The 115,343-nt window shown below is 43.5% G+C and carries 85 protein-coding genes and 4 pseudogenes (1 of these 89 only partly in view); 46 read left to right on the forward strand and 43 right to left on the reverse strand.

What is annotated here, in order from left to right:
• Nucleotides 1-157: 157 nt before the first annotated feature.
• From ACZ5XY_RS10695 to ACZ5XY_RS10705, 3 genes are all read left to right on the forward strand, one after another.
• Nucleotides 158-1,933 carry a potassium/proton antiporter gene (locus ACZ5XY_RS10695; protein ID WP_464741518.1) on the forward strand — a complete coding sequence of 592 codons (1,776 nt, stop codon included), beginning with the start codon at nt 158-160 and terminating at the stop codon, nt 1,931-1,933.
• A gap of 126 nt (nt 1,934-2,059) precedes the next feature.
• Nucleotides 2,060-2,986: a bestrophin family protein gene (locus ACZ5XY_RS10700; protein ID WP_464741520.1), complete on the forward strand. Its 927-nt coding sequence runs from the start codon at nt 2,060-2,062 to the stop codon at nt 2,984-2,986.
• Nucleotides 2,987-3,043: 57 nt separating this feature from the next.
• Nucleotides 3,044-3,523 carry a hemerythrin domain-containing protein gene (locus tag ACZ5XY_RS10705; protein ID WP_464741522.1) on the forward strand — a complete coding sequence of 160 codons (480 nt, stop codon included), beginning with the start codon at nt 3,044-3,046 and terminating at the stop codon, nt 3,521-3,523.
• Nucleotides 3,524-3,606: 83 nt separating this feature from the next.
• Here the strand turns inward: ACZ5XY_RS10705 and ACZ5XY_RS10710 are convergent, their stop codons facing one another.
• Together ACZ5XY_RS10710 and ACZ5XY_RS10715 are read right to left on the reverse strand one after the other, a co-directional pair.
• Entirely contained in the window at nt 3,607-4,788 is a 1,182-nt protein-coding gene (locus ACZ5XY_RS10710) for a globin domain-containing protein (RefSeq protein WP_464741524.1), read from the reverse strand.
• A 221-nt stretch (nt 4,789-5,009) separates the two neighbouring features.
• Nucleotides 5,010-5,999 carry an alpha/beta hydrolase gene (locus tag ACZ5XY_RS10715; protein ID WP_464741526.1) on the reverse strand — a complete coding sequence of 330 codons (990 nt, stop codon included), beginning with the start codon at nt 5,997-5,999 and terminating at the stop codon, nt 5,010-5,012.
• Nucleotides 6,000-6,203: 204 nt separating this feature from the next.
• Here ACZ5XY_RS10715 and ACZ5XY_RS10720 point away from each other — a divergent pair, with 204 nt between their 5' ends.
• Nucleotides 6,204-6,944 (forward strand): hypothetical protein, encoded by a 741-nt coding sequence (locus ACZ5XY_RS10720; protein WP_464741528.1) that lies wholly within the window; start codon nt 6,204-6,206, stop codon nt 6,942-6,944.
• A gap of 90 nt (nt 6,945-7,034) precedes the next feature.
• Entirely contained in the window at nt 7,035-8,087 is a 1,053-nt protein-coding gene (locus ACZ5XY_RS10725; RefSeq protein WP_464741530.1) for a siderophore-interacting protein, read from the forward strand.
• A 76-nt stretch (nt 8,088-8,163) separates the two neighbouring features.
• On the opposite strand, the gene ACZ5XY_RS10730 is transcribed toward ACZ5XY_RS10725, so the two are convergent.
• From ACZ5XY_RS10730 to pnuC, 3 genes are all read right to left on the reverse strand, one after another.
• Nucleotides 8,164-8,790, reverse strand: a complete 627-nt coding sequence (locus ACZ5XY_RS10730) for a hypothetical protein (protein ID WP_464741532.1) — start codon at nt 8,788-8,790, stop codon at nt 8,164-8,166.
• 119 nt (nt 8,791-8,909) lie between these two features.
• Complete coding sequence (locus tag ACZ5XY_RS10735; protein ID WP_464741534.1) at nt 8,910-9,491, reverse strand: AAA family ATPase; 582 nt, start codon at nt 9,489-9,491, stop codon at nt 8,910-8,912.
• Nucleotides 9,442-10,116: a nicotinamide riboside transporter PnuC gene (gene pnuC / locus ACZ5XY_RS10740; RefSeq protein ID WP_464741536.1), complete on the reverse strand. Its 675-nt coding sequence runs from the start codon at nt 10,114-10,116 to the stop codon at nt 9,442-9,444. The genes ACZ5XY_RS10735 and pnuC overlap by 50 nt, the downstream gene beginning before the upstream one ends.
• 326 nt (nt 10,117-10,442) lie before the next feature.
• On the opposite strand from pnuC, the gene ACZ5XY_RS10745 reads away from it, so the two are divergent.
• The 5 genes from ACZ5XY_RS10745 to ACZ5XY_RS10765 all read left to right on the forward strand — a co-directional run bounded on the left by ACZ5XY_RS10745 (nt 10,443) and on the right by ACZ5XY_RS10765 (nt 17,970).
• Nucleotides 10,443-11,588, forward strand: a complete 1,146-nt coding sequence (locus ACZ5XY_RS10745; protein WP_464741538.1) for a beta-ketoacyl-ACP synthase III — start codon at nt 10,443-10,445, stop codon at nt 11,586-11,588.
• 203 nt (nt 11,589-11,791) lie between these two features.
• Nucleotides 11,792-12,883, forward strand: coding sequence for a peptide chain release factor 1 (gene prfA / locus ACZ5XY_RS10750; protein WP_464741540.1), 1,092 nt, complete (start codon nt 11,792-11,794; stop codon nt 12,881-12,883).
• A gap of 99 nt (nt 12,884-12,982) precedes the next feature.
• Nucleotides 12,983-14,521 (forward strand): lysine--tRNA ligase, encoded by a 1,539-nt coding sequence (gene lysS / locus ACZ5XY_RS10755; protein ID WP_464741542.1) that lies wholly within the window; start codon nt 12,983-12,985, stop codon nt 14,519-14,521.
• Nucleotides 14,522-14,663: 142 nt separating this feature from the next.
• A complete protein-coding gene (gene dnaX / locus ACZ5XY_RS10760; RefSeq protein WP_464741544.1) occupies nt 14,664-16,841 on the forward strand; it encodes a DNA polymerase III subunit gamma/tau in 2,178 nt (725 codons plus the stop codon).
• A 229-nt stretch (nt 16,842-17,070) separates the two neighbouring features.
• On the forward strand, nt 17,071-17,970 hold the full coding sequence (locus ACZ5XY_RS10765; protein ID WP_464741546.1) for a LysR family transcriptional regulator: 900 nt from the start codon (nt 17,071-17,073) through the stop codon (nt 17,968-17,970).
• A gap of 74 nt (nt 17,971-18,044) precedes the next feature.
• Here ACZ5XY_RS10765 and ACZ5XY_RS10770 read toward each other — a convergent pair whose 3' ends face one another.
• Together ACZ5XY_RS10770 and ACZ5XY_RS10775 are read right to left on the reverse strand one after the other, a co-directional pair.
• A complete protein-coding gene (locus ACZ5XY_RS10770) occupies nt 18,045-19,232 on the reverse strand; it encodes an acetylornithine transaminase (RefSeq protein ID WP_464741548.1) in 1,188 nt (395 codons plus the stop codon).
• A gap of 58 nt (nt 19,233-19,290) precedes the next feature.
• Nucleotides 19,291-19,500, reverse strand: a complete 210-nt coding sequence (locus tag ACZ5XY_RS10775) for a DNA gyrase inhibitor YacG (RefSeq protein ID WP_464741550.1) — start codon at nt 19,498-19,500, stop codon at nt 19,291-19,293.
• Between the two features lie 122 nt (nt 19,501-19,622).
• Between ACZ5XY_RS10775 and ACZ5XY_RS10780 the strand changes: the two genes are divergently transcribed.
• Nucleotides 19,623-20,270, forward strand: a complete 648-nt coding sequence (locus ACZ5XY_RS10780) for a class I SAM-dependent methyltransferase (RefSeq protein ID WP_464741552.1) — start codon at nt 19,623-19,625, stop codon at nt 20,268-20,270.
• Between the two features lie 126 nt (nt 20,271-20,396).
• On the opposite strand, the gene ACZ5XY_RS10785 is transcribed toward ACZ5XY_RS10780, so the two are convergent.
• The gene (locus tag ACZ5XY_RS10785; RefSeq protein ID WP_464741554.1) at nt 20,397-21,788 is read right to left on the reverse strand and encodes an ABC1 kinase family protein; all 1,392 of its coding nucleotides are present in this window, start codon (nt 21,786-21,788) and stop codon (nt 20,397-20,399) included.
• Between the two features lie 196 nt (nt 21,789-21,984).
• Nucleotides 21,985-23,298: a phosphoribosylamine--glycine ligase gene (gene purD / locus ACZ5XY_RS10790; protein ID WP_464741556.1), complete on the reverse strand. Its 1,314-nt coding sequence runs from the start codon at nt 23,296-23,298 to the stop codon at nt 21,985-21,987.
• A gap of 351 nt (nt 23,299-23,649) precedes the next feature.
• On the opposite strand from purD, the gene ACZ5XY_RS10795 reads away from it, so the two are divergent.
• Nucleotides 23,650-26,994 carry an NAD-glutamate dehydrogenase gene (locus ACZ5XY_RS10795; protein ID WP_464741558.1) on the forward strand — a complete coding sequence of 1,115 codons (3,345 nt, stop codon included), beginning with the start codon at nt 23,650-23,652 and terminating at the stop codon, nt 26,992-26,994.
• 93 nt (nt 26,995-27,087) lie between these two features.
• Here ACZ5XY_RS10795 and ACZ5XY_RS10800 read toward each other — a convergent pair whose 3' ends face one another.
• From ACZ5XY_RS10800 to ACZ5XY_RS10825, 6 genes are all read right to left on the reverse strand, one after another.
• The gene (locus ACZ5XY_RS10800; RefSeq protein WP_464741560.1) at nt 27,088-28,158 is read right to left on the reverse strand and encodes a WG repeat-containing protein; all 1,071 of its coding nucleotides are present in this window, start codon (nt 28,156-28,158) and stop codon (nt 27,088-27,090) included.
• A gap of 45 nt (nt 28,159-28,203) precedes the next feature.
• The gene (locus ACZ5XY_RS10805) at nt 28,204-32,067 is read right to left on the reverse strand and encodes an AAA family ATPase (protein ID WP_464741562.1); all 3,864 of its coding nucleotides are present in this window, start codon (nt 32,065-32,067) and stop codon (nt 28,204-28,206) included.
• 46 nt (nt 32,068-32,113) lie between these two features.
• Entirely contained in the window at nt 32,114-33,388 is a 1,275-nt protein-coding gene (locus tag ACZ5XY_RS10810; RefSeq protein ID WP_464741564.1) for an exonuclease SbcCD subunit D C-terminal domain-containing protein, read from the reverse strand.
• Nucleotides 33,389-33,513: 125 nt separating this feature from the next.
• A complete protein-coding gene (locus tag ACZ5XY_RS10815; RefSeq protein WP_464741566.1) occupies nt 33,514-33,792 on the reverse strand; it encodes an SH3 domain-containing protein in 279 nt (92 codons plus the stop codon).
• An 89-nt stretch (nt 33,793-33,881) separates the two neighbouring features.
• A complete protein-coding gene (cysG, locus tag ACZ5XY_RS10820) occupies nt 33,882-35,423 on the reverse strand; it encodes a siroheme synthase CysG (RefSeq protein WP_464741568.1) in 1,542 nt (513 codons plus the stop codon).
• Nucleotides 35,424-35,581: 158 nt separating this feature from the next.
• Nucleotides 35,582-35,881, reverse strand: coding sequence for an ArsR/SmtB family transcription factor (locus ACZ5XY_RS10825; protein ID WP_464741570.1), 300 nt, complete (start codon nt 35,879-35,881; stop codon nt 35,582-35,584).
• 299 nt (nt 35,882-36,180) lie between these two features.
• Here ACZ5XY_RS10825 and ACZ5XY_RS10830 point away from each other — a divergent pair, with 299 nt between their 5' ends.
• From ACZ5XY_RS10830 to ACZ5XY_RS10845, 4 genes are all read left to right on the forward strand, one after another.
• On the forward strand, nt 36,181-36,372 hold the full coding sequence (locus ACZ5XY_RS10830) for a (2Fe-2S)-binding protein (protein WP_464741572.1): 192 nt from the start codon (nt 36,181-36,183) through the stop codon (nt 36,370-36,372).
• A 224-nt stretch (nt 36,373-36,596) separates the two neighbouring features.
• Entirely contained in the window at nt 36,597-37,088 is a 492-nt protein-coding gene (gene bfr, locus ACZ5XY_RS10835; RefSeq protein WP_464741574.1) for a bacterioferritin, read from the forward strand.
• A gap of 74 nt (nt 37,089-37,162) precedes the next feature.
• Complete coding sequence (gene bfr, locus ACZ5XY_RS10840; RefSeq protein WP_464741576.1) at nt 37,163-37,645, forward strand: bacterioferritin; 483 nt, start codon at nt 37,163-37,165, stop codon at nt 37,643-37,645.
• Nucleotides 37,646-37,842: 197 nt separating this feature from the next.
• Nucleotides 37,843-38,778, forward strand: a complete 936-nt coding sequence (locus tag ACZ5XY_RS10845; RefSeq protein ID WP_464741578.1) for a ChaN family lipoprotein — start codon at nt 37,843-37,845, stop codon at nt 38,776-38,778.
• 8 nt (nt 38,779-38,786) lie between these two features.
• Here the strand turns inward: ACZ5XY_RS10845 and ACZ5XY_RS10850 are convergent, their stop codons facing one another.
• Entirely contained in the window at nt 38,787-40,163 is a 1,377-nt protein-coding gene (locus ACZ5XY_RS10850; protein WP_464741580.1) for a DHA2 family efflux MFS transporter permease subunit, read from the reverse strand.
• A 291-nt stretch (nt 40,164-40,454) separates the two neighbouring features.
• Here ACZ5XY_RS10850 and yghU point away from each other — a divergent pair, with 291 nt between their 5' ends.
• From yghU to ACZ5XY_RS10870, 4 genes are all read left to right on the forward strand, one after another.
• Nucleotides 40,455-41,273 (forward strand): glutathione-dependent disulfide-bond oxidoreductase, encoded by an 819-nt coding sequence (yghU, locus tag ACZ5XY_RS10855; RefSeq protein ID WP_464741582.1) that lies wholly within the window; start codon nt 40,455-40,457, stop codon nt 41,271-41,273.
• A gap of 368 nt (nt 41,274-41,641) precedes the next feature.
• Complete coding sequence (locus ACZ5XY_RS10860) at nt 41,642-42,715, forward strand: DUF1176 domain-containing protein (protein ID WP_464741584.1); 1,074 nt, start codon at nt 41,642-41,644, stop codon at nt 42,713-42,715.
• A gap of 448 nt (nt 42,716-43,163) precedes the next feature.
• Entirely contained in the window at nt 43,164-44,813 is a 1,650-nt protein-coding gene (locus tag ACZ5XY_RS10865; protein WP_464741586.1) for a DEAD/DEAH box helicase, read from the forward strand.
• Between the two features lie 123 nt (nt 44,814-44,936).
• Nucleotides 44,937-46,193 carry a DUF819 family protein gene (locus tag ACZ5XY_RS10870; protein WP_464741588.1) on the forward strand — a complete coding sequence of 419 codons (1,257 nt, stop codon included), beginning with the start codon at nt 44,937-44,939 and terminating at the stop codon, nt 46,191-46,193.
• 7 nt (nt 46,194-46,200) lie between these two features.
• Here ACZ5XY_RS10870 and ACZ5XY_RS10875 read toward each other — a convergent pair whose 3' ends face one another.
• The 4 genes from ACZ5XY_RS10875 to ACZ5XY_RS10890 all read right to left on the reverse strand — a co-directional run bounded on the left by ACZ5XY_RS10875 (nt 46,201) and on the right by ACZ5XY_RS10890 (nt 49,550).
• Nucleotides 46,201-46,944, reverse strand: a complete 744-nt coding sequence (locus ACZ5XY_RS10875; protein WP_464741590.1) for a proteasome-type protease — start codon at nt 46,942-46,944, stop codon at nt 46,201-46,203.
• Between the two features lie 45 nt (nt 46,945-46,989).
• A complete protein-coding gene (locus ACZ5XY_RS10880) occupies nt 46,990-48,333 on the reverse strand; it encodes a transglutaminase-like domain-containing protein (RefSeq protein ID WP_464743875.1) in 1,344 nt (447 codons plus the stop codon).
• Between the two features lie 113 nt (nt 48,334-48,446).
• On the reverse strand, nt 48,447-48,611 hold the full coding sequence (locus tag ACZ5XY_RS10885; protein WP_464741592.1) for a hypothetical protein: 165 nt from the start codon (nt 48,609-48,611) through the stop codon (nt 48,447-48,449).
• Between the two features lie 291 nt (nt 48,612-48,902).
• Nucleotides 48,903-49,550 (reverse strand): hypothetical protein, encoded by a 648-nt coding sequence (locus tag ACZ5XY_RS10890; RefSeq protein WP_464741594.1) that lies wholly within the window; start codon nt 49,548-49,550, stop codon nt 48,903-48,905.
• A gap of 280 nt (nt 49,551-49,830) precedes the next feature.
• Here ACZ5XY_RS10890 and ACZ5XY_RS10895 point away from each other — a divergent pair, with 280 nt between their 5' ends.
• Entirely contained in the window at nt 49,831-50,283 is a 453-nt protein-coding gene (locus tag ACZ5XY_RS10895; RefSeq protein WP_464741596.1) for a hypothetical protein, read from the forward strand.
• Nucleotides 50,284-50,528: 245 nt separating this feature from the next.
• Here ACZ5XY_RS10895 and ACZ5XY_RS10900 read toward each other — a convergent pair whose 3' ends face one another.
• Complete coding sequence (locus ACZ5XY_RS10900; protein WP_464741598.1) at nt 50,529-50,732, reverse strand: hypothetical protein; 204 nt, start codon at nt 50,730-50,732, stop codon at nt 50,529-50,531.
• Nucleotides 50,733-50,982: 250 nt separating this feature from the next.
• Here ACZ5XY_RS10900 and ACZ5XY_RS10905 point away from each other — a divergent pair, with 250 nt between their 5' ends.
• Both ACZ5XY_RS10905 and ACZ5XY_RS10910 read left to right on the forward strand, forming a co-directional pair.
• A complete protein-coding gene (locus ACZ5XY_RS10905) occupies nt 50,983-52,326 on the forward strand; it encodes a phage/plasmid replication protein, II/X family (protein WP_464741600.1) in 1,344 nt (447 codons plus the stop codon).
• A 28-nt stretch (nt 52,327-52,354) separates the two neighbouring features.
• A complete protein-coding gene (locus ACZ5XY_RS10910; protein WP_464741602.1) occupies nt 52,355-52,657 on the forward strand; it encodes a hypothetical protein in 303 nt (100 codons plus the stop codon).
• 278 nt (nt 52,658-52,935) lie between these two features.
• Here ACZ5XY_RS10910 and ACZ5XY_RS10915 read toward each other — a convergent pair whose 3' ends face one another.
• On the reverse strand, nt 52,936-53,139 hold the full coding sequence (locus tag ACZ5XY_RS10915; protein ID WP_464741598.1) for a hypothetical protein: 204 nt from the start codon (nt 53,137-53,139) through the stop codon (nt 52,936-52,938).
• Between the two features lie 250 nt (nt 53,140-53,389).
• Between ACZ5XY_RS10915 and ACZ5XY_RS10920 the strand changes: the two genes are divergently transcribed.
• The 19 genes from ACZ5XY_RS10920 (at nt 53,390) to ACZ5XY_RS11010 (ending at nt 79,006) form a co-directional block, all read left to right on the forward strand.
• Nucleotides 53,390-54,733 (forward strand): phage/plasmid replication protein, II/X family, encoded by a 1,344-nt coding sequence (locus tag ACZ5XY_RS10920; protein WP_464741604.1) that lies wholly within the window; start codon nt 53,390-53,392, stop codon nt 54,731-54,733.
• A gap of 28 nt (nt 54,734-54,761) precedes the next feature.
• Nucleotides 54,762-55,064, forward strand: a complete 303-nt coding sequence (locus ACZ5XY_RS10925) for a hypothetical protein (protein WP_464741602.1) — start codon at nt 54,762-54,764, stop codon at nt 55,062-55,064.
• A gap of 244 nt (nt 55,065-55,308) precedes the next feature.
• Nucleotides 55,309-55,446, forward strand: coding sequence for a hypothetical protein (locus tag ACZ5XY_RS10930; RefSeq protein WP_464741606.1), 138 nt, complete (start codon nt 55,309-55,311; stop codon nt 55,444-55,446).
• A complete protein-coding gene (locus tag ACZ5XY_RS10935; protein ID WP_464741608.1) occupies nt 55,447-56,454 on the forward strand; it encodes a zonular occludens toxin domain-containing protein in 1,008 nt (335 codons plus the stop codon).
• Nucleotides 56,426-56,620 carry a hypothetical protein gene (locus ACZ5XY_RS10940; protein ID WP_464741610.1) on the forward strand — a complete coding sequence of 65 codons (195 nt, stop codon included), beginning with the start codon at nt 56,426-56,428 and terminating at the stop codon, nt 56,618-56,620. The genes ACZ5XY_RS10935 and ACZ5XY_RS10940 overlap by 29 nt, the downstream gene beginning before the upstream one ends.
• A gap of 7 nt (nt 56,621-56,627) precedes the next feature.
• A complete protein-coding gene (locus tag ACZ5XY_RS10945; RefSeq protein WP_464741612.1) occupies nt 56,628-56,858 on the forward strand; it encodes a major capsid protein in 231 nt (76 codons plus the stop codon).
• Complete coding sequence (locus ACZ5XY_RS10950) at nt 56,858-56,995, forward strand: major capsid protein (protein WP_464741614.1); 138 nt, start codon at nt 56,858-56,860, stop codon at nt 56,993-56,995. Before ACZ5XY_RS10945 ends, ACZ5XY_RS10950 begins: the two co-directional genes overlap by 1 nt.
• Nucleotides 56,996-57,265: 270 nt before the next feature.
• Nucleotides 57,266-58,861, forward strand: coding sequence for a virulence factor TspB C-terminal domain-related protein (locus ACZ5XY_RS10955; protein ID WP_464741616.1), 1,596 nt, complete (start codon nt 57,266-57,268; stop codon nt 58,859-58,861).
• 55 nt (nt 58,862-58,916) lie between these two features.
• Nucleotides 58,917-59,132 carry a DUF2523 family protein gene (locus ACZ5XY_RS10960; protein WP_464741618.1) on the forward strand — a complete coding sequence of 72 codons (216 nt, stop codon included), beginning with the start codon at nt 58,917-58,919 and terminating at the stop codon, nt 59,130-59,132.
• A 1,168-nt stretch (nt 59,133-60,300) separates the two neighbouring features.
• Nucleotides 60,301-62,082: a ShlB/FhaC/HecB family hemolysin secretion/activation protein gene (locus ACZ5XY_RS10965; RefSeq protein ID WP_464741620.1), complete on the forward strand. Its 1,782-nt coding sequence runs from the start codon at nt 60,301-60,303 to the stop codon at nt 62,080-62,082.
• Between the two features lie 94 nt (nt 62,083-62,176).
• Entirely contained in the window at nt 62,177-70,252 is an 8,076-nt protein-coding gene (locus ACZ5XY_RS10970) for a two-partner secretion domain-containing protein (protein ID WP_464741622.1), read from the forward strand.
• Nucleotides 70,252-70,860 (forward strand): hypothetical protein, encoded by a 609-nt coding sequence (locus ACZ5XY_RS10975; RefSeq protein ID WP_464741624.1) that lies wholly within the window; start codon nt 70,252-70,254, stop codon nt 70,858-70,860. The genes ACZ5XY_RS10970 and ACZ5XY_RS10975 overlap by 1 nt, the downstream gene beginning before the upstream one ends.
• Entirely contained in the window at nt 70,815-71,516 is a 702-nt protein-coding gene (locus ACZ5XY_RS10980) for a CdiA C-terminal domain-containing protein (RefSeq protein WP_464741626.1), read from the forward strand. Before ACZ5XY_RS10975 ends, ACZ5XY_RS10980 begins: the two co-directional genes overlap by 46 nt.
• Before the next feature lie 371 nt (nt 71,517-71,887).
• Nucleotides 71,888-72,016: a deaminase domain-containing protein gene (locus ACZ5XY_RS10985; RefSeq protein WP_464743877.1), complete on the forward strand. Its 129-nt coding sequence runs from the start codon at nt 71,888-71,890 to the stop codon at nt 72,014-72,016.
• A 4-nt stretch (nt 72,017-72,020) separates the two neighbouring features.
• Complete coding sequence (locus tag ACZ5XY_RS10990) at nt 72,021-72,401, forward strand: hypothetical protein (protein ID WP_238060247.1); 381 nt, start codon at nt 72,021-72,023, stop codon at nt 72,399-72,401.
• 72 nt (nt 72,402-72,473) lie between these two features.
• Nucleotides 72,474-75,647 carry a hemagglutinin repeat-containing protein gene (locus ACZ5XY_RS10995; protein WP_464741628.1) on the forward strand — a complete coding sequence of 1,058 codons (3,174 nt, stop codon included), beginning with the start codon at nt 72,474-72,476 and terminating at the stop codon, nt 75,645-75,647.
• Between the two features lie 2 nt (nt 75,648-75,649).
• Entirely contained in the window at nt 75,650-75,874 is a 225-nt protein-coding gene (locus ACZ5XY_RS11000; RefSeq protein ID WP_464741630.1) for a hypothetical protein, read from the forward strand.
• A gap of 201 nt (nt 75,875-76,075) precedes the next feature.
• Nucleotides 76,076-78,604, forward strand: a complete 2,529-nt coding sequence (locus tag ACZ5XY_RS11005; protein WP_464743879.1) for a DNA/RNA non-specific endonuclease — start codon at nt 76,076-76,078, stop codon at nt 78,602-78,604.
• A 15-nt stretch (nt 78,605-78,619) separates the two neighbouring features.
• Entirely contained in the window at nt 78,620-79,006 is a 387-nt protein-coding gene (locus ACZ5XY_RS11010) for a hypothetical protein (protein WP_464741632.1), read from the forward strand.
• A gap of 232 nt (nt 79,007-79,238) precedes the next feature.
• On the opposite strand, the gene ACZ5XY_RS11015 is transcribed toward ACZ5XY_RS11010, so the two are convergent.
• The 13 genes and pseudogenes from ACZ5XY_RS11015 to ACZ5XY_RS11075 all read right to left on the reverse strand — a co-directional run bounded on the left by ACZ5XY_RS11015 (nt 79,239) and on the right by ACZ5XY_RS11075 (nt 94,893).
• A complete protein-coding gene (locus ACZ5XY_RS11015) occupies nt 79,239-79,892 on the reverse strand; it encodes a hypothetical protein (RefSeq protein WP_464741634.1) in 654 nt (217 codons plus the stop codon).
• A 115-nt stretch (nt 79,893-80,007) separates the two neighbouring features.
• Nucleotides 80,008-80,559 (reverse strand): hypothetical protein, encoded by a 552-nt coding sequence (locus ACZ5XY_RS11020; RefSeq protein WP_464741636.1) that lies wholly within the window; start codon nt 80,557-80,559, stop codon nt 80,008-80,010.
• A gap of 30 nt (nt 80,560-80,589) precedes the next feature.
• Nucleotides 80,590-81,829, reverse strand: a pseudogene (locus ACZ5XY_RS11025) (IS3 family transposase).
• Between the two features lie 62 nt (nt 81,830-81,891).
• Nucleotides 81,892-82,947 (reverse strand): prenyltransferase/squalene oxidase repeat-containing protein, encoded by a 1,056-nt coding sequence (locus tag ACZ5XY_RS11030; protein ID WP_464741638.1) that lies wholly within the window; start codon nt 82,945-82,947, stop codon nt 81,892-81,894.
• Between the two features lie 40 nt (nt 82,948-82,987).
• A pseudogene (locus ACZ5XY_RS11035) lies at nt 82,988-83,371 on the reverse strand (transposase family protein); the annotation flags it as partial.
• Nucleotides 83,372-83,379: 8 nt separating this feature from the next.
• A complete protein-coding gene (locus ACZ5XY_RS11040) occupies nt 83,380-83,820 on the reverse strand; it encodes a transposase family protein (RefSeq protein WP_464740915.1) in 441 nt (146 codons plus the stop codon).
• A 448-nt stretch (nt 83,821-84,268) separates the two neighbouring features.
• On the reverse strand, nt 84,269-86,563 hold the full coding sequence (locus ACZ5XY_RS11045) for a TonB-dependent receptor (RefSeq protein ID WP_464741640.1): 2,295 nt from the start codon (nt 86,561-86,563) through the stop codon (nt 84,269-84,271).
• Nucleotides 86,564-86,700: 137 nt separating this feature from the next.
• Nucleotides 86,701-87,666 carry a siderophore ABC transporter substrate-binding protein gene (locus ACZ5XY_RS11050; protein ID WP_464741642.1) on the reverse strand — a complete coding sequence of 322 codons (966 nt, stop codon included), beginning with the start codon at nt 87,664-87,666 and terminating at the stop codon, nt 86,701-86,703.
• The gene (locus ACZ5XY_RS11055) at nt 87,663-88,439 is read right to left on the reverse strand and encodes an iron ABC transporter ATP-binding protein (protein ID WP_464741644.1); all 777 of its coding nucleotides are present in this window, start codon (nt 88,437-88,439) and stop codon (nt 87,663-87,665) included. Before ACZ5XY_RS11055 ends, ACZ5XY_RS11050 begins: the two co-directional genes overlap by 4 nt.
• The gene (locus ACZ5XY_RS11060; protein WP_464741646.1) at nt 88,436-89,386 is read right to left on the reverse strand and encodes an iron chelate uptake ABC transporter family permease subunit; all 951 of its coding nucleotides are present in this window, start codon (nt 89,384-89,386) and stop codon (nt 88,436-88,438) included. Before ACZ5XY_RS11060 ends, ACZ5XY_RS11055 begins: the two co-directional genes overlap by 4 nt.
• Nucleotides 89,383-90,324 carry an ABC transporter permease gene (locus tag ACZ5XY_RS11065; protein WP_464741648.1) on the reverse strand — a complete coding sequence of 314 codons (942 nt, stop codon included), beginning with the start codon at nt 90,322-90,324 and terminating at the stop codon, nt 89,383-89,385. Before ACZ5XY_RS11065 ends, ACZ5XY_RS11060 begins: the two co-directional genes overlap by 4 nt.
• Nucleotides 90,325-90,505: 181 nt before the next feature.
• Nucleotides 90,506-91,843, reverse strand: a complete 1,338-nt coding sequence (gene basC / locus ACZ5XY_RS11070) for a putative histamine N-monooxygenase (protein ID WP_464741650.1) — start codon at nt 91,841-91,843, stop codon at nt 90,506-90,508.
• A 27-nt stretch (nt 91,844-91,870) separates the two neighbouring features.
• A pseudogene (locus tag ACZ5XY_RS11075) lies at nt 91,871-94,893 on the reverse strand (condensation domain-containing protein).
• 118 nt (nt 94,894-95,011) lie between these two features.
• On the opposite strand from ACZ5XY_RS11075, the gene ACZ5XY_RS11080 reads away from it, so the two are divergent.
• The 3 genes from ACZ5XY_RS11080 to ACZ5XY_RS11090 all read left to right on the forward strand — a co-directional run bounded on the left by ACZ5XY_RS11080 (nt 95,012) and on the right by ACZ5XY_RS11090 (nt 99,583).
• Complete coding sequence (locus ACZ5XY_RS11080; protein WP_464741652.1) at nt 95,012-96,619, forward strand: (2,3-dihydroxybenzoyl)adenylate synthase; 1,608 nt, start codon at nt 95,012-95,014, stop codon at nt 96,617-96,619.
• A gap of 53 nt (nt 96,620-96,672) precedes the next feature.
• The gene (locus tag ACZ5XY_RS11085) at nt 96,673-97,536 is read left to right on the forward strand and encodes an isochorismatase family protein (RefSeq protein ID WP_464741654.1); all 864 of its coding nucleotides are present in this window, start codon (nt 96,673-96,675) and stop codon (nt 97,534-97,536) included.
• A 184-nt stretch (nt 97,537-97,720) separates the two neighbouring features.
• Entirely contained in the window at nt 97,721-99,583 is a 1,863-nt protein-coding gene (locus tag ACZ5XY_RS11090) for an AMP-binding protein (protein ID WP_464741656.1), read from the forward strand.
• 82 nt (nt 99,584-99,665) lie between these two features.
• On the opposite strand, the gene dhbA is transcribed toward ACZ5XY_RS11090, so the two are convergent.
• The 7 genes and pseudogenes from dhbA to ACZ5XY_RS11125 form a co-directional block, all read right to left on the reverse strand.
• On the reverse strand, nt 99,666-100,409 hold the full coding sequence (dhbA, locus tag ACZ5XY_RS11095; RefSeq protein WP_464741658.1) for a 2,3-dihydro-2,3-dihydroxybenzoate dehydrogenase: 744 nt from the start codon (nt 100,407-100,409) through the stop codon (nt 99,666-99,668).
• A gap of 45 nt (nt 100,410-100,454) precedes the next feature.
• Nucleotides 100,455-101,603: an isochorismate synthase gene (locus tag ACZ5XY_RS11100; protein ID WP_464741660.1), complete on the reverse strand. Its 1,149-nt coding sequence runs from the start codon at nt 101,601-101,603 to the stop codon at nt 100,455-100,457.
• A 165-nt stretch (nt 101,604-101,768) separates the two neighbouring features.
• A complete protein-coding gene (locus ACZ5XY_RS11105; protein ID WP_464741662.1) occupies nt 101,769-102,569 on the reverse strand; it encodes a 4'-phosphopantetheinyl transferase family protein in 801 nt (266 codons plus the stop codon).
• A pseudogene (locus ACZ5XY_RS11110) lies at nt 102,559-102,944 on the reverse strand (hypothetical protein). Before ACZ5XY_RS11110 ends, ACZ5XY_RS11105 begins: the two are co-directional and overlap by 11 nt.
• 12 nt (nt 102,945-102,956) lie before the next feature.
• Complete coding sequence (locus tag ACZ5XY_RS11115) at nt 102,957-104,564, reverse strand: ATP-binding cassette domain-containing protein (protein WP_464741664.1); 1,608 nt, start codon at nt 104,562-104,564, stop codon at nt 102,957-102,959.
• Nucleotides 104,561-106,171: an ATP-binding cassette domain-containing protein gene (locus ACZ5XY_RS11120; RefSeq protein ID WP_464741666.1), complete on the reverse strand. Its 1,611-nt coding sequence runs from the start codon at nt 106,169-106,171 to the stop codon at nt 104,561-104,563. Before ACZ5XY_RS11120 ends, ACZ5XY_RS11115 begins: the two co-directional genes overlap by 4 nt.
• Nucleotides 106,172-106,297: 126 nt before the next feature.
• The gene (locus ACZ5XY_RS11125; RefSeq protein WP_464741668.1) at nt 106,298-107,440 is read right to left on the reverse strand and encodes a histidine decarboxylase; all 1,143 of its coding nucleotides are present in this window, start codon (nt 107,438-107,440) and stop codon (nt 106,298-106,300) included.
• A gap of 484 nt (nt 107,441-107,924) precedes the next feature.
• Between ACZ5XY_RS11125 and ACZ5XY_RS11130 the strand changes: the two genes are divergently transcribed.
• Nucleotides 107,925-110,102, forward strand: coding sequence for a condensation domain-containing protein (locus ACZ5XY_RS11130; RefSeq protein WP_464743881.1), 2,178 nt, complete (start codon nt 107,925-107,927; stop codon nt 110,100-110,102).
• Nucleotides 110,103-110,545: 443 nt separating this feature from the next.
• On the opposite strand, the gene ACZ5XY_RS11135 is transcribed toward ACZ5XY_RS11130, so the two are convergent.
• Nucleotides 110,546-115,343, reverse strand: the 3' end of a protein-coding gene (locus ACZ5XY_RS11135) for a calcium-binding protein (protein WP_464741670.1). It continues 5,459 nt past the right edge of the window; the window shows 4,798 of its 10,257 coding nt (coding positions 5,460-10,257); its start codon lies off the right edge, out of view — the gene reads right to left on this strand; the stop codon is at nt 110,546-110,548.

Here is a 115,343-nt window from a genome sequence, read left to right on the forward strand (position 1 = left end):
TAAAGGCTAGGGTCAAAAAATATGCTGTAATTAGATAAATGTCAGTCTTAAAGCATAGAAACATGGTATAAAAGATAGGGGAGCTCACTAAAAAAGGGGTAATAGCGGCAAGGAGTGCCAAGAGCATGAGTGAATAGATTCAGATAGGGCAGTGGTGATGGATACGTTAAATATCCTATATTTGGTAGGGGCGGTACTTATTTTTACAAGCATTATGGCAAGCACGTTGTCGGCAAGGCTTGGGGTGCCGCTGTTGTTGCTATTTTTGGTTGTAGGAATGCTGGCAGGTGAGGAGGGAATTTTAGGGATTCATTTTTCGCAATACAATATTGCTAATTTTATTGGTCAGGCAGCGCTTGCTTGTATTTTGCTTGATGGCGGATTGCGAACGTCGATTCAGTCATTTCGGGTGGGGCTAAAACCGGCGATTGTTTTGGCAACTTGGGGTGTGGTGGCGACCGTTTTGGTGCTTGGGGTGTTTGTCACTTGGCTGCTTAATGTCGATTGGCGCGTTGGGCTATTAATGGCGGCGATTGTTGGTTCAACGGACGCCGCAGCGGTGTTCTCCCTATTGCGAAACGGCGGCGTTAAGCTCAACGACCGCGTTCAGGCGACGCTTGAGTTGGAATCTGGGGCGAACGACCCGCTGGCGATTTTACTGGTCACAGGACTGATTGCGCTCAATGTTGACCCTGCAGGGCAAACGCTGTTTGGCTTTTTGGGGTTGCTGCTTCAGCAGTTAGGCTTTGGTCTTGGTGTTGGTGTTTTGGCAGGTTATTTGCTGGCAAAAATGCTGCCCAAGGTGCATTTGGCTGAAGGCATGTACGCGATTTTGATTTTATCAGCCGGACTTTCAGTATTTGCCGCGACCAATTTGTTAGGCGGTAGTGGGTTTTTGGCGGTTTATTTGGCAGGGCTGATTATTGGCAATCAAAAGGTTCGCGCGACCGAACACGTCCTTCGGGTGATGGACAGCTTTGCTTGGTTGTCGCAAGCGGTATTGTTTGTGGTGCTTGGGCTGTTGGTGACGCCCTCAAACGTACTCAATGTTTGGCATTATTCAGTGGCGATTGCGGCGTTTATGATTTTGGTGGCAAGACCTATCGCGGTTTATACTAGCGTGCGACCCTTTAAATTTAAAGACCGCGAGATTGCGTTTATTTCTTGGGTTGGACTTCGCGGTGCGGTGCCGATTACGCTTGCGATACTCCCTGTTATGGCAGCGATTGATGAAGCGTTTTTATTGTTCGATATTGCCTTTGGCGTTGTGGTGCTGTCGCTGATTTTACAAGGAACGACCATTCCGGTGATGGCACGTTGGTTCAAAGTTCGCATTCCAACCAACAATGACCCCAAAGAGGAGCACGAAGTTTGGGTGTCGGATACCGCAAGCATTACTCTTTATGAGTTTGAAGTTAAAGCCGGTGCGTTTGCTATGGGACGGCACCCAAGAGCGATTTCAAAGCGGATTAGCCCTGATGAAATTGCGGTATTTGCCTTGGTTCGCAGCGGTCGATTGGTAAAAGTTGAGGCGGATACGCTACTGCAATTTGGTGATATTGTTTGGTATGCCATGCGCGGAGATTATGCTCGGCAAATTGCGCAGATTTTTAATGACACCAAGCTTGATAAGCGCGCCATTGAAGATTTTTACGGCGATTGGCTGCTGTCACCGAATGTTAAATTGGGCGATTTGCCATTTTTTGCGGACTTAAAAAAAGCTGAAGCCAAACAGCTTGGCAGCTCCAAAGCCCCAAGTATTTGGCAGCAAACGGTGGCTGAATTTGTAATGGCAAATGTGGCAACGTCCCCAGTTGCTGGTGATAAAATCGTTGTTAATGAGGAGTGGTCGTTAGTGGTTAAGGAAGTCGATAAAAACGGCGTTCCTTGCGCGATAGGGCTTAAGCATGAGGCACTGGCAGCGGCAGTTTAAAGTTAAAGGCTAAATTCACATAACTAATCTTTGATTCAGCATAAGCTTTGTTATAATTGGCGGCGTAAAATTGACGGTCTCAAATTCTTTGAGGTCTTATTTAATTCTTGCCGTTAGGAAGTTGTCATGATTGTCCGGCAAAAGCTAAGTGCCTTTACGTTATTTTTTGCCCTTCGCGGTTCGGTGCTCCCCCATACTTACCCGCAAATTATTTTAATCACCGCCATCAGTGCGTTAGTCACTTGGATTCAGCATGAGTTTCCAAGCTCGTTTTCAAGCTTTAGCACCGCGCCGTTTACCCTGCTTGGGATTGCGCTCTCCTTGTTTCTAGGCTTTCGCAATAACGCCAGCTATCAGCGTTGGTGGGAGGCGCGCGGGCTTTGGGGTCAACTGGTGTTTGATTCACGCAGTTTTACCCGCCAAATTATGTCCTTTATTGATGACAGAAGTGAAGAAGGCAGGCAAGCGCAAAAAGAGATGGTTTATTTAAATATTGCCTTTGTTCACGCGCTTCGGCATCGGCTGCGCGACAGTGAGCCTTGGGAGGATGTGGATAAGTTTGTTGAAGAAAAATACCATCAGCAAATGCGCGAGAGCAAAAACCTGCCCGATTTTATTATGCGCCTGCTTGGCAAAAAGCTAAGCAACAGCCGTAAAAAGCGCTTGGTCACTGAGCTTATGATGCAAAATATCGACCAACAGCTGACCTCAATCACCATCGTTCTTGCTGCTTGCGAGCGTATCCAAAACACGCCGCTGCCGTTTGCTTATATGCTGCTGGTTCACCGGACGACCTATCTTTATTGCTTTATGTTGCCGTTTGGATTGGCGTCATCGTTAGGTTGGGCAACGCCGCTGATTTGCGCCTTAGTGGCTTATACTTTTTTTGGTCTTGATGCGTTAAGTGAGGAGCTTGTTGACCCATTTGGCTTTGAGGCAAACCATCTGCCGCTTGAGGCGCTGTCACGAACCATTGAAATCAACTTGTTAGAAGCGCTGAATGAAACTGACTTGCCGCCGCCGGTTATGCCTGTAAAAGGTTGTTTACAATAATAAACTTAAAGCCTGTGATTTTTGTTATGCTGATAATAACGCCTTAACAAGGAGAGTATGATGAAACGCGCCCATCAATTGCAGCCCTTATCGCGAGAACACCACTTAGGACTCAATCTATCCAATCACGCCAAAAACTGCTCTGATAATCCTGACGACATTTTGCAGCATTGGCAAGCGCTTGAAACTTACCTGACCACCATGACCGCGCATTTTGCGCTCGAAGATAATGTGTTAGCCAAGTTATTATCGCCGTATAAAAAGGACATTCCTGAAATCGAGGCGGCGCTGACGACCTTAAATCAGCATCACAGGGAACTTGAAACGCTGCTAACTTTGATGCAAGCGGCTGAGTGCCAAGGTAAGCCAATTCAAGCGGAGCAGATTCGTAAACTTGCCACCCTATTGTATGACCATATTCGCTTTGAGGAACGCGAATTATTTCCCCTTGCCGAAAAGCACTTAACAGAGGCGCAGCTTGATGCCATTTATGACGCCAGTGACGATAACGTGAAACGTTTTTCTGAGGGTCGTTAACTTTATTTTTTAGTCAAAAAAAAGCTGAATATTTTTAAGTCAAGTTAAAAATATTCAGCTCAATTTGTCGTTTTAAAACCAGCTTACGAGACTTGCAAGCTCATTTTTGGACCAAACGGCTCATAATGAACAAAATCTGCGCCATGCTCAAGGGTCATCAAGCCATCAATCATGCTTTCCATAAACGGCATTGAACCACAAACATAAATATCTGCAGGGTTGGGCAGCTTTGCAAGCCAAGCCTCATCCAAAATATTCTTGCTTTCAAAGTAAAAAATATGCCGCTCAACCGAATTGGCGCTGTCTAGCAGCTTATTAACGCGCGCTTTAAAGGCATGATTGTCTGCATTTTGGCAAGCATACGCCCAAACAATCGGACGATTCGGGTTTTGGGCAACTTGTGTTTCAAGCATAGCTAGTACCGGCGTGACCCCAACCCCTGCGCTGATAAGCACAAGCGGTACCTCATTTTGATCAATCAACGCTTTTTCAAGCGCAAAGTCACCGGCAGGCGCGGACAACAAAATCGTATCGCCAACTTCCACCTCATCATGCAAATAGTTCGACACCAAGCCTTGATGGTCGTTACGGTTGTCACGGCGCACCGCAAACTGAATGCCATTGTCTGTTTTGGTCGAGCAAAGCGAATAGTGACGAAGCGCTAAATGCGAGCTGTTTTTTGGGTTGGTTTTTACCGTAATGTATTGCCCTGCGCTTAAGTTTAATTTATCTAACTTAATCGTGTCATCAACAGGAACGACGCTAAACGCGGCAATATCTTGTGATACGAGGGTTTTGTCAGTCACTTTAAATGCTGCAAAGCCTTGCCACATCGCCTCTTCATACATTTTTTGCTCAACGCTGATAAACACCTCAGCAATCTCATCATAAGCTTCGCGCCAAGCTTCGATGATGTCATCGTTAGCAGCATCGCCCAGCACTTGTTTAATTGCGCCAAGCAAGTGCTTACCAACGATTGGATAATGCTCTGGCAAAATCTGTAGCGCGCGGTGCTTATGACCGATTTCAGTAACTTGTGGCATCAAGACCGCCAAATGCTCAAGATGCTTGGCAGCAGCAAGAACCGTAGTGGCAAGCGCGGTTTGCTGACGCCCCAGTTTTTGATTGGTTTCGTTAAAAACGTTCAATAGCTCAGGGTGCTCAGCAAACATATTTTGGTAAAACACACTGGTGATAGCGCCGCCGTGCTCTTCTAAAACAGGAACGGTTGATTTGACGATAGCGAGGGTTTGTGGGGATGCCATGAGGTTTCCTTTTCCTTGATTGAGATTGCAGGTTGTTGAGTGATTAATAGCTATAACATTCATTTAAAATGTATCTTATAGCGTTTATTTTAAAATAGCAAGATTAAATTGGCATTTTTAAGTCTTGTCGTTTTTAAATTTCTTAAAAATTATGCAAAAAAATACACCAAGCCGTTTAGCAGCTTGGTGTAGTAAATTAGGTATTGAAAAGGCTTTAGGGATTAAAACTGTTCGATGGTGTTTAAAAGTGAGAGGGTGAATACCTCGCCATGTGATTTTTGATAAAAGTTGGCTTGGCAATGTTGATAGTAATTGCAAATCTCGTCGCTAAACTGACGCTTGCTATTTTCGTGAGCGTTGGTTGCTGCGTTTTTATCTTTTTGGCTTTCTGATTCGCTAAAATCTAGCCGAAGCGGTTTGGTGGTGGCAAATTTGGACAGCGTTTGATGCTGCCGCCAGTAGGTTAGCATCTCGCTATTTTGCCACCAAAGTGAGGGGTCCGCGCTGACAAAGTTATCAAACGCATTGGGGTGCAAAAATAAGTTATAAAGTACAAATAAGCCGCCATAAGAGTGACCCCAAAGCGTCTCATGCTTGGGATAATCTTGCAATTGACTGGCTACCCAAGGCTTAATGTTATGCTCAATCAACTGATAAAACGCTTCGCTGCCGCCATTGAGACGACCGCGACCGGTTTCAATAAAGGCGTTGGCAACTTGAGTGCTGTTGGGGCGAAGTAGCGGCGGGGTAAAGTCATAAGCTCGCGCGGTAACGTCAAATCGGTACGGCGTTTGATAGCCAATAAATACCAAAACAGGGACTTGACCGGCAGGCGTGGAGGTTAATTTAGCGGCTAATACGGATTTGTCGATATCGTCAATTGCCGCGTTGCCATCAAGCAAATATAAAATATGATAGCTTGGCTTGGTGCTGTTTTGCGTCAAGCGTGCCATTTCACGCGGATTGGGCATGGCTATCCAAACGTGATAGTGACGCGGCTTAGCAAGGTCGATAAGCGCTTTAGCAAATGGTTGAGCGGCGGTAATGCTTGGCGCTGGCAACTCAAACGTCTTTTGCGAAAATACAAATCCTGAGTCTTGATGAATCACGGTCATATCGACAGGGGTGGTTAAATCGGGCTGCGCCAAGCTTGGCATCGTTGCTACTCCGAGCAGCGCTAATGTGAGACCAAAAGAGCGCAACATTATCATGAGTCGTACCACATTGAGTTATTGAAGAAAGTAGGTTAATGATTGACAATTCCTTACATTGCAGTAATAATAATATATATGATAATGCTTATCAATAGCATCATTTATCGTTAACTTTGACAAGCGTCATTTCGTTTAGCTCACGCTGTAACTGCCAAGCATGGCATTTTTTTTGGCAATAAATTTTATTTTTGAGGTTATCTTATGTTTTCATTGAACAGCAAGCACGTGACAAAAGCAGTCGCATTGAGTGCCATTTGTGCCAGTGCAGTCTTGTCAGGCTGTCAAAACACGGCGCCATTGTCTAAAGTTGGCACAACTGCCAGCACCAAAATTATGCAGACCAAAAGCGACTATAAAGATTCAAGATTTTTAACCATTAACGGTGAAAATCAACCAATTTCTGAAACCTCAGCGCGGATTATCCTTGATAAGCAAAAACACACCCCTGAATTGGTGGCGGATATTTTTGATGGCAAAGCTGCCAAAGCCGTTGCCGGTTATAAAGTGATGCTAATTAACCGTACCAGCTCAATTGCTGCTGAAGCTCGCAAATTGGACAATGGGGCGATTATTGACAACCGAATGATTCATCGCGGCAGCAAGGTTTTAGTGGGAATCCCAGTCGTTAACGGTCAAGCGGACATTAGCAAAGCTCAAGTGCTAAGCTTTGATGTCATTTACGATGACCCAAGCAAAATGGTTGCTGAAGGTGAAACCTTTAAGCCGCGCGGTAACAAAATGACCAAGCAAGGCGTTTCAGTGACCAACCAAAAAGTAACCATTCGCTCGCTAACGTTCCCTAATCTAAAAACTGGTGAAAGCGCAGGTGGCGGCATTGATTTTGATGCCAGTGCGATTGTTGATGGCAAATTGGTTCGCACCGGTGCCAACAGCGCGTTTCATAACTTTTATACCGCTGATGAAGGCGCAAAAGGCTTTTAATTGGCAGTAACGCTTTAAAAAAGCTGAGGTTGTCACCCGCCTCAGCTTTTTGGTGTTTGTTTTAACGGGATTAAGATTTAAAGAGGACATATGACTGCCACTGCCCAAACTGTTGATTTGTCAAAAAAAATACCCCTGCCTTTAACGGTGAAAGGCGGCTTTATGAATCACGTTAACGAAGAGCATCAAGATGAACTTGCTATGTTTATCGAAGCCTTTACCGATGATAGTGTGAGTGATGACGCTACCGTTTTGGTTCAAGAGGTCTTTACCGATGGGCTATTAATCAGCAATGATGACGATAGCGAACCGCATTTTATTGAGTTTAAAGAGCCAATTGCGGGCGATGTCACCATTAAATCGCAATATATTTATTTGCTGCAAACAGCGGCTAAATCGCTTGGCAGACTGTCCATTAAACTTCAGCAGCGCCGATTTACCGTCATTGATAGCTATTTTGCCAGTGCCAATATGCTGCGTCTTGTCGTTCGGGCGCCAAAAGATACGCCGCTTAATCATGCCGGATTTGCCTATTTATTTAATATGTTAAGTGAAAAGGGTGATTCGCCAAAGTTGCAACGTTATTACACTTTGCGCAAAGCTTGGCATGAAATAGAAGACGGTAATGAGCAGGTGCTGGCTTGGATTGATGTCTTTGTTCACGGCGACACGGCAGGCAGCAATTGGGCGCGGGCGATGGGGGCAGGGGATGAGCTGACCAGTGTCCGTGATTATCCTGAAAAAATTGCCCATTTAACCCAAGGTCAGTGCTTGTTAATTTGTGATGAAACTTCCATGCCAACGGTCGCCAATTTGCTTGAACAATGGCAAAACCCCATCGCGCCTTTAGTTGTTGCCGTGACTAACGACCCAAAAGAGCTTAGTTATTTGACCGATTGCAAACTGTCAGAAACTTTAGCCGCGCAAGATGGTTTTTTGGATGGCATTTATCACATTAGCAAAACGGCAAAAACTGAGGTTCAAGAAGAGATTTTAAACCTCATTCAAAAAAGCCCTGTTAACATTGATAAAGTTTGGGGCGCACTTGAAGCAGGCGATGCCAAAGCGCTGCGTCAAGAATTAAAATCAAGGCTTCGATTACCGCGTCAAGATTTGATTATGAAAGTTTATTGGCGGGATTAGTTTAAGTAGTGATACCTAAACTAAGCCATGTTTATTTTTACAAAATAGCCTAAGTAAAAATAAACAGGAAGTAAACCTAAGGCTTAACTCGTCTTAACTCCAAAAGCATTTGTTCAAGATGAAACTGACCTTGAGCACTCCAAACATTATAAAAACAGCGATTTTCTGGAATAACGACATAAGCCAACCATTTTGCTGATGGGTCGCCGCCTTCATGACCGTAGCCTGCTGTACTGCCGTCCTGATAAACGATATTATAAGGCCAACTGTTATAGACTTGCTCGCCGGCTTGCAGCGTTCCTGCATTGGCAACGCCATAAGCGCTGCGCTCGTTTGGCAAGTCGTAAGCCACCCCCCAACCGCCAGAAAAGTTGGCTCGGCGAACGCTGTGACCTTTGATTTGCGCATTGGCGTTTTTGGGAAGGGCAAGCATTGGGCAAGTATTTTTGGTTTGCGATTGTGCCCATTCTTGAAAGTAAACGGCGTCCGTTTGGCTGCGGCTGATGGCAGCTTTTGACCATGAAGCTATGGGCAGCGTAGGTTGACTGGTCGTTGGTGGTTTTGGCAGTGGTGTTGTAGCGTCGCCCGAATTTGGCGGCGGTTTAATGCTGTCCGTTGGCATTTGGCAAGCACTTACGGCTAAAGCAAGGCTACTTAAAATCAGCGCTTGGCTTAACGGTGTTTTTTTTATTATCGTTGTCATAACGTCACCTCGTCTTTTATCGTTCTTTTAAAATGCCTGTTTTTAAAAACGCTATTTTAAAAATCAGCTAGACTTGGCTTATTATTGATGATTTCTGGGTTGCTGTCTGTAGGATTGAGTTAACGCTCAGCAAGCAAAGTTGTAACGAGTTGAACGCGCTCGTCACGGCTGCCGCCAACGTTATAAAAAGGAATTTGATGGCGATTAAGCATTTTTACAAAAAAATCGCGAATGGCGCCGCGCTCATTGGGACTGTCACGCAAGTCATCGGCAACCCAAGGAGTATCAACGCAAGTGAGTAATACCAAATCATAATGATGAGAAAGCGCCGCCGCTTCAAGGGCTTTTGAGCAGTCGCCATAATACCAATAAGAATAAACCATGAGTTCAAACAGACAAGTATCGCAAAATAAATAACCGCCTGATTTTGCGGCGATTTTCGCTTGGGTATTTTCAAGGTTAATTTGACCTTGGGCGATAGGGATTAAATCCTCCCAAGTGCAGGTTAATTGCAGCTCATCCCATTTTTTTTGTAGATAGTCGCGCATAAATTCCAACACGCAAGGGCTGTTAAATGCTGCCGCCAAATCCTGGCAAAGCGTGGTTTTTCCGGTAGATTCAGCGCCCAAAATGGCAATCGTTTTGACCGATTTAGGCGTAACTTGCTTGAGATTGTCGGGAAAAACTTTGTTTCCAGTCATAGTAAGCCTTGATAGCAATGAGCGTTAACAACACATATTGTAAAGCGGTAAAGGTATAGCCTTTATAAAAATAAAGCGGCACCGATATGGTATCAGCAACAATCCAAACCAGCCAATGCTCAATTTTGCGCCGCGCCATCAGCCACATGGCAATTAAAAATAGCGCGGTGGTCAGCATGTCGGTCACATCAACCCAAGTGAATAAATTTAGCCCAAGGACTGCGCCCTCAAAGCTAAAGTGATTGTTAATCACAGGTCGAAAATAATAAACGATTGCCACAAATGCCGCGCTGACACTGCCTAAAGTTGCAAGCAGCGGCAAATCACGCTTTTGAATGTGCTCAACTTTTGGCTCATCGGTTTTGGTTTGATGCTTTGACCAGTTCAGCCAACCGTAAACACTCATCGCCGTATAATAGGCGTTAATGAGCATATCGCCAAACAGCTGCCATTGCCAAAGTAAGTAAACAAAGATGGCGGTGCTGATAATCCCAACTGGAAATACCAAAATGCTTAACCGTGACGCCAGCAGCACACTTACCACCCCAAAGCTGACCGCAATCAGCTCAAGGACAATAAATAGCGTCGGATAATCGGCATATTGCCCAAATAACAGCTCAATCATACGTTTTGCCTTTTTTTATTATTTTAAGTCGCCATTTAAAGAGGGCTTTAATTATAACTTAAGTAAGGCGGCTGACGATATTGGCAATTAAATCGATTCAAAGCGCCTTATTTGTAACAAACTATTAGATAAATTAAAATATTCAGGCATAATAAAGAGTATTGCCGTTTAGTTTACAGTTATTCACTAAGATAAAAGTTATTGAGATAATAGTGATTAAAGCAGTGGCGAAAGCGGTACAATTTTTTAGCAACCGTTTTAATAAAACTTTTAACAAAAGCATCAACGCATTTGCAGCTCGCAAATTGTCAACAAGGAAGCAAACCATGACCACTTGTATCACTGGCACCGGTCTTTATACCCCACCTTTTAGCATCAGTAACGAGGAGCTTGTGACCTCGTTTAATACCTACGTTGATAATTATAATAACGAGCACGCAAGCGAAATCGAGGCCGGTGAGCGAACCGCACTTCAACATTCATCGGCTGAATTTATCGAAAAAGTTTCTGGAATTAAGTCGCGCTACGTGGTTGAAAAAGAAGGTATTTTAAACCCTGAAATCATGGCGCCCATCATTCCGCGCCGCGATATGGAAAAAGAGCTGTCGGTTGCCGCCGAAATGGGAACGGCAGCGCTCAAAGACGCGCTAAAAGATGCAGGACTTGAAGCCAGCGACTTGGACGGCATTATCCTTGCCTGCTCGAACTTTCCGCGAACGTATCCGGCGCTGTCCATCGAAATTCAAAACGCCATTGGCATGAAAGGTGGCTTTGCATTTGACATGAACGTGGCTTGTAGCGCGGCAACCTTTGGTATCGCTCAGGCTCAAGGCAACATCAAAACCGGACTTGCCAAACGCGTGGCAATGGTGAACGTTGAAATTAGCTCAGCGCACTTGAACTGGCGCAACCGTGACAGCCATTTTATCTTTGGTGATGTGGCAACGGCTTGTATTATCGAAGATTTAGACACGCCAAAAGGCTATGAAGTGTTGGATGCTAAATTGTTTACCCAATTTTCAACCAACATTAAAAACGAATACGGTTTTATGGACCGTTCAGAGTTTTTAGCCGCAGGAACTGGAATGTATCCTGATATCAAAGAGCCGGTGACTCATAAGTTGTTTTTACAAAATGGTCGCAAAGTGTTCCGTGAAGTTTGCCCAAAAGTGTCGGAAATCATCACTGAGCAGTTGCAAGAAAATCATGTTGACCCTCAAGATGTTAAAATGCTTTGGCTTCATCAAGCCAACTGCAACATGATTGATTTAATCTTGCGCTCGGTCGTTGGCAAAGACGCGGATAAAGCGATTGCACCTATGGTCATTGACGAATTTGCCAATACCAGCTCAGCAAGCCCAATGATTGTATTCCACCGCTATAAAGATTCGCTAAAATCCGGTGATTTGGGGGTGATTTGCTCGTTTGGCGCAGGCTATTCGATTGGTTCGGTGTTGGTTCGTAAAGCTTAAGGCAAGCTATTAGCCTGACAAATAGCTGAGAATAAAATATTCTTGGCTATTTTTTTGCGGCTTTTGATTGTGCTTTTTAAGTGGTCTTGTTTAACTAACTCGAGTTTAACGGACTTGAAGCTTAAGCTTGCAATCAAAGTTAATTTTAGCTTAAAAATTTGCTATAATTGCGCTTTCGTTTTAAACAAGACTGAACCGACTTTATGAAAGAATCCTTACGACTGCGCCTTGACCAAATGGCGGACCGCTTTGAAGAGGTCACCGCGCTGCTCTCCGACCCTGACGTCATCAGCGACAATCAGCAGTTTCGCGCCTTGTCGGTCGAGCACAGCGATTTGATGGACATCACCGCACTTTGGCAAAATTACAACCGTGCCGAAACCGACATTAGCGATGCAAGCGAGATGCTAAGCGATACCACGGACAGCGACATGAAGCAAATGCTGCAAGAGGAAATCGAGCAGGCAAAAGACAGCATCGCGCAGATGGAAGAAACACTCAACGTCATGATGCTGCCAAAAGACCCGAACGATAAAGTTCCGGCGTTTTTGGAAATCCGTGCCGGAACGGGCGGCGATGAGGCAGCGATTTTTTCCGGCGACTTGTTTCGAATGTATCAAAAATACGCTCAGACCCAAGGTTGGACGGTTGAAGTGTTATCGGCAAACGAGGGCGAGCACGGCGGCTATAAAGAAATCATTACTCGAGTTTCTGGCAACAGCGTTTATGGTCGCTTAAAGTTTGAATCTGGCGCTCACCGCGTTCAGCGCGTTCCTGAAACCGAAAGCCAAGGTCGCGTTCATACCTCTGCTTGTACGGTTGCGGTCATGCCTGAAGTTGAGATTGATGACAGCGTTGACTTAAATCCTGCTGACATTAAAATGGATACCTTTCGCTCAAGTGGCGCGGGTGGTCAGCACGTGAACACCACGGATTCAGCGGTTCGCTTAACCCATATCCCAACCGGAACGGTGGTGGAATGTCAGCAAGAGCGCAGCCAACATAAAAACCGCGACAAAGCCATGAAAATGCTGATTTCAAAAATTCAGCAAGCTAAAGTTCAAGCTCAAGTTGATGTTGCCGACTCCATCCGCCGCGATTTGGTGGGAAGCGGCGACCGTAGCGAGCGCATCCGAACTTATAACTTTCCGCAAGGTCGAATGACCGATCACCGGATTAATTTAACCCTTTATAAGCTTGATTCTATCATGGAAGGCGACTTGGACGAGCTGCTTGACGCGCTGCTTCGTGAGCACCAAGCCGACTTGATGGCAAGTATTGGCGGTGAGGCTTAAGCGATTTTATTGTTTATAACCGCTTTAAAAATACCGTTGAAACATTCTGATTTTATACTTTTAAGACCGTTTTGAGATAACTACTTACTTGAGATAACTATGGCAAAGCAAAGCAACCAAGACCAAACCGCCCAACCGACGCTTGAAGAAACCAACGAGCTGATAGCCCAGTTGCAATCAAAGCTTGATGACATCAAAGCCTCAGGAAAGCAGCCGTACCCCAACCAGTTTAAACGCTCAGATTTTGCAGCAGATTTGCAAGCTCAGTTTGACGGCGTCAGCAAAGAAGACATTGAAGCAAAGGTAGCGGCAGGCGAGAAGGTTCAGGTTCAAGTTGCCGGTCGCGTGATGCTCAATCGCGGCGCGTTTATTGTTATCCAAGACATGAGCGGTCGCATCCAGCTGTACGTTGCCCGAAAAGAGCTTGATGAGGACACGCTAGCCTTAATTAAATCACTTGATTTGGGCGATATTGTCGGCGTTTCAGGCTATATCGGTCGCTCAGGAAAGGGCGATTTGTACGTTCATATTGAAAGTATTGAGCTGCTCACCAAATCGCTGCGCCCCATGCCCAATAAGTTTCATGGTCTGGCAGACATCGAAGCGCGCTATCGTAGCCGCCATTTGGATTTGATGACCAACGAAGCCAGCCGAAACACCTTTATTATCAGAAGTCAGGTCATTAGCGGCATTCGCAAATTTATGCTCAACGAGCGCTTTATGGAAGTCGAAACGCCGATGATGCATCCCATCCCTGGTGGCGCGGTGGCAAGACCATTCATTACTCATCATAATGCCCTTGATATGCCGCTTTATTTGCGAATTGCGCCCGAGCTTTATTTAAAGCGCTTGGTCGTTGGCGGCTTTGAAAAAGTATTTGAAATCAATAGAAGCTTTCGTAACGAAGGTGTTTCCACTCGGCACAATCCTGAATTTACCATGATTGAATTTTATCAAGCGTATGCTGATTATCATGACTTGATGGATTTAACCGAGCGCTTATTTAATGAGCTTGCCAATGACATTTTGGGGACGACCGAAATTACCTATCAAGGCGAAGCGATCAGCCTAAAAGCACCGTTTGCGCGTCTATCGATGGTGGATGCGATTGCGAAATATGCTGAAAACTTTGACATGAGCCAAATTAACAACCGCGATTATTTGGCAGATTACGCGCAAAATGTGTTAAAGCAGCAGGTTAAAGATGTGTTTGGCGTGGGCAAATTGCAAACCATCATTTTTGAAGAAACAGCAGAGCACCAACTTCGTCAGCCGACCTTTATCACCGAATATCCTGCGGAAACCTCGCCACTTGCGCGCCGAAGTGATGACAATCCGGAGATTACCGACCGCTTTGAGTTGTTCGTTGGTGGTCGCGAGCTTGCTAACGGCTTTAGTGAGTTGAACGACCCTGCCGACCAAGCCGAGCGCTTCCACGGTCAGGTCGCTGAAAAAGATGCCGGCGATGATGAAGCCATGCACTTTGACGAAGATTATATCGAAGCCTTATCTTATGGCTTACCACCAACAGCCGGTGAGGGTATTGGTATTGACCGCTTAGTGATGCTATTTACCGATTCGGCAAGTATTCGCGATGTGATTTTGTTCCCGCATATGCGCCGAAAAGTTGAGAAATAATAGCAATAAAAGCAAGTATTTAGCTTTTTAAGATAAGCATAAATAAGCCAAAAAGCCAGTCATGAAAGCTGGCTTTTTGCTATAATAATGGTTCTAAAAAAGCGTGAATTTAACGCCAAAATCGCCGCCAAATTGGATGACTATGACGCCGCAATATCAAGTTCTTGCCCGAAAATATCGCCCCAAAAACTTTCATGAGCTGATTGGGCAGTCGCACGTTTCAAAAGCGCTCATTAATGCTATCGATTATAACCGGCTGCATCACGCGTATTTGTTCACCGGAACTCGCGGTGTGGGCAAAACAACGATAGCGCGGATTTTGGCAAAGTGCCTAAACTGCGATACGGGCGTGACCAGCACCCCTTGCGGCGTTTGTGAGCACTGCGTGGCGATTGACCAAGGTCGCTTTATCGACCTCATTGAGATTGATGCCGCGTCCCGAACCAAGGTTGAGGACACCCGCGAGCTGCTTGACAATGTGCCTTATGCGCCAAGTCAGGGGCGCTATAAAGTGTACCTCATTGACGAAGTTCACATGCTCTCAACCCACAGCTTTAACGCGCTACTCAAAACGCTTGAAGAGCCGCCTGCGCATGTAAAATTTCTACTTGCCACCACCGACCCGCAAAAATTGCCGATTACCATCATTTCGCGCTGCTTGCAGTTTGTGCTTAGACCCTTGCCGCAAGCACTGCTCAGCGAGCATTTGGGCAATATCTTAACCCAAGAACAGATTTCGTTCACTCAGCCGGCGCTTTGGCAACTTGCCAATGCGGCAAAAGGCTCAGTTCGCGATGCCTTATCCTTGACCGACCAAGCCATTGCTTTTGGTCAAGGTCATTTGGATGATGAGACGGTCAACGCCATGCTTGGGCTGATTGACTCGGCGGATTTGGTGCGCTTGATTGCCGATATTTATCAAAACGATAAAGCAGCGGTCGCGCGACATATTGAGCAATTGCGGTCGCAAATGGTCGATGCGGCAAGCATGTTTGATGGGTTAGCGGAGCTTTTGCATCAGCTTGCGCTCACTCAGCTTTTGCCCCAAGTTGCCTTGAATGTGAATGAGGCGCAAGCCGCGCAAATCTCTAAGCTTGCGCAAATAATGTCACCTGAAGTACTGCAATTGTATTATGAAATCGTCGTTCAAGCCCGCGAGACGATGAAGCTTGCAAGTACACCCATGCAAGCGCTTGAAATGTGCCTTTTGCGGCTTTTAGCATTTCGACCGCTTGGTCATGATGAGATGATTGATGTTGCTCCTAGTGCACCGCAACCAATTGAAGAAGAAGCTTTTATAGAAAATCAATCATCGCAAAATCAAAGTGCGGAATTGGGCGTTAATGAGCAAAATCTTACGGCTGATAATTTAGCGATAACTACAGATTTAAAGCCGTTAGCAGAAGAAAGTTTTGCTAATGACAGTAGTTTGAACGTTTATAATCAAAATGAACCTTTATCTGATAATAATTGGGACAATCAAAGTGTTACAACCATTTCTTATGGCAGTGAAGATGGCGCGATAGGTTCGGAAGGTTTTAGCGAAAGTTATGTTAATGAATTTGAACCAAATTTAGAGTTAAATAATTCTGCAGAAAACCAAATCCATAACGAAAGCAATTTTGAATCGCAAAGTTATCAAAATCCGAATCAACCAGTTTCCCCAAACCTTGAGCCAAACCTTGAGCCAAACCTTGAGCCAAACCTTGAGCCAAACCTTGAGCCAAACCTTGAGCCAAACCTTGAGCCAAACCTTGAGCCAAACCTTGAGCCAAACCTTGAGCCAAACCTTGAGCCAAACCTTGAGCCAAACCTTGAGCCAAACCTTGAGCCAAACCTTGAGCTGGCGCGAAATGATTCTCAATTGACAGTAAATGATCCACGCGAGTTATTGACGTGTCCACCGCAAGAGTTGAGTGGTCAATGGTCGCCTGAGAAATGGGATTATTGGCTGCAATCGGCGCGAGCTGAGGGACTGCTCGCCGCTGATGAGCTGGCGCTTGCCCGTCAAGGGGTGATGGTCGGCGAGTGTCACGGCGCGGCAACCTTAATTACCGCTCATGACAACCGGCACATGCAATCAACGTTTGAGCAGCTAGCAAGCAAGATTCAAGCGCAGTTTCATGGCGCGCAAATTGGCTTAGAAATTGATGGCAGCTTGATGCAGTCAGGAAGCGACACGCCTTTTGAGCGTCAGCAGCAACGCTTTGCTCAAGCACAAGACGCTGCAAAAACAATGATTTCACAGTCACCTGTGATGCAATACTTGAATGACCAAGGCGAGGGGATGCTGACAAAAATTGAACTCACTGACCCTTAATATTTGCTAAACAGTTAAAAAATAGGCTGTTAAGGTTTAACTTTTGCAAAATTTTTTTTAATAATGCTATTTCAAATTAGCAAACAATATATTATAGGCAATGCTTTGATATAAAAGACTTTGTTTTTGATTTTTAAGACGATGAGAATTATCAATAGGTGAAATAATACTTAAACTAAGTTATAATGGTTAAGATAAATTAAAAACTGAAAATAGTTTAGGTGAGAGTATGTTAGATAACCTTCGCGGCATGGCAGTGTTCGCTAGTGTGGTCAGTCACGGCTCGTTTAGCGGTTCAGCGCGTGAACTTGGCATCACAACCAGCGCGGTCAGTCAGCAAATCCGCTCATTAGAAAATGAGCTTGGCGTCGTGCTATTGCACCGCTCCACCCGAAAGCTAAGCTTGACGGAAGCTGGCGAGAGCTTTTATGAAGCTGCCAAAGACGTGGTTAGCGCCGCTGAACAAGGTCGAATCAAAGTCAATCAGCTCCGCGATGAGCTTGCCGGAAGCCTGCGCATTGCTACCACCCCTGAGCTTGGTGTCAACCATATCTTGCCGGCGCTTTCCACTTGGATGGCGGCTCACGATGATTTGAGCATCACCTATTTGGCGGACAATCATTATATTGACATGATTGACGAGCGCATCGACATTGCCATTCGCATGAGCCCTAGCATCAATGACACAAGTCTTAGCTGCCATCCGCTCACCGACGTTCGCCAACTGCTTGTCGCCTCACCGCAATATTTGCGCGGTCGTGATAAGATTGAGTCGCCAAAAGATTTGAGCAGCCATCAGCTGATTTGCATTGATATTATGAAAGATGCTAGCCAAATTGAGCTGACCCAAACAGAAACCGGTAAAAAATCGCGAAATAAGCTTGCCTCGCGAATCCATACCAACAACGTCTTTATGGCAACCACTCTTGCCAAAGAAGGTCATGGCTTGGTGCGAATGATGGAAATGGACATCAAAAAAGAGCTTGAAAATGGCGAATTGGTCGAAGTGTTGACCGGTTATCGATTGCCAAGCTTTGTACTTTATGCGGTGACGTTAAACCGCGAGCAGCAACCGGCAAAAATTACCCGCTGTTTGGAAGTGTTAAAAAAATACTTTCATGCCAGCTGATTGATTATTCAACAAGTAGTCAAAAACAAAACCCCAAAGTTGATTTGGGGTTTTTAGTATCGAAGACTTTTAAACTATTTATTTAACGTTGATTTGATTAATCTTGTTAAGCGTTCAACCACTTGTTCGCTCTCATTTCGCGCCATGTTTAAAGGCGGTAACAAGCGAATGACGTGACCGCCAGTCACGTTAATAATCAGCTGTTCTTCATCGCGAGCGCGGTCAACGAGCATGCTGCAATCAGTGCTTTCAGGTAAGACGATACCAATCATCATCCCTGCGCCGCGCGACTCAATATCAAAGCCGCTCAATTCATCTTTGATGCTTTGGGCGATAAAGTTGCCCTCTGTTACGGCATTTTGCATGATGTCGCCGTCTTTTAGCACCTCATAAACGGCATGAACCACGCGGCTGGCAAGTGGCGTTCCGCCATAGGTTGAGCCGTGGCTTCCTGCACCGAACAAATCGGCTGCGCGACCACGAACCATACAAGCGCCAACGGGGAAGCCATTGCCTAAGCCTTTAGCGGTGGTCAATACGTCAGGCTTTGCGCTGCTGTGCTGATGGGCAAAATATTTGCCGGTTCGACCGTTGCCGGTTTGAACTTCATCAATCATAAACAGCCAGTTGTTGACGTCGCACTCAGCTTGCAAGTCTTCTAAATAACCAAAGCCATTGTCCGCGGTATTTAAGCCGCCTTCGCCTTGGATGGGCTCAACCAAAATGGCGCAAATTTCATTATTATCACGAGCCGCTTGTTTAATCGCGTCAATATCGCCAAACGGTACGCGGATAAAGTCGTCATCAAGGGTAAAAAAGCCTTCACGCGCCTTAGGATTTGCCGTTGCGGATAATGACAATAGCGTTCGACCGTGAAAGGATTTTTCCATCACGATGACTTTTGGGTGGCTAAAGCCTTGATTGTGCGCAAAAAGTCGCGCCAGTTTCAGCGCGGCTTCATTGGCTTCGGCGCCACTATTGGCAAAAAATACGCTGTCCATTCCTGCTGCCGTACAAAGCGCTTCGCCGGCGCGTTCTTGCCAGTCAATACCAAATAAATTGCTGGTATGAACCAAGGTTTTTGCTTGCTCGCAAATGGCTTCGGTCACTTTTGGGTGGCAATGCCCCAAGCCGCAAACCGCAATTCCGGTGAGCGCGTCAAGGTAGGCGGTGTCGTCTTTGGTATAAAGCCAGCTGCCCGCACCGCGCGTAAAGCTGATGGGTTGGCGGCTGTAAGTCGGCATAAGATAGGTGGCTGGCATAACTTGTCCTTAATTTGGCAATGGTAAAATTGATATGAATAAAAACTAAACGGGCGGCTTAAAGCTCATCGGAAAATGGCGCGGTGTCGGCAGGCAAGCGGTAATCTTCACTTGCCCAAGCGCCCAAATCAATCAATTTGCAGCGCTCACTACAAAACGGCTTAAAGGCATTGTCTTGCCAAACCGTTTTTTTACCACACTTAGGGCAGGGAAACTGCTTTGGGGTAGGGGTGTTATTGTTGTTGTCGTCAGAATTTGTATCAATCATAAAGGTTTAAGTAATTTGAGCAATGAGTAAAGTTTCGGCGGTGTTTTCCGCACGCGATAGCCGTTATAATAGCACGCCATAACGAAAAGACAACACGCCAAAATCCATTTTAAGAGTCTGATATGACAACGCTAAGCCATTACCACAGCCGCGCCTTTTTACCTGAAAAGCTGTTTTTACCGCGTGATTTTTTTGTTCCTGAGGTGGTGGCAACAAAAGCACCGCTTGCCCTTGAAATTGGTGCAGGTCGCGGCAAACATGCGTTAAGCTTTGCTAAAACCCAGCCAAACTGTCACTTAATCGCCATTGAGCGCACCAAAAATAAATTTATGGCGTTTGAAAAACTGGCTTTGCAAGCATCCTTTCCCAATTTAACCGCCATTCACGCCGATGCGATTGCTTGGACGGTGTTTGCGCTGCCGCCAAAGCGATTAAGCAAGATATTTATTTTGTACCCGAATCCTGAGCAGCAAAACCCCAATCAGCAATGGCTGAATATGCCGTTTTTTGAGTTTTTATTATCGCGGTTACAGGCGGGCGGGCAAATTGTGCTAGCCAGTAACATCGAGGCGTATATTGACAATGGCGAGGCGCAAGCTCGTGAGGTTTGGCAACTGCAAGTTGAGCGCTCGTGTGTACCAAGCGATAGTCAGCGAACCCATTTTGAAGTAAAATATCTTGTTCGCGGCGAGCCGTGTTGGCAGCTTACCATGGCAAAACCCAGCGGTTATAAAACGCGATTTGATGATTGGTTGCCTAAAGAAAATTAGAACTTTTAAAATAAAAAGATAGAGCAAAATAATTTAATAAAATAGCCTAAGTAAGTAATAAAATATCAAAGAAAGCAACTAAAGAAAATAGAAGTTTTCATAGAAAATTACAAGAAAAATTTCTAACTAAATAAAAATTTTCACCAACTTTTCCGATTCGGTATGGGCATCAATCACGGTTAAAAAGGTATAAGCGCCGATAAATTTGCGGCTAATAAACATAAACTCTTTTGGCGGTAAATTAAACTCAAACGACTGCATTGCTTTGGTCGCCGCCGCCGAAATCCGCGAATGCAGCTGACTATTTGCCCAAATATAGCGCAAATTGTCATCCAAACAATCCGCCGGAATGTCTTTATTTTTTTCAGGGTCGCTAAACGGTTCGGTCGCGAGTAAAAAGAGTGAGGCAACGTCAGATTTAACTTTCGGGCTCATCGTATCGAAAAAACTATATCCTGTCATCGCTGCCATCATTGCGTTATGGTCATGATAATAGCCTGCGGTTAACAAGTTGCGAGCAATGGTCAAGAGCGCGGCATCAAAGGTTCGAATTGCACCAAAATCAAGCAAAACGAGCTTATCCATTTCGCCATTTTGACCTAAACGCACCAAGTAATTGCCAAAATTTGGGTCGGTTTGCATTTCGCCCCAAACAAAGATTTCTTGCATCATGATTTCGATAGCGGCTTGACCAATTTGGTTTCGGCGCTCATGAGGCAGCTCTTGAACCTCTTTTGAAGTTACCGAGACGCCGGACTCAAACGTCATACAAAGTAGTCTTGGGCTTGAATAATGGCGGTTAATTTTCGGAACGACATATCGCGGGTCATCTTTTAGACGCTCATAAAAGCGCTCAGTGGTTGCCGCTTCCGCCTCATAATCGACCTCGTGATGCAGAAGGTCGCGGATTTCCTCAAACCAAGCATCAAGCGCCCGTGTTTGCGGAACGATATTACTGACCTTTAATAAGCGCTTAAATAATGCCAAATCCGAGTCAATGGCATCAGCAACACCAGGGTATTGAATTTTTAAAACGATTTGCTCACCAGTTTTGCGAATGGTGGCGCGGTGAACTTGGGCAAGGGAAGCGGTGCCAATGGGATTTGGGTCAACGTCCAAATCATTAAGCTTATCGCCCAAAATTCGGCGCAAATTTTGTTCAATGCGCTCCCAACGTAGCGTTGCGGTATCATCATTAAGCGTTTGCAGGGCGCGGGTAATTTCAGGTGGCAAAATATGCTCGCCATAAAGCGCTAGCATTTGACCAATTTTGACAACTGAGCCTTTTAATTTACCCAATTCTTCTGCCAAATAATGCGCTTGGGATTCCATAAATTCTTGGTTACGCCGCGCCTTGGTGTCTTTGTCCAAAAATAGCCCAGAGACGCTATTTCCTGCCCAGCGCCTACCGATATTTAATGACGTTTTGGCAATGGACAATCGGCGCTCAAATCCTGAGGTTTTCAGATTGTCAATCGATTGCTTATCATGAGGCGGTTTGGTCGGATTGTGAGCCATAAATATAATCAGTCATCAAGTAAGGTCAGATGGTAAATGATTTGTAGGCGCTCGGCCAACAATACAAGTCGAATGACAAAATTGTAGCACACAAATGACCGGTTAGCGCAGGCGGTTACCGATTATCACCAAAGCACTAAAAAAGCTCAGACGGCAGCTGAGCTTTTTATTTTACAGCTTACAAAAACAGGTCAAACTAGCAATGTTGCTCACGGCGAATGGCATGGTGACCGATGTCGCGGCGGTATTGAATGCCATCAAAGCTAATAGCACCGATGGTGCTAAGCGCAGCTTGTTGAGCATTTTCAATACTGTCGGCTAAAGCGGTAACACAAAGCACGCGACCGCCATCGGTGACAATACTGCCATCATCAAGCGCTTTAGTTCCGGCGTGAAAGACTTTGACCGCATCATTATCCGCCGCTAAGCTTGGCAATCCGGTAATCACATCGCCTTTTGAGGACGATTCAGGGTAGCCTTTTGATGCCAACACGATACCAAGCGCCACCCGTGAGTCCCAATCCGCGCTGTTTGGCAACTGACCGTCAAGTCCGGCTTTAATTAACTGAACGATAGAGGACTTAAGGCGCATCAAAATTGGCTGCGTTTCAGGGTCACCAAAGCGGCAGTTAAATTCAATAACAAATGGGTTACCATGGTCATCAATCATCAATCCGGCGTATAAAAATCCAGTGTAAGGATGACCGTCAGCTTTCATAGCAGTAACGACGGGTTCGATGACTTGACTCATGACTTTGTCGTGAACGTCTTTGGTAACCACAGGGGCAGGCGAGTACGCGCCCATACCGCCGGTGTTTGCTCCCAAATCGCCCTCTAAGGCGCGCTTATGGTCTTGACTGGTTGCCATTGGCAAAATGTTATCGCCATCAATCATGCAAATAAAACTGGCTTCCTCACCGGTTAAAAACTGCTCGATGACCACTCGGCTGCCGGCGTCACCAAATTTGTTGCCGGCAAGCATGTCATCAATGGCAGCATGAGCATCTGCTACAGTTTCAGCGACAATGACGCCTTTTCCTGCCGCCAAGCCGTCCGCTTTAATCACAATTGGCGCGCCTTGGCTATCAACGTAAGCTTTTGCCTCTGCCGCATCGGTAAAGCCTTGATAGCTTGCCGTTGGGATATTATTTTTTAGCATAAAGTCTTTGGCAAAGGTTTTTGAGCCTTCAAGCTGAGCGCAATAAGCGGTAGGTCCCCAAGCTTGAATGTTAGCTTCACGGCAAGCATCGATAATGCCATGAACAAGCGGCGCTTCAGGACCGACAATCACCAAATCAACGGCATTATTTTGGCAAAACTCAATGACCGCGCCGTGGTTGCTTGGGTCACTGTTATCAGCACTTTCAATCGTTACGTTTTGGCATTTGGGTTCAAAAGCCGTTCCTGCGTTTCCCGGAGCGACAAAAACGCGCTCAACCGCTGCGTCTTTGGCGCATTGCCATGCCAGCGCGTGCTCGCGACCCCCTGAGCCGATAACCAAAATATTCATGATAAGTTGCCCTTTATGAGTAATATTGCTATTGATAACGCTGCCAAAAAACGGTGCAAAAAGTAGCGCTAAACGAGTTGAGCATTATTCTAACAAAATTCCCTTAAAAACGGCAGATGATTCAGCGATTTGCATGGTAATCTGTCTTATTAATAAAGGTTATCATCATTATAACCATTCATGAAATGATGTTAATAACGCCCTTAAAATGCCGGCTTGCGTTACACTTTCTTAGGTCGAAAGCTTAACGCCCACTTTTAATAAATCTGAGGTTAAAAGCTACTTTTGATAACGACTCGTGTAATTATTTTTAATAATTAAAAACAAAATCTGATGAAAAAGGTCACCACTATGTCAAATCCGCTATTGTCCGACCAAAGCCGCGCCGCTTACCACGACCGTGTTTTAAGTGAACTGCCAGATGCCAAGCGCGATACCATGGCAGCAACGCTATTGCCAAACCTTCCGGCGGCGTATTATGAGCGCTTTGACAGTTCGGTGGCGGCGCAAGATTTGCAAAAACTTGCCGCGCTTAATAAGGATGAGGCGCTGATTTGGCAGTTGTACCAAAGTGAGGCGGAAGCTTGTAACCGATTGCATTTAAAGTTGTTTGGTCTTGACGAGCCACTGATGCTAACCAAGGTGCTACCAATTTTGGAAAATTTTGGCGTGTCAGTGATTAAAGCGCAATCGTATGAATTAACAAGCGACCCAAAAGTTTGGCTGCAAGACTATGAACTGGTTCTTGACCATGTCGAAACCGTCGATATGGCGGTCGTTCAGCCGCAATTTGAGGGCGCGCTGCAAGAGATTTGGTCAGGTCGCGTTGAAAATGATGCGCTAAACGAGCTGATTTTAACCACAAGATTGGACACTTATGACGTCGTCGTTTTGCGAGCGCTTGCAAAATATATGCGCCAAGCTAAAGCGCCATTTTCAAATGCTTATATCACACAAACGCTGATTAAACATAGTGACATCAGCCTTGAATTGTTTGATTTGTTTGATGCAAAAATGAATCCAGCGGCGCAAAATCGCGACAGCACCCTGCAAAAGCTGCAATCAAACCTTAATGAGCAGTTAGCAAGCGTTGAGCGCTTAGATGAAGAGCAAATTTTGCGATGGTATTTAGACTTAATTAATGCCATGGTTCGAACCAACTTTTATCAAACCGAAAATGGCAAACCAAAAGATAGATTGTCCTTTAAGTTTTTAGCAAGTGCTATTCCAAATTTGCCAAAACCTAAGCCGATGTTTGAGATTTTTGTGTATTCACCAAAAGTGGAAGCGGTTCATCTTCGCGGCGGCAAAGTCGCTCGCGGCGGGCTGCGCTGGTCGGACAGACGCGAGGATTTTCGCACCGAAGTTTTGGGGTTGGTTAAAGCGCAAATGGTCAAAAACGCGGTCATCGTTCCGGTTGGCTCAAAAGGCGGCTTTATTGTCAAATCAGAGGTTGATGCCAGTGACCGCGATGCCTTTTTAGCCGAGGGCGTAGCATGTTATCAGGCATTTTTACGGGGGATGCTCGATATTACCGACAATATTATTGATGGCAACATCGTGCCACCAAAAGACGTTGTCCGCCATGATGACGATGACCCGTATCTGGTCGTTGCTGCTGACAAAGGTACGGCAAAATTCTCCGACATCGCCAATGCGCTGGCGGCTGAATATGGCTTTTGGTTAGGCGATGCGTTTGCCTCGGGCGGCTCGGTGGGATATGACCACAAAGCGATGGGAATCACCGCTCGCGGCGCTTGGGAGTCGGTGAAGCGCCATTTTAGAATGCTGGGTCGCGACATTCAAACTCGCGATGACTTTAGCGTGGTTGGCATTGGTGATATGAGCGGCGATGTATTTGGCAATGGCATGCTGCAATCAAAACACACCAAGCTGCTCGCGGCGTTTAACCATTTACATATTTTTATTGACCCCAATCCTGATTGCGACACGTCTTATCAAGAGCGCAAACGCTTGTTTGAATTGCCGCGCTCCACTTGGGAAGATTATGATAAAAATTTAATCAGCAAAGGCGGCGGCGTATTTTCGCGGGCGGAAAAATCCATCACCATCACCGATGAGATGAAATCGGCATTTGCCATTGATGCCGACCAATTAACGCCCAACGAATTCATTGCTAAGCTGCTTTGTGCCCCCGTTGATTTGCTTTGGAATGGCGGTATTGGTACGTATGTCAAAAGTGCAAATGAGACCAATAATGACGTTGGCGACCGCGCTAATGATTCTGTTCGAGTGAACGGCGAAGACCTGCAAACGCGTATCGTTGGCGAGGGCGGAAACCTCGGCTTTACCCAGCAAGGTCGCATTGAATTTGCGCGAAATGGCGGTCGTATTTATACCGATGCCATTGACAATTCAGCGGGCGTTAACTGCTCAGACCATGAAGTCAACATCAAGATTTTGCTTGGTGATGTCATGGCAAAAGGTCAATTAAGCGAAACTGACCGCAATGAGTTACTGGCGGCGATGACCGACAGCGTGGCAAAATTGGTACTGCGCCAAAACTACTTACAGCCGCAAGCGATTGAACTTAGTGCGCAAAATGCTGCCGCTAACCTAGCAACCCATCAGCGCATCATTGAGCATCTGGAAAGCGAAGGTCGCCTTGACCGCGCCATTGAATATTTGCCAAGCCATGAGCAAATCGCGCGCCGCCAAAAAACAGCAGAGGGCTTAGCCCATCCTGAAATTGCCGTCGTCATGGCGTATGGCAAAATGTGGGTCTATGACCAAATTTTGGCATCAAGCGTTCCCGATGAGGCGTATTTTAGTGAGGAGTTAAAAAAATACTTCCCCAAAGACTTGGTGACGCGCTACTTTGATGAGATGCAACAGCACCCGTTGCACCGCGAAATTATCAGCACTTACTTGACCAACAGCATCGTTAACCGCTTAGGCATTGAAACGGTGTTTGAAATCTTTGAGCAAAGTGGTCAAAGTCTTGCCAGCATCGTTCGCGCTTATGCCATTTCCCGCGATATTTTTGAGCTGAGCCAAGCTTGGCAAACTTTGGAAGCCCTTGATAATATTGCCAGTGCGCAAGCGCTGTTACAACTTGAACTCAAACTGCGCCACCTGCAATCCCAAGCCATGTTATGGCTGTTAAGTAACTTCAATGATGAACTGATGGTCAGTGATTTGATTTCCCGCTTTGGAACCAGCGCCAGCGATTTGGTGAAACAAGGCGGTTTTATCGAGCAGCATTTTGCCGCCAATTTAAGCCAAGATACCCAAACGCTTATCGACCAAGGTATCCCAACTGATGCCGCTGCAATTTTTGCCATGATGCCTTATCGCGCTGATGCGTTAGACGCCACACTTTTGGCAGAAAAATATAACGCGGACGTTGCTGCTATTGCGCCGCTATACTTTGAGGTGTATCAGCGCTTAAAAATCGATTGGATGATGGCGCAAATTAATAAGCTGCCGCAAGAGACGCTTTGGGAGCGCCGAGCAGCACAAGCGTTAAGCTCAGGACTGTCGCGGCAAGTTCGCGCGGTAATCAGCCACGTTCTTGCCACCGATAATCCAAAGCAAGCTTTTGCTCAGTGGCAAGAGGCGAAACAATCCGCCCTTGATGCCATTCAAGCGCAAATTGATGAGCTGTCAGGGTCGCCAATTACCATCGCCATGCTATTGGTGATTTTAAATGACATTGCAGCGCTTAATCAGTAATTCATAAGTTTAACAAATCAAAAAACCGTCTAAAGTTAGGCGGTTTTTTTGTATGTCTTTAAAAAGCAGTTTAAAAAAAGCCAGTTTAAAAAGCTAATAGCGGTTAAGATTAATAAAATCACTTAGCAGCATCTTTTTACCGTTTTTCATCACCCAAACGCGGTTACCGTTATCTTCAATCTTATCAAATTGCGGATTTAACACGATGTTGCCGCGAGAATTGATAAAGCCAATCTTTTTATTTTGGGTAAATTGATACAGCTGATGGTATAAAAGCTTGGTGATGGGCGCGCTTGAGGCTAGCTTTATTTTTCCTGATTCGTCAATCAGTTGACTGCTGATGATGTTACCTTTACTGTCCAAGCGATTTTTTAAGAGCAGCATGGGCGAGATGTCTGGATTGAGCATCTCAAAGCTTTGATTTTGTGCAGCCGTAACGATGGTTTTATTGTTTTGAGTAATCAGCGCGGTTTTTTGTACAGCCGTTGCCGTTAAAAGTAAGGGTTTTCCCATACAGATATTTAACGGCTGAAGCGCGTCAAACGCTATCGGAACAACGGCGCGACCTTTATCATCAATCAAGCCTACCTTTGAGCGCGCTTTGACTAAAAAATAATCGCGGTCGGCGCGGCTGTCATAATGGGCATGGGTGAGGGAAGGGGTTGATGTTTGGATTAAATGGTTCGGAAACTTAACCGCGCTGCGCGGATTTGGCTTACTAGGGGGATAAATCCAATTGCCGTTTCGGTCAATCGCGCCAAAGTAGGTTTGACCGTTTTTTTGCAAGCTGACGACAAAGCTTGTGGCAATGTCTAAATCCGTGGTCAAGCTATCAAAAGCAAAAGGTACGATAACCTTGCCAGCGCGATTGATGACGCCAAACTTTCCTGATTTTTGGGCAATGATAACGCGCTTGGCAAAAATTTCAGGGTTTTCTAAATCGATGGCGAGGACTTTATTTTGCTTAACCAATTTGTAATTGCCGCTTGATTGCAAAACCAGCTTGGCAGGAAAAGGCGATTTTGCTTCCACCTTATCAAAATAACTGCTTGGCAAGTAGCCGGCGCAGCTGATGGTCGCCTTGGCTTGAGATAGGCTAAGCATAAGCGCTATGCTCAATAATACGGCGCTTATCAAAGGCTTATGATAAAAATAGGTCATCATCTTGCCCTCGCTAATCCTTATGGCTTTATCATGGCGCAATTTTTGTCAGCTGGCAAGCGCTTGGCAGCCTTGACCTGTTAAAATACTGATGCCGCCTGAGCGTTTTTTAACTTGGATTTGGGTTAAAATTCGCTCCTTTAAGGCGCTAACGTGAGAAATCACCCCAATTAATTTACCTTCTTGCTGAAGCCCCGTTAAGGTATCAAGGGCAATATCCAAAGACTCTTCATCAAGGGTGCCAAAGCCTTCGTCCAAAAACAGCGAATCGACGCGGATATTTTGGCTTGCCATTTGCGACAGTCCAAGGGCAAGCGCTAAGCTAATAATAAAGCCTTCACCGCCGGATAAGTTTTTGGTGCTGCGAATCTCGCCGCCTTGATAATTGTCAATGACGCTCAGCTCAAGCGGCTGCTCGCTATCGTGAATAAGCAAATAGCGGTTGCTCATTTTTTGCAATTGCTGATTGGCGTGATTAATCATCACCTCAAAGGTGAGCGATTGCGCAAAGGTTCGATACTTTTTACCGTCCGCTGAGCCAATTAAGTCATAAAGCTGCTGCCAAACTCGCAAATGGTCTTTTTGCTGTTCAGTTTTAAGCAGCTGCACCGATTGCGCCGCTTTTTGCTGCTCATTGTCCAAAAGCTTTTGCCTCATTGCACCAATTTCACTTAAGGCATTATCAAACTCTGCTTGCAGCGCCTCTTGTTGAAGGGCAATCTCAGGCAAGCTTTGTTCGGTAAGCGCTTTTGATTGCGCCAACTCAAGCGCGGTTTTGGTGCTCGCTAACTGCGATTTGGCTTGGCTTAGCGCCTGCTCAATGCTAAGTTTTTTCTGGTTAAGCGCGTCCCGCTCATTTTTGGGCAAAAGCGCTTGGCAAAAGGCAGCTTCATCGCTAAATTGTGCCTCAATTAACGCTTGCTGAAAGTCGGCTTCTTGCTGAGATAAGCTTGATTTGATGCGGCAAATCGCCTCACCCGTTTTTGCTTGTTGATGGCTTGAAATTTGCAACTGCTGAGCCGCTACATCAAGTTTACGATGCACCAAAGCCAAGTTGGCTTTGGCGTCATCAAGGATTTTTTGCAATCGCGCCGCTTCATCATCAATGTTGCCGTCAAATAACTGCTCGCGCTGTGATTGCCAACGCTGCTTTTGCTGCTGCTTGTCATGGATGGCAGTCTCAATCTTACTTAGCGTTTGCAAATCCTGTTGGCGCTGAGTAACTTGCGCGCTGATGTTGGCTTGAAGTTGGCTTTGCTTCGTTAATAATCTTGATTGCAACTCATTTTTTGCTAAATATTGCGACTGCCAGTGTAATAATTGATGGTTAAACCCATAACAATCATTAATAATATTTTGACTATCTTGATTTGAAATCGCTTCACCATTGGCAATTTTTTGTTTGATATTTTGCCAAGACAACATCGGCGCGCCAAATTGATATTTTTGCGATAAAGCAATCAGCTTATCAATGAGGGCGGAGGCTTGCTGACAGTACTGCTGAATTTTTTGATGATTATGCTCAAGGTTGTTTTGATGAATTTTTAAATCGTACGCTAGTCGCTGCTGATTGTGGTCAATTTGGGTAAGTTGTTGCTGATTGCTCGCAATAAGCGTTAACAGTTGCTCAATCGCCGCCGTTTGTTTGGCTAAATTGTCTTGATTGGCAATCGTTTGCGATTTTTGGTCATTGATGGCGCAGCTTAATTGGTGAACGCGGTTAATGCTTTGCTCAATCATCACCAAATCTAAAGCCGAGTGTTGGTTATCGGCGAACATGTTAAAACTATCCGCCAATGCATATTGAAGCGCGGTTAAGGGCGCGGCAATGGCATCATCTTGATGTTTACTTTGAAACGCCGCCGATAATTGTGATTGAGCGTCCGCAATCAAGCGCTGGCTGTCTTGATAAAGCGTCGGCGTTAAGCGCTGCTGATGCTCAAAACTTGATTTCATTTCAGCACTTTGAATTTGCAGCGTTGATAGCTGCGCTTGCTTTTGGGCAATTTGCTTATCCAAATCTGCAATCGCCGATTTAAGCACTTGGGTGCTTGAAGTATTGGTTGCGCTTGCCAAAAGCGGATGCGCGTCTTGATACGGGTGCTCGGTTGCGCCGCAAAGCGGGCAGGGCGCGCCAGCTTCCAAATCAGCAATATAGTCCTCAAGTTTGGCGACTTTTTGCAGCAGTTGCCATTGTGCTTGTTTGTCTTGGCGCGATTCTGCAAGCGCTTGAATGGCGCTATTGAAACGATTTATCTCTTCTGCCGATTGCTCAATCGTTTTAGACAAGGTTAATTGCTGATGGGTTAACTCGTTGATTTGGGCGCTTTGCGATTTTAAACGCCCAAATTTATCATTTATTGAGGCTAATTTTTCAAGCTGATTTTCCAACAAATAACGCTGATGTTGCAGCTTATCTTGGCTTTGATTGCCAAGCTGTTCTTTAAGCGTATCAAGCTGCTGCTGCTGAGCTTCGTTTTGTTTAAGCGTTGCTTCACGATTTTGGGTAAGCGTGGTTAATTTTGCTTGACCCTCAATTAGCATCGTTTCTAATTGTGATTTTTGTTCAAGCGTTTGGGTATAATCCTCAAGATAGTTTGATAATTGAGTGGTGTTATCCTGAAATAACGAAATATCCGCTGTTAAATCACTATGATGCGAATGCTTAGCTAAATAGTTTTGAGTATCGAGCAGCTCATGATTAATGTTTTCAACGTCATATTGCTGGCGCGTGATTTGCGACTCAAGATTAACCAACTGCTGATTTAGCGCCGATTGTCTAGAGATTTCCTCATCAATGGCGCTGGATAATTGCCAAATATGGCTGTCCAATTGCCGAGCTTGTTTTAAGATAGGCTGTTTGATTTGCAAGTTATTGAGCGCCGCTTTTTCTTGCTCAAGGCATTGCGCCTGTATTTGCTTTGCGGCGGCCTCTGCGGCAACAAGCTGCGGCGCACGCTCATCGAGCGCTATTTTTTCTTGATTTAAGTGGCTGAGCTGCTGACGGCTAAACGTTAGATTTTGATAAAGACTGTCAAGCTCCAACGCGCGATTGGCAGCCATTAAGCGCAAGTTTTGGGGGGCAAAGGCATCCTGCTGCCGATTGGCATGGCTTAACTCATTTTGATACTGATTAAGCTGCTGAGTTAACTGGTTAATTTGTTCAAGCCAGCGCCATTGCTCATTCAAGGTTTGTAATTGCTGACGGCGACTGTTTTGCTTGTCGGTCAACTCGTTTAACGACTGCGATAACTGCTGCTCATCCTCCAAGCTTAAAACTGGCAGATGGGCAATTTTTTCTTGAAGATGTTCTAACTGCTGCTTTTCATCACGAAATTTTTCAAAAACCTGCTTGGAAATCTTGGCATAAATCGCCGTTCCGGTGATTTTTTCCAGTAAGGCGGCGCGATTGGCAATATCGGATTTTAAAAACGCGGCAAAGCTGCCTTGAGCCAGCATGATGGAACGGGTGAATTGGTCAAAATCCATCCCCATCAACTCTTGAATATAAGGCGCGGTCTTTGAGGTGACATCTTCTAAGAGGTTTCCTGAGGGCAGCTCGCTGATTTGGTGCTTGATGGCAGCAAGTTTCCCGCCCGCTTTTTTATAAGCTCGGTGCTGATACCATGAGCAGCAGTATTGCTTACCGCCGATTTCGATGACCACCTCAGCGGCGCACTCGCCCGTGCCTTGGGTCATGATGTCGTTTGCCGTGCCGGTAATTTTGCCAAGGCGCGGCGTTTGGCTATACAGTGCCAAGCAAATGGCGTCCAAAATGGTGGTCTTTCCTGCGCCTGTTTGCCCCGTAATCGCAAAAATGCCTTCGTTAATAAATGCCTCGTGGGTAAAATTGATTTGCCAACTGCCCTTGAGCGAGTTTAAGTTGGTCAGGCGCAGCTCAATCAGTCGCATTAGTCATCCTTGCTTGATTTAAAATCTGTAAAATGTCAATAAAACGTTAATCGGCAAAACGGTCTTGCTCTGTCATGGCTTTGATAATGTCATCATAAGCGCCGCGAAGTTTAACTCTTTGGTCGCCGGTGATTTGATGCGCCTCAAGGCAGCGCTCAAACACCTCGCTGTCGTCCAAGTCTTGTAGGTTTTCAAACTCATAACCTTGTTTTAACACCTGATGGTACGATTTGGGGTTTCTGATTTTTAGCACCTCACAAAGCGTATTTTGTGTCATCAAAGCCACTTGCTCACGTAAGTCACTGACCAACTCAGCGCCTGAATAAATCACTTCAAGCCAAACGGGGTCATTTTGCGCTGACAATTGCGCGATTTGGTCAGCAATTTGCGGCAAATCACCGCTAATTTGCGCAAGCTTTTGAAAACAAGGCACAAAAATGGGCGTAATGGTCAAGCCATCTTGGGAAAAGTTAATCAAAATCAGCTGTTTTTGCTGGCGCGCCTCGCCAAATCCCATGGCAATGGGTGAGCCGCTATAGCGAATGTGGTCACGACCACCCACCCGCTGCGGCACGTGCAAATGACCAAGCGCCACGTAATCAAAGCAATCATCAAACATATCGGCTGAAATTTTGCCCAAATTCCCCACGTACAAATTGCGAACGCCGTCATCTTCCGTCGTGCTGCCACCGGCGGCAAATAAATGACCAGTGGCGATAATCGGGATATGAACTGAAAAATCGTGCTTAAGCTTTGACTGTTGGCGTTTTGCTTCAGCCGCGACCAACTCATAATGCTTGCAAATCCCTGCCACGACATTGGCATCTTTTTCATCAAAGCTTTGAGCAGCGCGGTTTTGACGGACGTCACGGTCACGAAGGTAGGGCACTGCCGCAATGATGGCTTGCGGCGCGCCATCGTTTGCCCAAAGGGTGATGACCTCATCGCGAACATCTTCGCAAGCTGTTCCCACCACATGAACGTCCAAAAATTTAAGCACCTGCTTTGGCGCGTCTAAAAATGAGGGGGAGTCGTGATTTCCTGCCACGATGACCACATGCTGACAGCAGGTTTTACTCACCTTGCCTAAAAATTCAAAATACAGCGTTTGTGCCTGATTGCTTGGGGTCATGGTGTCAAAAATATCGCCTGCCACAATCAAAACGTCAATATTTTCACGATCAATGCTTTCAAGAAGCCAAGCTAAAAATGCCGAAAACTCCTCATAGCGCGTATGACCATAAAGCCTGCGCCCCAAATGCCAATCGGAGGTGTGAAGGACTTTTAACGGTTTGGAAAATGGGGCGTTTGAATTGAGCATAAGTTTGGCTTAATGGTAAACATAATAAAGATAGGCGTAAGCTATTCTAGCAAAATTACATATATAAAGGTTAGAATTAAAAAACCACCGAGCGTTCGGTGGTTTTTTGTTGGCTCTAAAGGCAATCACTGATAGCAGCTGATGAACTCACGAAATACCCAACCCAAATAGCGGTCGGTTTTAGCATCAAACACCAGTGCCCAAGCTCTGCCTTTAGCGTCATAATCAACATCAGCGATATAAACGAGGCGACCATTAGCAAGCTTGCCGATGATTTTGCCTGAGGGGGTATCACGAACGTTAAGCTTGCTGGTGGTCGGGTCGGTGACTTTGCAAACTTGAGCCTCAGCAGAAACGAGCGTGGCTGCAAATAAGGCGGCCGCAATAATGAAAGATTTGGTCATTACATGCTCCTTATAACAGCATATCTTTCATTATAAGTTAAAAAACCAAACAAGGGTTATTTAATCGTTGGTTTTTAGCCTGCAAAATGTTAGCCAATGACCAAGGATTCCATATTTTCTTGCGCGCTTTGATTGGCAATCATTGCTAAGGCATGGGCGCGGTTTGTCTCGCGATTTTTGTTAGTGTCTGCTTGAGCGCGACCGCTGCGAAGCCAGTTGCCACTATCATCAATCGCGCCGCTTTGGTTGTACCACGCCAAATCGTGATGCAGGGCAACGACATCGCCCATAATGAGCAGCGCCGGTGTTGGCAGGCAAGCTTTGGCTTGTTTTTGGACGATGTTGTCAAGCGTTCCTGTCAGCACTTGCTGATTGGGCTGACTGGCGTTTGAGACAATGGCAATGGGCGTACTAGCGGCGCGACCGGCATCTATTAACCCTGTCGTTAACCGCTCAAGCGAGTGCAGCCCCATATAAAAAACCACCGTTTCATCGGTATTTAACAGACTTTCAAAGTTGCCGTTGGGCTCGCCAGCTTTCAGATAGCCGGTCACAAAGCGCACCGACTGCGCGTGGTCGCGGTGGGTCAGTGGGATTCCGGCGTAGCTTGCTGCCGCGTTTGCTGCGGTGATGCCTGGGACGACTTGGTAGGGGATATCATGCTGACGTAACGCTTCAATTTCCTCACCGCCGCGACCAAAGATGAATGGGTCACCGCCTTTTAAGCGAACCACGCGGCGACCTTTTTGGGCATGTTGAACCAAAAGCTCATTGATGCCTAGTTGCGCCACCGCATGATTGCTGCGTTTTTTACCCACATAAACTTTATCAGCGTCGCGGCGGCACAAATCGAGCACCTCAGGCGAAACCAAAGCATCATAAAAGACAATGTCGGCTTGCTGCATCAGCCGTAGCGCTTTAAAGGTCAAAAGTTCTGGGTCGCCAGGACCTGCGCCAACGATATAAACCTCACCGGTGGTTTTGCTCAGCTCTTGCAAATCGGTATCATCAAGCGCGGTTTTTAGTGTCTGTGCTGCCTTTTTTTCATCGCCTGAAAACACAAGCTCGCTAACCTTGCCTTCAAAGGCGCGCTCCCAAAACTTGCGTCTGCCATTGAGGGTTGGGATTTTGGCTTTGACCTCATCGCGAAACTCGCCGGCAAGCCCTGCAAGCTTGCCGTAGCCTTGCGGAATTAAGGTCTCAAGGCGCGCTCGCAATAGGCGGGCAAGCACCGGCGCTTTGCCATTGGAGGAAATGCCAATCACAATCGGGCTGCGATCCACAATGGCGGGGAAAATAAAATCACAAAGGTGCGGCGTGTCCACCACATTAATCGGAATGTTAAGCTTATGAGCATCGTGATAAATTTGCTCGTTAAGCTTATTATCATCGGTTGCAGCAATAACGATTCGCGCGCCGCTTAAATAATCAGCGCGATAGCTGTCATAAATGAACCGGTGTTTTTTATTGCCAAGCAGCTCGCTCAGCTCGTCACAAATAATCGGTGCTACCACAGTGATTTTAGCTTGAGCGCGGCTGAGTAAATCTGCTTTGCGCAGTGCCACTTCACCGCCGCCGACAATCACCACCGATTGCTGGTCAAGTTTAAAAAATAGGGGAAAGGTGTTCATGAGCCTACTGTCCAATGAGTCACGTAATAGCGACTATTATGCGCAAGCTTAGCGGAACACTCCTCTAGCAAATCGGCATTACTATATTCCTAAAAAAGATAAATTTCTGGTTTTTTTATAAAAAACAGAATACAGCCGATTTGGGGAACCTTAATAGCTTATGTTTGCTGGCTGAGCGTTTGATAGGTCGTTTGCAAAATATCCTCGCACCACTCAGGCAAGTCATCGGCAACTTGATACCACATCCACGTGCCATCACGGACGCAGCTTAAAATCCCCAGTTTTTTTAAATGGTTTAAATGACGCGATACCGTTGGCTGCGGTTGGTCGAGCATCTCTACAAGCTCGCAAACACAGCGCGCTTCTTTTTGAAATAAAATTTGAAACAGTTTTAATCGGGTTGGGTCTGAGAGCACTTTAAACAGCTCAATGGGCTTTAGGGTAACAACTTCGGTCATATCGCACTTCCACAACAAAAAAATTACTTTACCTCTTGCGCTTATTTCCTAATTTTATTTTAGCGCCCAAGGTCTTTTTATTTTATCACTTTTTAGCAGGGCAAAAATGAGCGAATCAAGCCTGATGAGTTTTGTTATTGGCATAAAATAAGAACTTTATTTGCAAAAGGCTATTGTAAATAATAACAATTATCGTTATTATACATATATTGAAATTAGAAGCTAACGTGTTGATTCCTAACTTATCTTTAATGAATCAAGCACCATGCAAAAAATAGAAAATAGGTAGGAGCGCGTCTATGTACGTTTGTATCTGCAATGAGGTGAAAGAAAAACAGATTAAAGCGGCGATAGCCTCAGGAATCGATACCATGGACGGCTTAAAAGACACCCTTGATGTTGCCACTTGCTGCGGCTGCTGTGAGCCATTTGTCAATGACTATTTGACCGAACACCACGCCAAGCTTGACGATTTGGCGTACGCGGTTTAGGTTTTTGCGGGTTTAACCTTTTGGTCAATTTCTTTACTAAACTGCCGCAATTCTAGCTAATTATAGTTCTCAATTGGCATCTTATTCTTAGTTATTATCGTTACAAGATGACTTCATGCTCTATGGTACACTATGACTATAGAGCTTTTGGCGCTTCTAAATTATGCTGTTGTTAAGTCAGTCGCCCAAAAGATTTGGATGAAGAAAATCAAGGAGAATGAACGATGATTGGCAGCCCAAAGGTTATTGATTACCTCAACTTTTTACTCGGCGGCGAGCTTGCCGCGCGCGACCAATACTTTATTCACTCTGAAATGTATGCCGAATGGGAATTTGGCAAGCTTTATGAGCGCATTCATCATGAAATGCAAGACGAAACCATTCATGCGCAAAAGATTATCCGCCGAATTTTGATGCTTGGTGGCACGCCAAACATGAAAGTCGATGAGATTCATATTGGCAAAACCGTTCCTGAGATGCTCAAGCTTGATTTAGACCTTGAATACGCGGTTCAAGCGCATCTGAAAAAAGGCATTGCCATTTGTGAAGAAGAGCACGATTATGTCACCCGCGAGATGCTGGTGATGCAGCTTAAAGACACCGAAGAAGACCACGCTTATTGGCTTGAGCAGCAGCTGCGCTTGATTGATTTGGTGGGGATTAAAAACTACTTACAAAGTCAGATGAAAGAAGTTCCGGCGGATGTGACGTACTAATCGTCTAATTTAGGCGCCTGAAGTTTAAGATGATTTTGAGTAACCCACAATCATAAATGTGTAGGAGCAAGATTATGAAAGGTGATAAAGCGGTCATTATGGCACTTAACAAGGTGCTTGGGCAGTCATTGATTGCCATCAACCAGTATTTTTTACATGCAAGAATGGCGCGGCATTGGGGGCTTAAAGTTCTCAATGACAACTTTTATCATCAGTCCATCAAAGAGATGAAATGGTCGGATGATTTAATCGAGCGGGTATTGTTTCTTGAAGGCTTGCCGAACCTGCAAGATTTAGGAAAGCTGTATATCGGTGAAGATGTTCCTGAGGTTTTAGAGTGTAACTTGCGCCTTGAGCGGCAAAAGCTTGGCATTATTACCAATGCCATCACCCTTTGCGAGGAGCATCAAGATTACGTGTCGCGAGAGCTTTTAGTTAAGCTTAAAGACGGCAATGAAGAGTACGAAGATTGGACGGAAACTCAGCTGTATCTTATCGATGAGATTGGCATCCAAAACTATATCCAATCGCAAATGGATGATGATCCAAGTGCGTAGCTGTTCAATGTGAGCTTTTAAATACTTATTTTTTAAAAAGTTAAGCCAAAAAAAGCCAAGCGCAGATTCATTTTGCGCTAAGCCGTTATTTTCTAAACTGAAGATTTCAGATTTGGGAATAGCGGCTTTTTTTATGGAATTTTAAAAAATTAAATTGAAAACTAAATCAAAGGTTAAAAAAATTAAAAGGAGGCAAGATGCAAAGTCGGTCGCGGCGGGATTTTTTACAAAAGGCATTGGCAGCAGGGGCAGCTTGTGCATTGCCAAGCTTGCCAAGTTTTGCCACAGGATTGGCAGACAATGACAGTACCAATTCTGAATTAAGCCAAGCCCTTGCTAATCGGGTTTGGGATGTTCAAAGGCAAGATTGGCTTAGTGAACACGCGCTGATGGATAGCATTACCCGCGCGCCCTTTGTGATTGTCGGTGAGCGTCATGACAACTTGTGCCATCAAGCCATTGAGCGCTGGGTGATTGAGGTTTTGGCAAAAAAAGGCAAGCTTGGCGGGGTGGCAATGGAGATGATTGACCCAAGCCAGCAAGTATTGATTGACAAAAAACCAAGCTTATACTGGCAAGATTTGGACGATAGTCGCTTGCAACAACAAATTGCTTGGCAGGCGCATTGGAATTGGCAAGGTTATGGTCAAACGGTAAAAAATGTCTTTGCCCTTGATAAACCGCTTCTTGCCGCCAACGTGCCAAATACCGAGCTAAAAGCCTTAGCAAGACAGCCTGAACCGGATTTGCCAAAAGCGGTTGCCGACTTTCAGCGGCAAGCGATTATTGAAGGTCACTGCAATTTGCTGCCAGATAACATGATTGGCGGCATGCTTTTTGTTCAAGTGGCTCGGGATAAGGCGATGGCAAAGGCGCTATCAAGCTTGCCTAAAACCGGCGTTTTGCTTTGCGGGGCGGGTCATGCACGCCTTGACGTTGGGGTGGCGCGCCATATGAGCGTAAAGCCTTTAAGTATTGGGCTGATTGAAGTTAAAAGTGGCGCTACGCTTCGTGATGCCATTCCTAAAAGCGCCAATGAGCAGCTGCCCTTTGATATTTTATGGTTTACCAAAGCGGTTAACCGCGCCGACCCTTGCTTTGAGTTAACCCAGCGTTTTGCTAAAAAAGCCTAGCAGTTAAGTTAATACATTCCGCGACCATCTTCCGGTTTTAGCCGTAAAAAATACAGCCCCGATAAAATGGTGATGCCGCCAAGCACCCAATACGTCGTTTGAAATGCGGTCAGCGTATCCATCATGACGCGCTCACGAAGTAAGTTAAGCACAGCGGCGCCAAAAGCAATGCCAAAGCTGATGGCAAGCTGCTGATTGACCGCCATTAGGCTATTGCCGCTACTGGTCTGCGCGCCATGCAAATCGCCAATGGTGATGGTGTTCATGGCGCTAAACTGCATCGAGTTACAAGCGCCCATCAGGATTAAAACCGGCACAAACCATGGCCAGTGCTCGGGGTTATTAAACTGAGCAAGAACAATAATCAAAATCCCAAGCAAAAAGGTGTTCACCACCAAAACTTTGCGGTAACTAAAGCGCCGAATGATTTTACTCACCAAAGGCTTGATTCCCATCGCCCCCACGGCAATAGGGGCAAGTAACCAACCGGCTTTTGATGGCGAGTAACCAAACACCACCTGCAGCAGCAGCGGCAATAAAAACGGCACGGCGCTGATTCCAAGCCTTGTAAATAAGTTTCCGGTAATACCAATGGCAAAGGTGCGGATACCAAACAGACTTAAAGGAAATAGCGGGGCGGCTTTATTTTTAGCGTAGCGCGCATAAATCAGCAGCAAAATAATGGAGGCGGCGGCAAGCATCAGCCCAAGCGTTCCGCGACCCGACTGCGAGCCAAATTCAACGGCTAAGGTAAGCCCGCAAGCGGCTGAGGCAAACAATAAAAACCCTTGCCAATCAAGCTTTTGGGTATCTTCAAACAAGTCAGGAACTAGCTTAAATCCTAAAACAAGCCCCAAAAGCCCCATGGGAATATTAATTAAAAAAATCCAATGCCAGCTGGCAAGCTCCACCAAATAGCCACCAAGTAAAGGTCCAACAAGGGGTGCAATAAGTGCCGGAATCACCGCAAAATTCATCACGGTTAATAGCTTTTTTCGAGGGTAGGATTTGACCAAAATCAGCCTTGCCACCGGCGTCATCATCGCGCCGCCCACCGCTTGAACCACGCGAGCGGCAATCAGCAAATTCAGATTCGGCGATATGGCGCAAAGCAGGGAGCCGATACAAAAAATCACCACCGCGCTTAAAAACACCTTTCGCGTGCCCAATTTGTCCGCCAAAAACCCACTGATGGGAATAAAAATCGCCAAGGTTAACGCGTAACTGATGACCGCCCACTGCATTTTTAACGGCGACTCGCCAAGCGCCTCTGCCATTTTGGGCAGCGCGGTATTTAAAATGGTGGCATCAAGGATTTGCATAAACAGCGCCACCGCCAAAACGTAGGGCAAATACTTGTGCTGAGCGCGGCTTAAGGTGGTCATAACGGGGTCTCTTGCGGTGTTGGAAAGATGCTTATCATTGAATTGGGGTTAATGGGGTTAAAGCGATTCATCCGAGCCATTATAAATCAGCGCTGATAAAATCCTAGGGCAGACGAGTAACCAATCGAAAATGACTTTTATGACTTTTGATTATAAAAGCGCATTGTTCATTGTTACCCTCGTTACAGCATACCTCTAGTTTTTATGGAGCGGTTTTGCCTATAGTAAGGGTTTTGGGTTGTAAAGTTGACCCAACCGCTAAAACGATAACAATTCCTCAAGGAGACCAGTATGAGCGATAACAACCAAAACCCATATACCCCGCCTAAAGTTTGGGCGAATGACAAGGAAAATGGTGGCAAGTTTTCAAGCACCAACCGCCCAACTGCAGGCGCGCGCCATGAGCAAACCCTGCCTAAGGGCAATGCGCCACTTCAGCTGTATTCATTAAACACCCCAAACGGCGTTAAAGTGAATATTTTGTTAGAAGAATTAAAAGAAGCCGGCATTACCGGTGCGGATTATGATGCGTTTAAGATTGACATCTCAAAAGGCGACCAGTTTGGCTCAGGGTTTGTCGATATTAACCCCAATTCTAAAATCCCTGCCCTTGTGGATTATTCCGATCCCAAAAATCCGATTAAAATCTTTGAATCTGGCGCGATTTTATTATATTTGGCAGAAAAATTTGGCAAGTTCGTACCAACCGATGCCGGTCAAGACCGCGCCAACTGCTTATCTTGGGTGATGTGGCAAATGGGCGCTGCACCGTTTTTAGGCGGCGGCTTTGGGCATTTTTACGCCTATGCCCCTGAAAAACTTGAATATCCGATCAATCGCTACGCCATGGAAGCCAAACGTCAGCTGGATGTTCTTGACATTCATTTAAAAAATAACGAATATATGTGCGGTGGTGGTGAGAAGCAGTATACCATTGCTGACATCATCATTTGGGCGTGGTATGGTCAACTGGTGCTCGGTAAATTGTATGATGCCGCCGAATTTTTACAAGTGGACAGCTACAAAAACGTCAAACGTTGGGCAACGCAAATTGCCAATCGCCCTGCGGTGAAACGCGGTCTAAGTTTAACGCTTGAAGCACTGGATTAACGGCGGTTTTGATTAAGCCGACTTTGGTACTTTGTAACCACGCGGTCTTTTGAAGAAAATTGCTCGATTTGGTTCAATATTTTGAATTCAAAGCCATTTTTCTCGATTAAGTCGGCTCATATCATTATCCCAAGTTATCATTTTGCTTCAAAAGACCGCTGCTTTTACAATCGGCTAAGGTCGTTGTCGCTGAGATAACATAATGTTACTTTGATTCAATTCCCCGATAGAAATTTTCGTTAAAATTTAGTTAAGCTTATGTTAACGGCGGCTCGATGACCTAACCGTTGAGCCGCCACTCAATTTTTACAAGTTCTTTAGCCGTTTTATAGAGCTTGATTGTCATTATTTTGATGATTAGATTTACTATGATTAAGAAAAAAAGAGTTCCAGTTTTTATCCCTTTGCTATTGTCTTTTGGCGCGCTTGTTACGACAAGCCAAAGCTTTGCGGCAGATTCGGTCGAGTTTTCCAATCAAGATTGGCAGGTGGTTTGTGACAATATTCGAACGTGCCGGCTTGCCGGCTACCAAGAAGAAAGTAACAGTGATTTTCCGGTATCGGTGCTCTTAATCCGTAAAGCCGGCGCCAATGCTGGCGTGATTGGCAAAGTTAAGCTTGGCGGCGGCAAACAAAACTCCTCAAAAGCGCTGATGCAGCTTGGCAATCGCCATAATATCTCGTTGGTAATTAATGGCGAGGATTTGGGCGTGACCAAGCCATTTTCGAGCAGCTCAGGCGATGCCGATTTGACCCAAAAACAGGTCGAGACGCTGATTAATGCCTTAGCCGGCGACAGCAAAATTGAGGTGGTGTTTCGAAATACCCGTTGGCAGCTGTCCGATAAGGGCGCAAAATCGGTGATGCTCAAAGCCGATGAAGCCCAAGGTCGAGTTGGCACCCCAAGCGCCTTTATTAAAGGCAATTCTCGCCCCAATTCAAGCGTATTGCCGCCAGATACTGCGCCGCAATTGCTCTGGGTTGCGCCCACCAAAAACGTTCGCCATAAAAAGTTCAGTATGAAATCCTCGCAGCTGAAAACGTTAATTCAAGGCAGCATGAAAAACTGGAGCGACAACTGCCCCAATATTGGCGATGATACCCCATGGCGGGTCAATCGCTTAAACGGTTCACAGCTTTTGGTTCAGCACAGCTGCTGGGTTGGCGCTTATAATGCAGGGACGGGCGCTTGGGTGATTAATGACAAGCCGCCGTATCAACCGACGCTGGTTACTACCGATGCAACCGAATATAGCAATGGCAAAATCAGAGCGATTCAAAAAGGTCGCGGAATAGGCGATTGTCTCAACCAAACCGAGTGGATTTGGACGGGTCGGCGTTTTGCCAAAAGTCATGACAGCACCACAGGGCTTTGCCGCTTAATCGAGGCGGGCGGGGCATGGCAGCTGCCAAGATTTGTCTCAAATGTCAAAGTCAGTTAAGATGATTCCATTTATTAAAATAATTTCTAGCGCAACTTAAAAAAAGTTGTTATAATCTGCCCCCACGCTTGCTTTATTGATTGAAAAAATCAATTAAAAGGCGTGAATTATGAGATTGATAACATCGCCTGCGATTTTGGGTCTAGGATGACCACGAGTAATTGTTGCCGATGATTTTGTGATTAAAAGCTACTTTGCAGCTTTTGACTCATATCTTATCTTGCAATTGCAAAACTGATGGGCGCTAAGCTTTAACCTGCTTTGGATTAAGCGCAATTAAAGCCTAGCCTATCACGGATAAGACTCGGCATACCACCAAAATACGACAGCGCGGTGAGCAGCTCAATTAAGCATTTTTTGCTTAAGGGCTCTTGTGAGGTTCGGTTATCAGTGGTAAGCGCTTGGCAAATTTGCCAAAACCCTCTACCAGATGACTTAAAGGATTTTCATGACTGACCTTATAAATCAAGACCAAATCAATCAAGACCAAACTCAAGAACCATTCAAAACGACTTTTGCCGATTTAAATATCGCCAAACCTATTCTTAGCGCCCTTGAGCGTGCCGGCTATCAAAACCCAACGCCAATTCAAGAACAAGCCATTCCGTTTGCCTTAGCCGGTCGCGATTTGCTATTGTCTGCGCAAACCGGAAGCGGAAAAACGGCGGCATTTGTGATTCCAACCCTTGACAAATTAAGCCGCTCAACCACATTTAATAAAGTTACTAAAGCGCTGATTTTAACCCCAACGCGTGAGCTGGCTCAGCAGGTTCATGACAGCGTTCGCACCTATTCAAAAGACATGCGCGGTTTGTTTTGTGTGCCACTGGTTGGTGGCGCGCCTTATAACGGTCAAATCACCGCCCTTAGAAAAGGCGTTCAAGTGATTGTCGCCACTCCTGGTCGACTTCTTGACCATATCAAAGCTGGCCGTGTTGATTTATCAAGCCTTGAGGTGTTGGTGCTTGATGAAGCCGACCGCATGCTTGATATGGGCTTTGCTGATGATATTAATGACATTTTAAAAGCGGCACCTGTTGACCGTCAGACCATCATGTGTTCTGCCACTTGGGATGGTCCTGTTGGCAAAATCGCCGCAAGCTTTACCAAAAATCCTGAGCGCGTTTCTATCAAGGTAGAATCAGCGCATATTGATGAGTCGGTGTATTACTGTGATGACTTTGACCATAAAAACAAAATCTTGGATAAAGTGATTTGTCAGCCGGATATTGACCAAGTGATTATTTTTGCGGCGACCAAGCGCAGCACCGAAAAGCTTGCGCAAGCGCTTATCGATGATGGTCATAAAGCCAACTTTTTACATGGCGATTTGCCACAAGGTAAGCGCAATCGCATCGTAAAAGACGTTCGCAATGGCAAATGTAAAGTCTTGGTTGCCACCGATGTTGCCGCTCGCGGTCTGGACATTCCGGCATTGTCGCACGTCATTAACTACGATTTGCCGCGTCAAACTGAAGATTACGTTCACCGAATTGGTCGTTGTGGTCGCGCCGGTCGCACCGGTGTTGCCGTGAACCTTTGTAGCCATGATGACCGACCGCAATTGATCGCCATCAATCGCTATCTTGACCGCAAGATGGATGAAGCCGTTATTGAAGGCATGGAGCCGAAAAAAGCTTACGTTCCAAAAGAAAATAAAGGTCGCGGTAAAGGTCGTGGTCGTGGTCGCTCAAATGGCGGCGGCTTTGGTCAAAATCGCGGCCGCTCAAATCAAGGTCGCCGGTTTGAAGGTAAGTCTGAAAATCAAGACCGCCAAGATCGACCACAAAATCGCCGTGAGCGCTTTGGTGACGATAGCGCCAACAAGCCATTTGACGGCGCGAAACGACCAAACCGCTTTGGTAAAAAGCCTTACCAAGGTAACAGCCAAGGCAATAACCAAAGAGGCGAAGGTGGATTTGGCAAGTCGGACAAACCACGTTTTGACCGCGCGGCAAGTCACCGCGACCGCTCAGATCGCCCAAATCGGGGTAACAGTGACAGCCAAAGCCGCCGTGATGGCTCGGGAGCACCAAGCCGTCAAAGCCGCCGTGCCCCGAAACCTGCCGGAATGTACCGCAGTAAACGCACCTCTTAAGCGACGGCTTGCCTAATAAGCGGTAATAAATATAAAAGCCAAATCCAGTTTCGGATTTGGCTTTTTTGTTGCAGCTTTATTTTCGCTTAATTATACTGGCGACTTTTGCCCTTTGAGACTGTTATGAATGCCAATCTACCTATCACGGCTTTTAGTATTGACAGCTTGCCTGCCGCCTTTGGCATCATTATGGCAATTATTGGTTTGGTTTTTTATACTCAAGGGCTCAAAGGCGTATTTTGGCGCAGGTTTTATGCCGTGATGCCAGGGATTGTGCTTTGCTGCTTTATTCCGGCAACGCTCAACAGCTTAGGCGTGTTTGCCGATGGTGTTGGCGCTCAGATTTATGGCTTTACCGCGACCTATTTATTGCCGGCAAGTTTGCTTTTGATGACCTTGTCGATGGATGTTCCTAAGATTTTGGGTTTGGGCTGGCGCGCCATTGCGATGTTTTTGGCGGCAAGTGTTGCCATTATCATCAGTGGTCCTATCAGTCTGTTATTGGCAAAATGGGTTGCTCCTGAGATGTTTGTTGGCGATACGCTTTGGCGTGGATTTTCAGCAGTGGCGGGAAGCTGGATTGGCGGTGCTGCCAACCAAGCGGCGATGAAAGAGCTGTTTGGGGTGAGTGATGATTTATTTGGCATGATGATTTTGGTGGATACCACCAACGCGTCATGGTGGCTGTTATTAATTTTAATCCTAGCCAAGCACCATCAAAAAATTGACCACTGGCTTAAGGCAGATACCAGTAGCATTGATAAAGTCATTGATGCCGTTGAGCGCTACGAGCGTGATAATGCAAGAGCCGCCACGCTTAACGACATGATGGTGATGTTCGGGCTTTGCTTTGCCATGGTGGGCTTAGCGCATTTTTTAGGCGAGCGCATCGCGGCGTTTTTTGCGCCATATCGCTGGGCGGTTCAATATAGCTTTGCCAGTAGCTTTTTTTGGATGGTGGTGATTATCACCTTGCTTGGCGTTGGCTTTTCTTTTACCAAAGTTCGACGGCTTGACCACGTTGGCGCCTCCAAAATCGGAACGGTATTTATTTTTGTGCTTATTGCCGCCATTGGCATGCAGATTAATTTATCGGGGATTATTTCGCAGTGGCGCTTGCTGCTGATTGGCTTTGTTTGGATGAGCCTGCATATTGTGATGGTTTTTATTGTCGCAAGGCTCATTCGAGCACCGTTTTTCTTTTTATGCGTTGGCTCAAATGCCAATACCGGCGGCGCGTCCTCAGCACCGATTGTCGCCACCGCATTTCATCCGTCACTGGCTCCCGTTGGCGTGTTTTTGGGGATTTTGGGATATGCACTTGGCACGGTTGGCGGTTATATCAGCACCCAGTTGATGCGCCTTGTGGTTGGCAGTTGAGGCTCAATTATCCTTGCCAGTAGCCGTCAGGGCAATCAGGAAGCTTCATAAGCGTGTCACGAAGCGCCGTTGCCCAGCGGTGGCGAATGGTGTTGTAGTAAGCGTCATCTTCTTCAATGCGCCGAACGTTGGGAATGGTAAAACTGTCATTATGATAAATCACAAAATCCACAGGCATGCCGACCGATAGGTTTGACTGAATGGTGGAATCAAACGACAGCATCAACGCTTGGGCGGCATGATAAAGGTCGGTGTCATAATCGATGGAGCGGTCAAGGATGGGTTTGCCATATTTGCTTTCGCCCAACTGAAAAAACGGCGTATCGCGGGTGGCACGAATAAAATTGCCCTCAGGGTAAATCATATATAACTCAGGCGCTTGACCGTGGATTTGACCACCAAGCATAAACGAGCTGGTAAATGCGGTGCTGTTTGGATTGCCTGCCACGCGCTTGGCAAGTTCGGTAACCTCGCGCATACATTCACCCACCATTTGTGCGGCGTCAAATAAAGTGAGCACGGTATGCAGGCTGCTTTCATGGCGCTGGTCGATGGCTTGCTGTAGCTTGGTGAAAACCGCTTGCGAGGTGGCTAAATTGCCTGCGGTTTGAATTACCATAAAGCGCTCGCCCTCAACCCCATATTGGTACAGTTTTTTAAAGGTTGAGATGTGGTCAACGCCGGCATTGGTTCGGGTGTCACTGGCAAAAATCATGCCTTGGTTGAGGCGGATGGCAGCGCAATAGGTCATGATAAAATCTCTGTAATGATGATATTTTAATGGTTTAAATAAGCCTTAAGACAATCGGCTGACCATCACTTGGCTGTATAAATCCTCATAACCGCCGCCAATTCGCATGCCGCGAACGGGAGCGGCGTCTCGGTAGTCGCGGCCGGTGGCGATATAAATATGGTGGCTTGGCGCAAATAGCTGATTGGAAATATCAAAGGTGTACCAGTTGCCCTCAAGCCAAACCTCCGCCCAAGCGTGGCTTGCCATGTGATTGCCGCCATCATCATAAATATATCCGGACACATAGCGCGCCGGCAAATGATAAGCTCGGCAAGCGCTGATAAATACGTGGGCATGGTCTTGGCAAACGCCGCCGCTTGTGGCAAAGGCTTCTATAGCGCTCGTTCCTACGTGAGTGACATTCTTGAGGTAAGGCATCACCTCAAGCAGGCGCTGCGCCATTTGAATCAGCCGATTGCGTGACTCCTCAACTGATAATCCTGTAATATCTTGTAAAAAGGGTTTGGCAAAATCAGCAATCGCCGTATCAGATTGCGTCAGCGGCGTGGGAACCATAAATAGCATATAAGGAACGCTTGCATCATCAACAATGCACTTGGTGTCTGGGTTGATTTCAACCACCCCTGCCGCTTGAATTTGTAAGTTGTCATGAGTTTCACTGCGGCTTAAGGTTAACAGCTCATTGCCAAAGCCGTCTTTTTGGGCGATGGCAATTTTTGGCAGCATCACCTGCCAGCGGGTATTTTTAGGCAATTTATCAATCCAATATAAAAACTCTTGACTGATGCTAATGGTGGTCTCATTGAGCAAAACTGTCCGCTCAAGCTGCTCAAAATGCCGCCCCAATTGCCAAAAACAGGTCACCAATTCATGCTCCTCGCTCATTGCCGCATTGCAAGCATGCAGCTGCAAAGTTGCCGCTCGGTACTCACCGGCGTTGGCTAAACGTTTAATCAGGTTATAAAGCTCTGCCGTGTCATTTCCCATCACCCCTTTGGCATCTTGAACGTTGGATTCAATCGCCGCAATGGTGCTTGGGATTTTTTTCTGTTCAAGCTCGTAAATCAGCTGTTTTTGCAGGTCAGCGCTTGGCAACTGCAAGTCAACCTCAAAGCCTAAATGACTAATCAAATGTCTCATCTGCTGATGATTGAGCTCATTTTTAATCAATTGGCGCATCAGGCGGTCATAGTGGTATAAGCGCTCGCTATAACGACCAAGCCAAATCAAATAATTGGCGGTTGATAATAATAAAATGATATTGCTGCGACCTTTTACGCCTTGGGTTCGGCTGTAGTGGTTTAAATAGTCGCTATAAGGGGCGCGGGTAGGGCTTGCGCCATTCGCACCCTCTACAGCTTTGGCAGCAAGCTTGGCATTGACCACCCAAGTATCTTTGATGCCGCCGCCTTGAGAGGAGTTGACCACAAGCGAGCCTTCAACCATCGCCACTCGGGTAAGCCCGCCTGCCACAATATCGACCGTACCATCACCATGGCTTAAAATAAACGGTCGCAAATCCACTCATCAAGCCAAGCCCCAATATTGGCAGCAGCAGGGCGATAACGGCTATCTGCTTGACAAAGCTCATCAATGCTATTGCTCACTTGGTTTTGCTGGCAAGTCTGTGACAGTGAAACGATTTTATTCTTATTGTTGACCATAATAACGGCAAGCCTCCTTGGCAAAGCAGCTCAATACCACTCCTAATTGTTTGCTACGCAATTGTTGGAGATTGTTAGTTAAATATAGCCTTTATTACAGTATTATTCTGTATTTTTTCAGTATGAATCAACAAAAATACACAATAGAATAGTTTTTAAGATTTTAAGCGGGCGGTTAATTTTTCCTAAAAAAAGCGCCCCATCGGATAAAACGATAGGGCGCTTTAGTATAAAAGCTATGACAGCTATGACCGCTCAACTTTGAGACTGGTTTTTTACAAGGTTAACCCTCTAAACGGTCCACTGGTCATTCACGATGGCAACCAAATACCGCTTGCCTTGATAATTTTCAAAAACCAGTCGCATCACGCGCCAGTCCATACCGCCATATTCTTCCGTTCCTGCATGATAAAACTCAACAATATCTGCATTTGGATATACCTTTTTGATATTGTTGATGCTGTTGCCGCTACCTTTAAAGGTATTCACAAGGATTTCTGAGTCGTTAAAAGTCTTCGCATTGACCCAACGGTTCAAATACTGAGGTAGGGGAATCACCAGTAAATCGCCAATACCATCACGTTCACCCCAAGTAAAGCGGATTTTCGACTCTTTTAAGTATTGGGCAAACTGAGCGCGGCTAAATACCTTGTCTTTTTTAGGCTGAACATAAGCATACATCGAAAAGCGAACGCCGCGTTTTGGGTGAATGTCATTGATAATCTTGTTAAATTGACCGCGCGCCAACGCCGACTGGATATGCTTTGCTTGATTGATAAGGCTTTGTTGGTTTTTGATTGGTGTTGCAGGGGTGGTCGCCGTATTAGGTTTTGCTGCAAACGCCAATTCAGACTGACAGCCGGTAACCAAAATCACGCTGCTGATTATAGCTATCAAAATAGGCTTGAGCCTTGTTTTTGTCGTCAAGATGTTCATCATAACTCCTTAATATTTAAAGGGTTAACTCTTATAATAGCTAAAAACATATATCATGATTGTAATATTTTTGAATGAGAACTGATGGTTATTTAACGAAAATGCCGTTTGAATTTCAGACAGCCATTTAAAATAACGGTTTGAGAAAAACGATGCAAAAATAGCTTATTTTCAATGAATGATAACTCAACCTGATATCAACGATTGCACAACAAACCGCCGCAAAAACTATGATGTAATAATTTTAAACAATGAGCAGTTTGAAATATCGATTGGAAATATCATGCAATATCAACTCTTTATCCGTCTTTTTTTGAGTTCTATTTTTGCCATCAGCTTGCCAGCGGCTGCGGCAAGTAGCAGCCAAGACGCCGCTAAATTGAGTACAGTTAAAACCATGTATCAGCAAGACATCAGCAATGAAGGCAGCGTAACCCCAGTTTTAACTAAATTTGCCAGTCCCGAACTTGCCCAAGCGTTAAAACTTGAGCAAGATTATTTTGATAAAACGCAAATGATTTGTGGCACGGGTGCCGATGTGATTTGGGACTCGCAAGACCCTGATTTTGTGATGCCAAAACTTAGCGCTCAAAATGGCAAAATTAAAGCCCACCTGAGTCATGGTAGCGAGGTTTACTATCAGCTGGAGTGTACGGGTGACACTTGCAAAATAAATGATGTGACTTTGGACGGCGTTAAGTCGCTGCAGTCGATGTTAACTGCAAACTGTAAGTAAAATTTAAGTGGCGGTATTGCCACTTTTTTTATAAATAATTTACTTCGCATAATTTACAGCGTTATGGTAAAAGTTCGCCCTGCTATCGTTTCGACAGCAGGGCGGTTTTTTACCCGAGCTTGCGAGGGCGTAGCCATAATGTGCATTATGCGAAAGAGCGAGCGGCGACGCCCTCCGCTTGCGCAGGACGTACGCCGCGAGTCCACATACTTTGGTAGTGGACTCTAGCGAAAAATTTTGCGCTTTTACTTTATTTGCTTCCTTTCTGCTAAATCAAGATACCTTGCTATATCCTCATTTTTTGCTGTTTCTAGCCCTTTGAGAATCAAGGCATTTGTTACCTCTGCTTCCCCTACAAGTTCTTTTCTATCTACTACATATTCCATAGTCTTTTTTTTGATTTGTTTCACTAGGTCGCCTTTAATGCGGTAGGTTTTTGTTTCGCTCATTTTGTCCTCCTAAAATAATTTCCGAAACATTGTTGCATTGTTTCTTGTAACAGTGCTAAACTCTGTTTCATTGTTACACGCAACTAAATTACAAAATGCTTGTAGGGAGCGCCTAAAATGTCTGATTGTCAATGTAATTCACCCCTTTGTCCTCTTTGCTACGTTCCTCCCCCTACGTTGGACGTAGCACCCTGTTTCCATTGCGGCTACTCGGAATACCAAAGCGCCTTATTACTGAATGGTGGTCTTTGTGATAATTGTTCAGGAGTTCCTGAACAAATCGCCGATAGCCGTTGTGATGCTCGTTTTGCCTTGCCTGATTGGGCTCATCATGCTTGATACGTTGATTATCCATATCCCCATGCGCTCTGAGTTTGTCCGTCAAAACGGCAACCTTTTTAGCGTCGTGGGTGATGTTGCCGATTATCAAATTAGGGCTGTTCCCAGTTACCTAAAGCGTGACCTCTTAACTGGTGCAATCAGCTACGGCGACTTACGACACCCTTATGAATCATTGCCTAGCAGCTATAGCGGCATGGCGATTAAATTTAATGCCGTCAATGTTGCCAATACGCCGCCTTACATCAGCTTGAATGCAAGCTGCAAAATACTGCAAGGTCATAACATTTACGGCGGCTCAAGTGTTCGCAACCTAGCATCTGAAATGCTGTACCTGCTTAAGTCAAACTACCCTGAATTTTTTGCTTGCCTTGACTTACGCCAAGCGACCATATCGCGCATCGATGCGACCTTTAGCGTTCGCTTGGAGCATGAAAGACTGGTTCAGCCATGTTTGCGCTTTTTATCAAACATCAGCAAAGGACAGCGCAAAACAGATAAAGACCGCCGCGACTTCTATAACACCGTATATTGGGGCGGCAAAACAAGCCGCGAGGGTGGGGCAAAAGCCTACGGCAAGCATACCGAAGTTATGAACGAAGTAGCGCAATTAAAAGCGGCTGCCAAAAAGGGCTGCTCACAATCAGTGCATAAGCTTACCGTGTTTACTGACGAATTGCTGTCATGGTCGGCAAATTTATTGCGCTTTGAATCATCAACCAAAAAACGCAAGCTTGAAAAACTAGGGTTACCAACGAATTTATGGCATTTCATTGAATATCAACAACAAAATAAAGATGTTCTCATTATGCTGTGGCGTATGTGGTTTGACCCAATACTGCAAGCAATATCAGGGGACGTTCAAATGGAAAATGTTGATGATGCAGAAATCTATGAATTGTGTAGAAAAAACCTTGTAACTGTGACCGCAAAAGGTCGCTTAAGTTATACGAAAGCTAATAATGCTTTTAATTTCTATCAGTTACTTAAAAATAATGGTTGGGAGGATATTAAAAAGCGTTATCAGCCTCGGACTTTTCAAATTAATGTTAAGTCGCTTTGTGATTTGGGCATTCCTCGCGCTTTACTCCAAAACCTTTATGAGCAGCAAGCTAAGTCAGTGCCAATGGTGGACTTAGTGAAATTTGACTTTAGCAATCAATATCCGGCGGATTATCAGCCAGTGATTAGCGAGCATATTACCGACTTTGATTACATCATCAAAAAGAAACCTAACTTACGCCTAGTCGCTTAAAGACAGGCACAACCAAAGGGAAAATAGCATGAAAATGAAAGTAATCCGTGTTGACCGTGTTAACCGCTCTGGAACATCAAAGCAGGGCAATGCTTACCACATTGACCAAACCGAAATCACCGTTCAAGTGCCGTATTCATCGGCGGACGGTTTCGGCTTTAAAGAAATGACTTACCAGTTTGGCGACAGCAGCAACTTTGCCGCCGTTGAACAACTCCGCGACCGCTTGCCGCTAGATTGTGATATTGAGCTTGGCGTATCTCTCAATAGCTATGGCTCGGCGCAAACTGTGGTTACTGATTTTAAAGTGCCGCAATTGGTTAAAGCTTAATGACAGAATATGCAACCGTAGCTGAAGTTACGCAAGCGCTTCAGCTTATCTTGCAAATGGTTTTGTTTTGTATGGCTGTTTCATTGCTCGTTGTTTATAGATGGATTATCTCATTTATCTTTAGGTTTTTAGATTTTATAGATGATATGCGTGAACAAAGGGCTAAACATAACAGCCACGTTAGGGCTTATTACCGCGCAAACTTTCGACAGCGTAACTTTAACTTAAAAGGGTAGGGTCTTTGGTGGTAGTGGACTCTAGCGAAAAATTTTGCGCTTTTACTTTATTTGCTTCCTTTCTGCTAAATCAAGATACCTTGCTATATCCTCATTTTTTGCTGTTTCTAGCCCTTTGAGAATCAAGGCATTTGTTACCTCTGCTTCCCCTACAAGTTCTTTTCTATCTACTACATATTCCATAGTCTTTTTTTTGATTTGTTTCACTAGGTCGCCTTTAATGCGGTAGGTTTTTGTTTCGCTCATTTTGTCCTCCTAAAATAATTTCCGAAACATTGTTGCATTGTTTCTTGTAACAGTGCTAAACTCTGTTTCATTGTTACACGCAACTAAATTACAAAATGCTTGTAGGGAGCGCCTAAAATGTCTGATTGTCAATGTAATTCACCCCTTTGTCCTCTTTGCTACGTTCCTCCCCCTACGTTGGACGTAGCACCCTGTTTCCATTGCGGCTACTCGGAATACCAAAGCGCCTTATTACTGAATGGTGGTCTTTGTGATAATTGTTCAGGAGTTCCTGAACAAATCGCCGATAGCCGTTGTGATGCTCGTTTTGCCTTGCCTGATTGGGCTCATCATGCTTGATACGTTGATTATCCATATCCCCATGCGCTCTGAGTTTGTCCGTCAAAACGGCAACCTTTTTAGCGTCGTGGGTGATGTTGCCGATTATCAAATTAGGGCTGTTCCCAGTTACCTAAAGCGTGACCTCTTAACTGGTGCAATCAGCTACGGCGACTTACGACACCCTTATGAATCATTGCCTAGCAGCTATAGCGGCATGGCGATTAAATTTAATGCCGTCAATGTTGCCAATACGCCGCCTTACATCAGCTTGAATGCAAGCTGCAAAATACTGCAAGGTCATAACATTTACGGCGGCTCAAGTGTTCGCAACCTAGCATCTGAAATGCTGTACCTGCTTAAGTCAAACTACCCTGAATTTTTTGCTTGCCTTGACTTACGCCAAGCGACCATATCGCGCATCGATGCGACCTTTAGCGTTCGCTTGGAGCATGAAAGACTGGTTCAGCCATGTTTGCGCTTTTTATCAAACATCAGCAAAAGACAGCGCAAAACAGATAAAGACCGCCGCGACTTCTATAACACCGTATATTGGGGCGGCAAAACAAGCCGCGAGGGTGGGGCAAAAGCCTACGGCAAGCATACCGAAGTTATGAACGAAGTAGCGCAATTAAAAGCGGCTGCCAAAAAGGGCTGCTCACAATCAGTGCATAAGCTTACCGTGTTTACTGACGAATTGCTGTCATGGTCGGCAAATTTATTGCGCTTTGAATCATCAACCAAAAAACGCAAGCTTGAAAAACTAGGGTTACCAACGAATTTATGGCATTTCATTGAATATCAACAACAAAATAAAGATGTTCTCATTATGCTGTGGCGTATGTGGTTTGACCCAATACTGCAAGCAATATCAGGGGACGTTCAAATGGAAAATGTTGATGATGCAGAAATCTATGAATTGTGTAGAAAAAACCTTGTAACTGTGACCGCAAAAGGTCGCTTAAGTTATACGAAAGCTAATAATGCTTTTAATTTCTATCAGTTACTTAAAAATAATGGTTGGGAGGATATTAAAAAGCGTTATCAGCCTCGGACTTTTCAAATTAATGTTAAGTCGCTTTGTGATTTGGGCATTCCTCGCGCTTTACTCCAAAACCTTTATGAGCAGCAAGCTAAGTCAGTGCCAATGGTGGACTTAGTGAAATTTGACTTTAGCAATCAATATCCGGCGGATTATCAGCCAGTGATTAGCGAGCATATTACCGACTTTGATTACATCATCAAAAAGAAACCTAACTTACGCCTAGTCGCTTAAAGACAGGCACAACCAAAGGGAAAATAGCATGAAAATGAAAGTAATCCGTGTTGACCGTGTTAACCGCTCTGGAACATCAAAGCAGGGCAATGCTTACCACATTGACCAAACCGAAATCACCGTTCAAGTGCCGTATTCATCGGCGGACGGTTTCGGCTTTAAAGAAATGACTTACCAGTTTGGCGACAGCAGCAACTTTGCCGCCGTTGAACAACTCCGCGACCGCTTGCCGCTAGATTGTGATATTGAGCTTGGCGTATCTCTCAATAGCTATGGCTCGGCGCAAACTGTGGTTACTGATTTTAAAGTGCCGCAATTGGTTAAAGCTTAATGACAGAATATGCAACCGTAGCTGAAGTTACGCAAGCGCTTCAGCTTATCTTGCAAATGGTTTTGTTTTGTATGGCTGTTTCATTGCTCGTTGTTTATAGATGGATTATCTCATTTATCTTTAGGTTTTTAGATTTTATAGATGATATGCGTGAACAAAGGGCTAAACATAACAGCCACGTTAGGGCTTATTACCGCGCAAACTTTCGACAGCGTAACTTTAACTTAAAAGGGTAGGGTCTTTTATGAATGTTATTGAGTTTTTAGATAAGTATTCGCCATTGGTTGCCTTGGCTGCCGTTGTTTTATGGTCGCCAATTATTATCACTTGGGTGATTAAAGCCAAAAGGTTTTCCTTTCCAGTGAGTAAGCGAGGTAAATAAATGCTAAAGCTTATTACAGGTATCCCCGGAAGCGGCAAAACATTGTACGCCGTATCTATGCTCAAAAAAGCAGTTGAGCATAACGCCAGTTTACCTCTTGATGAGCAGCGCAATATTTACTGTGACATTACCGGCTTAACGATAGAGGGTATCGAAAAGCCGCCATTGGACTGGCGCAAGACACCGCCGCAAAGCTTACTGATTTATGACGAAGCGCAATTTCACAAACCATTTCAAGCAGGGCGCGGCTTATCGCCATTTGACTATATCCAAGAGTTAACCATTCACCGTAAAACAGGTCATGAAATTTGGTATATCACCCAAGACCCAAAGCGGCTGCATGGCAACATCTTGGACATGGTCGAAACCCATTGGCACGTTGATAGACCGTATGGCGCAAAGCTTGCCACGATTTACCAATTCCGCGGCACTGAGCGCAACCCAAAAAGCCGAAGCGCCATAGAACGCGCTGAACGCAAAAGCCTATTTAACTATGACAAGCGATTGTTTGACTTGTACCAATCCAGTGAGGTGGATGATGGCATTAAGCTAAGACTGCCGCCGAAGCTGTTTGGTGCAATCGCCGTGCTTATCGCTATCTTTGGCTTTAGTGGCTTGATGTTTTTTGGTGACAGCACCCAAAACATGATTCAGGGGAAGGTTAAAGATGAACCCATCACTGCTACTGATTCTGAATCTAAGCCTTTGGCTGCTGCTGCTGTTCCTGCTACTCCAGTTGAGCCAGTGGCAACAGTATCGCCAGTTGAGCATATTGCTTATCCACCAACAAAGGTCATTTTCGAACAAGTTGCAATGGTTGTCAGCAATAGTGATTACTGCATTGCTAAAGATGCAGCAGGTAGGACTTTAGACATATCCAGTGATGAATGCTTATTGTTTGCCGAAAACCCCTATTCATCAAATTACATACCAATGGACGCCTTAAATTACGTCTATGTAGAAAAGGAATTGCCAAAAAATGAGCAACCAACCTCAAACGACTTATGAGTGTTTAGAACTGAATGAAGTTGGTCAGTGCATTAATTGGCAAGTGGTAGAAAATAACGAGGTATCACCGCCCCTCGACCAAAGCGAACAAGGTCAGTTGTTGTTAGCGATTTTGTCAGTAATGGTATTAGTGTGGTCATTTAAAATGCTTAAAAAAGCAATGTGAGGTAGTTATGGAAACTCAAAATCAAGTGAAAAAAGTGACTTTACGTCAAAAATTGGCTGTAGCGGCTACTGCCTTTACTTTAACTGGCATTACTGCTGCCAATGCGGCTTCTGTTGATGTCAGCGATGTTGTGTCTGAAATCGGTGATGCTAAAGCCCCAATTGCATCTGTAGCCGGTGCAAGTCTTGGCGCATACGTTGCCATTCGCGTTTGGAAGCTTGTCCGTAGAGCCATCTAATGCTTGCCGTTATTGATGTTAGCGAATACGTTATTTATATCGTTTCGGCTAACTCAGTAATTGCTTTGGTGGCATCAGCAAGCTTAGGCGCGTATGTTGCCATTCGCGTTTGGAAGCTTGTTCGCCGTGCTATTTAGTTCCGGTTGCTCATTGTCACCAATGAGCAATCAATCAAGATAAATTTAGGGTAGGGCGTTGATTTATGTTGCTTGATTATCTGCCAGAACTCATAATCATTTGGGCTTGTTATCAACTTTTATTTAGGTAGGGCTAAATATGAAAGGTATTAGTGCAGAGGACTTAGGTCATTTAATCGGTCGTTGGCTGTTTAGAATAGTATTTTATGGCGCTATTTATGGCGCTATTTTTTATGGCATATTGCGACCTGCATTTAGGTATTGGACTTCATGAAAAAAATTGCCATTGTTTTTTTATCGCTGTTTTTAGTTGTCAGTTTGCCATTGGCGGCTCATGCCAATATTGTTACTACTACTGGCAAATATATTATTAATGCTATTAAGCACGTTCCAGGTGGTGCAAAGGTTGACGCTACTAACACGGTCACTGGCGCAAAACATGTTATTAAGCATGGTGTTACTTCTCAGGCTTTAGGTCAGGGCATTGGTGCAGGCATTATCCAATTCGGTGTTGCTGGCGGACTCGGATTAGCATTTGAAGCCATAACTGGCGCTGCGCTGTCTGCTGTAGACTGGATGATGGATACTGAGAACAATCAAATCAAGTGGAAAAATAAGAATGAGGGTGGGGGCGGCGGTGATTCTGAGTTCCTGTGGGGTAATCCTGCTTACTCTGTGCCTTATATTTACTCTACGCATCTTGCTGCTGCCGAAGCTGCTTGTAAAGCTTCTGGTTTGTTTTTCGTAACTATTTATGCTCAGTATGCTCGTTGTGGCAAAACTCCCAATGCGACTACTTGGACTAGTATTCCTATTGGTAAGATTCCGAATCCAAATTACGGTGAGCAGCCAGATATGTGGAAAAAATTGCCGCTTAATGAGTTAGCAGCAAAAACGCTTGATCTAGCAGACGGCGGTAATGCTCTAGCTCAAAAGGACGTTGAAGATTACGTTACAGCAATCGCCAAGCGTGGCGATTTAGATACCGCCCTTGACAACGCAACTGACGTTACAAAACCCGATGACCCGACAGAGCCGGAAAAACCAAAGAAAGAATGTCCTGTGGGGACTATTCGCGTGGGTGATATTTGTATTGCCTTGCCTGATGACTTGCCAACTGGTGAACAAGGGCAATGCGGCATCTGCTGCGCTCAGCTTATCGCTATCTTAGCTGAGATGGCGAAAATGAATGAGCAATTCTATGAAAAATCGCTTGATAACGATGCTCAAGCGCTCATTGCGCTAAATCAAATTAACGCGCAACTCAATCAGCTAACCCTTGATTTCAATGCCTTGCTTGCTGAAGTAAAGCTGACAAATCAAACGCTGACCGAAATCAACAACAATCAAGAACTGCACTTTAACGAGTTAAAGCAAAAAGCCGATGAACTGAAACTAGCGATAGAAACTGGTGACGCAAGCATCTTAGCTGCGCTTGCTGACGTCCAATCTGCCATTGACTTGACCAATTTAAAATTGGATAAGCTGAACATCAATCTTGAAAAGGTCATTGAGCATTTAGAACGAATGCAAAAATGCGAGGAAACCGAATTCAATAAAAAGATTTGCGAGTTTATTGATTGGGTTAAACAAGAACCGGACGCACCGGACGCACTGGACGATAGCGGCGAGGTAGATATTATTGATAAATCCGATGATTTAAGCCTTGATAAAGACCGCATCAGCTTTGACAATCAATGTCCGCCGCCAAAGCCGATAAGCCTAACCGTTGCAGGACTTGGCTTTACTGAGGAATTTAACTATCAGCCCATGTGCGACTTTTTTAGCCGCTTAAAGCCCTTTGTAATTGGCATGGGTGGTATATCCAGTGCTTTAATTATTGCCGGAGGTATTCGCCGTGGGTAACTTTTTATTTAACATTGGGCAATCATTGTTAAGCATAGGTATAAAAAGGGCATTGATGGGCGCAGGTCTTGGCTTGGCAAGCTATACCGGACTGTCTGCCATGCTTGATAGCATGATTAGCAGTTCAGTGAGTCAGATGCAAGGCGGTGATGCGGTTGCCTTAGCGTTTCTTGGCATTAGTGGCATGGATACCGCGATAAGCTTGGTATTAAGCGCGGTGCTAGTTCGTGCGACCATCTTTGGCGCTTCTCTTTCTTTAGTTAAAACTTAAAAAACAATTTCGCCTTTTCTAGACGGCTGATTTTTTCGAGTGGTCTTTTTTAGCCCACTAGGCTAAAAAAGACCGCGAGAAAAGAATCAGTCTGCGCCCCCCGCGCTAAGGGGCGTTCGTAACCTCCAATCAGGTAAGAATTATTAAAAATAATTAATTTCTGCTATTTCGCATAATGTATATTATGTTAAAGGAAGGATGCCAGACAATAAGTTCATATAATTATAATTATATGATAAACCCTCATAAAAATTAGTTGATAATTGATTAACTCTTATACGTATTACCTATTCATAAAGTCATCTTCATCAACACTAATACAGTTACTGGCTAAGCCGTCTTAAGGAGTCAATGTACAGAGCTATCCCTGTTTCTATTGTATTTGTAATTGAGCTTAACGCATTAAACCATGTCGCTAGTTAACCTGTTTAATAAACTTGTTCTACTCATCATTGCTAAGTTTACTACCTTTATACAGCACAATAAGCCCTCTGAATAATCTGTCATTCCTAATCATCACATAATAACCAAATCATTCATCAATCAATTGTTGTTAGCTTAGACGACTTCCTCATTAATGCGAATGTGCTTGAACTACGTTAGGTACAGAACAGAAGTATTCGCCATCAAGTGAAGATCAGCTCAAAGTAAAAGCAATAACCCTTCTGAATGCCTATTACTCTATTCATTGATAAGAATGTATACAAGCTCTGATAATGCTCCTACTTGGCATCTTGGTAGATTTAAGTCTGAAAAGATACGATGAGTTGAAAGATGCGATAAAATTTAATCAGGATATCGAAAAGCTTCTAATATCTTTGGAGGCTCGAAATAGAACGATCTTTGCTTGTAACTCGACACCAAAAAAATGTCTTGAAAGACCTAAATTAGAAAAAGTCGGCTACATAGCACTATATATGATACTTGGAGGCATAGGAGCTATTGTTACTAATGAACTGCCCTACCCAGTATTGTCGCAGACTCAACATTCTGAGGAAATGCAACAATCCTAGAGAAGTTTAGTCAGCTTTATTTAACGCGCTTATTCTTTAATCAAGATTATAAGCCACAAGAAAGCATTTAGGAAATATTCTAAAGCACTTGCAAAGGTGTAATTGTCGTTCCATAATCCTGCCCTGAGTCTTTTCTAAACTTATGTATATCATATATGAAAAATTTGTTATTTATTAAAGCAGCATATACCGCCAAGGCCCCATTGGCGCTTGTGGTACTTTGTTTCATGGCAGGAACAGGACATGCCATTACCCCTGAGCAGTATCAGGAGCAGCGCGGTGACGCCTTAAAGCGGCAGCAAATTATGACCCCGAATGTCACCATTGATACCAATGCTTTTAAAACCGCACCATCGACTCCCAGCGCATCAACTACAATTGAGGCTCATGATACAGCGTCACCTTGCTTTGATATTCATCAAATTTATCTCACTGGAGAATCAAGCTCCACGTTTAACTTTGCTTTACTTCCACTTATCGCAAAAAAAGACTCAATTCTTGGCCGCTGCTTATCGGTCAATGACATCAACCAACTGGTCACCAACGTTCAAAACCGCATTATTGAAAAAGGTTACGTAACAACAAGGGTCGCCATTGAAAATCAAAACCTTAACTCAGGAAAACTTGCGCTCACCGTAATTCCAGGACGAATTGATCAAATTGAAGCCCTCAACATCAAAGCCAAGCGCCCCATCTACACCGATGCTCAAGGCAACCCTGCCAACTTTGCACCCGCCATGCCAATGATTTCAGGCGACCTGCTTAACATTCGTGATATTGAGCAGGCGCTTGAAAACTTTAAACGTGTGCCAACAGCGGACGCAGATTTCGCAATCGCCCCAAGCCGCCGTATTACAAATCCTGGCTACAGTGACATTCAAGTCAACTGGCGCCAAAACAAAAACTGGCGCTTATCTGCCACAATTGACGACTCAGGCCAAGACAGCACAGGCATCTATCAAGGCAATATCACCTTATCCCTTGATAACCCAACGTGGCACAACGACTTGTTATACCTATCTTACAACCATGATCTTGATGGCGGCAATGACAAAAATGACGGCAGCTGGGGCTATAACGTCGGTTATGTATTGCCCATTGATAACACTCAGCTGACCCTAACTCATAGCGGCTACAACTATGACCAAACCATCGCGGGCGCCAATCAAGATTATGTTTACAGCGGAGAGTCTTACAATACGGAAGCTACCATCAATCATCTGATTCATCGTGACAATCACAGCAAAACCTATCTCAAAGCAGGCGGCTTTACCAAAAAGCAAAACAACTACATCGATGACACCGAAATTGACGTTCAGCGGCGCCGAATAGCAGGATATAAAGCAGGAATTGGCTACGAAACGGTCATTGGCAAATCGCAATGGATTGGCGACATCATATATCAGCGCGGCACAGGTGCGCTTAATGCCCTAAGCCCACCTGAAGCCTTATTTAACGAAGGCAGCGCCCGCGCCGGTATCATCAAAACCAGCATTGACATCAACCGACCCATCAAGCTTGCTGATAAAGCGCTCAATTATCATGCCGCCTTTAAAGGTCAATATGCCAACCAAGCCTTAGTGCCAAGTGAGCGCTTTGTTATTGGCGGCCGCTATAGCGTTCGCGGCTTTGATGGCGATCGCAGCTTAAGTGGCGAGCATGGAGCGCTGCTAAGACAAGAAATCAGCGCCTATCTTGGCGATAAGCCCCACGCCATCTATACCGGCATTGACGCAGGTTACGTCAAGCTTGACCAAAATGAGCAAGACGACCTTTTGCTAGGTCACCACCTAATCGGCGGCGTCGTTGGCGTCAAAGGCTATGTGGCGCCTATAAAAACCAGCTATGACTTATTTGCAGGATACCCCCTAGCTCAGCCGGAGCGTTTCAGCGACAAAGACTGGGTGACAGGATTTAGCTTAGGTTGGCAATACTAACCGTAGAATCTCCCGCCGATGGCAGCTGCCCTACCCTCTTAACCGTCTTGTTTTACGCTTCTCATTAAAGCCGTTTTCCCTAAAGGACATCTCCATGAACGCTCAATGCTACCGAGTTATCTTTAATAAAGCACGTGGAATGCTCATGGTGGTTTCAGAAACAGCGCGCGCTCAAGGAAAAACAAGAAATCCTGCTCAAGGTGGTAGTAACATAAGCCAAGTAGCAGGTGCTCCCCAAACCAATAGCCACTATCGCGGCGGTCGATTGATAACGCTGCGCGCGCAACTATTACTTGCCTTAGGGCTTGCCACCCTCGTGGTAAGCAGTACCGGAATCAGTCAAAACGCCCATGCCGATACCACAACCATCATCGCCGATCGTCAAGCTTTGGCCAATCAGCAAGCAGTAATTCTAAGCGCCGCAAATGGCACCACGCAAATTAATATTCAAAACCCTAGCGCCGCTGGGGTATCGCGTAACGTCTTTAGTCAATTTGATGTCGGCTCTGATGGCGCCATCATCAACAACAGCCGAAAAAACGCCCAAACCCAGCTTGCCGGATGGATTGAGGGCAACCCCTACCTTGCTCGTGGTGAAGCCCGCGTTATTTTAAATGAAGTCAACTCAAGTGACCCAAGCCGTCTTACCGGCTATACCGAAATTGCAGGCGGCAACGCTGAGCTTGTGATTGCCAACCCTGCAGGAATCAGCTGCTCAGGTTGCGGATTTATCAATGCTGCGCGAACCACACTCACCACCGGTAATGCTTTGATGGATCAAGGCAAACTTACCGGCTTTGACGTAACAGGCGGTAAGGTTCGTATTGATGGCAACGGATTAGACACTACTGGCTCTAACTACACCCAAATCATCGCTAAAACCTCTGAAATTAATGCTGCGATTTATGCCAACAATTTAGATGTCATCACCGGTAGCAATAAAGTCAGCTATGAGCCTGATGCTGCAGCCACGGTTATCACCCCAAAAAGCGCGGCCAACCTTGACAATCAAGCCACCGGCGCCGCCTTAGACGTCTCAGCGCTTGGCGGCATGTATGCCGGAAAAATACGACTGATTGGCACCGATAAAGGCCTGGGCGTCACCAACGCCGGTAGCATCGTTGCAAGCACAGGCAGCTTAAAGCTTGACAGTCATGGCAACTTGACCAATTCAGGAAGCCTGATTGCCAACCAAGGTAAGGTTGATATCGCAACTAAAGGCTTTAGCATTAATAACTTAGGAACAATTGCCAGCGCTCGTGATGCCGCCGCGCTAAATAGCAGTACCTTAACTAACAGCGGCGTGATCAGTAGCCATAGCGCCTTAAGCTTGCAGCAAACTGGCACTATCGATAACCTAGGTGAGATCTCATCTGGTAGCTTTGATATCAAGGCTAACCGCCTAAACAATAGCGGTGAATTACTGCAAACGGGCCGTGGTCAGTTGGCGATTAATACCAGCGCCTTAATGAATCAACAAGGCGGCATTATCGGTCAAAATTTATATGCTGACGCCAGTATCCCGCCCACCATCATCCCTACCAAAACGCCGCCAACAACAGCGAACAATGGCAGTACGGTTGATACCATGACCGGTAGTGCGCCCTCTGATCCTACGTCTGCGCCTGAACCGCTTCCTATAATCACTCAAGATGGCCGTATTAACACCCAAAGCTTTACCAATACCGGCCGTTTATATGCCAATAGCAACATTAACCTTGCTGCCAACACCGTGGCCAATCAAGGCAAATCAAGCTTAGCCGTCAATCGCTTAGATATGGCTAATCATGGCAGTTTCACCAATACCGACAGCCGTTTGCAGCTTGAGAACATCGATTGGCAGTTGGCAACCTTTGATAACCAAAATGGTCAGATTATAGCGACTAAAGATATTGCCATTACCTCAGCCGATCAAATGAACAACAACCAAGGCACTATAGCAGCTTTAGGTAATATTGCTCTTAACGCGCACAATCAGATTGATAACACCCAAGGCTCCATACAAGCTAACGGCACCATAACCACGCAAAGCTTAGCGTTTGATAACACAAAAGGCGTGCTTAGCAGTCAAGAAAATATCACCCTTGATAACCGTGGCAACCTGACCAACACTAAAGGTCGTATTCAAAGCGATAAAAATCTAACGATTAACGCTCAAGGCTTGAGCAATACTGATGGCACGATCATCGGCGTGAACCGCGTTGACATCAACGTCTTTGATGATATCGCCATCAATAGTAGCAGTGATGATATTCAAGCAGGCAATCTTACCTTAACGACGCAAGGCCGCTTTAGCAACAGCGGCAAATTATCTGGGCAAAATGGGCTGACCGTTCAAGCAAAGCGTATTGACAATCAAAAAGGCGCTGAGCTTATCAGTAATGGCGCCACGGTCTTAACCGCAAAAACCGATATTAACAATCAGGGACTGATTAATGGCATCAATACGTATCTAAAAGCCGATAATAACGTCAATAACAGCAGCCGCGGCCGTATCTACGGCGATCATGTCGCCATAGCAGCCGCCAGCCTAAACAACACGCCCGATAGCAAGCAGATGGCCCCCATCATTGCGGCAAGAGCGCGTCTTGATATCGGCGTCACTACCCTAAATAACAATCCCAATGAGGCACGCGCGGGTCAGTTTAATACCGATTTTAATGGTCAAGCGCGACTGCTTAGTAATGGTGATCTGCATATTGGTGGCAGCTTAGATGCCAATATGCAGGCGACAGGCCGCGCCGCTACCGTCACCAATAAAGGCGCTTCTATTGAATCTGTCGGTGATATGACCATCAGCACCGATGTCCTTCATAATGTGAATGCCGACTTTGAAAAAGAAACCGTTTTTGTTCGTAGCGATAAGGTCGTTGAGTACTCACCTGAAAATCAAACCACGAGATATAATAAAGATGATATCGAAATTTATATCCACGGCTGGAATGATGATTGGGAGCAAACATTAAGAACAGCGGATGGTGATTATAACAACTATGAAAAGTTTGAATTCGACGCCGAATTTTATAAAGATGAAACACTTAGCAGTGATGCCAGCTTAATCAGAGCCGGTGGCAATCTAAGTATTGATTCAAATTACGCTATTAATGATCATAGTTTAGTGGTTGATGGTCTCACGTTAAGTCTAAAAGATGATCCGACTCAAACCTCTCGTTTTGGCTTTCAAAACGTAGGCTCTAGGGGCAATGAAACCGTAAAACACGTCAATAGTGTTTCTTACACCTTCAAAACTGAAGATAAAACCAGACCTGACAACCCTTTTAGTAAACGTCCTTATACTTATCAGAAGGGACCTTATACGGTAGCTGATGAGAGTAAAGTCGTAAACACTTATCAGCTACCGATCTTAAATCAAAACCTAGATAAAACCGTCATTGCTCATGATGTCGAAAATGCGGTCAGCCAACAAATTACTAAAGCGCCAACCGATGAGATTCGCAGTAGCAGCGATGCGCCGACTTTACCAAACAGCAGTCTGTACGGCATCAATCCTGACAGCAAAGCCAGTTATTTAATTGAAACCGATCCTGCCTTTGCCAACTATAAAAACTGGCTGTCATCAAGCTACATGCTAGATCGGCTTCAACTTGATCCCAACCTCACCCAAAAGCGCCTAGGCGATGGCTATTATGAGCAGCAGTACATCCGTGATCAAATCATGATGCTCACTGGTCGCTATTATTTAGGAAACTATCGCGATCAGGACGCCCAATTTCAAGGATTGATGGACTCAGGACTTCTTGCCGCCCAGACCCTAAACCTACGCCCTGGCATTGCCTTAACCGCTGAACAAGTTGCAAGGCTCACCACTGACATCGTCTGGTTGGTACAACAAAATATCACCTTAGCTGATGGTAGTATCCAGCGCGTGTTAGTCCCTAAAGTCTACACCCGTCAAGCGGTCGGTCAAATTGATGGCTCTGGCAACTTAATTGCTGCCGACCGTATTGATCTGCAGCTGACGGGCAATCTTGGCAACCAAGGCAATATCGTCGGTCATCAACAGGTTAAAATCAGGGCCAACAACCTCACCAATGACAATGGCGGTCTTATCAAAGGCAACGTTGTTCAAATCAGCACTCAAAACGATTTGAATAACTTAAGCTCAGCTTTACATGCTGGCAGCGCCATGCAGCTTAACGTTGGCGGCAACTTTAACCACCAAAGCCTCACCTATAGCACCGAATCGGTTAAAGGGGCCAGCAATGGCTCGCGTACGGGCATGGCTAAGATCGCCAGTATTTATGTTGGCGATGGCTTAAAGGGTCAATCAGATACTGATGGTAACCCATTGACGACTTTCGCCGCAAGCGTTGGCGGTAACACCACTTTTAGCGGCGCTCAATTGACCAACCAAGGCGGCCGCAGCGTGATTGACAGCAAAGGGGACGTTGCTCTTAACGCCGTCAATGTCGGCTATCAAAGCCATAGTATTGGGGATACCAACAACTACTATAAGCAAGGCGAAACCCGTGATGTTGGCAGCAACCTTACAGGTAGCAGTGACATCATCGTTAAAGCGGGTAATAATGTCACCGGCACAGCCACTCAAATCAGCAGTGACACAGGCGCAGTTGGTATTATTGCTGACGGCAATATCACCTTCACTGAGGGTCGTCACACCCAAAAGCTAAGCACGGCGAGCAAAACCGTAGACAAAGGGGTCTTTAGTAAAAAGACCACCCAAAATAGCTTTGAGCATCAAAGTGACAACGCCATTGCTAGCAATATAGAAGGCAATACCGTTGCCATGCAAGCGGGTAACAATATCAGCTTAACTGGCACCAACGCCATCAGTGATCGCGGCACCAGCCTCACCGCAGGCAGCAACATTGACATTTTAGCGGCAAAGAACACCTCAAGCGAAAGCGCGTTTAATCAAACCAAAAAATCAGGACTGTTCGGCGCTAACAGCGGCATAGGCTTTACCCTCGGCCGCCAGCAAACAGATAACAGCAACGCCCAAACCACGCTTACCCATAGCGCAAGCAACATCGCTGCTCCTGACGGCAACGTTATTATCAAGGCAGGCGGCAGCTATCAGCAGACGGGAAGCAACCTGATTGCGGCAATGGGCGCTGACAGCGATAACGTGATGAGCGACCCCAATCGCGGCAACACCGTCGTTCGTGCCAAGAGTATTAACATCGATAACGCCTTAGATATCTATACCAACCAAAACCAAAGCCAATCTAAGCAAAGCGGTCTTAGCGTCTCAGTTTCAAACAGCCTTGTTGACAGTGTCAAGAGTATTGACGCGCTTGTGGATGCTGCTGGTAACACCGAAAGCGTTCGCATGAAAGGCTTGGCAAGTACCGCTGGGCTACTTAAAACCAAAGCCTTAGCTAAAGACCTTGATCGCGCAGCAAGCGCCCTACAAAGCGGCAATTTAAACGGCGTTGGCAACACCCGAATTCAAGCCACGCTTGGCAGCCAAAAGAGTCAATCAAATAGCTCAAGCTATAACGAGGTCAACCAAGCCTCAACCATCACAACCAATAACCTAGCGCTCATCGCCACAGGCGCAGGTACAGGCAGTAATATCAACATCAATGGCAGCAACCTAAACGTTACAAGCGACGCCCTCTTCCAAGCAGACAATGACTTCAACGTCAATGGCGTCGCCCAAAACAGTCAAACCCGCAGCACTAACTCAAGCTCAAGTGCCGCGATTGGTGCTTATGCGTCTACAGGAAACGGTGTCGGTATCACTGCAAACGCCAGCCGCGGCAAAGGTTATGCCAACAGCGACTCAGTGACTTATGCGGGTAGCCAAATCAACGTTGGTGGCACTACTACCTTTGATATTGGTCGTGACCTCAACATTAAAGGCGGCGTATTCAACACCGGTAGTGCCCAAGGCCAAATCCGTGGCGACGTCAACATCGAATCGCTACAAGACACCTACTCCTATGACAGCAATCAAAAAAACATAGGATTCTCGGCTGACATTGATCTAAAAGGCAAAGGCTCAAGCCTATCCATCAACGGCGGCAAAACCAATATCAACGCCGACTATAAAGCGGTGGGTCAGCAGTCTGGCCTCTTTACCAAAGATGGCGGTATTGATCTAATTGTTGACGGTAAAACCACGCTCATAGGTGGTGCGATTACCACCACCGAAGCGGCACAACAGGCTGGACGTAATAACTACACCAGTCTTGGTGGTATTACCACGCAAGACATTGAGAACACCAGCCGCTATAAAGGCGATGCCCTCTTAGTTGGTCTCAGTCTAGGCAACACCACGGGCAAACCGCAAGCCAACATGAATGGTTTGGGCTATGGCACAGACAGTGATAATCAAACCAGTATCACCCGTTCAGGTATCACAGGAATTGCGGGAAATAGTGGTATCACGACTGATAACCGTGCTGAGTATGCAGGCATCCTTGAGAATAGCTTTGATGTTCAAAGGGTCAATGAGGAGCTGGCAGCGCAGACGCAGATTACCCAAGCCTTTGATCAAGAACGGCGGAAGGTTAAAACGAAGCTTAATGCTAAAGAACAAAAACTGCGTAAAGATGCAGAATACCAAGGGCAGCTAGGTAATACCACCGCTCGCGATCAGCTTATCGAACAAGCGGATAACGTCCAAAATCAAGCCTTATTGTTTGATGCTATCTCTGGCGCTATCTATGGCCCGAACAGTAATGGCGCAACAGGATATGTGGCAAAAGCCGTAAGTCCGTATGTCGCCAATCAAATTGGCACTTATTTCAAGACAAACGAAGCCATCAATAGCATAGATGGCGGTACTCGATCAGAGCAAGGAAGCGCCGCTCATCTGCTCGCCCACACCCTACTAGGGGCTGCGGTAAGCTATGCCACAGGAAATGATACGCTGACAGGAGGGTTGTCTGCAGGGGCAGGAGAAGCTAGCGCACCCCTGTTATCTAAATATCTGTATGGCACTGACAAGCCTAGCGAGCTCACCGCTGAACAAAAAGATACCGTGAGCGCTATCACCAGTATAGTCGGTGCCACTATTGGTGCCACGACAGGTAATGCCAGTGATGCCGCCAATGCCGCTGAAACAAACAAGGTTGCGGTTGAGGATAATTACTACTATGCGGATCTCAAAAATATTCGTAAAGCGTCAAAAAAAGAGGTAGAAAGAATATATAACCTTCAAAAAAGCTCATTTGATGGTAAATGCAAAACTGCAGGCGGTGACTGCAACGACGTTATCCAAAAAATGATAAATTTTGCTGAAAATCCCTATGTCAAATCGGAGTACGGAAACTTAAGAAGTCAAACCCTTGCTAAACTAAAAAGTAATCCTGAGTTAGTGATTACTTACTTTGATAGCTTATCTTACAAATTTAATGCGAAAGATAAAAGTATATTGAACCGTTATATCAAGCCAACTTTAGAAGCTGGTGGTGGCGCTATAGGAGCCGTAGGGTCTGTAGGCGGTGCAGTTTATGCTTGTGGTCAAACCGTTGGCATTGGATGTTATGCTGCGACAGTAGCAGGCTCCGCGGGTCTAACCAGCTCTACTGACCACCTAGTCACTGGCACCAAAAACTTTGGCAAACCTTTAAGCAAGCAAGATCCAACTCAGATCGTTCAAACGTTAAAAGGACTGGGATTATCTAATGAAGCGGCGCAAACCCTGCAATTTGGTATAGATGTCCTTGGCACGGGTGGCGTAGGTTTCGGCGTTCGGCCTGTTACAAAAGCTGGGAAGTTTGCAACACCTAGTACTAACGTTGCTAAAAATACAGAAACCTATTTTCGTATAGAAGGGGGTGGATCGAGAACGCAAACTAGTCAAAACCGTATAACTGTCAACAGTGATGGAACTATAAGCATCAATTCAGGCTGCGCAGGTCAATTATGTGTTAGTACAAAAGGAGCTGATCATGCAACATACTATCTTACAAAAAAGAGAGCAGGAGGTAATGTTGTAGTTTTTGAGTTAAATAAAGATTTGCATGATTTTATTATGAAAGAAGCTGTTGCTCAAAATCCCCGCTACAGACCTGTAGGTAGTGATCCTAATGCCCCTAAAATCGTAGATCCTACTAAATCTGGGAACAGCACAGCCCTAGAGTTACCAAAGATTTGGGATTCTTTGATTCAAGAAAACTCTTCTAAGGCAAGAGTTCTGACTCAAGAGCAGTATCTGAAGGAGTTTAAAAAATAATGTTTATATTAAGTGAAGAAATAATTGAAGACTTATGGCTAAACGAAAGAGCTATCGCTTATTTCGTTTGCAACAATAAAAGCTATTGGGTTTTAGATTACAAATATAATTATCAGTTAAATCAAGAAATTGAGGCTAAAGCTTTGCTCGATAAAGGTTTTATTACTTTAGAAGTATTTAAAAATGGTTTGAAAACCTCAAGAGGCGGTATATCCAAATTAAATAGAGATAATTTTTATCAATATTTAGCATTAAAAGATACAATATCTCTAGAACGTTCTGATCTAAATGAAATTATGCATCATAGCTTCTCTTCAAAACATTTAAACTATATTTATTCTAATCTTGAATATAACTTATCCCAAAATAATGAAATTGAAGATAATATTTTTTATGAAATTAATAAGATAAAATCACGGCTTCCAAGATATTATATTAACTTCGATCGTCGAATATATTTACATACCGATTATGATTTAAGTCCTGAAAGTTCAGTTTCTCAGGATAGTTGGATAGCGAAAGATGGAGACTTTAGCTATTACATTTCAGATAAAGACGTTTATTGGATTTTAGAAAATCAAAACTTTTGGAAAGCTATGTACTTATAGGCATATCTAAAGAAGAGTCAAAACAGATACAAAAAAGAGATATCAGAGATGCTAACGCTCTTGCAGCTATTGGATCTAGCCCTATTGCAGCGAGTACTTATGGGATTGCGAAAATTACAGGCGCGAGCGATAAGACAGCTGAAAATTTTGCTATAGGAACAGGATTGGTTACCAATACTTTGGGTAATGCGGTTACTGGAAAGGTCGCTGTAGATGGTCAAATTACCTTGATTAAAAACGCACCTGTAGGCAGACTTACGGGACGACCTGCTAATCTTCCTTCTAAAGGAGACGAGTCACACTATAGAAGTATAGTAAGAGAAAATGAATCAGCAAGTAGATTAGTTGTGAATGGATATAATGTTGAGCAAAATCCTAAAGTATCAGGAAATAAGGATCCTGATTATAAAATCAATGGTTACATATATGACAACATGGCTCCAAGTACGTCCAATATAAGAAATATTTGGGATGCAGCGAAGGTCAAGGTTGATAAAGGACAGGCTCCAAACATAGTGGTTACTTTAGTAGATAGCAATGCCAGTACTAAGTCTGTCGTTGATCAGTTTAGAAATTATCCAATTCGAGGCATGGGTAATTTAATTATTATCGACAAAACAGGTCGAGTTATTGACTTTGGTCGCAAGGAGAAATAAATGTCTATAAATTTGTTTTGCTATACTGAGTTAAGCTGTGAAAAAGCCACACTACTTAATAAAGAGATTTCTAAAGACGCTTTGTTTTTAAATGAGCATTTCTTGATATATAAAGTAGATAAATATTGCGACTCGCTTAGAGACATAGGTATATTTATAGATGATTATAATCCTGTTTGTTATTTTCTAATTTACCTAAAAAATAAGTCGAAAGGTGAGGAGTTGAGATATGTTTCAAACTTAATTTATAACGTTTACAATAAAAACATTCTTATATTGTATGAGAATGAAATTATTTGGAACAAACCTTGTGAATAGTGTTGTAGCTCAGCTAAATAAGTACTAGTACAAAGGGTGCTATTAACTTATTCATTGAAAGAGCACCTTGCCTTAGCTGCTCTATGAATATTAGTCAGTTTAAACAAAGATATCCTAACATACAGCTCAATATTATAGACAGCGGTGGTAACTTATATACACCCAAGAATGCAGGAAGATAAGTTTATGAAAAAAGTAAGTTTCACAGAGATTAGGCATAGTGTATTTGATAGCTTTTATTCACATTTAATTTCTAAACCAGAAGCAAGTTTACCTTATGATAAGCTGTTAGATTATGTCATGTATGATTTTGAATGCGGTTTTTCAAGAGTAGAAGTGTTTATAGTAGACCTTATAATATACATACTTTGTAGTGATTTCGAGGTAGCACAAGAGTTATCAAAAATAGTTAAAAAAAGACTATTAGCTCAAATTGAATCTAAAGATTTCGAACACCTCATTCAGCAAGTTTTGAAAGGCGACGATGATAGGACAGACTTACTTTCTGCTCTTCATATGACTGGTCTTATATCCCCAGAAAGAATGTTTAGTTTACTTGATAATTAGGTGAGAAAGCCTAGTCTGAGCATTTAGCCCAGCAACCTCATCACCGGAATGGGTACTGACAGCGATCACGTGATGAGCGACCCCAATCGCGGCAACACCGTCATTCGTGCCAAGAGTATTAACATCGATAACGCCTTAGATATCTATACCAACCAAAACCAAAGCAAATCTAAACAAAGCGGTCTTAGCGTCTCAGTTTCAAACAGCCTAATAGACAACGCTCAAAGCATCAGCAGCCTTATTGATGCGGCAAAAAACACCGAAAGCGTTCGCATGAAAGGCTTGGCAAGTACCGCTGGGCTACTTAAAACCAAAGCCTTAGCCAAAGACCTTGATCGCGCAGCAAGCGCCCTACAAAGCGGTAATTTAAGCGGTGTTGGCAACACCCGAATTCAAGCGACCCTTGGCAGCCAAAAGAGTCAATCAACATCAAGCAGCTATAGCGAGGTCAACCAAGCCTCAACCATCACCACGGGTAACCTAGCCCTTATTGCCACAGGTGCTGGCACTGATAGCAACATTAATATCAACGGCAGTAATCTAAACGTCACAAGCGACGCCCTCTTCCAAGCAGACAATGACTTTAACGTTAATGGCGTCGCCCAAAACAGTCAAACCCGTAGCAATAATAAAAGCTCAAGCGCCGCGATTGGCGCGTTTGCCTCAACCAATGCAGGTCAAGGCGTAAGTTATGGTATGACCGCCAATGCCAGCCGCGGCAAAGGTTATGCCAACAGCGACTCAGTGACTTATGCGGGTAGCCAAATCAACGTTGGTGGCACTACTACCTTTGATATTGGTCGTGACCTCAACATTAAAGGCGGCGTATTCAACACCGGTAGTGCCCAAGGCCAAATCCGTGGCGACGTCAACATCGAATCGCTACAAGACACCTACTCCTATGACAGCAATCAAAAAAACATAGGATTCTCGGCTGACATTGATCTAAAAGGCAAAGGCTCAAGCCTATCCATCAACGGCGGCAAAACCAATATCAACGCCGACTATAAAGCGGTGGGTCAGCAGTCTGGCCTCTTTACCAAAGATGGCGGTATTGATCTAATTGTTGACGGTAAAACCACGCTCATAGGCGGTGCGATTACCACCACGGATAAAGCGCTACAAGCGGGTTTAAACAATTACGTCAGCAAAGGTGGTATTACCACGCAAGACATTGAGAACACCAGCCGCTATAAAGGCGATGCCCTCTTAGTTGGTCTCAGTCTAGGCAACACCACGGGTAAACCGCAAGCCAACATGAATGGTTTGGGCTATGGCACAGACAGTGATAATCAAACCAGTATCACCCGTTCAGGTATCACAGGAATTGCGGGAAATAGTGGTATCACGACTGATAACCGCGCTGAGTATGCAGGCATCCTTGAGAATGGGTTTGATGCCAATCGTGTGAATGAAGAGCTGGCAGCGCAGACGCAGATTACCCAAGAGTTTGGCAAAGAAGCACCAAAGGCGGTAGCTGAGTTCTCACAAAACCGCATTAATGCCATCAAAGCCGATCCTAGTTTGAGTGTTAATGAAAAGTTAGTAGCGATTGAAAAATGGGATGAAGGCGGTGTTTATCGAGTTGCTGCTCATACGGCACTTGGTGCCTTGGGAACGGGCAGTTTAGAGGGTGCACTCACGACAGGTGGCGTTGCTGCCGCGGCGCCAACGCTTAACGATGTACAAGCTAAACTAGCTGGTGCACTGATAGACAAAGGCATGAGTGAAGATATCGCTAATGGCACAGCAAGTGGCGTCATTAGTCTAACTTTACTAGGCGCAGGCAGTGCCGCTGGACTTGATACGTCAAGTACGATGACTGCTGTCAATGTGGATGCGAATAATAGGCAGTTGCATCCGAGTGAAATCCAATTCATTTTAGATAAAGACCGTGTCAAACGCTTTGCAGGTATGTATGGACTAACAGAGGAAGAGGCAAAGAGAGAACTGCTTAGAACAGCGGTTGGATTTCATGACTATAAATGGTCAAAGGCTATTGATTGGCAGGACTTACCAACCGATGGCACTTACTCAGATGGCACTCCTATAAGAAGAGCTTTCCATTTTCTTTGGGATGAAGCTAATACAGCTGGTAAGCGGGAAATGTTTACGTTCAATAAAGAAAAGTATAATGATCCTTTTATCAACTTAAACGCTCTCTTTACAGCGTATAAAGATGGAGATCTTAATGTAATTGACTACGTTAATAATATAGCAGTTCCTGTAGACAATCAATTGGCTCAGCAGTTGTATAGGCAAGGTCAGGAAGCTGGTTATGTTAGTGCAGGCGAAGGCGCAAATATAGGAACTGATTTAAGAACCATTCTTGAAGGTCTAAAGCAAGCACCTGGCTACATGTATGACTCCGTTATAAGTGATGAGGTCGGACCTATAGATTCTGCAAAAATGAAAATGTACTACGACAGACTCTTAAGGCTACAAGGTAATTATTATGATGCTGGCTATATATCAGAAAAAGAATTCGCTGAAGCGCAACGTCTATATTGGGCAGGTGAAATGCTTGGTACAGCAGGTGGCGCTGCTGTTGGTCAGGCTGGAAAGTTAGTAGGTAAATTAAACACACCTAACGGCAATAAAGTTGATATTGATAATGCTCAACGCATTGAGAATAATGTTAATACGGATAACAATGCTTTAGATAATTCTATGCAAAGGGAGCTCTTTTGGGACGAACCAACGGTTGTAAGAAACTCAGAAGTTATGCGTGGGTTAATGGCACAAAATAAAGTTGATTTGAAAAACGGTATTACAATAGACGACTTATATACTGATATCTATCAAACATCTAAAGATTATCGTCCAGAGCCTACTAGTTATTTGAACCCACAATATATTAGTAAATGGAATGAATCTTGGAACGAAGGCGCGGTACGCTTCACAAGTAAGTCTAATGTAAATTTATACGGGACTATAGGAGCTAAAGATGGATTTGTTCTTCCAAAACTTGAATTTGATAGGCTTATGAATGAATCTGGCGGTAATTTAGAATATGTAGAACAAAAACTGAGTCTACCTAAAGGCTATTTATCAAATAGTGACACTGTTGCTTATCACATACCTAACAATCAGAGTAGTTTTAATATTAAAATCCCTTCAGGCAACGAAGGAGGAGCAAACTCCCAATGGCTTCCTGGCGGAAAAACAGCAAACGGAACAATCGAGGGAGTACTAGATATGTCAAATAATGAACTTAAATTTAGTGAAATGATAATTAGGAATTAAATATGAAAAATCCTTACTATACTATTTCTAATATCGTATTAACAAATAATCCCCATTCAAAATCTTATCGTCTGATCCAAGACGATGATAACTATATAATAAGCTTTATTTCAGGTGAACTAGCAGGTAGAGAAAAATTTGTAAGAGTTACCGAAGAAGAATTTAATAAGTTAAAAAATGAAGAAATAACATTAAGCGACTTATTAAAAAAGTATAATACAGGCTAATTTTAACAATATAGCATGTAGATAGCGTGAGAAAAAGTAAGCTTAAAAGCTCAATTTTTATCCAAAGCAACATCAAAAGGTTGCTGGTTTTTTAAAACCGCTTGAGCGATGGATAGCGTCAAAGATGTCACCACCAACTAAAATGATAGCGCAGGATATGACCTACTTGACGGCAATTTAAGCGGCGTTGGCAACACCCGAATTCAAGCGACCCTTGGCTCGCAAAAGAGCCAATCAAATAATAAAAGCTATAACGAGGTCAACCAAGCCTCAACCATCACCACCAATAACCTTGCGCTGATTGCCACAGGCGGTCGCGACAGTAATATCAACATCAATGGCAGCAACCTAAATGTCACAAGCGACGCCCTCTTCCAAGCGGACAATGACTTTAACGTCAATGGCGTCGCCCAAAACAGTAGCACCCGCAGCACTAACTCAAGCTCAAGTGCCGCGATTGGTGGGTTTGCGGATACTAGCGGCAGTGTCGGCATTACCGCTAATGCCAGCCGCGGCAAAGGTTATGCCAACAGCGACTCCGTGACTTATGCCAACACTCAAGTCAACGTTGGCGGCACCAGCAGCTTTGACATTGGTCGTGACCTCAACATTAAAGGCGGCGTATTCAACACCGGTAGTGCCCAAGGTCAAATTCGTGGCGACGTCAACATCGAATCGCTACAAGACACCTACTCCTATAACAGTAATCAAAAGAATGCAGGCTTTAGTGCTGATCTTGACATGACTGGCGGCAAAGGCTCAAGCCTATCCATCAACGGCGGCAAAACCAATATCAACGCCGACTATAAAGCGGTAGGCGAGCAGTCTGGCATCTTTACCAAAGATGGCGGTATTGATCTGACTGTTGACGGTAAAACCACGCTCATAGGCGGCGCGATTACCACCACGGATAAGGCGCTACAAGCGGGTTTAAACAATTACGTCAGCAAAGGTGGTATTACCACCCAAGACATTGAGAACACCAGCAGCTACAAAGGCGATGCCCTCTTAGTTGGTCTCAGTCTAGGCAACACCACAGGCAAACCGCAAGCCAACATGAATGGTTTGGGCTACGGCACAGACAGTGATAATCAAACCAGTATCACCCGTTCAGGTATCACAGGAATTGCGGGAAATAGTGGGATCACGACTGATAACCGTGCTGAGTATGCAGGCATCCTTGAGAATAGCTTTGATGCCAACCGTATCAATGAGGAGCTGGCAGCGCAGACGCAGATTACCCAAGCCTTTGATCAAGAACGGCGGAAAGTTAAAACGAAGCTTAATGAAAATGAGAAAAAATATCGAGATGCTGCTAAATTGCAAGAAGCATTAGGCAATTACAAAGCAAGAGATATGCTTTTACAACAAGCGGATCAAGTCCAACAAAAAGCCTTATTGTTTGATGGCATCACAGGGGCGCTATATGGACCAAATACCAATGGCGCTACAGGTTATGTGGCTAAGGCAATAAGCCCACAAGTTGCTTATCAAATTGGACAATACTTTAAACACAATGAAGCCCAAAACAAAGAAAATCAAAGTACAGAACTTGCTGGTGTTAACAGTCCAGAGCACTTATTAGCCCATGCTATATTAGGGGCAGCGGTGAGTGCTGCTACAGGTAACAATGCGTTGACAGGAGGGTTGTCTGCAGGGGCAGGAGAAGCAATAGCGACAATACTATCTAAGTATGTTTATGAAGTGGATAACCCAAGTGATCTGACCGCTGAGCAAAAGGACACTATTAGTAATATTGCTACCTTGACAGGCGCTGTTATTGGTTCAACCACTGGTAATATAACTGATGCGGTCAATTCGGGTGAAACCGCTAAAGTGGCGGTTGAGGATAATCATGATTCTGACCTACGTGTAGGGATGAAACGTAAGTCTAATGCTGAGCTTGCTGAAGAAACAAAAAAAATGAATGAGGGGCTTATTGGAAGCTTTGTAAATAAAAATCAAAAATACATTCTAATTGGTACAGATTTTCTTCCGATCGTTGGTGACATCAAAGGGTTTCATGAAGCAGAAACCTTTGGGGATTATATCTTTGCCTCTGCAGCTTTAATACCAATCTTAGGAGACGGAGCAAAAACTGCTTATAAAGCTGCAAAAGCTTCAGGTGATTTGCAAGCTATGAAGAATGTCTTGCAGCAATCAGTTAATACCTTACAATCTAAAGGCTTAGCAACCCAAGCATCAGGAGCTACCCTTATTCAAATGTCCAATAAGGGTAAAGACGTTAAGCCTGTAATAAATGTCCCAGCAGGCTCAAAAGGTAATTGGGATAAATCTATAAATAAGCCAACATTTGAGTCGAATAAGAAATATAAGTTATCAAATGGACATAGCTATCACACCGATAGTGTGGGTCGAGTGAATAAGGTTGAAGGTCAACTATCTTTGAATAAGATGGATAGAAACAAAAATCAGCAAAGAAAGGCAGGTAAAGCAGAAAATGCTACTGGTGACGATGGCGGACATTTAATTGCAAGTACATTAGGCGGTGCAGGTGATAGAATAAATATGGTACCGCAAGCCAGTACATTGAATCGAGGTGACTGGAAGAGGATGGAAAACTTTGCAAGAAAAGAGCTTGAGGCTGGTAAAAATGTTTCAATTAAAGTTGATCTAAAATACCCTAGCTCGAACTCAAAAAGACCTAATGAATTCAATGTTATGATTAACGTTGATGGTAAAATAACACCTTTCAAATTCAATCAATAAATTTGAGTATAAGACATGGAATCAATTGATCAAGCTTATGAATATCTTGGAAAGTATAGTTTAGCTTTTGCTGAAGGCAGACCTTGGGATGTTATTAAGATTGATTTTAATATTTATTTTAAGATGGCAACTGCTGATCACTTTTTAGTTTTTGAAGGAAATAAAACAGATGTAGGAGGTTTTAAAGATAATACAGATGCTATATGGGAAGGGTTGGATGCTGCAATATTCATTAGAAATTATATACTGAACTTAACAGGAGACAGAATATGGGGATTAACGTTCACTCTGTATCCTGATGGTAAATTTGAAATAGAATACGATTACGATAAACCTGAAGATTATGAAGAAACTGATGAAGTTATTACTGGAGACGAGATTAATCAGACTTTTTTAAAATAAATTAAATTCTGGGTCATAACAAGCATACCCCATAAGAACCACTAAATCCGGCTCAAAACTGACCATTAGAACCATCTAAATCAGACTGCTATAATGAAACCACTTATAACAGTCTGTGAGCCTTTATGTTTATCCGAGCCTACCTCCGCGCCTCAACCAAAGCGCAAGACGCCAGCCGCGCCAAAGCTGAACTTGACTAGTTTGCCAAAAAGCTACAATCAAAATCTAATCACTATTCAGGCTTATTGCTCAGTAATGAGACTACCTCTTGATTTGAGGCTAACCACTGGGCAGTATCTTGGCTGCGGTAGCCAATTATCTTAATAATTGCTTGATAGTCAGCCTCAAGATTTCTTTTAAATATTGGCTCATGATGAGCGATACGATTTCTCAATTTGCGGATTTTCTCTAAATCATTAAATATTTCACCTCGCAATGCTGCAATTTCAGTATTACTATCAGCATTTGGAAACGTTGTTCTAAAGTGCGGCAACCATAGCTGCTCATCATGACGACGAGTAAACATTGTTTGCCAAAATACAAAGTTAAGTTCAGGAATGACCTTGTTAACATCCGATAATTTGTCCCGAGCTTGCTTTAAGTTGTTTCTAGGATTGTAGCCATGTCTTGGATTAGGCAAAGTATTGATAAAACCAATATCCCAAGGCCACTGATTGCCGTGCAACCTAAACAGCACTTCTGAAACAGCATTTCTGATCGTCACCTCACAAATATGTAAGCAAGGAAAAAAAGCGCCTGATAGATTTGCATTCCATAGATACAATTTTAATGCGCCTTCTAGATCCGACGCCTGTTTTTCATAAGTAGATAATCTTGGCAGCGACAAGGTATTCTTTACCATCTCAGCATTGGCTGTTGAATTCACAATTATAAAGCCTTATAATTAAGTTGTGAGCTAGGGGTATCGTAGGTTAACACCTCCCCCCTGGACAATTGCGAAAACCCTGCCTTTGTGCAGGGTTTTCTTTTTTTTAGTCTATTTATTTCAAATACTTATCAAAATCTGTCTTATAAAATTCGCCTGGCGCAGAGTCCATTCTAAATTTTAGATAGCTGATGTGATCTTTACTCCCAACCTCATAACTCTTCACTGGATGATCAATCTGAAACTCACTATGATTGGCAAAAAAATCAATTTGCTCAGCGGTTAAGCCTTTATGCTTGCTAACTTTAGTTGTGTCTTTAGATGATTTTTTCTTGCTTTGAGCTGGCTTTTTTGCGACTTTTGGTGGCTCGTCACCTTTTTTAAGGGCTAAAAATTCAGCCAGCATGTGGAACTTACCAACGTGTTCAGGATCTTTTAGCTGATCTTTAAAGCCCTCGAATGCATCGTAATAGCTGATGTTTTTATCGCGCAGTAGGTGGGTATTTGCTTCTACAAACTGGTCTTTATAGATTGCAAGCTTTTTGATTTGAGCGTCAGATAGTCCTTTGCTTTTCCAACTATTTTGCCCTTTCTTGATGCCAACTGCCTTTGTAGACTTGCCTATAGAGGTATTTTTATTTTGTTCTCTGGTGGTATATGCCGTCAATCCCGTAGAGCTAAACTTGGGAGATTCTAATTACGCCGCCTGACGATAAAAGTCAAACCACACCTGTCTTAGCGATTTATAGCCCAAACCCTTTTGAATTCTCGTCTGATTATAATAAAGCTCAATGTATTGGCGAATGTCAGTCATCGCCGCAAATCTGGTTTTATAGTCTTGATGGTATACCAACTCATTCTTTCTTGCGGAGCAGTGCTCTTCACCCGAAAAGCTTTCAATAGGTGCATTGTCGAAACAATTGCCACGGCCACTCATCGATCCTATGAACCCATGCTGATCAATGATCTTATGATAAGCATGGCTGCAGTACTGACTGCCGCGGTCTGAATGAACGATCAGCCCTTTAGCCGGTCGTTTGTTTTTCACTGCGGCCATCAGCGCACGGCAAACCAAATCTGCGGTCATTCGCGGTCCCATGGCATAGCCGACCAGCTCTTTGGTGAATAAATCTTTCACCCCTGCTAAATACAGCCAGCCCTCAGCAGTCCAAACGTAGGTGATGTCGCTGACCCAAGCTTGATTTGGGCTTTGCCGATCAAACTGCTGATTTAATACGTTGTCATAGACCAGCTTGTTATGGTTTGAGTCAGTGGTCACTTTAAAGCGCTTGTGACGGCGGCATTTGATGCCGTGCTGCTCTTTTATTCGCCGGATCATGTAGCGGCTGATCGTAAACCCTTGCTGGATTAAATGAGCGTGAAGCCTATCAATACCGTAGCGCTCCTGAGTTTGACGATGAGCCGCCTTGACCAACAGCTCGCACTGGTTGCGATGAATCTGCTGATCACTGATACTACGCTTTGCCCAGTCGTAATAGCTTGAGGGGTTGACGCCAAGCACACGGCACATCCCAGAAATGCTGAATTCCAAAAGGTGGGCTTTGATAAAGGCGTACTTTACGAGCTGTTTTCCGCGAAGTACGCCGTTGCCCACTCGAGCATAGCTCTCCCCTTGCGTCGGGGCGAAGCAGTGCTTCGCTTTATCCCTCCTCATTTAGTATTTCACGTTCCTCCTCGGCCATCTTAAGTTGCCGTTTTAAACGCTTGTTTTCTTCTAAAATCGCCATAAGGTCGGCATCATACTGACGGGTGCCAATCAGCTTGCCTTGATGGGCTTTGTTGTTCCAGTTCGATAGGGTTTGCATGGCAATGCCAAGCTGTCTTGCGGTCGCTGAAACGTTGCCGTTGTTGTCGGCAATCTTTTTGACGGCTTCGGCTTTAAATTCGTCGCTATAAGGGGTTATTTTCTTGGTCATGATAAACTCCGATGAATACGCTTAGTTTACCAAGTTTTCCTCTCCAGTTTTGTCAGCATACATCAATAATTTCCTGCAGCTACGTTTTGTATAATGATATTGCCATCACCGTCGCTGATAATATTAATATCTTGAGCGCTGTTGGCACTGCTTGCAGTCAATGCTACCCCGCTTAAAGGTAATAAGGTCTCAGTATCTAATGTTGATAAACTGATGGCTGAGGTAATGGGATTAACAACTGGCTGCGACAGCTTGTTCAATGCCCGTAGCACTAAAGAGGTGACATAGACATCACCCTGCCAACTGCCATTTTCAGCCTGTAATGCTAATACGCGATTATTAAAATTGGTACGAAAGGCAGCTTGGTGATTACTGTCCTGGTAGGGATATAGACTTTCTGCAACTAACGCATCTAAAAACAATCCTTTTTCATTTTCTTGGGTAGACCAAGTCGCGGGGGCAGTTTGTCTAGAGCCAAGGTAATTCACCAAATTTTGTACATTGCTAATGTATTGACCTTGATTTTTTATATACGGTGTAAATGCTGACAGAACATAACTACTGGTATATAAGTTATCTAAATGAGAAATTTTGTAAGCACCATCTTGGTGCTGCTGAGTTGCAAGGTAGCTTAGAGCTTTGTTGATACGAGACTGCCAAAGCTTAAGAGTGGTTGCATCAAGATCGGACAGATAATTGGTTTCAGATAAAGCAATTAATACAAAAGCGGTGTCAAGCGGATTAGATTGCCAATCGCTCATATGACCAAAGCCGCCATCGATATTTTGATTATCAGTCAGCTTTTGCCATGCAGGATGCAATATCTTTTCTTGGTGATAAGCCAATAAGGCAAGACGCACTAGACCTTCTGTACTAGATTCAACAGTTAGTGCTGAGGTTAAGTCAGTAGATTTTATTTGAGACTGGAGTAGCTTAAGAGTTTGGCTCATTTCTTGCTCAGTTTGCAGAGAGTGAGCTATAGCGCTACTAGGACTTTGAGATTGAGACATTAACCACTTCTGCCCCTTATCAGTGTCAGCATATGCCATGCTTGTGGCAAATGAAGAAACTATTCCAATACTGGCGGTTGACAGTGTGATTAACGTATTCAATCTCATGATTATTTACCGTTACTATATAATAGACCTCTTGCAAAAGTTAAAGCGCATTCTCAAAGTTGACAATGCCTGTGAATAACTTCATCCGAAGATCATAGCGTCGTCTTCGGTTGCGATAGCGTTCAGCGACCATCTTGAATAATTTAACCAATCCTATTTTGTGCTCAATTAAAATACGACACTTAGCAAGGTACTGATTGGCGTGTTTGGCCTCACTAATCAAACTGCCCCCTTTAGGCTTTTTGAACGGGGTGAACGTATTGTCATGCAATTTAGCAAGACCTTGATAACCGCCATCTGCCAGGATATATGCCGTATCCGGCAGCCAATCTGGTCGAGTGTTTTTGTAGAGCTTGAAGTCGTGAACTGAGCCTTTGCAGGTTTGAACGTCTAATATCGTCCCCGTTTGCCAATGAATGATGAGCTGTGCCTTTAGGGTGTGTCGTTTCTTTTTGCCGCTGTAGTATTGTTTTTGGTTTTTTTTGGACGCTCAATCGGGGTTTCTGTGGCATCGACAATGACCGCTGACCAGTTAATGTCATCGTCTGTTCTGCTTGGCAGTTTTTTCGGTAAGTCAAATTGACCTGACGTGATAAGAATATCTTCAACTTTACGAACGATGCGACATGCTGAAGATTCGTGAACCCCAAAGTCCATGCCAATATGATAAAGTGTTCGATACTCCCGCCAGTAGGTTAGCGCCAGTAAAATTTGTTCTTCCAGACTGAGCTCACTTGGTCTGCCAGATTTTGTCTTCTGAGTCTCATGCGCCTGCATGGCTTTAAGCATGTGCTCAAAGGTCGCTTTTTCTATACCGGTGTAGCGTTTGAAGTTAGCATTGCTTTGGCTAAGGAGTTTGGCGGTATCGGGCATAATATGGTCATTCTTTGTGAGTCAGTTACGGATATCCTAGCAAGTTGGGATACTTTTGCAAGAGGTCTAATATATTACATAAATATTAATAAATGTATCTGATAATAAAGTCAACATTATTTTAATTTAGAAATAAGCTATATCCCAACATAACCAAAAAATCTTAAGCAAAATTAGTCTTCCAAACTATATAAAAAAACTGTTATAGGAAAACACCTATAACAGTTTAAAATCTTTCCCATAGACGTATTTTTATTTTAAAAGCAGTCAACCTACCCATAAGCTGAGTATTCTTTCATGATGTGCTTAACTATTTGCTTACTGCTGGCTCAGTTAACTGACGCTTTGCTCTTAGTGTGAATTATGTGCTGACACATTTCCTACTTGGTTACGGCAAATCTGCAGCACTATAACTCACTTTGTAATGTTCAATGCACTTTAGCTTAAATCAAAAATCCATTGTAGCCGACAGCATAAAGGTGCGTGGCTCACCTATCGCCAAATCATTATAATGTGCCGTTGTCCAATAGGCTTTATTCATTACATTGTCAACACTAGCTCGAACTGTGAGTGGTGTTTGATTAACAGCGGTTGTATAGCGTGCTCCAAGACCGTATATAGTGCGACCTGATAATGACTGTATATTATCGTTTTCAAGGTACTGTTTAGATACTGCGTTTGCATTTGCTGTTAATGTCAAATCTTCTATAAAAGGTACATCCCACTCTACTCCAATCTTAGATTGCCATTTTGGCACACCCGCCGCTTGATTGCCTTCGTTAACGCCACTGTTCATTTTTGTCAACTTAGCATCAATATAGCTAATTCCACCCATTAAACGTAAATCTTCAGCAGGCGCGCCAAAAACTGACCATTCCACACCTCGATTACGCTGCTCCCCTGCATAAGAAAAAATATTAGTAGTGGTATCAGTATAACTGTTGGGTTTTGCGATTTCATAAGCGCTTAAGGTATGAGCAAAATCACCAAGATCTATCTTTACGCCCACTTCTTTTTGTTTGGTTTTATAAGGCGCAAAAATTTCACCTGCATTTTCTGCATTCGCAGGTGCTGTCGCGCCTTTACTTAACCCTTCTATATAATTTGCGTATAAAGAAGCTTGATCGGTTACTTTGATCACTAGCGCGCCTGAAGGCGTTATAGCATTTTCATCATATTTCGTACCCGTTGATAACATGCCGCCCGTTTGTTCTGTTTTTAGCGTTTGGTACCGTGCACCTAAGGTCAATTGATATTTATCGTCATCAAACGATAACGTGTCTGCAATCCCATAACTGGTCAAATTTGTATCTGTGGTAAGCAAAAGTGGTAAATTTAAATCTAAGTCAGGTTTGGATCCCCACATCGGGTTGTAAATATTGGTATTAACACTAACACCACGAAACCTTGCTGCATATAAATTGTATTCCTCATCGTAGTGAGTAATATTAGTCGCGACTTGATGGTCAATATTGCCCATTTGAAATTGACCATTTAAACCTAGATCAAATGATTTTCTTTTATTATCGTCACCAGTTGCTCCTAGGGTTGTTGTAATGTCACCGTTAACATTAGTTACTTTAGCACTATCTGCGCTGAGTCCATTATAATTCCATTTGGTCAAGCCCGCAGAAGCATACGCTGCCAACTGATCATTAATATCTAACTCACCGCGCCCTATAATGCCTTTAGTTTCGGTAATAAAGTTAGCCCAACTTGGGTTCAATAACGTATCTGGATTTGGAACACTTGGAATAGCACCTCCTGAGGCTATCGTAATACCTCGAGTTGGTCCATCAACATGATCTTTTGTTGTATAAAGGTCAGCTGAGGCTCGTGCACGTTCACCTCTCCAATCTAGCGCAATAGAAGCCAGTTTGGCTTGTTTTTCTTGGTCATTGACAGCACTTTCGCCATCTCTATAAGCGCCATTAACTCGAACCCCAAACTGTTTTTCTTCACCAAAACGGCGTCCTACATCCACATGACCGCCAAATTGTGAATCTGATAGATATTTTGCTGTCACACGCGTCAATGGTTCATCTTCTGCGCGTTTAGTGACCAAATTGACAGCACCACCAATAGAGCCATTAGGGGACATACCATTTAGCATCGCTGAGGGACCTTTAAGAACCTCGACACGTTCAAACATTTCTGGTGCGCTTCGATAATAAGGTGCCATACCAGACAAGCCGTTTACCGTAACATCGTTGCTATTTGAAGCAAAGCCTCGGATATAGTAGCTTTCAAGACTTTCTCCACTGGCACCACTAGCATAAACAGAAGGATCAGTTGCAGCAATAACATCGGTAATATCTGTGGCTTGCTGATCTTCAATAAATTTATTGGTGTAACTCACAGCACTAAATGGTGTTTCCAAAAATTCTTTATTTCCCAAAAATCCCGCGTGATTGGTATATGTTACCTGCCCGCCTGCATAAATAGGATTATCGCTACGCTCAGCCTTTACTGTTATTGCCGAAAGTGTAACCGTTGGTGTTTCTTCATCATTTTTTGCACTTTGTGATCCAATGCTAGATGTAGTGATTTGCTCATTGCGAATTACAGTATTACTTGTCTGTGCAAATGCAGCAGGCATGCAAATGATTGCTGTTCCAGCTGTAATTCCTAAAGCCATGGTGAGTTTTGCTGAGACGATATGATTTAGTACGAAGGTTAGTGTATTCTTACTCGGGTCTTGTCTACTACTATTTTCAATGTCCAGCATTTGAAGTGGGTACATAAATACATCCTTTTAATTTTTTAGGAATAACGATTAACGATAATAAAAATGTAAATGATAATTGTTAATAATTAAAATAAGTCTATCTTTTTTGGTTTAAGCTTGTTTATATTAAAATTTCTCAGTTTTTAAAGGGTTTATTTATACCCTTTAAGAACATCGTCCATGATGATATTTAATGAGGTAGGACTGGCGGCTGCTATATACCACGCATCAGCATCAACAAAAACAACGCGGCCATTTTTCCATGCTTTTGTTTGACGAAGTAATGGATTGCTCACATCATCAGGATTAATAACAGCGCGGTGCTCCATGACAGCGGTACGGTCTACGATATAAAGAATGTCTGGATCAGCTTGCTGTATAAATTCACTAGAAATTGGTTGTCCATGCAGGCTAGCTTCTGTGACTGTGCTTGCAGGCTTGACTCCCAAATCATTAAAAATAAAACCATAACGTGACTGTAATCCAAAATTGCTAAACGCTCCATTATTATGTAAGACCACCAGTGCTTTTTCTGGTCGATTCTTCGTGAAATCTTGAACCTCTTTAACCCTCTTATCTAACTGTGTAGCCTGCTCTTTTGCTAATGATTCTTTATTAAAAATACGACCTAGTGTTAATAAGTGATCTTTCACACTCGCTATATGATGCTGACTGTTATTGAAGTTCACATCAAAATGTAGCGTTGGCGCAATCTCTGACAATTCTTTATAATTGGCAGCATGGAGTGGCGTCATTAAAATCAAATCAGGATGTAGCGCATGAATACGTTCCATATTCGGCTGGACAATAGCACCCAGATCTTCTACTTTGGTATCTTCTTTGTACTTAGAAAGATAGTGAGGAATATAGTCTTTAACCATTCCTGCAATCGGAACATCAAGCTTGTCTAAAAAATCTGCTTCATTCATATCCAATACGGCGACACGTTGAGGGCGATGAGTAATTACTGTTGTACCAAGTTCATGCTCAACTGTGATAGGTGTTTCAAGCTTTTGTGATACTTGAGTCTGCTCAGTCGCTGCTTGCTTACATCCTTGCAATGATATAGCGGCTGAGAACGCAAGTATCCAAAGCCAACCTTTTTTATTCAAATTCATACTGTTACCTTTGATAAATTAAAATAGTTGCATAAGCAACCACGTTCACTACGAATAACTTCAAAATCAATATCGTATAACTCCCTTAAGTTGGTTTCTGTCACGACCTGTTCAGAGGTGCCATGAAAGCTAAGTTCCCCATTTTTCAAAGCCACAATATGATCTGAATAGTTGGCTGCAAAATTAATATCATGAATCACTAAAATCACTGTTCTCCCCTGCTCATCGCAAAGACGACGTAAAGCTTGCATGATTTGCACGGCATGCTTCATATCAAGATTATTTAGCGGCTCATCCAATAACAATACGTCTGTTTGTTGGGCGATGGTCATCGCCAAAAAAGCCATTTGCCGTTGACCCCCGCTCAACTCATCCAAATAAGCATGACGTAGCGGCGCCAATGCCAAAAAATCAATAGCTTCATCAATGACGTTTTTGTCTTCTGTGGTTAAAGCACCACGGCTGTATGGAAAACGCCCAAAGGATACCAATTCATCGACTGTCAGACGCAAATTAAACCCTAAAGACTGCCGCAACGTCGCAACATAATGCGCATATTTAGAAGTCGGAATCTGACAGAGGCTGCGCCCATTAAATAATATTTGTCCATCACTTGGCTGCAATAGCCTTGCCATCATCATCAATAAGGTGGACTTGCCAGCACCATTAGGACCAATTAAAGAGGTGACACTGCCTGCCTGAAACTCTAAATTGATATCTGACAGAATAGATGTTTTGCCATAGCGTTTATGAACATGCTGAATGGTAATCATGCAAATCCTCGAGTACGAACCGTCAGTGCAAGAAAGTATATGCCACCTACAAGGTTGACTAGAATACTGACACTGGTTTTATAATTAAAAACATGCTCAACGAAAATTTGAGCTACTAAAAATATGACAATCGTAATCGCACAGGCAATGGGCAATGTAACTCTGTGCTGATTGCTTCTTGCCAGTGCATAAGCAATATTGGCAATAAACACGCCTAAAAATACCGTTGGACCAATTAAGCTGGTAGAGACGGCCACCAAAACGGCAATTAAAGCCAAATATAGTTGAACGTATTTAGGATGATTTACCCCAAGAGAAAGCGACTGCTCACGACCAAGTGCCATAATATCTAGGGTAGACAGTGTTTTTCGGCTAACCCACAATACAAGGGCTACTGCCAAGACACTATAAAATAAAGTTTCTGGCTGTGATCGATTAAATGAGGTATAGCTTAGCCCCTGAAAAATTGAAAATTCTCCAGGACTAATACGCAACTGGATAAACTGCGTGACCGTACCAATGACCATTGTCAACACCAAACCAAATAACAATAACGTGTAGACATCATGTTTACATCTTGGAAAAAGCCAGTGATGTAGCGCCCAAGAATAGCCGAGCATCAATGCGATGGATACAACAAAATTACCACTGACGCCCAGTATCATTAATCCATTCGTACCCATCATAAACAGCAGTAGCACCTGCCATAGCAAGTAAACCGCTTCGTAACCCATGATAGAAGGCGCCAAAATTCGATTGCCCACAATGGTTTGAAAAATGATGGCAGAAAAAGCCAAACATACACTACCCAGTACAATAGTAGCCAAACGAATTAAGCGCTTTGGGATTAAGTAATTAAAATCAAAACCTGAGTCTATAAACAAAAAAACAAGTGCTAAACATACAATGACTATCAAAGTCACTCGAATCTTTACAACCGTTCTCATTTCACACCCCTCATGATAAGTATGAGGAATATTACCCCTCCCAATCCGCCAGCAGTAAGACCAATAGGAACCTCAAAAGGATAAATAATCAATCTTCCAAAAACATCGCAAATCAGTAACAAGCAAGCACCACCTAAGGCAACAATTGGCAATGTCCGTGACAGGTTTTCTCCGTACTTAAGAGCAACTAGGTTTGGAATGACCAACCCTACAAAAGGTATAGCGCCGACTGTAATCACTGACGCGGCAATCGTTACTGAGACCAGTATGAGACCTAAGGCAGCAGTTGCCACATAACCGAGTCCGAGACTAGCAGCCATATCCTCGCCCATACCCAGCACGGTAAAGCGGTGGGCATAACAATAAGCCAGTACAATAATAGGCAAAATAATATAGATAAGTTCGTAATGACCCTGTACGACCCTTGAGAAATCTCCTAACAACCACCCCTGCATGCTTTGCAAAATATTATGTCGATACGCATAAAATTCTGCTATTGAACTCAGCACACTGCCATACATCAACCCAAGAACGGGAATGAGCACAGAGTTTTTGAACTGAATACGACTAATAATAAAGACGAAAAGTAAGCTGGCAGCAAAACAAAAGAGTAACGCAAAAATCATTTTAGTGCTTGTACTGGCGCTAGGAAGTATGGTGAGCGAGACCAAAATGCCAAGTTTGGCAGCATCTAAACCACCCGAAGTTGCTGGCTCAACAAATTTGTTGCGAACGATGTGTTGTAAAATCACGCCGCTAACAGATAACCCTATTCCTGTCAGTATCAGGGCAATTAATCGTGGTAAGCGACTGGCGGTTAACGTAAGCCATGTATCTGGAGGAAAAGAAAGCCATTCAGTCCATGCGATCTGCTTAACACCAATCGTAAGCGAGGCTAGACAAAATATGACAAACAAAACCGATAACCGTAATATCATGAGAGCGCTACGGTATTTAAAAAAAATGTATCAAACATAAAATGCATGCACTTATAATAAAAAAATATAAAGACGCCCTACCTAATATCAAAGGCAGAACATAAAAAATTTTGGCTATAAAAGAAGTAAGTTAGAGACTTTCGGTGATCGTCTTAAGCTGTATCAACGACTTTAAAATCGGTTATCCATCTAAAATTGCATCCTCAGGGATACCATACTGCTGAAAAGCAGAGCGTTTGGGCACTCGGTAACGCGCTTGCTCAACCAACTGGTTGATAATTACTGCATTTCTGTTGGCGCCAATACCTAAATCGGGAGAGCCCACCCCTTGTTGAAAAATTTCTGAATTTTGTATAAAAATCTTTCCTGTTCCTTCATCATCTCTGAGCGCTGTAAAATCTTTTTGTACAATAAAGTCATTATTATCGTCTGTTGCTAACACAGAACCTTTTAGCTGAGTCAACCATTCTGGCCAATCATGAACATAACCGACTGCGGCAATGACAGCATTTGTCTCTAATGTGAAAGCTTGATCTAATTGCGTATGCACGCATTTGATATGAAGCGAACCAGACTGAGCCGTTTCTTCAATAGAAACAACTTTGCAGTTTGGGTTTAAAGACAGCCCTGAGTGGTGGCCACCAATGGAGCGTTCATAGAGCAGATCATAGATGTCTGCTATCGTTGATAGGCTGATGCCTTTGTATAATAGACCCTGATTTTTAGCGATTTTACGCCGTGCATCTCTTGGCATGCTTTGGAAATAATCCATATAAGCGGGTGTAAAGCATTCTTGACCAAGCTTCGAGTATTCCATAGGATGATAGCCTGCTGATTGAGTTACCCACCGAATGCAGGCCCCAGCATTGACTTGAGCAGGCGTTAAAGATTGAAGTAACGCCAATACACATTCAGCAGCGCTTTGCCCTGAACCAATGACAGTTACTGTCTGACACTGTTTTAACTTATCTTGTAGACGCGCAAATTCAGCGGCATGTTTGACCAAAGGATGACTAATTTTTTGCAACCACTTGGGTATATTTGGTCTTGTCCCAATTCCAATGGCCAGATTTTGGCTAATATACTGCTTTTTTTTACCTGAACTCAGCACACTGTCAATAACAAAACTATCTCGCTTGGCATCGTAAGAGACACAAGAAACACGCTCACCAAAATGACAACTGGATAGCTGATTAACTGCCCAGCGGCAATAATAATTATATTCAACTCGAGGTATTAAAAAGTTTTCATAATAATAAAACTGGTACAAACGATCCTGTTGATGTAAATAGTTTAAGTAGCTGAGTGGATGACAAGGATCCGCCATTGTGACTAAGTCAGCAAAAAATGGAACTTGTAGTGTCGTGCCTGACAATAACAGTCCTTTATGCCACTGAAACTCAGGCTTTTGCTCTAAAAATGTGGCCTCTATATCAGCATGACTTGACAGTAGCGCTGCCAATCCTAAATTGAAAGGACCAATGCCAACACCTGTAATATCTATAGTCTTTGTATTCATTATTACTTCGTCTCTACTAAAAAACGGTTAATTGTTAAATATTGATTGTTCTGATGTTTGTAATAGTCTTTCGACTTCATTGATATTTTGACAGTACAGCAGCTGCTTTGGAGACAATTCAATGCCATAGGTAGCGTATAGACGCTTTGAAATGGTTTTTAAATGCTGAGGACGTAGTCCCATACTTATAAGGCTCATAGCTTTATTAGCAGATTGAACAGCTGACGGATATTGTGATTGGCTACATGATGGGTAAATGGTATCTAAATAAATACTCAATAACGTATTTTGACCAATCTCTGCGCTCTTATTCACGCTTTTCTCGTCAGTGGCTTTTTGATTGCAAGTCTCTTTTAAATGGGTTAGTGAATAGGTTTCAACTTTAAAATCAAGCGTTCTTGAAGATACAATTCGATGAATCGCTTGCTCAATCAACTGCAAGAAATGGCTGATGTCTGTAGCCGCTATTGCGCAAGGTACATAATCAATATCAAAAACAAGCGCACCATCATGTTGAGTACTAAAGCGAATATCGATAGCGATCTGTGGCGTTTGTGTGAGTCCATTTTCCAAACGCATAGGATTAGTGTCTGGCAGCACGGGCCAAGATAAGCCGTTAGTAATTACAATAGGTAAGACAGGTGCAGCGTTATATTTTTCAAATAATAAACGCGCCAAATCCACACCTGAAAAATGAAGGTGCTGTAATCCCTCAAGCACATCGGCTTGTAATCCGAACGCCCGATCGGGAAAATTCGTTGAACTCGCCAGCCATTGGATAGCAATAAAAGTCGAGTGATTTGAGAGTGACCCTGAATATAAGGGTAAAACAGGCACAGCGACCTGTATAGACGGCTCAGTATACAAATGCGATAGCACCTCTAGGATTAATGCCATAATGATGGAGTTCTTAAACAAGCCTTGCTTAGCAGCTATCTTGCTCAACTGACGAAATGTGTTCGTTGGTACGATTAAACTTTGACGTTTAAATTGGGAAACGCCTAATTGATTGAGTGGTTTGATCCATGGGAAATGGGGCATCTCGTTGAAACAAGACAGCTTTTTATGCCAATATTGCATATCTGCTGCGCGTAAGTCACTCTCAGACTTTTCATCGCTTGTGAGCGAGAGCGTTTCTGCTACGCTTTGCGTAATAGTTTGTCCTTCAAACAGTTCAATGATGATGGATGCAATAGATCGGCCATCTAGGATAAGCCCATCAAAACGGAAAAACACACGTAAAAAACCATCCCTTAATTGAAATACGGTGATGTCCCAAGGGGATTTGTTGAAATCAAAAAGCTGGTGAGTATAAGCGTCTCTATACGAATCTAGATAAGTAGAAATCCTCTCAGACGACACCTCAGTAAGATCAACCTCTGTAAGGTTAAGGACGATGTCCTCACTGACGAACTGGTGTAACTTGGGAATATCTACATGTGTACGTAGGCTGTCATAACGCGTAACTGTTTTAATTAGCCGCCGCTTTAGTACCGCTCTATCCATACGACCATAATATTCTCGAAACTCCTGCATAGCGACACCGCCAAGAGGTAGCTGTGTCGTACGTCCTAATAGATAGGCCTGCTGCATAGCTGATAATGGTTGTCCGCAGGGCTTGTCTCTAGCTGCCAACTTATCAAGTTCGACGCTTTTATTTAATTCTTCATGACAGGTAGTCGATTGTATTTTGTCAAAGTCCACATCGAGAACTATCGGGCTTTTAATGACTTCTCTTAAAAGAGCAATAAACGTCTTAAACCATGACGTTACCCAATCTATTGGCAAAGCATCTAAACGTATGTCCCAATTAATAAGCAAACCATCATCAACCCTCGTTATTTGGGCATCCAAGGCAACCTGTGGACCTTGAGAAATCGTCCAATTCATTGGACCAAAAATATCTCTTACATTTTTAGAAAACAAAGCACCTTTTGGTAAGTCTAAGGCTGCAGTAAAGACAACAGGAGTAAGTTGTGTATCACCATGATAACGAGATAGATCACGCATGATATTGACACCAGCGTAATGAGAGTGCGCTAGCAATTCAATCATTTGACTTGCTATGTTCTGACACAACTCAGCTAAATTTTGAGCGACCTGAGCGTCCACATTGACAATGACAAAATTAGCAAAATCACCAATACATCGCTCGACGTTCTCTACAAGCGGTGCTCGCCAAAAAGTAGGCACGTTGAGCCGAAAAAATGATGTTTGAGTGGCATGGCTGAGTGTGTAAGCAAAGAGACCTAACATCATATTTGAGAACGTGATTTTCTGATGGCGCGCCAGCTGTTGTAACGACTCACAATCGCTATCTGTTAGATACTCACTGAATCGATGGCTTTGAGCTACCTTTGATGCTGTATCAGTCAAAGGCAATACAGGTATGGGTGCAATATCAGGAAGGCGCAATTTCCACCACACACGATCTCTATGACGTCGCTCTTTTAATTGAGCATCTGAACCAACCGCTTGATGCCAGTCAAAGAATGAAGGAATAGGGTCCAAAGGTGCTTTTATGTCTTTGTAAAATAACGCTAAATCTTCCATGAGTCGACAGAAACTAGAAGGGTCTACTGCTATCATATCCGTATCAATATGTAAACGAAAGTCTATTTTATTAAGTAAGCTAATTGAAAATCTTGCTGTTTGACCAATGCTTAAATTTAGCTGTTGGTGTGTCCATTTTTCACGCTTATGATTCAAATATGTCGCTTGTTCTTGGTTATTTAATGTAGTCAAATCTTCAATTTCGAGCAATGTTTTGGATACCGATGACGCAATAGTAGGCGTGCCATCTAAGCTAAGATGCATTCTTAAGATAGCATGCTCCAAATGTAGACGCTGCAAGGCCGCCTCTAGCCTTTGTACGTCAATAGACTGTCCATCAAATTCAACATAGAGATGACCAGACACCCCTCCCAAAAGCTCAGACTCGGTAATACGTCCAAACCAACATGCTGCTTGCATTGATGTTAATTCACTCATTGTGCGTTACTCAGTTGACAAAATAATATATATAAGGCAATGTACCAACATATCAGCAATGATAATCATTATCATTGACAATTGCAAACATTTATTGCTAAATATATAAACGCTATGTATAGGGCTATGACGCACGCCTTCAGTTTTTAAGAACTATGCCTTTAGGATTTTAAAAGTATGACTAAACCATTTGTTAACTTTCATCGTTGGCCTACAGACAAGGCTGAGCATTACGTAGCACAAGGCTATTGGATCAATAAACCGCTCACGCAAATTTTGTCCAAGACCTGTGCAGAAAGCCCTGAGGCTACCGCTATTATCTGTAAAGATCGTCAGTTTAGTTATGCTCAATTAGAGCGCTTGTCCTCAAATCTAGCAACCCGTATAGCAGCCGAAGGAATCGGCATAGGTGATACAGCTTTAGTACAGCTGCCAAACACAGCAGAATTTTATATCGTTTTTTTTGCCTTATTAAAAATCGGTGTCGTACCACTCAATGCACTGCACTCCCATCGGCAGTATGAATTGCGCAACTTTTGCAACCAAATCCGACCAAAACTTCTAATTGTTTCAAACAATCATGAAGTCTTTAAAAACAACCGTTTTGTTGAAGGTCTCCATGCTGCTGAATTGAACCCACAGCTGATATTAAAGCTCGATGATGACTCAAGCGCGTTTGATTTGTCGAAATGGATGGAGGCGATAGATACGAGTGATATTACCTATACACCGACACCGGCTGATGAAGTGGCTTTTTTTCAGTTGTCAGGCGGTAGTACAGGAACGCCCAAGCTGATTCCACGTACGCATAATGACTATTATTATAGCGTTAGAGCCAGTGCTGATATTTGCAAGCTTAATGCAGACACGCGCCTGCTTTGTGCTTTACCTGCTGCTCATAACTTTATGCTGAGCTCTCCTGGTGCGCTCGGTATATTTGATAGTGGAGGATGTGTCGTTATTGCTCCTGACCCAGAACCGTTAAGCTGTTTTTCTATCATTAAAAAACATGCCGTCACGATGGCTTCATTGGTGCCAAGCGCTGTTATTGCCTGGATAGAACAATTTCCGAAATACGCGGATACCTTAGATACATTGCAGTTAATCCAAGTAGGCGGTGCTAATTTTTCAGAATCTTTAGCGCGGCAGGTACCAGAACTATTTGGCTGCCAATTGCAACAGGTTTTTGGCATGGCTGAAGGACTGGTTAATTACACACGCCTAGAAGATTCCGATGAGCAAATTTTCACGAGCCAAGGCCGTCCGATAAGCCCAGATGACGAGGTACTCATTGTCGATGAGCAAGGCAACGCTGTACTAGACGGAAAGGCAGGTATGTTACTTACTCGCGGACCTTATACTTTTCGTGGCTATTACCAAAGTCCCGAACATAATGCTGAGGCATTTGATGACGATGGATTTTATCACTCTGGAGATTTAGTAAAGCGTACGCCTGATGGCAATTTGCAGGTAGTAGGACGGGTCAAAGATCAGATCAATCGTGGTGGAGAAAAAATTGCCTCTGAAGAGATTGAGAATCTCATTTTAGCGCACCCTGATGTTCTAAATGCCGCACTTGTCTCGGTCACAGATGCGCGACTTGGTGAAAAAAGTTGTGCCTACATTGTTGCTCGTCATCCTAATATTAGACCGTCAACACTCAGACGCTATTTGTTACAGCATGGAATTGCTGAGTACAAAATACCTGATCATTTTAAATGGCTTGATTCGATGCCGCTAACCGCTGTTGGAAAGACAGATAAAAAAGCCCTTCGTAACCTTTAGTCAACAAAACACTTAACCACTTTAATTATCTTAAAAACCATAGCGAGTTCAACATGACAATTGCAAAAATTTCTGACTATTTGATGCCTCAACCTGCAAACTATCCTAACAATAAAGTAGATTGGCAACCTGACTCTAAACGTGCCGTTTTATTGATTCATGATATGCAGCGCTATTTTATTAATTTTTATGCGCCCGATAGTCAACTTATCGCTACCCTACTACAAAACTTAGCTCAAATTCGCCGATGGGCACATGAACACAATATACCTGTTGTATACACCGCCCAGCCCTATGAGCAGCCGGCTGAAGATCGTGCGCTACTCAATGATATGTGGGGAACAGGACTGCCCGCCTCTACGCCAGATCAACAGCTTATTGTGGATTCACTCGCACCGGCTGAAGGTGACATTGTCTTAAATAAATGGCGCTATAGTGCGTTTGCGCGCTCAGACTTGCGTGAACTTATGCACAGCTGGAATCGAGACCAATTGATTGTTGGTGGGGTCTATGCACATATTGGATGTATGGTTACTGCAATAGATGCATTTATGAGCGATGTTCAGTGCTTTTTGGTTGGCGACGCTGTTGCCGACTTCTCAGAAAAGGAGCATCAAATGGCGCTAACGTATGTATCCTCACGCTGTGGTCAAGTGGTAGACACCCGCACGTTAATAGACAGCACTGCGAAAAAAATAACACAACAGTGGCTACATACACGAGTTGAACAGCTTATCGAAGAAGACGAAGAGATTGACCCAGATGAAAGTTTAATTGTCTATGGTCTAGACTCCCTTAGAATTATGCAGCTTGCCTCTGAGCTTAAATCTTACGGTATTGACATTGGTTTTGAGGATATTGCTCGTAACCCAACACTTTCAAACTGGTGGGCGTTAATACAAGCACGCCAGCAATAATATCTAGTATAAAAGCCGAACCTGACCAAACATAATCAACAGATAAAATATGCTCTAGGGCATGTCCCTAATTGAAACGTTTATCACCATTTTAAAATAGAGATACGCCCTAGTCCTATGGCCTACAGGCTGAGCAAATTTCGCTCAGAGACCACAAAGCGTATGAAAAATAGATGAGCATGCAATGACAACAGCATCACCTTATAAAAACAAACAAGAGACAGCTCTTGCCAAGATCGTTTTATGTGACTATCTTAAGGCGATTAAAAACAACCTGTTTATCAAAAACAGTCATAAAACTGCATTGGTTTTCAATGAAAATAACATCAGCTATTATAAAATGGGTCAAGACGTTGCAACACTGATATCAGCATTTGAGCAAGAAGGATTGAACGCTGAATCAGTAGTCGCTATTTGTTTACCCAAAGGCCCTGAACATATTTACACGACGCTTGCCTGCGCGTTGATGGGTATTGTATGGTTGCCAATAGACATGGCATCGCCGCCAGCAAGACTTGCCTACTTATTATCAAACAGTTGCGCAGACATTGCCGTGAGTACAGCGCCCTTACATCAGATACCTACGCTTTGTATCAATAAATTGCTTGAAAACCCTGAGCCAATAGCCCTTACAGATCATCATTTTGGTTATACTTTGGATCGCCTGCCCGCTTACTACCTGTATACCTCTGGCAGCACAGGTACACCAAAATGTGTGGTCTTGAACAATCAAGCCACTGCCCATGTTTTACAGCAGACCATTCAGCACTGGAACATCTGCTCTGATGATGTGTTCATAGCGCTCACGCCTTTTCATCATGATATGTCGGTATTCGATATTTTTGCATCAATATCTATTGGTGCAACGCTAGTCATACCAACTGAGGTCCAGCAAAAGGACGCTGTTCAATGGGCCAAACTGGTTGCTGCCAATAAAGTCACTATTTGGTGCAGTGTTCCTGCTATCGTAGATATGTTATTCACTGTTGGACATACCAAACAACTCACTACCTTGCGCTTAATTGCCCAAGGCGGAGATTATATTAAACCTGCATTGGTTGCTCAGCTAAGAACAAAGCTTCCTCATATTCGACTATTTTCTTTAGGTGGACCAACAGAAACAACGATTTGGAGCATATGGCACGAAATTGATGAAAATGACAAAGACATTATTCCCTATGGCAAACCATTAGAAGGTAATCAATACTTTATCCTTGATAAGGAGCAAAATCCCTGTGCTGTAGGCGAAATTGGCAACATGTATATGACGGGTATTAACTTAGCTAATGGCTATCTGCGTAATGGAGAAATATACCATTCAGACTTTGTTAGTATTGAAACACCTCGTAATGACACCGAGTCTGCTTTTCGAATGAGTGATTTGGGTTATTTTCGAACTGATAACACTATTGTTTTTTCAGGACGTGAAGAAGGATATCTAAAAGTCAAAGGCGTAAGAATCGCTGCTACTGAAATTGAAAATATCTTAGCCAAACATCCTATGGTCCATAATGCAGTAGTGATGAGTTGCACGCACCCTACAACCGATATCGATGAATTGATCGCTATGTATACAATTGATTCAAACACACCCCATAAGCACTTGAATGCACTGCAGTTAAAAGAGCATCTAAAAATACATCTACCAGCCTCACATATTCCCTCTAAGTTCTTAGTAATAAAAGAGTTGCCTTTAACAGCGAATAATAAAGTCGATCGTCAAAGCTTGCGTATATTTGCTCAAGCAAAGCTTGCTATCAACGCTTCTCTTTCTATTCGTACGCCCAATCATTTGAGTCATCAAGTCGCGTCATCAGAAATCGCCGTTTACGTCTTAACCTTATTTAAACAGTATGCACCAGAATATCAGACCCAAATAAATACTACAGGTTATAAAACGGCTATTTCGACACTACATATCAAACCAAAACAGCTTATGAAAATTGCAACTCAATTGGCCGAGCGACTAAACATTTCTATGGATTTTTATTCATTGGTGGCCTGTCAGACTATTGAAGATGTGATTAAAAAATGCAGTACAACCTAAAGTAAATTACTACAAAAACAAGGTCTGCAAATGCAGACCTTGTTTTTCATCAACCCCACTAAATATTGTAGATGTATAAAGTCTAACACCCTAAAGTCGCTCCACCATCGACGACCAAATCGTGCATAGTGATTTGAGAGGATTGGTCACTGATAAAAAACATGACCGCGTTAGTAATATCCCGTACCTGCGCGATTTTTTGTAACGGTATCCCCAGCTTATACTGCGATAAATTACCTAAAATCGCTTGCTGCTCACCCTTATCATCTGACCATAGCTGTGTTTGCATGGCAGTTTTCGTAGAGCCAGGCGAGACGATATTAACTCTCACGCCATATTCAGAAAGCTCTAACGCGGCTGTTTTCACAAAATAAGTCAATGCTGCTTTTGATGCTCCATATGCTGACATATTCAATCGTGGCATGCGGGCTGAGTTTGATGAAATGACGACAATATTTCCGTTTCTTTTTGCTTTAAAATAAGGCGTTAGCTTTTGAAGAAAATGGAATGTCGAAGATACATTAACAGCAAAAGTATCCCTCCAGTTATCAGAAGATATATCATGGTGTTTTGCGACATGTAAAATGCCCGCCACATGAATAAAATAATCAGGTGGACTTACCTTTAATAGCATATCACAAAGTTTAGTAATCTGTGCTTCATCACGAATGTCACAAGTATGCACCCGCTGCTGTAACGCCTCAGGCAAATTGTCTTTTAATTTATCTATGCCAACCACCTCAATTTTCTCTGTTAAAAGACGCTGCATGACATCAAGGCCAATACCTTGATTGACACCTACAACCCACGCCGTTTTTTTAGCCATCTTACCACTCCTTAAATGGGATACACCCGTAAACCCTATTGTTATCTATGAATGACATAGATTAAGCATGGTTTTCATTTTGGCTTGTGTTTCTAGCCACTCAGATTCTGGGTTAGACCCCTCAACAATACCAGCACCCGCATATAAACGTAAGCTTGAATCATTCAACAACCCGCAACGAATCGTCACAACCCACTCACCATTGCCTTCTGCATCCATCCAACCGACCAGCCCTGAGTAATAGCCACGGTCATAACCCTCATTATCTAATATGAATTTCTTGGCAAGTGGTGTTGGTGTGCCACAAACAGCAGGGGTCGGATGTAGTTTTAGGGCTAGACTCAGTGCATTCGGCGATTTTTCTTTAAGTGTGCCTTGTAGTGTTGAAGAAAGATGAAACATTGTAGAGGTCTCTAAAATGTCTGGAAACTCAGAAATCTTAAGCTCAACGCAGTCAGATATTAAATTGCGCGATATGTTTTCAACCACGATTTGGTGTTCGTTTTGGTCTTTAACTGAATCGTATAATGCTCGTTGATTTTGTTGATTATGCTCTATGTTCTCAAGCTTTGGTCTGGAGCCTGCCAAAGGATTGCTCTTAACCATTCGACTGCTTTTAGATAACAGCAGCTCTGGACTTGCCCCTAAAAGGTATTGATGCTTATCAACTGGTATTACGAAATTATAGGCAGTGGGATTTTGTTCTAGCAAAGCTCTCATATAGGCTGTTAAATCTTGTGTGCCATCAAAACTAAAATCAATGGCTTGAGACAATACTATTTTTTTAAGCGCTGTCGTTTTAAAAACCTCTAAAGCTTGGTGAACAGTGCTTTCAAATTTGCCTTGCTCAATCAGTAAAGACTTTCGCACAATTTGTGTTTCATTTTTTATAGTGTTAAGTCTTTGTGGTTTTTTATCTGACTTGTCATAACTGCGGTAAAAGTTTAAAAGAGACTTTTTAGTGGTATCAAAAGGTATTGCACCTATCAATATGGGACTCTTGTAGCCATCATCTTCCATTTGTTTAAAACATGCATCGATATCTTGATTGAGTTCATTCATGTCTGATGCAGGTGTCGTCAAAGTGTGCGAAAATTCCGTAGCTTCCAGATAATAGTTATTGGTTGAAAAACATGAAAAATCTTTTTTCGTTAGATCGCTCAATGGGTTTTGTAGATAGTCTTGTGAAGTCATGAATACTGTCTCACCTTATTAATAATGATAATATTTTTAATATTGATAATTATTATCATATATAGGTTGTGTTCTGGTGTGGGTTATATAAATTTATATACGGCTACATCTAACTCCTTCTTTCAAAATGATATAAACTTACAATGGTTTAATGGGCAGCCCATCTTATATAATCAAAGTAGGAATCTCTGTACAAATAGTAATTACATTGTTTTGGGTGAAATAAAACGATACTTTGACGTTTACACTATAGATATGCTGATCCAGCGCGGGTACGGTAAATTCAACAAAGTTATCCTTCATTCTTATATATTTGATATCAAAAAAGCTCAGAAATATACTGAATTTATTGTAAACGGCTTTAATAATGCTTTCTTTTGCTGAAAAAATGATTAAGTAACTGTATGGCTCCTTACCCTCTAACAAATGTGCTTGTTCTTGATCATTTAAAAAGGCAAGTGGCAATAGCGTTTCATTTTTAAAATAAGCATTGTTTTTTTTGGCTTCTATATCAATACCTACTCCTTGGAATTTTGCCTTGGCTTTCTGAACATAAGCAACGGCAGTAGATGAATGCTTAGTGCTCGTGTGACTGATACTGCCACAAATATTATTTGGCCATAATGGTTCACCCTTGGCGCCTTTTGGTATTTGCGCATCTTCTAAACCGAATGGCGCTAATGCAAATTTGGCAGATAAGCGACCTGCAAAAAACTCCAAGCGCCGCTTTTTAGATGCGTGTGTGAGTACCTCCGATAAAGCGATATTAAAATATTGATACAACTTATCTATCTCAAAATCTTCAGTAAGCAGTGTTATAGAAATTTTATGTAGTGAATGATGAGCCAAAAACAATGGAGTATGCTCAATAACTATGTGCTGCTCTATAGTCATTACTTGTTGTATTTTTAGTACCAATAACACTGTGCTGCTACTCACCTCACTATTTATAAGGCTAGATTTCATATATCAAGCAAGCCTCTATCGTTTTAAGCAGTTGCCTCAAAGAGTGTGGATTCAAAAAATAAAAGTGATTACCCTCAAGCGTATAAGAGCCCAGAAACCTCTCTGAGTGCTGCTGCCAGTCTTTCATCATGACTTGATTTGGGATATCTGGTTCATCTGTGCCACAAAATGTCACTAACGGGACGCTTGTCGTAATTTTGGGTCATCACTCAGCGGCTCGTTAGGCTTGATGCCATGACCTGAGTACTCTATCGGTATGATGTTAATATGAGTCTTGCTCAAGGTATCTACCGCTCGTCTCCATGGCATATAGATAGCAGAACTACTGCCAGTTGGGGGTAAACAAAACATATTATAAGCATCGACTGTTTGCATAAAACTTATTCACTATAGCGTAAGAGCACGTTCACCATCTAAGACTATCGTCTGCGTTGGCTGCCAAATAGAAGCATCACGATGCGTCACTACAATAACTGTCGTGGACAACGACCGTATGACACTAGCAATATCTCGCTCTGTCTTTTCATCCAAAGCAGAAGTGGCTTCATCTAATATCAAGATTGGTGCTTGTTTGATTAAGGCTCTTGCTAATGCTACGCGCTGGCGCTCGCCTCCAGATAAGGCGCTGCCTTGCTGCCCTACTGACTGATGTATACCTTCAGGCGCGCGGTTAACCACAGCGCCTAATGTTACTTTTTGAGCGACGGCTGCAATCTCATCATCTGATGCTTGTGGATTACCGATACGAATATTGTCAGCCAGCGTCCCGGTAAAGATAATTGGGTCTTGCGCCACGTAGGCAATATTAGCGGCAAGCGTGGCATACGGCATATCATTGAGCTTAATATTGCCCATCGAGATGTGACCCTGTTCTGGATCATTAAAACGCATCAACAGTTCAAGCAATGTGCTTTTACCGCCACCGCTTGCGCCCGTCACCAAAACCCGACTGCCTTCTGGTATATCAGTATTGATATTCTTTAAGCTTGGCATATGACTCACTGCACAAACGCTAATGTTATAACTAGTAGGTGCAGGTACTGTAATGGTAGGTTCTGATAGCACGGGTGTGTTTATTACTTGCTGATAGCTCTTTAAAGAAGCACGAAAATCATTAATGCCAAGCCCTGCCAGCGCCAATTCGCCAAGCGGGGCAGCAGCACGACCGACCAAAACCAGCACCGCCAATACCATTACAGCGCTATCAAGCCCCATAACAATTAGATAGATAGCAATGCCCGCCATAGGTAGCACACTCGCTAAATTTGAGAGAAATATCGCTGTAGCGGATGACTTATTGGTATTTCTTAACATATTTTCTTGAACACGCCAGCGCTGCTCCAGACGCTCTATCGCGCGGATTGGACCTGCCGCTGTTCTCAGCAGTTCAATATGATCAACCCATTCAAGTGTAGCCTCAGAGGCGTTTGCTTCTGCTTTATGCCGTTTCGCATCAGCGCGGCTTAGGACTTGCTGTGACAACACTTGTATAGTCAATGACAATACGAGTAATACAACGGCTACCAAAGCCACTTTGACACCAGCAAGCAAACCAAGACCAAAAACCAAAAACAGTGGAATACAGGGTGCGTGTAAAAAAATTTGGAGCTGATGCGCGGGAATACTCATAAATCCTGGTATACCCTGACCTGCAATCGTCGCTACTTGGGTACGATGTTCGTTGGTAAACCATGACAGTTTGGTACGAGCAAGTGACTGCCCCAAAGCGGCATACAAATCTCCTGCCAGTCGCACGCCTGTCAGATAGCCCGAACGATTCACCAATACTGTAGCGACAATTGCAATACCTGCACTAATCATAATCCATATAGGCGGTCTATGATAAACAATACCAAAGGCCAATACTGTGTAGGCAACCGCCTCTAATGCAGCAACCACTATCCAGCCGATGCCTACGCTCATTAAGCGTCGACGAGCAACAGATGGTAATGGGGATACTGATTTTTGGTGCACTGTTTTAATAGCAAGACTCATGATAAACCCTTTGAATCAGTGTTAAGTGTCAGCTCTAATTGCGCATCGGCCTTTTCTGCCAGTGATTTATCATGTGTGACCATAATGATCGTTTTTTCTTTATCGTGTGCCAATTGTGTCAATGCTTCGAGCAGTTTTAGCGCCTTTGTCTGATCCAACGCGCTTGTCGGTTCATCGAGTAATATGATAGGCGCTGGTGATAAAAACACACTTGCAATACCGATACGTTGTCGCTCGCCTCCTGAGAGCGATTGAGTATTGGTATCAAGGTTTATAGTAAGTTGCGCGTTTTCTAGAGCCGCCTCAAGTTGTTCATCCGTAGCATTAGGCACAAACAGAGTTAAGTTCTCTCTTACGGTAGCTGGCAGGACTTGCCCGCCTTGTGGTACAAACAATAAAAGCGCGTGTCTGGCTTGTTCATCTAATTGAGACAGATGGGTTTGGGACAACTGCACCTGTCCTGACTGTAGTGGCTCAAGTCCAGCCAGTACACGTAGTAAAGTGGTTTTACCCACACCACTAGGACCTGTTATTGCATTCACACTATTTGTTTTAAAAGTATGTGTTAGTCCAGAGATGACTTGTACGTTATCTATAGATACCTTGGTATTTTTAAGTGTCAGTGTTAATGGCATTTCTACCTGTTTCACTTGACCTTTAGGTAATGTAGGCTGCTGCAATAATGTTATTAGCCTAGCCGCCGCTGACTTCCCTGCGCTCACATAATCCAACCCGTGCCCTAAGCGTAATACGGGGTTGACCACTGCCAAACTGAAAAATAGTGTCGCAGCAATAGTGGTTGCACCCTCGTTATAGGAAACAAGATACGCAATCGCAAATGTTGATACCGCCTGTAGCAAAGCCACCGCTATGCCTGCTAAGGTAGCAACCTTACCCACCCACATGACCATACTATCCGTGAAGCGTTTGGTCGAATCATGATACGCTGCCAAAGCACCAGATTGTCTACCATAGATACGGTTGACTCGAATGCCTCGTGCATAATCATCTACCGCCGCAATCACTTCACCCATTACCTGCATTCGCGCTGCCCCATCTCGTGTAGTGACTTTTGGAACTATAACCAAGTAATATAATGAGGCGATAACACCAGGGAGTAAGACCCATAACGCCATAGACCCTACCATACTCACCAACAATAAAATCGAGGCCAAGGGCAAGACCACAAAGTTAGCAACTTCTGAAGGCAGATGAGCTACCATATGATGTAATGTTGCAATATCATCGGATACTAAACGGCGTAAAGCGTGATCGCCTTGTTTAGCTAGTGTGATCGCTGGTAGGCGGGTCACATGATTGGCAACTTGACGCCGCAATTTGGCAGAAAAGGCTGCCTCTGCATCATGAGCCAACCACGATGAGGCTGCTATTAATACAGCTCCTATTAACCATAACAACGTAGCAGTAAAGATCCACTGCAAAGAGATATCACCAATTAATCTAACCAAGCACCAAAGCGCTCCTAACATAGCCAAACCTGAAATACATGACAGCACTGTCCCAGCAAGAAGCTTAGGTAAAGCAGGTCGCAAAGCTGGTGTTATCAATGGATTGGTCATTAAGCTGTATAAATTCAACGCACTCATTCTTGTTCCCATTGACCGCGAATTGTCAGTTTCATAGATTTTGTCCAACACTCATATTCGTCACCAAGCTTTAGCAGCCAGTGACTTTAATGTAAAAATGTGAAGAATATAGCGGCTAGATTAGCCTTAGCTGGCTTGAGCGGTTGTTTGTAGACTATCGACCATTTCCTCAATCAAAGCATCGATTTTTCGACTGTCTTTATGATGACCTGTCGTGATCAGATGAGCACTAGAGCCAGAGACTGCCAAACCGTACTTTTTCCAAATCTTTTTAGAAGGGCAAGGAAACACTACAGTAATAGAATTGGGATTTCGCCACGCCTCTACCCCAGCTGCTTGAAATCTCTCGACAGCATATTGCGCCATTTTTAAGCAATGTTGGATACGTTGCTGCCACTGTAAAAATGAATGATTACGAATAGCAGCCCACATTATTAAAACAGAATGACCATTGCGAGAGCCGCTAATGGTTTGATCTCGTGCTGCAATATAATCAATATCTACTGCAATACGACTTACATTTCTGCGTTTTGCAACGACAATACCGCAAGGCATCGGTGAGCCAATCATTTTATGTCCAGAGACACTGATTGAATCAATGCCGTCTGCAAATGAAAACGGCTGAGGGCTATCTACAAAGGGTAAAATCATGCCACTCAAGGCAGCATCTGCATGTAAATAATAATCTTGACGTTTGATGCCGATATCCTGCAAGCGTTGTTGAATTATTCTAATATTGTCTGTAGCGCCAAACATAGTCGTTCCAATATTGGCAAAGATAATGGGGTTTTTATCTCCATTATTCTCTACTTTGCGAATAAGATCATCGTAATCTATCTCGCCATTCTCTAACGAGTCAACGACACAGGATTTTATTCTTAATAATCTAACAATCTTTAAAACTGAATAATGTGTCTGTTCTGAGTAGTACAAGGTTGCATTTGGAAACAGCTCTCTTGCTACGTAACAACCGAACATATTCCCCTCAGTTCCGCCATTTGTGACATAGCCCCAACTGTCCTGAAAAGGTATTTGAAACAAACCAGCAAAGTAACTCATGACTTCTTTTTCGAACTCAAATGAGTTTAAAGCGTAGTTACTTGGTGATTCCCAATCCCCGCAATTGTTTAAAGAAAAATCAAAAAATCGGTATAAAGAAGCGTAATCAAAATCTGCAGACTCAGGATAGCCAATATTGAAATACTGATTTTCTAAACAATAACGCCAAAAACGATCAAGACGATTTTCACTAATTGCAGATAAGACCATACTTAACCTCATTATTATTTCGTATGCCAGCAGGTTGTTATCAAGCTGCTATAAAGATGTCTGAGCAAGCAAGCTGTCTCTTGATATCTTATAGGCAGTATTAATATTCTTGACAATAGTCCGCATTATAACGATAATGATAATAATAATCAACATCATTTAGATTAAAGTTAAAAAATTTGCTGATATATCTATATAACAGCTTGTTTAATGCACTGCCTGTAAAAACGGGATTCTAACCAGTTATATCGATATCATACATATCTATATAGAGAAGGTCGCGTCAATGAACAGGATATAAGATAACAATAAGCTATTGATAACTGGAGATAATTTAATAGACAAAAGTAATTACCTATAGCTAAAATTATAGCAACGATGCGCTACCTAATACGATTAAATAGGAAAAAATATGTCGGCACAGAACCCGATCTTAAATACCAATACGCTTATGCCCGTTAGCGACTATGAAGAACAAATTTGGATGCAACAGTTACAGCAACCTGAGCAGGTCACACGTCATGTTGGCGTTTGGACTCTAGGCGACAATACCGATAATCCGAGGCTGATACAAGCAGTTGAAAATAGTATTGAGGGTATACCGGACTTGAATGTCAGATACTACTTTAGTGAAGATGGCGACCTGAGCAAATATAAATATGATTCTGCTAAATGTTGCTTACACACTTTAAGATTAGATGACCTCGACCTCCATAAATATGTCTCTAATCTCAAAAAAATACCTTGGAATGCAGCATCTAACCCGCCTTTTCAATCCTTTATCATCCATACTAAAAATGACATTGCGCTCATTTTAGAGCTGCATCCAATACTCGATCAGATTTGCCAACTGACCGATATAATCAAAGCGATACAGCAGCATTACAATGAGCAGATGGAAGAAAAAAACACGCTTAACCTAACAAAGATTGATACCAGCTTTATAGACAAACAGACTAGGTCGAATGATTTATTACTGAATAAAAATCAACTCACTAGCATCATCTTACAAGAGTTTCGTGCCACTCTTGCAGAGCCTAGTATGACTGAGCATGATGACTTTTTTGATTATGGTGGGCACTCACTGTTGGCCACTCGTATCATCGGCAAGCTGATGCAGTCTCACGGTATTGAAATTGTATTTAATGACTTTTTTAAATCGCCTTCGGCTGCCGCGCTAGCACAATATGTCTTTACTAATCATACTGATATAGCACTTGCAGGTGTCAATACCCGTGATTTTAATTCTGTTAATAGCAACATTGGTGACAATAAAGACGACAGTAGTGCTACTTTTAAGCATGAGGCACAAGCGCCTTTGACGCTAGCACAGCAGTTTTTATGGCACGCTTATACTAATTACGATTTTAGTCCCATATACAATTTACCATTTGCTATCGCTTTTTCTGATAAGGTTGATGAACATATACTCTATGAAGCCTTTATCGATATTGTCGAGCGTCATGCCAGCCTGCGTACGATGTTTCAAACACAAGAGGATGTAACCACACAACGTATTATTCCAATCCAAGAGTTAGAGCGGTATAAGTGGTTTTGGTTCAGTGATGAAAGTCAAGGTGTGACGCTTGCTGATGAAGCTGCTTACCGTTTTGAACTTTTATGTGAGCTGCCACTAAGGATTCGTTTTTTGCCCAGCACACCAAACGAACCGCAAGTTTTGTCCTTACTCATACATCACATGGTCATTGATGAATGGTCTTTAAACACCATCATGAAAGATCTTTCTTACGCCTATAGAGTTCGTACAAACAGTCAAGCGCCGCATTGGAATACAGCAGCAGGTAATATAAATGACTTTGCAATGTTGCAGCAAAAACAAGGCATTAATCAGCAACACGTTGACTATTGGGTTAAGATGCTACGCGGTGCACCTAAGGGTCTAACCCTTGCTGATCCAAATAGCGAAGCTGCAGTAGCCAACGTGTTATCAACCAAAGCAAAATGGATAAATCTCGACTTAGGCACATCTGCTTATAAGAGTCTTTTGACGGTTGCTCGACAGTCTGGTTCATCTTTGTTTAGTGTTATTTATACCGCTATTGCATTATCTTTATATATACACAGTGATGCAAAAGATATCGTCATCGGCACCTCAGCATCAGGTCGTACTGACCCAGAATTTTTTGACACTGTAGGCTATTTTACAACGATGGTTGCTCATCGTATCTTATTCGATGCTGATCAATCTATTGAGTCACTACTCAATGACATCACCTTCATTATTAATGACTCAGTGAATTATGCTGATATTCCCATTGATCTTATTCAAAAGTCACTTGGTATGAGCACAGACGATGGGCTATTATTCGATGTCTATATTCATATTCATTCAAACAATGCTCTAAATGGGTCATTAGACACTTCTAGCGGTAGTGTTCGCTATACGCAAATACCACCAATAAAAGACAATTCGATGTTTGGTCTACATTTTGAAATTATGGATAATATACTGGATAATGGACAACATGCTCTGCACTTAGTAACAACTTATCAAGAAGATCGCTACTCTTCCGCTCTTGTAGAAAACATTTGCACCAAGATTCGCCAAATATTGACGTTATTAACGACCACTAATGGCAGTCAATATCGGCTTAGTCAACTGCCGTTACTGCCATTATCCACACGAATTTGCTTAGGATAGCCATGCCACTGAGCCAACTGATCAAGATACCGAATCACTCTCAAGGATGGGATGCTGGTACCAATATCAATGCCTAATGCCTTTGGTACACGTGATGGCTGTGGATTGCGTGCTGGCAGTCGTCTTCTTTTCTTACGGCATAGGTTTAGATTCAAAGCCGTATACAATTGATTATCTCTGGGACTATTATCAAACCATAAGACCGCATGCATTCAATGACTATTTGCCACCAGCAGAAAAAGCGAAACGATACTACAACCAAAGCCTCTGATCATTTGTCCTAAATTAGTTGACCACTGCAGTATAACTCACTTTAGATCAACAATAATTGATGACAAGCCCTAGTTGATATTTATAAATCCGCCATTGCAAGACAATGACGGATCTATAAAAAACCAATAAAATCAGTAATCAAGCATAGTAAATGGTAACTAAAATGGTATTTATATCACCTCAGGGCTGCCATTTGAGTAATGAGTATCAAACTGATTCATCATATCTAACATCGTGCCGAGCGTCGTTTGGTATTGGGAGCTGGGCTGATTGATAGGATTTGGATTGCTAATGCCATAAGCATTAAAGATTTGATCGGCACTGATGCTGCCACCTGACGCAAAGCTAATATTGCCTACCGCAGCTTCACCGCCCATAAAGAAGTCCTTAATCGTCAATTGATCCGTCGTTTGACTTACTTTTAGGATTAAATCATCATTATTACGTACCAATCCACTGGCTATTTGACTAAAGCTTAGACCGTCAAAATAGATGTTATCAATACCACCACCTGTATTATTTATAACATCTTGACCAAAGCCTGCTTCAAAGTAATACAGATCATCGCCCTTACCGCCTATTAATAAGTCATTGCCAGTACCACCGATGAGAATGTCGTTACCTAATCCGCCATCTAACTGATCATTTCCTGCTAAGCCTTGTAGTCTATCGTTTCCTGCAAGACCTTGAAGATAATCAGCACCAGCCGTTCCTAAAAGATCATCCATGCCACTACTGGCTTCATTGCTTATAGGTGGCGTTGTCGTCGTATTTTCAATGGGGGTTGCCTGCGGAATGGCTTTGCCAAAAAGTCCAAAGATTTGCTCATAAGAAATGCTGCCGCCAGTTTCAAAGCGGATGGTCTCAATAATGCTATCGCCATTACTAAAGTAATCTTTAATAGTCACTTGATTGTTAGCATCACCGTTAACTCGTAAGATGAGATCGTTACCTGAACTTATCAGTCCTGATCCCACTTGATTAAAAGTGATGCCATTGCTAAATATGAGCGTATCTATTCCATGCGTATCAATAATAGTGTCTTTACCAGCGGTATAAATATAAGTATCGTTACCTCTACCGCCTCTGAGCTGGTCATTGCCCATTGTGTCGGTAATGGTATTATCACCTGATAAATCATCATTACTAGGGGCAGTTGGCTCAGTGGGTGTTTCAGGATTTTCTGGCGTCTGGGTGCTACCACCGCCTGTATCACCGTTATCAGATGCTGGTAGTGCGGTGAGTTGAGTGGCAATTTTCTGAGCAGATATCATCATACCATCGCTTGGCACAATATAGTCAATAGCTAGATCGCTGCTAAGAAAGTGGTCTTTGACTTTAACTTGCTGGTTTAAGTCACCGTCGACTAAGATAATAAGATCCTGTCCTTCTTTATGGTACGTTAATTGCGTCTTATCAATTTGCTGGAAGAAGATAACGTCAGTACCACCGCCGCTATTATCGATAATATCAATGCCGTGATTGGCCTTATAGATATAACTGTCATTACCAGCACCGCCAATTAATAGGTCGTTACCGTCTTCGCCATATAAGGTATCGTCACCAGCGCCGCCATTAAGAATATCATGTCCTGAATTGGTACCTGAGCCATTACCGCCTGCTAGATAGTCATTGCCCGCGCCGCCGTTTAAGGTGTCATGACCTGCAAAACCAAAGAGCTGATCGTCACCTAGATAACCATTGATAAGATCATTGCCATTAGAGCCTAAAAGCTGCTCGCTGCTGTCGGTGCCCTCGACGACATTGGTCGGGGTGGTATCGATAGGCGTATCACTTGGCTGACTTGAGTTGACGGTAAGATCTAGATAGGTACCGGCGCTGTGATCAAAAAGATCCCCTGCCCACAGGATGAATTGATAACTGCCAATATGATCAGCGGTTGGCGTCCCTGATAGGGTGCGTGTTACTGAATCAAAATGTAGCCAGTCAGGAAGCTCTTGATAACTGCCGTCAGCATTTTGACTCGCTAGGGTTAAACGATAGCTTAGATGAGTGTCCCAAATGTCTTGATCAACGATGGTGTCTGCATCAAACTGAACGCTTAAAACTTCATCGTCATTAATCGTAATCCCACGTGGGTATTTATTAACGATGGGGGCATGATTGTCTGCTCGATCGATAACAGCGTTATCGATATCCTGCTGGGTGAGAGTGACTTGCTGACCATTGTTTTCAAAGATGATGTGATCAATTTTATTGTCGATTAAAATACTGCTAGCATCATTTATATTATTTAAGAGAAAATTTTGATCAGTTGAAAAATCAAACTTATCAGCTGAAGCTTGAGGAGTAAAGTAATCGAAGAATGTGATACTGTCACCGCTACCATTCAAACGAATCACTAGCATATCATGTGGGCTTAAAGTGTTATCGACACGCATGAATATAGCTTCAGAAAAGTCATATCCTTCTATGACAAGAGTATCTTGTGAAGATATATCATCAGTGGCACTAATTGTATCTCTACCACCACCTTTTTTATAAATAATAATATCATTACCCGTCTGACCGCTCACGAAGTTATCTTTACTATTCAGGATAATCGTATTATCTAGCTCATTACCGAACGCCGTTTTAGCATCGCCTTTTAAAATGAGGTTTTCGACATTTCGTTGTAAGATATGGTATTTACCCGTGTCCTGCCATACACCTTGATCGTTTATTTGATAGTAATGGTGATCTACCCATTGCTCTACAGTATCAATACCATCCTGTTCACCCTCTATAACTTTGTCACCTGCTATAAAGTCAACAGAACCATCATCATTAGTGACAGTTGTGTCGTATTGATCGACAACATAATAATCATCTCCCGCCCCTCCTGATAAAAGGTCAGCACCTTGTTTACCATCTAGATAATTATTTCCCGAGTTGCCATATATTTTGTTATCTAGCTCACTGCCTATACCATCGAGATTATCCGTACCCCTCAAATGTAATTCTTCAATATTAGTACCAGACAAATCAAAAGAAGCGTCTATAAATATACGATCATACCCTTCGTCAGGTCTCTCGATGATAATATCCTGATTGTCAGCAAAGTAACTATCATCGCCTTCGCCTCCAATTAGGGTATCCACACCTTCTCCTCCCTCAAGCCAGTCTCGTCCTTGACCACCTCGGAGTTCATCATCACCTTGGTGACCAAACATAGTGTCATCACCTTCACCTGCAATGATAGAATCATTTGCACTACCGCCATTGATGATATCATCGCCTGATTCACCATCTATATAATTTGACTTATTGAAATTACCTTGCAAAACATCATTGCCCGCTAAGCCGTAAATATGATGATTTGAAGTGACATAGATATCTTCAATCTGCTCAGATTTATCAGAACCTATAATATAGGCGTCTGTTAAAATGTCAGTAATACTAATTTTTGCACCACCAGAAAAACTGATATCAATATTTTTTAAATCATTACTACCTACCTTTCGAAGTATTAGCTGGTTATCTTCGCCATATAGGATATACAAATCTCCATCTTGATAATAGGTTTCTTTGAGTAACGATTTCTCAAAATTAAATTGTAAGTATGATCCCTCTTCTTGGGACCAATCTTCAATAATTTCATCGTGTCCAGAGTTAGAATCGAAGATATAGGTGTCATAACCTGTGTGTCCAAACAATTTATCGGCGCCAGCTTTGCCGTCTAGTATGTCGTTTGACTCATAAGTATGTAGCTGATTGTCGCTATCATTTCCTATTAAAGTGTCTTCGCCCTCCCAACCACCAAAATAATTGCTATCGTTTACTTCAAGTGGCGTAATAGTATATTTCATCAAGGCTTCAAGGCTTAGTACTTGTTCATCAAAAACAAAAGTCAGGTCACGCTCAGAGCCTGAAAATAATGCGTTAGTAATCGTGACGGTTTGATCGTTAAATGCTATAACAAGATTTTTAGCTTGACTAAAAAACTGTACGAACTGAATAGGTATATCTTCAAAAATAAACTTATCTGCACCAACAGAGCTATAGTCCAATTCAACTGTATCTGATTTAGTATCTGAGCTGAAAATATAAGTATTATTTCCAGCTTTGCCAATAAGAATATCATTACCTAAGCCACTGACAAATACCTCGTCAGCATCAGTGCCTGTCACTTTTTTATCATTAGTACCGGATAAATAAATGGTATTCTCATTATTGTATATCTCAAATTCTGTTATTGAGTCATCAATAAACTTAGATTTTACAATCTCTCCGTGTTCAGCAATATATCGATTTATGGTGGCATAATTAGTGTTATACCAGCTAGCTAAAGTTAAATAACCTTCACCAAAGTTATGCTCTGCGAAATCACTAGTATTGATACCCAACAAGTTAAGTAAGTGAATACTGGTTTTATCTGCGTCCGCTAGATAGTTGGTATTAAGTAAAGTTTCTAACTTTTGAAAATTAGAAAAGGTTAAATGGTTAAATTGGTAGATTTCAATACTGTCAAAGTACGGTTTAAGTATGGTCTGGTTTATAATATCAGATTCTACACTAGACTTAATATCTTGATAAACTTTGAGAAATTCCGTGGTCTGATTAGAGGTTGCTTGATTAATATAATCCGTTGGATTGATGCCCGTAATCGCATCAATTAGCTTCACGATCTGCTTATCGTCTTGATTCAAATAACTATAGTCAGTAGTGTGATTTGACTCATTGATATATTCAGGCAAACCTTGACTTGGAGTTATTCTAATTATATGCTCAGCATTTTCGTTTTGTGTCCATTTAATATTTTCTTTATTAATGATAGCGATTTCACTGCCGGTATTTTTACTGTCCGTACCCGCCCATAGCTCCAATAACTCATCGGAATGATTGAAAATATTTTCGATATCCTGATTTTCTTCTAAATATTTAGTTAATGTCAATAGACTATCGACACTCTTACTGGCATTTGCTAGATCATCTAAGCGTCCAAATCCAGAAATATTTAGACCGCTA

This window comes from Psychrobacter sp. GTC18467 (genome assembly GCF_055397455.1).

What these genes read in the sequence shown, in the direction of transcription:
- ACZ5XY_RS10695 (WP_464741518.1), top strand. Translation starts at nt 158, where the DNA reads ATGGATACGTTAAATATCCTATATTTGGTAGGGGCGGTACTTATTTTT.
- ACZ5XY_RS10700 (WP_464741520.1), top strand. Translation starts at nt 2,060, where the DNA reads ATGATTGTCCGGCAAAAGCTAAGTGCCTTTACGTTATTTTTTGCCCTT.
- ACZ5XY_RS10705 (WP_464741522.1), top strand. Translation starts at nt 3,044, where the DNA reads ATGATGAAACGCGCCCATCAATTGCAGCCCTTATCGCGAGAACACCAC.
- ACZ5XY_RS10710 (WP_464741524.1), bottom strand. Translation starts at nt 4,788, where the DNA reads ATGGCATCCCCACAAACCCTCGCTATCGTCAAATCAACCGTTCCTGTT.
- ACZ5XY_RS10715 (WP_464741526.1), bottom strand. Translation starts at nt 5,999, where the DNA reads ATGATAATGTTGCGCTCTTTTGGTCTCACATTAGCGCTGCTCGGAGTA.
- ACZ5XY_RS10720 (WP_464741528.1), top strand. Translation starts at nt 6,204, where the DNA reads ATGTTTTCATTGAACAGCAAGCACGTGACAAAAGCAGTCGCATTGAGT.
- ACZ5XY_RS10725 (WP_464741530.1), top strand. Translation starts at nt 7,035, where the DNA reads ATGACTGCCACTGCCCAAACTGTTGATTTGTCAAAAAAAATACCCCTG.
- ACZ5XY_RS10730 (WP_464741532.1), bottom strand. Translation starts at nt 8,790, where the DNA reads ATGACAACGATAATAAAAAAAACACCGTTAAGCCAAGCGCTGATTTTA.
- ACZ5XY_RS10735 (WP_464741534.1), bottom strand. Translation starts at nt 9,491, where the DNA reads ATGACTGGAAACAAAGTTTTTCCCGACAATCTCAAGCAAGTTACGCCT.
- pnuC (WP_464741536.1), bottom strand. Translation starts at nt 10,116, where the DNA reads ATGATTGAGCTGTTATTTGGGCAATATGCCGATTATCCGACGCTATTT.
- ACZ5XY_RS10745 (WP_464741538.1), top strand. Translation starts at nt 10,443, where the DNA reads ATGACCACTTGTATCACTGGCACCGGTCTTTATACCCCACCTTTTAGC.
- prfA (WP_464741540.1), top strand. Translation starts at nt 11,792, where the DNA reads ATGAAAGAATCCTTACGACTGCGCCTTGACCAAATGGCGGACCGCTTT.
- lysS (WP_464741542.1), top strand. Translation starts at nt 12,983, where the DNA reads ATGGCAAAGCAAAGCAACCAAGACCAAACCGCCCAACCGACGCTTGAA.
- dnaX (WP_464741544.1), top strand. Translation starts at nt 14,664, where the DNA reads ATGACGCCGCAATATCAAGTTCTTGCCCGAAAATATCGCCCCAAAAAC.
- ACZ5XY_RS10765 (WP_464741546.1), top strand. Translation starts at nt 17,071, where the DNA reads ATGTTAGATAACCTTCGCGGCATGGCAGTGTTCGCTAGTGTGGTCAGT.
- ACZ5XY_RS10770 (WP_464741548.1), bottom strand. Translation starts at nt 19,232, where the DNA reads ATGCCAGCCACCTATCTTATGCCGACTTACAGCCGCCAACCCATCAGC.
- ACZ5XY_RS10775 (WP_464741550.1), bottom strand. Translation starts at nt 19,500, where the DNA reads ATGATTGATACAAATTCTGACGACAACAACAATAACACCCCTACCCCA.
- ACZ5XY_RS10780 (WP_464741552.1), top strand. Translation starts at nt 19,623, where the DNA reads ATGACAACGCTAAGCCATTACCACAGCCGCGCCTTTTTACCTGAAAAG.
- ACZ5XY_RS10785 (WP_464741554.1), bottom strand. Translation starts at nt 21,788, where the DNA reads ATGGCTCACAATCCGACCAAACCGCCTCATGATAAGCAATCGATTGAC.
- purD (WP_464741556.1), bottom strand. Translation starts at nt 23,298, where the DNA reads ATGAATATTTTGGTTATCGGCTCAGGGGGTCGCGAGCACGCGCTGGCA.
- ACZ5XY_RS10795 (WP_464741558.1), top strand. Translation starts at nt 23,650, where the DNA reads ATGTCAAATCCGCTATTGTCCGACCAAAGCCGCGCCGCTTACCACGAC.
- ACZ5XY_RS10800 (WP_464741560.1), bottom strand. Translation starts at nt 28,158, where the DNA reads ATGATGACCTATTTTTATCATAAGCCTTTGATAAGCGCCGTATTATTG.
- ACZ5XY_RS10805 (WP_464741562.1), bottom strand. Translation starts at nt 32,067, where the DNA reads ATGCGACTGATTGAGCTGCGCCTGACCAACTTAAACTCGCTCAAGGGC.
- ACZ5XY_RS10810 (WP_464741564.1), bottom strand. Translation starts at nt 33,388, where the DNA reads ATGCTCAATTCAAACGCCCCATTTTCCAAACCGTTAAAAGTCCTTCAC.
- ACZ5XY_RS10815 (WP_464741566.1), bottom strand. Translation starts at nt 33,792, where the DNA reads ATGACCAAATCTTTCATTATTGCGGCCGCCTTATTTGCAGCCACGCTC.
- cysG (WP_464741568.1), bottom strand. Translation starts at nt 35,423, where the DNA reads ATGAACACCTTTCCCCTATTTTTTAAACTTGACCAGCAATCGGTGGTG.
- ACZ5XY_RS10825 (WP_464741570.1), bottom strand. Translation starts at nt 35,881, where the DNA reads ATGACCGAAGTTGTTACCCTAAAGCCCATTGAGCTGTTTAAAGTGCTC.
- ACZ5XY_RS10830 (WP_464741572.1), top strand. Translation starts at nt 36,181, where the DNA reads ATGTACGTTTGTATCTGCAATGAGGTGAAAGAAAAACAGATTAAAGCG.
- bfr (WP_464741574.1), top strand. Translation starts at nt 36,597, where the DNA reads ATGATTGGCAGCCCAAAGGTTATTGATTACCTCAACTTTTTACTCGGC.
- bfr (WP_464741576.1), top strand. Translation starts at nt 37,163, where the DNA reads ATGAAAGGTGATAAAGCGGTCATTATGGCACTTAACAAGGTGCTTGGG.
- ACZ5XY_RS10845 (WP_464741578.1), top strand. Translation starts at nt 37,843, where the DNA reads ATGCAAAGTCGGTCGCGGCGGGATTTTTTACAAAAGGCATTGGCAGCA.
- ACZ5XY_RS10850 (WP_464741580.1), bottom strand. Translation starts at nt 40,163, where the DNA reads ATGACCACCTTAAGCCGCGCTCAGCACAAGTATTTGCCCTACGTTTTG.
- yghU (WP_464741582.1), top strand. Translation starts at nt 40,455, where the DNA reads ATGAGCGATAACAACCAAAACCCATATACCCCGCCTAAAGTTTGGGCG.
- ACZ5XY_RS10860 (WP_464741584.1), top strand. Translation starts at nt 41,642, where the DNA reads ATGATTAAGAAAAAAAGAGTTCCAGTTTTTATCCCTTTGCTATTGTCT.
- ACZ5XY_RS10865 (WP_464741586.1), top strand. Translation starts at nt 43,164, where the DNA reads ATGACTGACCTTATAAATCAAGACCAAATCAATCAAGACCAAACTCAA.
- ACZ5XY_RS10870 (WP_464741588.1), top strand. Translation starts at nt 44,937, where the DNA reads ATGAATGCCAATCTACCTATCACGGCTTTTAGTATTGACAGCTTGCCT.
- ACZ5XY_RS10875 (WP_464741590.1), bottom strand. Translation starts at nt 46,944, where the DNA reads ATGACCTATTGCGCTGCCATCCGCCTCAACCAAGGCATGATTTTTGCC.
- ACZ5XY_RS10885 (WP_464741592.1), bottom strand. Translation starts at nt 48,611, where the DNA reads ATGGTCAACAATAAGAATAAAATCGTTTCACTGTCACAGACTTGCCAG.
- ACZ5XY_RS10890 (WP_464741594.1), bottom strand. Translation starts at nt 49,550, where the DNA reads ATGATGAACATCTTGACGACAAAAACAAGGCTCAAGCCTATTTTGATA.
- ACZ5XY_RS10895 (WP_464741596.1), top strand. Translation starts at nt 49,831, where the DNA reads ATGCAATATCAACTCTTTATCCGTCTTTTTTTGAGTTCTATTTTTGCC.
- ACZ5XY_RS10900 (WP_464741598.1), bottom strand. Translation starts at nt 50,732, where the DNA reads ATGAGCGAAACAAAAACCTACCGCATTAAAGGCGACCTAGTGAAACAA.
- ACZ5XY_RS10910 (WP_464741602.1), top strand. Translation starts at nt 52,355, where the DNA reads ATGAAAATGAAAGTAATCCGTGTTGACCGTGTTAACCGCTCTGGAACA.
- ACZ5XY_RS10915 (WP_464741598.1), bottom strand. Translation starts at nt 53,139, where the DNA reads ATGAGCGAAACAAAAACCTACCGCATTAAAGGCGACCTAGTGAAACAA.
- ACZ5XY_RS10925 (WP_464741602.1), top strand. Translation starts at nt 54,762, where the DNA reads ATGAAAATGAAAGTAATCCGTGTTGACCGTGTTAACCGCTCTGGAACA.
- ACZ5XY_RS10930 (WP_464741606.1), top strand. Translation starts at nt 55,309, where the DNA reads ATGAATGTTATTGAGTTTTTAGATAAGTATTCGCCATTGGTTGCCTTG.
- ACZ5XY_RS10935 (WP_464741608.1), top strand. Translation starts at nt 55,447, where the DNA reads ATGCTAAAGCTTATTACAGGTATCCCCGGAAGCGGCAAAACATTGTAC.
- ACZ5XY_RS10940 (WP_464741610.1), top strand. Translation starts at nt 56,426, where the DNA reads ATGAGCAACCAACCTCAAACGACTTATGAGTGTTTAGAACTGAATGAA.
- ACZ5XY_RS10945 (WP_464741612.1), top strand. Translation starts at nt 56,628, where the DNA reads ATGGAAACTCAAAATCAAGTGAAAAAAGTGACTTTACGTCAAAAATTG.
- ACZ5XY_RS10950 (WP_464741614.1), top strand. Translation starts at nt 56,858, where the DNA reads ATGCTTGCCGTTATTGATGTTAGCGAATACGTTATTTATATCGTTTCG.
- ACZ5XY_RS10955 (WP_464741616.1), top strand. Translation starts at nt 57,266, where the DNA reads ATGAAAAAAATTGCCATTGTTTTTTTATCGCTGTTTTTAGTTGTCAGT.
- ACZ5XY_RS10960 (WP_464741618.1), top strand. Translation starts at nt 58,917, where the DNA reads ATGGGCGCAGGTCTTGGCTTGGCAAGCTATACCGGACTGTCTGCCATG.
- ACZ5XY_RS10965 (WP_464741620.1), top strand. Translation starts at nt 60,301, where the DNA reads ATGAAAAATTTGTTATTTATTAAAGCAGCATATACCGCCAAGGCCCCA.
- ACZ5XY_RS10970 (WP_464741622.1), top strand. Translation starts at nt 62,177, where the DNA reads ATGAACGCTCAATGCTACCGAGTTATCTTTAATAAAGCACGTGGAATG.
- ACZ5XY_RS10975 (WP_464741624.1), top strand. Translation starts at nt 70,252, where the DNA reads ATGTTTATATTAAGTGAAGAAATAATTGAAGACTTATGGCTAAACGAA.
- ACZ5XY_RS10990 (WP_238060247.1), top strand. Translation starts at nt 72,021, where the DNA reads ATGAAAAAAGTAAGTTTCACAGAGATTAGGCATAGTGTATTTGATAGC.
- ACZ5XY_RS10995 (WP_464741628.1), top strand. Translation starts at nt 72,474, where the DNA reads ATGAGCGACCCCAATCGCGGCAACACCGTCATTCGTGCCAAGAGTATT.
- ACZ5XY_RS11000 (WP_464741630.1), top strand. Translation starts at nt 75,650, where the DNA reads ATGAAAAATCCTTACTATACTATTTCTAATATCGTATTAACAAATAAT.
- ACZ5XY_RS11010 (WP_464741632.1), top strand. Translation starts at nt 78,620, where the DNA reads ATGGAATCAATTGATCAAGCTTATGAATATCTTGGAAAGTATAGTTTA.
- ACZ5XY_RS11030 (WP_464741638.1), bottom strand. Translation starts at nt 82,947, where the DNA reads ATGAGATTGAATACGTTAATCACACTGTCAACCGCCAGTATTGGAATA.
- ACZ5XY_RS11040 (WP_464740915.1), bottom strand. Translation starts at nt 83,820, where the DNA reads ATGCCCGATACCGCCAAACTCCTTAGCCAAAGCAATGCTAACTTCAAA.
- ACZ5XY_RS11045 (WP_464741640.1), bottom strand. Translation starts at nt 86,563, where the DNA reads ATGTACCCACTTCAAATGCTGGACATTGAAAATAGTAGTAGACAAGAC.
- ACZ5XY_RS11050 (WP_464741642.1), bottom strand. Translation starts at nt 87,666, where the DNA reads ATGAATTTGAATAAAAAAGGTTGGCTTTGGATACTTGCGTTCTCAGCC.
- ACZ5XY_RS11055 (WP_464741644.1), bottom strand. Translation starts at nt 88,439, where the DNA reads ATGATTACCATTCAGCATGTTCATAAACGCTATGGCAAAACATCTATT.
- ACZ5XY_RS11060 (WP_464741646.1), bottom strand. Translation starts at nt 89,386, where the DNA reads ATGAGAACGGTTGTAAAGATTCGAGTGACTTTGATAGTCATTGTATGT.
- ACZ5XY_RS11065 (WP_464741648.1), bottom strand. Translation starts at nt 90,324, where the DNA reads ATGATATTACGGTTATCGGTTTTGTTTGTCATATTTTGTCTAGCCTCG.
- basC (WP_464741650.1), bottom strand. Translation starts at nt 91,843, where the DNA reads ATGAATACAAAGACTATAGATATTACAGGTGTTGGCATTGGTCCTTTC.
- ACZ5XY_RS11080 (WP_464741652.1), top strand. Translation starts at nt 95,012, where the DNA reads ATGACTAAACCATTTGTTAACTTTCATCGTTGGCCTACAGACAAGGCT.
- ACZ5XY_RS11085 (WP_464741654.1), top strand. Translation starts at nt 96,673, where the DNA reads ATGACAATTGCAAAAATTTCTGACTATTTGATGCCTCAACCTGCAAAC.
- ACZ5XY_RS11090 (WP_464741656.1), top strand. Translation starts at nt 97,721, where the DNA reads ATGACAACAGCATCACCTTATAAAAACAAACAAGAGACAGCTCTTGCC.
- dhbA (WP_464741658.1), bottom strand. Translation starts at nt 100,409, where the DNA reads ATGGCTAAAAAAACGGCGTGGGTTGTAGGTGTCAATCAAGGTATTGGC.
- ACZ5XY_RS11100 (WP_464741660.1), bottom strand. Translation starts at nt 101,603, where the DNA reads ATGACTTCACAAGACTATCTACAAAACCCATTGAGCGATCTAACGAAA.
- ACZ5XY_RS11105 (WP_464741662.1), bottom strand. Translation starts at nt 102,569, where the DNA reads ATGAAATCTAGCCTTATAAATAGTGAGGTGAGTAGCAGCACAGTGTTA.
- ACZ5XY_RS11115 (WP_464741664.1), bottom strand. Translation starts at nt 104,564, where the DNA reads ATGAGTCTTGCTATTAAAACAGTGCACCAAAAATCAGTATCCCCATTA.
- ACZ5XY_RS11120 (WP_464741666.1), bottom strand. Translation starts at nt 106,171, where the DNA reads ATGAGTGCGTTGAATTTATACAGCTTAATGACCAATCCATTGATAACA.
- ACZ5XY_RS11125 (WP_464741668.1), bottom strand. Translation starts at nt 107,440, where the DNA reads ATGGTCTTATCTGCAATTAGTGAAAATCGTCTTGATCGTTTTTGGCGT.
- ACZ5XY_RS11130 (WP_464743881.1), top strand. Translation starts at nt 107,925, where the DNA reads ATGCAACAGTTACAGCAACCTGAGCAGGTCACACGTCATGTTGGCGTT.